Source organism: Microbacterium sp. LMI1x-1-1.1 (assembly GCF_040676205.1).
In the GTDB taxonomy this organism is placed as follows: Bacteria; Actinomycetota; Actinomycetes; order Actinomycetales; family Microbacteriaceae; genus Microbacterium; species Microbacterium aquilitoris.
Genome location: NZ_JBEGHM010000002.1, coordinates 503,799 through 617,513, shown reverse-complemented (window position 1 = coordinate 617,513; position 113,715 = coordinate 503,799). Strand labels below are relative to the sequence as shown.

104 protein-coding genes, 1 tRNA gene and 2 riboswitches (2 of these 107 running past the window's edge) are annotated in these 113,715 nt (G+C 70.5%); of the genes, 50 read left to right on the top strand and 55 right to left on the bottom strand.

The window, feature by feature from the left end:
• Window positions 1–98 carry the 5' end (the start) of a hypothetical protein gene (locus tag MRBLMI1x_RS10625; RefSeq protein WP_363458699.1) on the bottom strand. Its footprint begins 1,456 nt before the window's first position, so the window shows 98 of its 1,554 coding nt (coding positions 1–98); it begins with the start codon at window positions 96–98; its stop codon lies beyond the left edge, outside the window.
• Window positions 74–1,519, bottom strand: a complete 1,446-nt coding sequence (locus tag MRBLMI1x_RS10620) for an ABC transporter ATP-binding protein (RefSeq protein WP_256335289.1) — start codon at window positions 1,517–1,519, stop codon at window positions 74–76. Before MRBLMI1x_RS10620 ends, MRBLMI1x_RS10625 begins: the two co-directional genes overlap by 25 nt.
• Window positions 1,520–1,703: 184 nt before the next feature.
• Here MRBLMI1x_RS10620 and MRBLMI1x_RS10615 point away from each other — a divergent pair, with 184 nt between their 5' ends.
• The 6 genes from MRBLMI1x_RS10615 to MRBLMI1x_RS10590 all read left to right on the top strand — a co-directional run bounded on the left by MRBLMI1x_RS10615 (window position 1,704) and on the right by MRBLMI1x_RS10590 (window position 8,355).
• Window positions 1,704–2,393, top strand: a complete 690-nt coding sequence (locus MRBLMI1x_RS10615; RefSeq protein WP_018188227.1) for an NTP transferase domain-containing protein — start codon at window positions 1,704–1,706, stop codon at window positions 2,391–2,393.
• Window positions 2,394–2,430: 37 nt separating this feature from the next.
• On the top strand, window positions 2,431–3,282 hold the full coding sequence (locus MRBLMI1x_RS10610) for a hypothetical protein (protein WP_018188228.1): 852 nt from the start codon (window positions 2,431–2,433) through the stop codon (window positions 3,280–3,282).
• 9 nt (window positions 3,283–3,291) lie between these two features.
• On the top strand, window positions 3,292–3,516 hold the full coding sequence (locus MRBLMI1x_RS10605) for an SCO4848 family membrane protein (protein WP_018188229.1): 225 nt from the start codon (window positions 3,292–3,294) through the stop codon (window positions 3,514–3,516).
• 78 nt (window positions 3,517–3,594) lie between these two features.
• Entirely contained in the window at window positions 3,595–4,737 is a 1,143-nt protein-coding gene (locus tag MRBLMI1x_RS10600; RefSeq protein ID WP_018188230.1) for an acyltransferase family protein, read from the top strand.
• A gap of 31 nt (window positions 4,738–4,768) precedes the next feature.
• Window positions 4,769–7,291 carry a glycosyltransferase gene (locus MRBLMI1x_RS10595; RefSeq protein WP_363458695.1) on the top strand — a complete coding sequence of 841 codons (2,523 nt, stop codon included), beginning with the start codon at window positions 4,769–4,771 and terminating at the stop codon, window positions 7,289–7,291.
• Complete coding sequence (locus tag MRBLMI1x_RS10590; RefSeq protein ID WP_363458693.1) at window positions 7,288–8,355, top strand: glycosyltransferase family 2 protein; 1,068 nt, start codon at window positions 7,288–7,290, stop codon at window positions 8,353–8,355. Before MRBLMI1x_RS10595 ends, MRBLMI1x_RS10590 begins: the two co-directional genes overlap by 4 nt.
• An 18-nt stretch (window positions 8,356–8,373) precedes the next feature.
• Here the strand turns inward: MRBLMI1x_RS10590 and MRBLMI1x_RS10585 are convergent, their stop codons facing one another.
• From MRBLMI1x_RS10585 to MRBLMI1x_RS10575, 3 genes are read right to left on the bottom strand one after another with little or no spacing between them, the layout of a single operon-like run.
• Window positions 8,374–9,819, bottom strand: coding sequence for a CDP-glycerol glycerophosphotransferase family protein (locus MRBLMI1x_RS10585; RefSeq protein WP_363458691.1), 1,446 nt, complete (start codon window positions 9,817–9,819; stop codon window positions 8,374–8,376).
• Window positions 9,816–11,060, bottom strand: coding sequence for a CDP-glycerol glycerophosphotransferase family protein (locus tag MRBLMI1x_RS10580; protein WP_020097131.1), 1,245 nt, complete (start codon window positions 11,058–11,060; stop codon window positions 9,816–9,818). The genes MRBLMI1x_RS10585 and MRBLMI1x_RS10580 overlap by 4 nt, the downstream gene beginning before the upstream one ends.
• 54 nt (window positions 11,061–11,114) lie before the next feature.
• Window positions 11,115–12,599, bottom strand: a complete 1,485-nt coding sequence (locus MRBLMI1x_RS10575; protein ID WP_020097130.1) for a S1C family serine protease — start codon at window positions 12,597–12,599, stop codon at window positions 11,115–11,117.
• A 147-nt stretch (window positions 12,600–12,746) separates the two neighbouring features.
• Between MRBLMI1x_RS10575 and MRBLMI1x_RS10570 the strand changes: the two genes are divergently transcribed.
• On the top strand, window positions 12,747–13,955 hold the full coding sequence (locus MRBLMI1x_RS10570; RefSeq protein WP_363458689.1) for an aminotransferase class I/II-fold pyridoxal phosphate-dependent enzyme: 1,209 nt from the start codon (window positions 12,747–12,749) through the stop codon (window positions 13,953–13,955).
• A gap of 15 nt (window positions 13,956–13,970) precedes the next feature.
• On the opposite strand, the gene MRBLMI1x_RS10565 is transcribed toward MRBLMI1x_RS10570, so the two are convergent.
• Together MRBLMI1x_RS10565 and MRBLMI1x_RS10560 are read right to left on the bottom strand one after the other, a co-directional pair.
• On the bottom strand, window positions 13,971–14,780 hold the full coding sequence (locus MRBLMI1x_RS10565; protein ID WP_363458687.1) for a carbon-nitrogen hydrolase family protein: 810 nt from the start codon (window positions 14,778–14,780) through the stop codon (window positions 13,971–13,973).
• Window positions 14,777–15,286 carry a DUF6328 family protein gene (locus MRBLMI1x_RS10560; RefSeq protein ID WP_020097127.1) on the bottom strand — a complete coding sequence of 170 codons (510 nt, stop codon included), beginning with the start codon at window positions 15,284–15,286 and terminating at the stop codon, window positions 14,777–14,779. Before MRBLMI1x_RS10560 ends, MRBLMI1x_RS10565 begins: the two co-directional genes overlap by 4 nt.
• Window positions 15,287–15,366: 80 nt before the next feature.
• Between MRBLMI1x_RS10560 and MRBLMI1x_RS10555 the strand changes: the two genes are divergently transcribed.
• Window positions 15,367–15,440: transfer RNA gene (locus MRBLMI1x_RS10555), tRNA-Met, on the top strand.
• A 57-nt stretch (window positions 15,441–15,497) separates the two neighbouring features.
• Here MRBLMI1x_RS10555 and MRBLMI1x_RS10550 read toward each other — a convergent pair.
• On the bottom strand, window positions 15,498–15,923 hold the full coding sequence (locus MRBLMI1x_RS10550; RefSeq protein WP_371129969.1) for a MarR family winged helix-turn-helix transcriptional regulator: 426 nt from the start codon (window positions 15,921–15,923) through the stop codon (window positions 15,498–15,500).
• 119 nt (window positions 15,924–16,042) lie between these two features.
• Here MRBLMI1x_RS10550 and idi point away from each other — a divergent pair, with 119 nt between their 5' ends.
• Genes idi through MRBLMI1x_RS10515 form a run of 7 tightly spaced genes read left to right on the top strand, consistent with a single transcriptional unit; the run spans window position 16,043 to window position 21,589 of the window.
• Entirely contained in the window at window positions 16,043–16,588 is a 546-nt protein-coding gene (gene idi, locus MRBLMI1x_RS10545; RefSeq protein WP_018188240.1) for an isopentenyl-diphosphate Delta-isomerase, read from the top strand.
• Entirely contained in the window at window positions 16,585–17,649 is a 1,065-nt protein-coding gene (locus MRBLMI1x_RS10540; RefSeq protein ID WP_363458684.1) for a polyprenyl synthetase family protein, read from the top strand. Before idi ends, MRBLMI1x_RS10540 begins: the two co-directional genes overlap by 4 nt.
• Window positions 17,646–18,524, top strand: a complete 879-nt coding sequence (locus MRBLMI1x_RS10535; protein WP_363458682.1) for a phytoene/squalene synthase family protein — start codon at window positions 17,646–17,648, stop codon at window positions 18,522–18,524. Before MRBLMI1x_RS10540 ends, MRBLMI1x_RS10535 begins: the two co-directional genes overlap by 4 nt.
• Window positions 18,521–20,074, top strand: a complete 1,554-nt coding sequence (gene crtI / locus MRBLMI1x_RS10530) for a phytoene desaturase family protein (RefSeq protein WP_363458680.1) — start codon at window positions 18,521–18,523, stop codon at window positions 20,072–20,074. The genes MRBLMI1x_RS10535 and crtI overlap by 4 nt, the downstream gene beginning before the upstream one ends.
• 5 nt (window positions 20,075–20,079) lie before the next feature.
• On the top strand, window positions 20,080–20,412 hold the full coding sequence (locus tag MRBLMI1x_RS10525) for a lycopene cyclase domain-containing protein (protein ID WP_363458678.1): 333 nt from the start codon (window positions 20,080–20,082) through the stop codon (window positions 20,410–20,412).
• Window positions 20,409–20,717, top strand: a complete 309-nt coding sequence (locus tag MRBLMI1x_RS10520) for a lycopene cyclase domain-containing protein (protein ID WP_018188245.1) — start codon at window positions 20,409–20,411, stop codon at window positions 20,715–20,717. Before MRBLMI1x_RS10525 ends, MRBLMI1x_RS10520 begins: the two co-directional genes overlap by 4 nt.
• Window positions 20,714–21,589: a prenyltransferase gene (locus MRBLMI1x_RS10515; protein ID WP_020097122.1), complete on the top strand. Its 876-nt coding sequence runs from the start codon at window positions 20,714–20,716 to the stop codon at window positions 21,587–21,589. The genes MRBLMI1x_RS10520 and MRBLMI1x_RS10515 overlap by 4 nt, the downstream gene beginning before the upstream one ends.
• Before the next feature lie 24 nt (window positions 21,590–21,613).
• Here the strand turns inward: MRBLMI1x_RS10515 and MRBLMI1x_RS10510 are convergent, their stop codons facing one another.
• Entirely contained in the window at window positions 21,614–24,535 is a 2,922-nt protein-coding gene (locus MRBLMI1x_RS10510; RefSeq protein WP_363458675.1) for a UPF0182 family protein, read from the bottom strand.
• A gap of 80 nt (window positions 24,536–24,615) precedes the next feature.
• A complete protein-coding gene (locus tag MRBLMI1x_RS10505) occupies window positions 24,616–25,740 on the bottom strand; it encodes a YlbL family protein (RefSeq protein WP_116228956.1) in 1,125 nt (374 codons plus the stop codon).
• 126 nt (window positions 25,741–25,866) lie between these two features.
• Between MRBLMI1x_RS10505 and MRBLMI1x_RS10500 the strand changes: the two genes are divergently transcribed.
• Window positions 25,867–27,300: a zinc-dependent metalloprotease gene (locus MRBLMI1x_RS10500; protein WP_363458673.1), complete on the top strand. Its 1,434-nt coding sequence runs from the start codon at window positions 25,867–25,869 to the stop codon at window positions 27,298–27,300.
• A gap of 788 nt (window positions 27,301–28,088) precedes the next feature.
• On the opposite strand, the gene MRBLMI1x_RS10495 is transcribed toward MRBLMI1x_RS10500, so the two are convergent.
• A complete protein-coding gene (locus MRBLMI1x_RS10495) occupies window positions 28,089–29,801 on the bottom strand; it encodes an ATP-dependent helicase (protein WP_414685591.1) in 1,713 nt (570 codons plus the stop codon).
• Complete coding sequence (gene nudC / locus MRBLMI1x_RS10490) at window positions 29,798–30,700, bottom strand: NAD(+) diphosphatase (protein WP_020097117.1); 903 nt, start codon at window positions 30,698–30,700, stop codon at window positions 29,798–29,800. The genes MRBLMI1x_RS10495 and nudC overlap by 4 nt, the downstream gene beginning before the upstream one ends.
• Window positions 30,701–30,765: 65 nt before the next feature.
• Between nudC and MRBLMI1x_RS10485 the strand changes: the two genes are divergently transcribed.
• On the top strand, window positions 30,766–31,995 hold the full coding sequence (locus tag MRBLMI1x_RS10485; RefSeq protein ID WP_363458669.1) for a phosphotransferase: 1,230 nt from the start codon (window positions 30,766–30,768) through the stop codon (window positions 31,993–31,995).
• Window positions 31,996–32,010: 15 nt separating this feature from the next.
• Here the strand turns inward: MRBLMI1x_RS10485 and MRBLMI1x_RS10480 are convergent, their stop codons facing one another.
• Window positions 32,011–35,289, bottom strand: coding sequence for an ATP-dependent DNA helicase (locus MRBLMI1x_RS10480; protein WP_363458667.1), 3,279 nt, complete (start codon window positions 35,287–35,289; stop codon window positions 32,011–32,013).
• Entirely contained in the window at window positions 35,286–38,363 is a 3,078-nt protein-coding gene (locus MRBLMI1x_RS10475; RefSeq protein ID WP_363458665.1) for an ATP-dependent helicase, read from the bottom strand. The genes MRBLMI1x_RS10480 and MRBLMI1x_RS10475 overlap by 4 nt, the downstream gene beginning before the upstream one ends.
• Before the next feature lie 167 nt (window positions 38,364–38,530).
• Here MRBLMI1x_RS10475 and MRBLMI1x_RS10470 point away from each other — a divergent pair, with 167 nt between their 5' ends.
• Window positions 38,531–38,752: a DUF3107 domain-containing protein gene (locus tag MRBLMI1x_RS10470; RefSeq protein ID WP_018188255.1), complete on the top strand. Its 222-nt coding sequence runs from the start codon at window positions 38,531–38,533 to the stop codon at window positions 38,750–38,752.
• 1 nt (window position 38,753) lies between these two features.
• Entirely contained in the window at window positions 38,754–39,044 is a 291-nt protein-coding gene (locus MRBLMI1x_RS10465; RefSeq protein WP_363458663.1) for a hypothetical protein, read from the top strand.
• Window positions 39,045–39,073: 29 nt separating this feature from the next.
• On the opposite strand, the gene MRBLMI1x_RS10460 is transcribed toward MRBLMI1x_RS10465, so the two are convergent.
• Complete coding sequence (locus tag MRBLMI1x_RS10460; protein WP_311870146.1) at window positions 39,074–39,808, bottom strand: ferritin-like fold-containing protein; 735 nt, start codon at window positions 39,806–39,808, stop codon at window positions 39,074–39,076.
• Between the two features lie 147 nt (window positions 39,809–39,955).
• On the opposite strand from MRBLMI1x_RS10460, the gene MRBLMI1x_RS10455 reads away from it, so the two are divergent.
• Window positions 39,956–41,473, top strand: coding sequence for a DEAD/DEAH box helicase (locus MRBLMI1x_RS10455; RefSeq protein WP_363458660.1), 1,518 nt, complete (start codon window positions 39,956–39,958; stop codon window positions 41,471–41,473).
• A 14-nt stretch (window positions 41,474–41,487) separates the two neighbouring features.
• Here the strand turns inward: MRBLMI1x_RS10455 and MRBLMI1x_RS10450 are convergent, their stop codons facing one another.
• On the bottom strand, window positions 41,488–42,363 hold the full coding sequence (locus tag MRBLMI1x_RS10450; RefSeq protein WP_363458658.1) for a PHP domain-containing protein: 876 nt from the start codon (window positions 42,361–42,363) through the stop codon (window positions 41,488–41,490).
• Window positions 42,364–42,419: 56 nt separating this feature from the next.
• Here MRBLMI1x_RS10450 and MRBLMI1x_RS10445 point away from each other — a divergent pair, with 56 nt between their 5' ends.
• Genes MRBLMI1x_RS10445 through MRBLMI1x_RS10435 form a run of 3 tightly spaced genes read left to right on the top strand, consistent with a single transcriptional unit; the run spans window position 42,420 to window position 46,666 of the window.
• Window positions 42,420–43,433: an endonuclease/exonuclease/phosphatase family protein gene (locus tag MRBLMI1x_RS10445; protein WP_363458656.1), complete on the top strand. Its 1,014-nt coding sequence runs from the start codon at window positions 42,420–42,422 to the stop codon at window positions 43,431–43,433.
• Between the two features lie 31 nt (window positions 43,434–43,464).
• Window positions 43,465–44,883 (top strand): aminopeptidase P family protein, encoded by a 1,419-nt coding sequence (locus MRBLMI1x_RS10440; protein WP_018188261.1) that lies wholly within the window; start codon window positions 43,465–43,467, stop codon window positions 44,881–44,883.
• Between the two features lie 4 nt (window positions 44,884–44,887).
• Window positions 44,888–46,666 carry a gamma-glutamyltransferase family protein gene (locus tag MRBLMI1x_RS10435; protein WP_363458654.1) on the top strand — a complete coding sequence of 593 codons (1,779 nt, stop codon included), beginning with the start codon at window positions 44,888–44,890 and terminating at the stop codon, window positions 46,664–46,666.
• Here the strand turns inward: MRBLMI1x_RS10435 and MRBLMI1x_RS10430 are convergent.
• Both MRBLMI1x_RS10430 and MRBLMI1x_RS10425 read right to left on the bottom strand, forming a co-directional pair.
• Window positions 46,648–47,319 (bottom strand): alpha/beta family hydrolase, encoded by a 672-nt coding sequence (locus tag MRBLMI1x_RS10430; RefSeq protein WP_363458652.1) that lies wholly within the window; start codon window positions 47,317–47,319, stop codon window positions 46,648–46,650. The two genes, MRBLMI1x_RS10435 and MRBLMI1x_RS10430, sit on opposite strands and share 19 nt — an antisense overlap.
• A complete protein-coding gene (locus MRBLMI1x_RS10425; protein WP_018188264.1) occupies window positions 47,316–48,053 on the bottom strand; it encodes a general stress protein in 738 nt (245 codons plus the stop codon). The genes MRBLMI1x_RS10430 and MRBLMI1x_RS10425 overlap by 4 nt, the downstream gene beginning before the upstream one ends.
• A 72-nt stretch (window positions 48,054–48,125) precedes the next feature.
• On the opposite strand from MRBLMI1x_RS10425, the gene MRBLMI1x_RS10420 reads away from it, so the two are divergent.
• Genes MRBLMI1x_RS10420 through MRBLMI1x_RS10410 form a run of 3 tightly spaced genes read left to right on the top strand, consistent with a single transcriptional unit; the run spans window position 48,126 to window position 51,057 of the window.
• Complete coding sequence (locus tag MRBLMI1x_RS10420; protein WP_018188265.1) at window positions 48,126–49,388, top strand: magnesium transporter MgtE N-terminal domain-containing protein; 1,263 nt, start codon at window positions 48,126–48,128, stop codon at window positions 49,386–49,388.
• Window positions 49,388–49,924 (top strand): DUF1003 domain-containing protein, encoded by a 537-nt coding sequence (locus tag MRBLMI1x_RS10415; protein ID WP_018188266.1) that lies wholly within the window; start codon window positions 49,388–49,390, stop codon window positions 49,922–49,924. Before MRBLMI1x_RS10420 ends, MRBLMI1x_RS10415 begins: the two co-directional genes overlap by 1 nt.
• Window positions 49,921–51,057: an Mrp/NBP35 family ATP-binding protein gene (locus MRBLMI1x_RS10410; RefSeq protein WP_018188267.1), complete on the top strand. Its 1,137-nt coding sequence runs from the start codon at window positions 49,921–49,923 to the stop codon at window positions 51,055–51,057. The genes MRBLMI1x_RS10415 and MRBLMI1x_RS10410 overlap by 4 nt, the downstream gene beginning before the upstream one ends.
• A gap of 28 nt (window positions 51,058–51,085) precedes the next feature.
• On the opposite strand, the gene MRBLMI1x_RS10405 is transcribed toward MRBLMI1x_RS10410, so the two are convergent.
• Entirely contained in the window at window positions 51,086–51,472 is a 387-nt protein-coding gene (locus MRBLMI1x_RS10405) for a hypothetical protein (protein WP_018188268.1), read from the bottom strand.
• Window positions 51,473–51,547: 75 nt separating this feature from the next.
• Between MRBLMI1x_RS10405 and MRBLMI1x_RS10400 the strand changes: the two genes are divergently transcribed.
• The gene (locus MRBLMI1x_RS10400; RefSeq protein ID WP_363458648.1) at window positions 51,548–52,186 is read left to right on the top strand and encodes an O-methyltransferase; all 639 of its coding nucleotides are present in this window, start codon (window positions 51,548–51,550) and stop codon (window positions 52,184–52,186) included.
• A gap of 72 nt (window positions 52,187–52,258) precedes the next feature.
• On the opposite strand, the gene MRBLMI1x_RS10395 is transcribed toward MRBLMI1x_RS10400, so the two are convergent.
• The 3 genes from MRBLMI1x_RS10395 to dapE all read right to left on the bottom strand — a co-directional run bounded on the left by MRBLMI1x_RS10395 (window position 52,259) and on the right by dapE (window position 54,783).
• On the bottom strand, window positions 52,259–52,432 hold the full coding sequence (locus MRBLMI1x_RS10395) for a DUF3117 domain-containing protein (protein ID WP_064506455.1): 174 nt from the start codon (window positions 52,430–52,432) through the stop codon (window positions 52,259–52,261).
• Between the two features lie 93 nt (window positions 52,433–52,525).
• Window positions 52,526–53,725, bottom strand: a complete 1,200-nt coding sequence (locus MRBLMI1x_RS10390) for a hypothetical protein (protein WP_363458646.1) — start codon at window positions 53,723–53,725, stop codon at window positions 52,526–52,528.
• Window positions 53,707–54,783 (bottom strand): succinyl-diaminopimelate desuccinylase, encoded by a 1,077-nt coding sequence (dapE, locus tag MRBLMI1x_RS10385; protein WP_363458644.1) that lies wholly within the window; start codon window positions 54,781–54,783, stop codon window positions 53,707–53,709. Before dapE ends, MRBLMI1x_RS10390 begins: the two co-directional genes overlap by 19 nt.
• A 37-nt stretch (window positions 54,784–54,820) precedes the next feature.
• On the opposite strand from dapE, the gene dapD reads away from it, so the two are divergent.
• Entirely contained in the window at window positions 54,821–55,765 is a 945-nt protein-coding gene (gene dapD, locus MRBLMI1x_RS10380; protein ID WP_311856982.1) for a 2,3,4,5-tetrahydropyridine-2,6-dicarboxylate N-succinyltransferase, read from the top strand.
• Window positions 55,766–55,768: 3 nt separating this feature from the next.
• Here the strand turns inward: dapD and MRBLMI1x_RS10375 are convergent, their stop codons facing one another.
• The 17 genes from MRBLMI1x_RS10375 to MRBLMI1x_RS10295 form a co-directional block, all read right to left on the bottom strand.
• Complete coding sequence (locus MRBLMI1x_RS10375) at window positions 55,769–56,146, bottom strand: SHOCT domain-containing protein (RefSeq protein ID WP_363458642.1); 378 nt, start codon at window positions 56,144–56,146, stop codon at window positions 55,769–55,771.
• A gap of 76 nt (window positions 56,147–56,222) precedes the next feature.
• Window positions 56,223–57,518: a citrate synthase gene (locus tag MRBLMI1x_RS10370; protein ID WP_018188275.1), complete on the bottom strand. Its 1,296-nt coding sequence runs from the start codon at window positions 57,516–57,518 to the stop codon at window positions 56,223–56,225.
• Window positions 57,519–57,628: 110 nt separating this feature from the next.
• Window positions 57,629–58,744, bottom strand: a complete 1,116-nt coding sequence (dapC, locus tag MRBLMI1x_RS10365; protein WP_363458639.1) for a succinyldiaminopimelate transaminase — start codon at window positions 58,742–58,744, stop codon at window positions 57,629–57,631.
• A 16-nt stretch (window positions 58,745–58,760) separates the two neighbouring features.
• Complete coding sequence (fdxA, locus tag MRBLMI1x_RS10360; protein WP_018188277.1) at window positions 58,761–59,081, bottom strand: ferredoxin; 321 nt, start codon at window positions 59,079–59,081, stop codon at window positions 58,761–58,763.
• A gap of 9 nt (window positions 59,082–59,090) precedes the next feature.
• Entirely contained in the window at window positions 59,091–59,477 is a 387-nt protein-coding gene (locus tag MRBLMI1x_RS10355; RefSeq protein ID WP_020665418.1) for a DUF6113 family protein, read from the bottom strand.
• Window positions 59,478–59,509: 32 nt separating this feature from the next.
• The gene (locus MRBLMI1x_RS10350; protein WP_026302984.1) at window positions 59,510–59,824 is read right to left on the bottom strand and encodes an AzlD domain-containing protein; all 315 of its coding nucleotides are present in this window, start codon (window positions 59,822–59,824) and stop codon (window positions 59,510–59,512) included.
• Window positions 59,821–60,528, bottom strand: coding sequence for an AzlC family ABC transporter permease (locus tag MRBLMI1x_RS10345; protein WP_363458636.1), 708 nt, complete (start codon window positions 60,526–60,528; stop codon window positions 59,821–59,823). The genes MRBLMI1x_RS10350 and MRBLMI1x_RS10345 overlap by 4 nt, the downstream gene beginning before the upstream one ends.
• A 2-nt stretch (window positions 60,529–60,530) precedes the next feature.
• Complete coding sequence (typA, locus tag MRBLMI1x_RS10340; RefSeq protein WP_018188281.1) at window positions 60,531–62,444, bottom strand: translational GTPase TypA; 1,914 nt, start codon at window positions 62,442–62,444, stop codon at window positions 60,531–60,533.
• Window positions 62,445–62,570: 126 nt separating this feature from the next.
• Window positions 62,571–64,256 carry an ABC transporter family substrate-binding protein gene (locus MRBLMI1x_RS10335; RefSeq protein WP_363458634.1) on the bottom strand — a complete coding sequence of 562 codons (1,686 nt, stop codon included), beginning with the start codon at window positions 64,254–64,256 and terminating at the stop codon, window positions 62,571–62,573.
• 65 nt (window positions 64,257–64,321) lie between these two features.
• A complete protein-coding gene (locus MRBLMI1x_RS10330; RefSeq protein ID WP_363458632.1) occupies window positions 64,322–66,451 on the bottom strand; it encodes an ABC transporter ATP-binding protein in 2,130 nt (709 codons plus the stop codon).
• Window positions 66,444–67,370 carry an ABC transporter permease gene (locus MRBLMI1x_RS10325; protein ID WP_363458630.1) on the bottom strand — a complete coding sequence of 309 codons (927 nt, stop codon included), beginning with the start codon at window positions 67,368–67,370 and terminating at the stop codon, window positions 66,444–66,446. The genes MRBLMI1x_RS10330 and MRBLMI1x_RS10325 overlap by 8 nt, the downstream gene beginning before the upstream one ends.
• A gap of 1 nt (window position 67,371) precedes the next feature.
• Window positions 67,372–68,355: an ABC transporter permease gene (locus MRBLMI1x_RS10320; protein ID WP_018188285.1), complete on the bottom strand. Its 984-nt coding sequence runs from the start codon at window positions 68,353–68,355 to the stop codon at window positions 67,372–67,374.
• Between the two features lie 228 nt (window positions 68,356–68,583).
• Window positions 68,584–69,192, bottom strand: coding sequence for a hypothetical protein (locus MRBLMI1x_RS10315; protein ID WP_363458628.1), 609 nt, complete (start codon window positions 69,190–69,192; stop codon window positions 68,584–68,586).
• Entirely contained in the window at window positions 69,189–70,910 is a 1,722-nt protein-coding gene (locus MRBLMI1x_RS10310; protein ID WP_020097091.1) for an ABC transporter ATP-binding protein, read from the bottom strand. Before MRBLMI1x_RS10310 ends, MRBLMI1x_RS10315 begins: the two co-directional genes overlap by 4 nt.
• The gene (locus tag MRBLMI1x_RS10305; RefSeq protein WP_018188288.1) at window positions 70,907–71,848 is read right to left on the bottom strand and encodes an ABC transporter permease; all 942 of its coding nucleotides are present in this window, start codon (window positions 71,846–71,848) and stop codon (window positions 70,907–70,909) included. Before MRBLMI1x_RS10305 ends, MRBLMI1x_RS10310 begins: the two co-directional genes overlap by 4 nt.
• Window positions 71,838–72,767: an ABC transporter permease gene (locus MRBLMI1x_RS10300; RefSeq protein WP_363458625.1), complete on the bottom strand. Its 930-nt coding sequence runs from the start codon at window positions 72,765–72,767 to the stop codon at window positions 71,838–71,840. The genes MRBLMI1x_RS10305 and MRBLMI1x_RS10300 overlap by 11 nt, the downstream gene beginning before the upstream one ends.
• 188 nt (window positions 72,768–72,955) lie before the next feature.
• Entirely contained in the window at window positions 72,956–74,596 is a 1,641-nt protein-coding gene (locus MRBLMI1x_RS10295; RefSeq protein WP_256335291.1) for a peptide ABC transporter substrate-binding protein, read from the bottom strand.
• Window positions 74,597–74,792: 196 nt separating this feature from the next.
• On the opposite strand from MRBLMI1x_RS10295, the gene MRBLMI1x_RS10290 reads away from it, so the two are divergent.
• Together MRBLMI1x_RS10290 and MRBLMI1x_RS10285 are read left to right on the top strand one after the other, a co-directional pair.
• Window positions 74,793–75,587, top strand: coding sequence for a CPBP family intramembrane glutamic endopeptidase (locus tag MRBLMI1x_RS10290; RefSeq protein WP_363458623.1), 795 nt, complete (start codon window positions 74,793–74,795; stop codon window positions 75,585–75,587).
• A 247-nt stretch (window positions 75,588–75,834) separates the two neighbouring features.
• Window positions 75,835–76,857: a hypothetical protein gene (locus tag MRBLMI1x_RS10285; RefSeq protein ID WP_363458621.1), complete on the top strand. Its 1,023-nt coding sequence runs from the start codon at window positions 75,835–75,837 to the stop codon at window positions 76,855–76,857.
• 189 nt (window positions 76,858–77,046) lie between these two features.
• Here the strand turns inward: MRBLMI1x_RS10285 and gcvP are convergent, their stop codons facing one another.
• From gcvP to MRBLMI1x_RS10260, 5 genes are all read right to left on the bottom strand, one after another.
• Complete coding sequence (gene gcvP / locus MRBLMI1x_RS10280) at window positions 77,047–79,902, bottom strand: aminomethyl-transferring glycine dehydrogenase (protein WP_363458619.1); 2,856 nt, start codon at window positions 79,900–79,902, stop codon at window positions 77,047–77,049.
• A complete protein-coding gene (gcvH, locus tag MRBLMI1x_RS10275) occupies window positions 79,899–80,279 on the bottom strand; it encodes a glycine cleavage system protein GcvH (protein WP_018188294.1) in 381 nt (126 codons plus the stop codon). Before gcvH ends, gcvP begins: the two co-directional genes overlap by 4 nt.
• Window positions 80,276–81,394, bottom strand: a complete 1,119-nt coding sequence (gcvT, locus tag MRBLMI1x_RS10270; RefSeq protein WP_363458617.1) for a glycine cleavage system aminomethyltransferase GcvT — start codon at window positions 81,392–81,394, stop codon at window positions 80,276–80,278. Before gcvT ends, gcvH begins: the two co-directional genes overlap by 4 nt.
• Window positions 81,395–81,405: 11 nt before the next feature.
• A complete protein-coding gene (locus tag MRBLMI1x_RS10265) occupies window positions 81,406–82,770 on the bottom strand; it encodes an L-serine ammonia-lyase (protein WP_363458615.1) in 1,365 nt (454 codons plus the stop codon).
• 74 nt (window positions 82,771–82,844) lie between these two features.
• Window positions 82,845–82,936: riboswitch (glycine riboswitch) on the bottom strand.
• Between the two features lies 1 nt (window position 82,937).
• A riboswitch (glycine riboswitch) is annotated at window positions 82,938–83,023 on the bottom strand.
• Between the two features lie 62 nt (window positions 83,024–83,085).
• Window positions 83,086–84,258, bottom strand: a complete 1,173-nt coding sequence (locus MRBLMI1x_RS10260; RefSeq protein ID WP_020097083.1) for a MarP family serine protease — start codon at window positions 84,256–84,258, stop codon at window positions 83,086–83,088.
• A 163-nt stretch (window positions 84,259–84,421) separates the two neighbouring features.
• Between MRBLMI1x_RS10260 and MRBLMI1x_RS10255 the strand changes: the two genes are divergently transcribed.
• The 6 genes from MRBLMI1x_RS10255 to MRBLMI1x_RS10230 are packed head-to-tail and all read left to right on the top strand — an operon-like array spanning window position 84,422 to window position 90,932.
• Window positions 84,422–85,099, top strand: a complete 678-nt coding sequence (locus MRBLMI1x_RS10255; RefSeq protein WP_363458613.1) for an NUDIX hydrolase — start codon at window positions 84,422–84,424, stop codon at window positions 85,097–85,099.
• 15 nt (window positions 85,100–85,114) lie between these two features.
• Window positions 85,115–86,443 (top strand): quinolinate synthase NadA, encoded by a 1,329-nt coding sequence (gene nadA / locus MRBLMI1x_RS10250; protein WP_363458611.1) that lies wholly within the window; start codon window positions 85,115–85,117, stop codon window positions 86,441–86,443.
• Entirely contained in the window at window positions 86,440–87,972 is a 1,533-nt protein-coding gene (gene nadB, locus MRBLMI1x_RS10245) for an L-aspartate oxidase (RefSeq protein ID WP_363458609.1), read from the top strand. The genes nadA and nadB overlap by 4 nt, the downstream gene beginning before the upstream one ends.
• Complete coding sequence (gene nadC, locus MRBLMI1x_RS10240) at window positions 87,972–88,829, top strand: carboxylating nicotinate-nucleotide diphosphorylase (protein WP_363458607.1); 858 nt, start codon at window positions 87,972–87,974, stop codon at window positions 88,827–88,829. The genes nadB and nadC overlap by 1 nt, the downstream gene beginning before the upstream one ends.
• A 1-nt stretch (window position 88,830) precedes the next feature.
• Window positions 88,831–89,970 (top strand): cysteine desulfurase family protein, encoded by a 1,140-nt coding sequence (locus MRBLMI1x_RS10235; RefSeq protein ID WP_363458605.1) that lies wholly within the window; start codon window positions 88,831–88,833, stop codon window positions 89,968–89,970.
• On the top strand, window positions 89,970–90,932 hold the full coding sequence (locus tag MRBLMI1x_RS10230) for a glycosyltransferase family 2 protein (protein WP_363458603.1): 963 nt from the start codon (window positions 89,970–89,972) through the stop codon (window positions 90,930–90,932). Before MRBLMI1x_RS10235 ends, MRBLMI1x_RS10230 begins: the two co-directional genes overlap by 1 nt.
• Before the next feature lie 7 nt (window positions 90,933–90,939).
• Here MRBLMI1x_RS10230 and MRBLMI1x_RS10225 read toward each other — a convergent pair whose 3' ends face one another.
• Entirely contained in the window at window positions 90,940–92,817 is a 1,878-nt protein-coding gene (locus MRBLMI1x_RS10225; protein ID WP_414685639.1) for an ABC transporter ATP-binding protein, read from the bottom strand.
• 141 nt (window positions 92,818–92,958) lie between these two features.
• On the opposite strand from MRBLMI1x_RS10225, the gene MRBLMI1x_RS10220 reads away from it, so the two are divergent.
• Complete coding sequence (locus tag MRBLMI1x_RS10220) at window positions 92,959–94,437, top strand: MDR family MFS transporter (protein ID WP_363458599.1); 1,479 nt, start codon at window positions 92,959–92,961, stop codon at window positions 94,435–94,437.
• A gap of 38 nt (window positions 94,438–94,475) precedes the next feature.
• Here the strand turns inward: MRBLMI1x_RS10220 and MRBLMI1x_RS10215 are convergent, their stop codons facing one another.
• Window positions 94,476–94,613 carry a hypothetical protein gene (locus tag MRBLMI1x_RS10215; RefSeq protein WP_020097077.1) on the bottom strand — a complete coding sequence of 46 codons (138 nt, stop codon included), beginning with the start codon at window positions 94,611–94,613 and terminating at the stop codon, window positions 94,476–94,478.
• Between the two features lie 86 nt (window positions 94,614–94,699).
• Between MRBLMI1x_RS10215 and MRBLMI1x_RS10210 the strand changes: the two genes are divergently transcribed.
• Window positions 94,700–95,248: a type 1 glutamine amidotransferase domain-containing protein gene (locus MRBLMI1x_RS10210; RefSeq protein ID WP_363458597.1), complete on the top strand. Its 549-nt coding sequence runs from the start codon at window positions 94,700–94,702 to the stop codon at window positions 95,246–95,248.
• Window positions 95,249–95,278: 30 nt separating this feature from the next.
• On the opposite strand, the gene MRBLMI1x_RS10205 is transcribed toward MRBLMI1x_RS10210, so the two are convergent.
• On the bottom strand, window positions 95,279–95,845 hold the full coding sequence (locus tag MRBLMI1x_RS10205) for a copper resistance CopC family protein (protein ID WP_363458595.1): 567 nt from the start codon (window positions 95,843–95,845) through the stop codon (window positions 95,279–95,281).
• A 138-nt stretch (window positions 95,846–95,983) separates the two neighbouring features.
• On the opposite strand from MRBLMI1x_RS10205, the gene MRBLMI1x_RS10200 reads away from it, so the two are divergent.
• On the top strand, window positions 95,984–96,175 hold the full coding sequence (locus tag MRBLMI1x_RS10200; RefSeq protein ID WP_020097075.1) for a hypothetical protein: 192 nt from the start codon (window positions 95,984–95,986) through the stop codon (window positions 96,173–96,175).
• Window positions 96,176–96,185: 10 nt separating this feature from the next.
• Here MRBLMI1x_RS10200 and MRBLMI1x_RS10195 read toward each other — a convergent pair whose 3' ends face one another.
• Window positions 96,186–97,109 (bottom strand): hypothetical protein, encoded by a 924-nt coding sequence (locus MRBLMI1x_RS10195; protein WP_363458593.1) that lies wholly within the window; start codon window positions 97,107–97,109, stop codon window positions 96,186–96,188.
• 145 nt (window positions 97,110–97,254) lie between these two features.
• Here MRBLMI1x_RS10195 and MRBLMI1x_RS10190 point away from each other — a divergent pair, with 145 nt between their 5' ends.
• On the top strand, window positions 97,255–97,584 hold the full coding sequence (locus tag MRBLMI1x_RS10190; RefSeq protein ID WP_018188311.1) for a hypothetical protein: 330 nt from the start codon (window positions 97,255–97,257) through the stop codon (window positions 97,582–97,584).
• Between the two features lie 20 nt (window positions 97,585–97,604).
• A complete protein-coding gene (locus MRBLMI1x_RS10185; protein ID WP_018188312.1) occupies window positions 97,605–98,537 on the top strand; it encodes a helix-turn-helix transcriptional regulator in 933 nt (310 codons plus the stop codon).
• 15 nt (window positions 98,538–98,552) lie between these two features.
• Here MRBLMI1x_RS10185 and MRBLMI1x_RS10180 read toward each other — a convergent pair whose 3' ends face one another.
• Window positions 98,553–99,326, bottom strand: a complete 774-nt coding sequence (locus MRBLMI1x_RS10180) for an alpha/beta fold hydrolase (RefSeq protein WP_018188313.1) — start codon at window positions 99,324–99,326, stop codon at window positions 98,553–98,555.
• Between the two features lie 10 nt (window positions 99,327–99,336).
• Entirely contained in the window at window positions 99,337–100,410 is a 1,074-nt protein-coding gene (gene ychF, locus MRBLMI1x_RS10175) for a redox-regulated ATPase YchF (RefSeq protein ID WP_018188314.1), read from the bottom strand.
• Between the two features lie 110 nt (window positions 100,411–100,520).
• Between ychF and MRBLMI1x_RS10170 the strand changes: the two genes are divergently transcribed.
• Entirely contained in the window at window positions 100,521–101,111 is a 591-nt protein-coding gene (locus tag MRBLMI1x_RS10170) for a 3'-5' exonuclease (protein ID WP_020097073.1), read from the top strand.
• A 28-nt stretch (window positions 101,112–101,139) separates the two neighbouring features.
• The gene (rmuC, locus tag MRBLMI1x_RS10165) at window positions 101,140–102,480 is read left to right on the top strand and encodes a DNA recombination protein RmuC (RefSeq protein WP_363458589.1); all 1,341 of its coding nucleotides are present in this window, start codon (window positions 101,140–101,142) and stop codon (window positions 102,478–102,480) included.
• On the opposite strand, the gene MRBLMI1x_RS10160 is transcribed toward rmuC, so the two are convergent.
• Complete coding sequence (locus tag MRBLMI1x_RS10160; protein WP_018188317.1) at window positions 102,458–102,739, bottom strand: hypothetical protein; 282 nt, start codon at window positions 102,737–102,739, stop codon at window positions 102,458–102,460. The genes rmuC and MRBLMI1x_RS10160 overlap by 23 nt on opposite strands.
• A 135-nt stretch (window positions 102,740–102,874) precedes the next feature.
• Window positions 102,875–103,864: a class II fructose-bisphosphatase gene (glpX, locus tag MRBLMI1x_RS10155; RefSeq protein ID WP_020097071.1), complete on the bottom strand. Its 990-nt coding sequence runs from the start codon at window positions 103,862–103,864 to the stop codon at window positions 102,875–102,877.
• A gap of 183 nt (window positions 103,865–104,047) precedes the next feature.
• Here glpX and fbaA point away from each other — a divergent pair, with 183 nt between their 5' ends.
• Entirely contained in the window at window positions 104,048–105,079 is a 1,032-nt protein-coding gene (gene fbaA, locus MRBLMI1x_RS10150; protein WP_363458586.1) for a class II fructose-bisphosphate aldolase, read from the top strand.
• Between the two features lie 59 nt (window positions 105,080–105,138).
• Here fbaA and MRBLMI1x_RS10145 read toward each other — a convergent pair whose 3' ends face one another.
• The 3 genes from MRBLMI1x_RS10145 to MRBLMI1x_RS10135 all read right to left on the bottom strand — a co-directional run bounded on the left by MRBLMI1x_RS10145 (window position 105,139) and on the right by MRBLMI1x_RS10135 (window position 108,538).
• Window positions 105,139–106,872 (bottom strand): peptidoglycan DD-metalloendopeptidase family protein, encoded by a 1,734-nt coding sequence (locus MRBLMI1x_RS10145; protein WP_363458584.1) that lies wholly within the window; start codon window positions 106,870–106,872, stop codon window positions 105,139–105,141.
• A gap of 110 nt (window positions 106,873–106,982) precedes the next feature.
• Window positions 106,983–107,507 (bottom strand): DUF6264 family protein, encoded by a 525-nt coding sequence (locus MRBLMI1x_RS10140; protein WP_018188321.1) that lies wholly within the window; start codon window positions 107,505–107,507, stop codon window positions 106,983–106,985.
• Complete coding sequence (locus tag MRBLMI1x_RS10135; protein WP_020097070.1) at window positions 107,504–108,538, bottom strand: 4-hydroxy-3-methylbut-2-enyl diphosphate reductase; 1,035 nt, start codon at window positions 108,536–108,538, stop codon at window positions 107,504–107,506. The genes MRBLMI1x_RS10140 and MRBLMI1x_RS10135 overlap by 4 nt, the downstream gene beginning before the upstream one ends.
• Window positions 108,539–108,623: 85 nt before the next feature.
• Here MRBLMI1x_RS10135 and xseA point away from each other — a divergent pair, with 85 nt between their 5' ends.
• The 6 genes in view from xseA to MRBLMI1x_RS10105 are tightly spaced (at most 48 nt apart) and all read left to right on the top strand, a layout consistent with a single transcriptional unit that may run on beyond the window.
• On the top strand, window positions 108,624–109,919 hold the full coding sequence (gene xseA, locus MRBLMI1x_RS10130; RefSeq protein ID WP_363458582.1) for an exodeoxyribonuclease VII large subunit: 1,296 nt from the start codon (window positions 108,624–108,626) through the stop codon (window positions 109,917–109,919).
• 10 nt (window positions 109,920–109,929) lie between these two features.
• Window positions 109,930–110,151: an exodeoxyribonuclease VII small subunit gene (locus tag MRBLMI1x_RS10125; RefSeq protein ID WP_018188324.1), complete on the top strand. Its 222-nt coding sequence runs from the start codon at window positions 109,930–109,932 to the stop codon at window positions 110,149–110,151.
• Window positions 110,151–110,774 (top strand): DUF4245 family protein, encoded by a 624-nt coding sequence (locus MRBLMI1x_RS10120; protein ID WP_363458580.1) that lies wholly within the window; start codon window positions 110,151–110,153, stop codon window positions 110,772–110,774. The genes MRBLMI1x_RS10125 and MRBLMI1x_RS10120 overlap by 1 nt, the downstream gene beginning before the upstream one ends.
• Window positions 110,771–111,409, top strand: coding sequence for a carbonic anhydrase (locus MRBLMI1x_RS10115; protein ID WP_018188326.1), 639 nt, complete (start codon window positions 110,771–110,773; stop codon window positions 111,407–111,409). Before MRBLMI1x_RS10120 ends, MRBLMI1x_RS10115 begins: the two co-directional genes overlap by 4 nt.
• A gap of 48 nt (window positions 111,410–111,457) precedes the next feature.
• Window positions 111,458–112,855 carry a class II fumarate hydratase gene (locus MRBLMI1x_RS10110; protein WP_363458578.1) on the top strand — a complete coding sequence of 466 codons (1,398 nt, stop codon included), beginning with the start codon at window positions 111,458–111,460 and terminating at the stop codon, window positions 112,853–112,855.
• A 10-nt stretch (window positions 112,856–112,865) separates the two neighbouring features.
• Window positions 112,866–113,715 carry the 5' portion of a sensor histidine kinase gene (locus MRBLMI1x_RS10105; protein ID WP_018188328.1) on the top strand. Its footprint extends 131 nt past the window's final position, so the window shows 850 of its 981 coding nt (coding positions 1–850); the start codon lies at window positions 112,866–112,868; its stop codon lies beyond the right edge, outside the window.

Below are 113,715 nucleotides of genomic sequence, written 5' to 3'. Positions count from 1 at the left end.
ACAGCGAAGCCCGCGAGCCGTCGCAGCAGGACCAGAGGCCGCGCGTTGAGCGCGCCGACCAGCAGCGCGAGCCTCAGTCGGAGTACGTGTGCAACCACTCCAGCCCCTCCACGTCGCTGAGGCCGCCGGAGAGCTGCATGAAGCGCTCCGCGAGGGTGTGATCCCCGCGCACCTCGTCGACGGTGCCCTGCGCCAGCACCTGACCCGAGACGATGACCGCCACCCCGTCGCAGACGCGCTCGACGAGCTCCATGCCGTGACTCGAGAGGACGACCGTGCCGCCTCGGGCGACATAGGCGGAGAGGATGTCGAGGATGACCTCGCTCGAGACCGGATCGACCGCTTCGAAGGGCTCGTCGAGCACCAGCAGACGGGGGGCGTGGATCATCGCCCCCGCGAGCATGATCTTCTTCGTCATGCCGGCGGAGTAGTCGGAGACGGGACGGGCGAGGGCGGCCGTGAGGTCGAACGCCCGGCCGAGGTCTTCCGTGCGCTCAGCGACGACGGCTCCGCGAAGACCGCGGAGGACCCCGTAGTAGTGGAGGAGCTGTCGCCCCGTGAGCCGCTCGAAGGTGCGGAGTCGATCGGGCAGGACCCCCATGAGCGCCTTGGCGCCCCGGGGGTCGCGTCGCAGATCGATCCCGCCGACCTCGATGGTCCCCCCATCGGGACGCAGGAGGCCCGCGATCATCGAAAGGGTCGTCGTCTTACCCGCACCGTTGGGCCCCACGATCCCGTAGAAGCTCCCTGCGGGGATCTCGAGGTCCACCGCATCCACCGCGCGCGTGCGGCCGAACGACTTCGAGACATTCGTCATCCGCAGGGCGGGCGTCGGCCGCGTCGTCTCTTCGGAGGCCTCGGTCTCGACCTCCGCCTCCATCTGCGGCATAACGGCGGTCGCGGGCGCTTCCGGAGCGAGCTCCTCCGCCTCCTCGACCTCGAACGCGACGGTGGGAGCGTCCGCGTCCGTCGGGCCGGGACCTTCCTGGGGGTCGACCGTCACGTCCGACGGCTCTTCGACCTCTGCGGCATCCGCAGGCACGGAGACACCAGCGACATTCGAAACCTCGATGTCCTCGGTCTCCTGGGGGACCTCGATCACCTCCGGATGCGTATCCGCGGGCGACTCGGGCTCAGGCTCGATGACGGGCTCGGGCTCGCCCTCCGGCTCGGGTTCGGGCATCGGCTCGGGCTCGGCTTCCCTCACCGGCTCGGGCTCTGCCTCGGCGACCGACTCTGTCTCGGGGATCGGGTCCGAGTCGCCGTTAGCGACATCCGTTCCCTCATCGAGGTCCTGCGGCTCCTCGTCGGGGACGATCGGCTCTTCGAAGCGTGCCGCCGCAACGGATGCCGGGATCTCGGGCTTCGGCGGAACCCCGGGAGCGTCGGCATCCACAGGCGTCCCCGGCAGCTCGGCGGCGGCCACGGCGGCGGGAACCTCGGGCGGCGGCGGGACGGCGGTGCCGGCGCCGGACACGGGCGCCTTTTTGCGGGGCGGTCGTGTCTTGGGAGGCGTCACCGGATAAACCTATCAAGCCGACATGCGCCGCTCCTGAGGGAGTGTCACGTTGCGTGAGTTATCACGAATGCGCAACGTCGGACCTGGATACGGGCCCTTTTCAGGCACCCCGGATAGCATTGACCCGGCACGAAGATGTGTCTTTCCGATGAACGGACATTGACCACATCGTCAGGAGCACCACGTGACCAAGATCGTCATTCTCGCAGCCGGCATGGGCTCGCGGCTCGGCCGCAGCCTGCCCAAGCCGCTGACGACCCTGAACGACGGCCGCAGCATCATGGGGCAGCAGCACGACAACATCCACGCTGCATTCGGACCTGCTGCCCCCATCACGACGGTCGTCGGCTACCGCGCCGAGACCATCGTCGAGGCGTTCCCGGACGTCGACTACGTCTACAACGACCGGTACGACCAGACGAACACGTCGAAGAGCCTTCTTCGCGCACTCAAGGCCACCGGCAAGTCGGGCGTGCTGTGGATGAACGGCGACGTCGTTTTCGACCCCCGCGTACTCGGGCGCGCGCTTGCCCTGGTCGAGGCCGAGCAGTCCTTCGTGACCGTCAACACCTCGAAGGTGAGCGACGAAGAGGTCAAGTACACCGTCGACGCGGAAGGCAACATCGCCGAACTGTCGAAGACGGTCGTCGGCGGGCTCGGCGAAGCCGTCGGGATCAACTACATCTCCCGTGCCGACAAGCCTGCGCTCATCGCGCAGCTCGGCAACGTCGACAACCAGGACTACTTCGAGCGTGGACTCGAGCTCGCCGTGGCCGAGAACGGCCTGAAGCTGCGCCCTCTCGACATCTCCGACCTCTACGCCGTCGAGGTGGACTTCGCCGAAGACCTCGAGCGGGCCAACTTCTACGTCTGACGCGCCGCGCGAGCGGCCGAGGGCCGCGAGCACACACATGACCGACGTTCCCCGCATCCACTCGCTCCCCGAAGACGCCGCCTGGGTGGGGGGTCTCCCGCCGGTCGGCTCGCCGGAGCACCCCTGGCTCATCCGCGTCCTCGATCGGGTGCTCGCTGTCCAGCAACCGGCGGTCGGAGCGCACCTCCACGCGATCCGGTCACGTCATCCGGAGGCGACTCCCGCCGACGTCATCCGGATACTGGAACGGCGCTACCTGGCAGCCGTGACCACCGGTGGGGCCGCTGTCGGAGCGACTGCCGTCGTCCCCGGTATCGGCACGGCGGTCACCCTGGCGCTGAGCGGAGCCGAGACCGTCGGGTTCCTCGAGACGACCGCGCTGTTCGCACAGTCCCTGGCGGAGGTGCACGGCTTCCGCGTCACCGATCCCGACCGCGCCCGCGCTCTCGTGCTCACGCTGATGGCGGGCAAGGAGGGCGTCGATCTCGTCAGCCAGTTTGCCGGCCAGGTGCAGGGCGTCGGCCCAGGACGCGACGCCTACTGGGGCAAGCTGGTGACCACCTCGCTGCCGAAGGCCATGGTCGGCCCCCTCATCGATCGGCTCAAAGCCTCCTTCATCCGACGGTTCGCCGCGCAGGGCGGTGCGTCGCTCATCGGACGGGCGCTCCCGTTCGGCGTCGGGGCGGTCGTGGGGGGCAGCGGCAACCACATCCTCGGCCGCCGCGTCGTCGTGGGCGCCCGACGCGCCTTCGGCCCGCCGCCCCTCGCCTTCCCGAGCGAACTCGCCCCCCGTCCTCGCGACGCCGTGCGCCCGCCGTCGGTCCGACGCGGTCTCCGCGGCCGACGTCGGCGTGGAGACGGCGGCGCCGGGGCCCCGGACAACGAGTAGCGTGGCCGCGTGCTCCCCCTTCTCGTCACGTTGTTGATCCTGAACGCCGCCTTCAACGTGATCGTCTGGCCGACGTTCTACCGCCGTGTCTCCCGCGATCCGCGGGCACGTGACGCGAACGGCCGTCCCACGAGGTTCCTCACCGTCCATGCGATCCTCATCGGAGCGGCGCTGCTGCTCGCGGCGGCATCCCTCGTCGCCGCCATCGTCGCGGCGACCGGCACGGGGAACTGACGACGTCCGGTCCTGCACACGGCCCCGCCCCGGCGCAAGTGGTGTGGGGCTCTGTTCGACAGTGACTACCGTTGTCGAGTGGTCACGACTCCCCCGAAGCAGCCGACAGGCCGAATCCAGAGCCTCGACGGGCTGCGCGGGGTCGCCGCGCTGGTCGTCCTTCTGCACCACTGGCTGCTGATCGCGGAACCCCTCCTCGAGGGAACCGTCAGCTGGGCGGTCATCTCCGAGTCCCCGGTGAAGCTCCTCACCGCCGGCAATGAGGCGGTCCTCGTCTTCTTCGTGCTGTCGGGTCTCGTCGTCGTCCTCCCGGTGTTCCGAGAGAACTTCTCCTGGATGGGCTTCCTCTCGGCTCGCGTCGTCCGCCTCTACGGGCCGGTGATCGCCTCGCTGGCGCTGAGTGCCCTCCTCATCTTCCTCGTCCCCCGCGATCGCTCCGCGATGCCGGCCGGATCATGGATGGCCGAGACGCACGCCGAGTCGGTATCGGTCGGTTCCTTCCTCGCGCAGGCATCGCTCGTGCCGCGCCAGTACCCGCTCAACAATCCCCTGTGGTCGTTGCACTGGGAACTGCTGTACTCGATCGTCCTGCCCCTGGCGACGGCGCTCGCCCTCCTCGTGCGGCGTCACGCGCTCGCAGCGGTGATCGTCTGCTGCGGCCTGAGCGTCGCTGGTCGCATCTTCGAGCAGAGCGAGCTGCTCTACTTCCCGGTTTTCATCGTCGGCACGATCATGGCGGCGCGGATGCCGGATCTGCTGGCGTGGGTGGAGCGTCCGCGGCCCCGATGGTTCATGCCCCTGTTCACGCTGGTGAGCGTCGCGATGCTCATCGCGAGCTGGCTGGCCCGGCCGATCGTGCCCAGCGGGACAGACCTCAGCACCGTGCTTTGGGCCTTCGCGGCTCCGGGTGCCGCGGGCATCGTCCTGGTGGCGCTCGCCTGGGGCCCGGCCATCCGACTGTTCGAGACGCGACCCATCCAATGGCTCGGGAAGATCTCGTTCAGTCTCTACCTCGTGCACGTGCCGGTGCTCGCGACCCTCGCATTCGCCTTCGGTTCGGAGGCCTGGCTGCTCGTCGGAGTGCTCGGGATCCCGATCAGCCTCCTAGTCGCCTGGGGGTTCTACGAGGGAGTCGAAGCTAGAATGCATACGTTGGCGCGACGCGTCCACCGAGCTGTCGCGGCGCGAGCGCGTCGCCGGGCGGGTGAAGTCGCGCCCTGATCTGCCGTCGACGAGAGCACAGCACACCTACATGCGTTCGCCCCTTCCGCCTGCCGTCACCCGCGCCGTCCGCTGGGCCCTCACCCGCGCGAAGCGCATCCCGACGTCCGAGCAGATCGCGTGGGCTCGCTCGCTCCCGATCCGTCGCCGCACCGTCGTCTACGAGTCGTTCGCCGGCAACGGCGCCCTCTGCAACCCCGAGGCGATCTTCCGTGCGCTCCTGGCGGACCCGGAGTTCGCCGACCTGACGCACATCTGGGCGATCAGTGACACGGATGCTGCAGCCGCCGTGCGTGCCGAGTTCGCCGGTTCGTCGAACGTCGTGGTCGTCCGCCGCGGCAGCGGCGCCTATTGGCGGGCCCTCTCGACCGCGGGCTACCTCGTCAACAACGCCACGTTCCCGCCGGCGTTCAGCAAGCGCACGGGTCAGGTCTACCTGAACACCTGGCACGGCACACCGTTGAAGCTGATGGGGTTCGACATGCCCGGCGGCGCGCGCGAGTCGGCGAACACGCTTCGCAACCTGCTGAACGCCGACTACCTGCTCGCTGCCAACCCCTTCATGGCCGAGACCATGTACGAAGACGCCTACCAGCTGCGGAACGTCTATCGCGGATCGATCATCGAGGAGGGCTACCCGCGCATCGACCGGCAATGGATGTCGGACGTTGAACGCGCACAGCGAGTCGCCGAACTGGGCTCCGCGCTCGGGACGGACCTGACCGGGAAGCGGATCGTCCTGTTCGCGCCCACCTGGCGCGGATCGTCTTTCCAGGCGCCGGACGCCGACCTCGCGCACCTCGCCGAGCAGGTCGCCGGCATGCAGCGAGAGCTGGGCGACGACACGGCCGTCCTCCTCAAGACGCACCAGGTGGTGCACCGCGCGGCGACGCGGATCCCCGCTCTGAAGCGTCTCCTCGTCCCCAACACCACGGCGACGAATGTCCTGCTCGGACTCGCGGACGCCCTCGTCACGGACTATTCGTCGATCTTCTTCGACTACCTCGCCACGGGCCGTCCCGTGGGCTTCCTCGTCCCGGACGGCGACGACTACTCGGCTGTCCGCGGCACCTACATGCCGCTCGACGAGCTGCCAGGCCCCGTCCGCACCGACCCCGTCGAGCTCGGCCGCGACCTCGCCGGACTGATGGCGGACGACGCGACGCCGCACCCCCGCTACGCGGAGTGGGCCGAGCGCTTCGTCCCCTTCGACGACGGTCGGGCGACCTCACGGGTGATCGAAATCGTCTTCCGCGGACTGACGGACGGTCGCCGCGTGCGGCCGGTCCGCCGCGACGACCGACCGCGGTTGCTGTTCTACCTCGGCGGGATGCGGCTGAACGGCATCACGACCGCCGCGGTCAACCTCCTCAACTCGCTCGACACCCAGCGGTACGACGTCACCGCTCTCATGGCCGACCCGCGCGGCGCGACGACGCAGCACAACCAGTCCCGGCTCGACTCCGGCATCCGACAGGTCTTCCGGGTCGGCGGCATGAACGGGCTCAAGGTGCGCCAGGTCCTGCGCCGCGTGGCGGACGTGAGCACCGATCCGCTCCGGGCGCACCGGCGACTCGGCCACAAGTCCCTGTGGCACGACGAGTGGACGAGGATCTTCGGGTCCGCGAAGTTCGACTGGGTCGCCGACTTCAGCGGCTACAGCCCGTTCTGGGCACACCTGCTGCTCCACTCGCCGCGGGCGACCCGTGCGATCTGGCTGCACAACGAGATGGCCGCCGACCGGGATCGGACGGTTCACGGCAAGCAGGCCTTCCGCCGCTCGCTCGGACGCGTCTTCGCGATGTACCGGGCCTACGACCAGCTCGTCTCGGTCTCCCCCGCCCTCACTGACCTCAACCGCGCCGAACTCGCGGAGTTCGCCTCCGCCGACCGGTTCGTCACGCTCCGGAACCTGCCCGACGTGGTCTCGACGGCACCGACAGCGGACAGCGGCCCGGAGAGCGAGGATGCCGGACTGGGCGAGGCCGTCGACACCGCGCTCGCCGTGCCCGGCATCCGCCGATTCGTCACCGTCGGACGCCTCTCAACGGAGAAGAACCACGCGCGGTTGATCCGGGCGTTCGCGCGCCTGGCGGACACAGCCCCCGACACGCAACTGTTCATCGTGGGCGGCGGGCCGCTCCGGAACACCCTGGAGCAGCAGGTGCGCGACGCCGACCTCACCGGACGGGTGTTCCTGACCGGGCCGTTGCGCGACCCTGTCTCGGTCATGCAGCGCTGCGACTGCTTCGTCCTCTCGAGCGATTACGAGGGGCAGCCCATGGTGCTGATCGAGGCGGCTCAGCTGGCTCTGCCGATCGTGTCGACGGCCTTCGGCTCGGCCCGGGGCGCGCTCCCGGGCGACGACATGCACATCGTCGACCGAGACGATGACGCCCTCGCCGACGGGATGCGGGCGTTCCTCGAGGGCCGTGTGACCCCCGCATCCCTCGACGTCGACGCCTATACGGCGGAGGTCCTCGCCCAGTTCGACGCGCTCGTCCCGCGGACGGCGCCGGCCCAGCCTGCCCGACGATCGCCCGGAGCACGGTGACTCTCGACGCGCCGGTGCCCGCTCCCGGTGCGGGGGTCACGTTCGTGATGCCCGTGCTCAATGAACGGGACTACCTGGAGCGGGCCGTGGAGACGGTCCTCCAGCAGGACGTCGACGGCCCGGCCGAGCTCGTCCTCGCCCTCGGACCCTCCGCCGACGGCACGACCGAGCTCGCCCATCGCCTGGCCGATGCCGACCCGCGGATCCGCCTGGTCGACAACCCCCGGGCCGACATCCCGGTGGCCTTGAACCTGGCGATCCGCAGCGCCCGGCATCCGACGATCGTCCGCGTCGATGCGCACTCCGAACTCGCGCCGGGATACACCCGCCAGGCTCTCGCGACCCTCGATCGGGTCCGTGCCGCCAACGTCGGAGGCGTCATGCGGGCGGACGGCCGGACGCCCTTCCAACGCGCCGTCGCCATCGCCTACAACTCCCCCATCGGGCTCGGCGGAGGGGCGTACCACGGCGGCGCGCCCGAAGGACCCGCAGAGTCGGCCTACCTCGGGGTGATGCGCCGCGCGGTCCTGGAGGAGGTCGGACTCTTCGACGAGACCATCCGACGCGGCGAGGACTGGGAGCTCAACCTCCGGATCCGCCACGCGGGATATCGCGTGTGGTTCGATCCGCGCCTGTCCGTCACGTACTGGCCGCGCGAGAGCTGGGCTCGCTTGGCGCGTCAGTTCGTCGCCACGGGGACGTGGCGCGGAGAGCTCGTCCGGCGCCTCGGACGGCAGAACTCGCTCCGCTTCTTCGCCCCGCCGGCTCTCGTCGTCGCCGTCGCCGCGAGCATCGTCCTCGGGATCCTGCAGGTGACGGGCCTCCTCACGGGCGTCGCGTCCGCGATCCTGTCCGTCGTCCACCTGCCACTGGCGCTCTACGTCCTCGGCATCCTCGGCTTCAGCGTGACGGCCGGCCGCAGCGTGCGGGAGCGCGCGTGGCTCGCCCTCGTGCTTCCGACGATGCACCTGTCCTGGGGCGGCGGGTTCCTCAGCGGCCTGCTCCGCGGGGCGAAGGACACCGTCGACACCTCCCGGTTGGACCGCAACACGCCGCTCCCGTGACGAGCGGATGCCGCGGCCTCAGTCGCGGGCGATCATCCCCTGATCGAGCAGACGGGCGACGACCCGCTCGGCCGCCCGGCCATCGTCACGCGCGTTGAACCGCGCGACCCACGACGCGTACCGCTCCGCGTGACCCTTCGTCGCCCCGGGATCCGCCAGCGCCGCGGTGAGCTCGTCCTGCGTCGAGGTGAGTGGGCCGGGCGCCCGCTCGATGAGATCGAAGTAGAACCCACGGAGCTTGCCCCGATAATGCGCGAGGTCGGGGACGAAGAAGTAGATCGGCTTGCCGGTCGCCGTGAAGTCGAACATGACGGACGAGTAGTCGGTGATCAGGGCGTCGGCGGCCAGCAGCAGAGCCGAGATGTCGGGATACGCCGTCACATCGATGACGCGCGACCCGCCCGTGTCGGCGCCGGGCAGGAGCGTACGGGAGTGCCCGCGCACGAGGATCACGGCACCGGCATCCGCTGCCAGCCGCTCGAGGTCGAGGTAGTCGACCATCTGCTCGCGATCGTCCCGCCAGGTCGGCGCGTACAGGAGCACCCGGTCATCGGGCTCGAGCCCCAAACCCCGGCGGACCGCGTCCCGGTCGCCTGAGGCGAGCACGTCGTTCCGCGGGTAGCCCTCCACCCACACCGGACGGCGCCAGAATCCGTACGCCTTCGACAGGATGCGGGCCGCGTACGGATTCTGTGCGAGGAGAACGTCCCAGCGCCGGCTCTCACGGATCACCGCGAGAGCGCGGCGCGGGTCGAAGCCGGGCCGATCGAGGGCCAGACGCTTGAGCGGCGTTCCGTGCCAGGTCTGCAGGATGCGCTGGCCGGGGCGGCGGACGAAGCGGCGCCGCAGCCAGTCGTTGACGACAAGGAGACGGGAGACCCCCCGGGCGTGCCACCACTCCGGCGAGCCTTCGACGACGGCGACGGCGCCCTCGGGAACCTCCACCGAGAGGTCGACGACGCTCCAGTACCTCGTGACGGCAGGCGCGACGCGGGAGATCTCCGCGTCGATCGCCCGCGGGTTGCAGCTGGCGTTGCGCCCGTAGAAGCTCTCGAAGAACACCGCGTTCTCGAGCGGTCCGCGAACGGTCGCATAGTCACGCTCGAGTGCCGCCTGGCCCGCCGGCGACGTGTCCGCGTCCCGCAGCGGCGGCGAGACGACCACCGCACCATCGGCGAGCTCCACCGCCAGCGACTCCCCCGTCGTCCGCCCGAGGTCCACGACGTCGCCCCGGCTCTGGACCCGACCGTCGACCTCGAGGCGGTACCGACCGCGGGGAAGAGCGAGGACCGGCCCGCCCCACCGAGCGACCCGAAGGGGCAGGACAGCCCGCCACCCGGCATCCGTTGTCGAGATCACGGCCGTCACCGTCGCACGGGGACCGATGGCGCGGATGTCCGAGGGAGCGGCCCCGGGTGCGTTCAGGACGAGGCCGTCGCCCGCCTGCAGGGCGGCGTGGATCATTCGTTCCCCCTCGACGGATGCGCCGACGCGAGCGCGCGCCGGATGGCACGATACACGCGCTCGGCACTTCGGCCGTCCCGGTAGGCGTGCACGCGGCGGCTCAGCTCCTCGGCGCGGGAGAGGCGCCGGGCTCGTTCGGAGTCGTCGTGCAGCACGCCGTCGAGGTGGCGCATCACCTCGGCCCAGCTCGTCGCGACGTCCTCCCCGGCGACATCGCGGTACCGGCCGTAGAAACCGCGCTCCGCGGCGTACTGCGCCTCGTCCGGGGCGAAGAAGACGACCGGCAGCGGGATCAGCGCGGTGTCGAACACGAGCGAGGAGTAGTCGGTGATGAGCGCATCGAACGCGCGGAGGACGGGGGTCACGTCGGGGAGCAGATCCGCCCCGAGGAGGCGCACCCGTCCGTCCGCGTCCGGCGGCGAGTATTCGCCCGCGCCCAGCGGGTGCGAGCGGATCACCAGCACGGCATCCTGCGCGGCCAGGGACGCTGTGATGGCGTGCCACTCCTCCGCCGTGGGGACGGCGGGGTCGGGTGCGCCGTCGCGCCACGTCGGGGCGTACAGCACGAGGCGGGAGGACCCCACGGAGCCGACGAGGGACTCGACCGTGCTCTGCGCCTCCGCTGCCGAAGGGCCCGTCGAAAGCACGTCGACGCGCGGTTCGCCCGTGACCACGATCCGGTCGTACCCGAGCCCGAACGCGGACTCGAGGCGGCCGCGGACGAGGTGCGATGCGGCAGGCAGGAGCCGGATGCGGCGCTGGGTCCGCTCGTAGGCGACCCGGAGGAGCCGCGCCAAGCCCGGGATCGGGAGGGGAGCGCGCGCGGTCACCGGGGAATCCAGACCGAGCCGCTTCAGCGGGATGCCGTGCCAGAGCTGCACGAGGAAGGATCCCGCCGTCGCGTATCGGTTGACGTCACCGGCGCCGTGCGTGACGACGACCACTCGTGCGCGCGCCGTGAGCCAGAAGCCGCGGAAGCCCTGCTTGCGGGCCGAGGGGATACCGGCACGCCGAGCCATCTCGTCGTCGCGCGCCGACCCGGTCAGCCAGACGGCTCGCTCACCCTGCTCCGCGGCGACCTGCCAGAGCGCCCACGCACCCTCGCCGACGCCGGCAGCCGACCCGAACACCCACAGGTCGGTCGACCTCGGGATGATCCGCGTCGCCACGAGGCCCAGCACATGGAGCGGGAGCCGGGCCACCTGCGCGCCGTTGCCCGACGAGAACGAGAACGACCCCATCCCGCGAGCCTATCGCGGGGTGGGGTCGTGACTCGGAAGGTCGCGTCGGAGCGGTCAGTCGGTGAGCTTGCCGAGCGTCACGTCGGCGGTGAAGGACTTCCCGCCGCGGACGTAGACGACGCTCGCGTCGGAACCGGCGGCCAGGGCGCGCACCTGAGCGGTCAGGTCGGTCGCGTCGCGGACCGGCACGCCGTTGAACTCGGTGACGATGTCGCCGGCCTTCAATCCCGCCTTCGCCGCTGCCCCACCCGAGGTCACATCGCTGACGAGGGCACCGGCCACGGTGCTGTCCTTCTGGTCCGCCGAGTTGCCGACCATGGCGCCGAGCAGACCGTGCGTCGCAGAGCCGTCCTTGATGATCTCGTCGGTCACGCGCTTGACGACGCTCGAGGGGATCGAGAAGCCCACGCCGATGGACCCGGCTTCGCTGGAGGACGACGACCCGCCGCCGGCGGTGGCGATGGCGACGTTGATGCCGATCAGCTTGCCCTCGTCGTCGACGAGCGCGCCGCCGGAGTTGCCCGGGTTGATGGCGGCATCCGTCTGGATCACGGCGATGGAGATGGTCCCGGCCGATCCCGACCCCTGCTGCTGGCCCTGACCGAAGTCGAACTGGAACGGGGACTGGCCGTTCTGCCCCTGATCCTCCTGCTGCTCGCCCGAATCGGGTACCGCCGACGAGGCGATCTGGATCGAGCGGTTCAGCGCACTGACGATTCCGGTCGTGACGGTGTTGGACAGGCCGAGCGGCGCGCCGACCGCGACGGTCGTGTCGCCGACGTTCAGCTTGGTCGAGTCCGCGAAGTCGATCGGGGTCAGTCCGGTCGCGCCCGTCAGCTTGATGACGGCGAGGTCGTAGATCGGATCGGTGCCGACGACCTTCGCGTCGTAGACGCGACCGTCCGAGGTCGTCACCCGCAGGGCGACGTCCGAGCTCGCACCGTCGAGGGTGACGACGTGCGTGTTGGTCACGACGTAGCCGTCCTCGCTGAGGATCACGCCGGAGCCGGTGCCGCCGCCGTTCGACGATGTCGCACTGATGGTGACGACGCTCGGCAGGGTCTTCGCCGCGATTCCGGTGGTCTGGTTGACGTTGTCGGGGTCGTTGACGGTGACCTGGGTCGTGCCGTTCGAGGACGCGACCGTGCCGTTCTGGTGGAACACGTCGCTGCCGATCGCCGCGCCGCCCAGGCCCGAGACGGCGCCGACGATCGCGGCGGCCACGAGGACGGCGACGATCTTGCCGGAGCCGATCTTCGCGTCGTGCGGACGCGCGTGGCCGTCGTCGGCGACCGCGCCCGCCGGCTGCGACGAGAACGCCGCGCCCGGGGCGTGCTGTCCGTGTGAATCCGGGCCCTGGGAGTGCTGGCCGTACGGCTGCTGGCCGTGCGGCTGCGCGTACCAGCCCTGACCGGCCGGCTGCGCGAGGGGCGTCGTCGATGCGGTGGGCTGCGAGGGCGCACCCGAGTCGGGCATCGGCGGACGCGGCGGCACCGCTGCGTCAGGCGTGTGGGGGTCGGGGGTGTTCGAATCGCTCATGGGACTGCTCCTTTTCCGAGGCGTCTTCAGAGTGCTCCCGGAGTCTGTGGACCAGCTATGCCGACCCTCCGATCAGCCTATGGGAGCAGACGCCGCCGCGGGTCGCCCACGAGGGCGTCCCGCGAGGCGGAGCGTTACGCTGGCCCCGTGCTGCACATCCCCGGCGCCTGGCAACGCGCGGCGCGCGGCGCAGGCCTCCTCTCCCCCGCTGGCGAGCTCGCCCCGACGATCTTCGCCGAGATCACCGCCGCCGCCCTCCGCCACGATGCCGTCAACCTCGGCCAGGGGTTCCCCGACGAGGACGGACCGCCCGAGGTGCTGGACGCGGCGATCGCCGCCATCCGCGACGGAGTGAATCAGTACCCGGCCGGACGAGGAATGCCGGTCCTCCGGGAGGCGGTCTCCGATCATCAGCACCGCTTCTACGGCATCGACGTCGATCCCGAGCGCGAGATCCTCGTCACGGCCGGAGCCACCGAGGCGTTGACCGCCGCCCTCCTCGCCCTGCTCGATGGGCCGGACGACGAGGTCGTGGTCTTCGAGCCGTACTACGACTCGTACGCGGCCGCCGTCGCCCTGGCCGGTGCACGCCTCGTGCCCGTGCCGCTGCGCTGGCCGTCGCTCGAACCCGACGTCGACGAGTTGCGTGCCGCCGTCCGCGACCGCACCCGGATCATCCTCGTCAACGACCCCCACAACCCGACCGGAACGGTGTTCTCGAACGAGGTCCGCGACGAGATCGTCCGACTCGCCGAGCGTCACGACGCGCTGATCGTCACGGACGAGGTCTACGAGCACATCGTCATGGACGCCGACCACGTTCCCCTCGCGACGCTGCCCGGCGCCGCCGAGCGGACCCTCACCATCTCGTCGGGCGGCAAGACGTTCCGAACCACGGGGTGGAAGGTCGGCTGGGTGAGCGGGCCGGCAGACCTCGTCGACGCGGTGCTGGCCGTCAAGCAGTACCTGACGTACGTCAACGGAGCACCCTTCCAACCCGCCATCGCCGTCGGTCTCGGCCTGCCCGATACCTTCTTCGACGACCTCGCCGCGACCCAGCGGGAGCGCCGCGACCTGCTCGGCGCGGGCCTGCGCGACGCCGGGTTCGAGGTGTCCACGCCCGCGGGTTCGTACTTCACGGTCGCCGATGTGCGTTCGATGCTCGCTCCCGGCGAGGATGCCGCCGCGTTCTGCCGCGCCCTCCCCGAACGCGTCGGTGTCGCCGCGATCCCGCTCACCGCGTTCGCGACGCCGGAGCACCGGGATCGGTACGAGACCCTGGTCCGATTCGCGGCCTGCAAGCGGACGGACGTCATCGCCGAGGCGGCGCGGCGGCTGGCGGCATCCGCGTCGTGACCCCCCGGAGGCGGCTCAGTCGCGCGGAGCGACCGTGTACCGCCGAAGGGCCAGCGCGGGATTGACACGGCGGACGCGGGCGACGGTCGCCGCGTCGACGTGGGCGACGGCGACATCCGTGCCCGTGCCGATCGTCACGACGGGCACTCCCTGCGGGTCGATGACGACCGAGTGCCCCACGCCCAACGGCGGCGGGTGATCGGCACCCGCGACGTAGAGCGTGTTCTCGATGGCCCGAGCCTGGAGGAGCGTTCGCCAGTGATCCTCCTTCAGAGGCCCGCGCACCCACTCCGCGGCGACGAGGAGGACGTGCGCTCCCGTGTCGGCGAGCACGCGGGAGACCTCGGGGAACCGCAGGTCGTAGCAGGTCATGAGGGCGAAGCGGATGCCGCAAGCCTCGAACGTCTCGGGTTCCTCCAGCGCTCCCGGCTCCACCCAGTCCGACTCGCGCTGTCCGAACGCGTCGTAGAGGTGGAGTTTGCGGTAGCGCGCGATGAGCCCACCGGCATCCACCGCGACGACGGTGTTGCGCACGAGCCCGTCCGTGTCGGAACGTTCGACGAGCCCCGCGACGATCACGACGTCGTGGTCACGCGCCAGTGCCGTGAGGGCGGTCACGAACGCGCCGGCGAGGTCCTGCGCGTGCTCGGCGAGCGAGGCGTCGAACGGGTCGACGAAGTAACTCGAGTACTCGGGAAACAGAACGACCCGCGCGCCTCGGCCGCGGGCGCGGGCGACCAGTTCCGAGATGGCCTCGAGGTTGGCGGTCTCGTCGGCGGACGGCGCGAACTGCGCCACTGCGACGCCGAGGGGCGAGTCGGTCATGGGGTCCTTTCCGACCGCAGGCGGGTGATGACAGGGACGACGAGCCAGAGGGCGACGATGACGATGCCCAGGGCGACGCCTGCGATCCAGGATGCCGCACTCCCCACCACGACATCGAAGACGAACGCGACGACGCCCACCAGGAGCGCGGAGACGAGACCGAGGGCGGCGAGCATGCAGCCGTGACCGAAGCGGACGATCGTGGGCTTCGCACGACGTGCGAACAGGATGCGGTGCACCGAGACGGGCGCGAGGGCGACGACGGCGCTCAGGGCCGACAGGAGGACGAGGACGAGATAGCCGATGCGCTGCGCCCCGGCGAGATCCCCGAACGACGGCTGGAACGCGAGTGCGAGGAGGAAGCCCGTGAGGATCTGAGTTCCGGTCTGCAGCACGCGGAGCTCCTGGAGAACCTCGTTCCAGTTGCGGTCGGCCCGCTCGTCTCGCGTCTCGTCGCGCCCGTCCGTCTGTGCGTCGGCGGCGGCGTCGATTTCACGCGGAAGCATGTCCTCATCCTGCCGAACTCGGGGCTTTCCGGCACCGATTCGCGTCCGCCTGAAACGCGTGCTAGTGTTTTCTCTTGTGCCGCGGGGTGGAGCAGTTCGGTAGCTCGCTGGGCTCATAACCCAGAGGTCGCAGGTTCAAATCCTGTCCCCGCAACGAAAGAAGAAGGCGTCCCCTCTCCGGAGGGGGCGCCTTCTTCGTTGTCCGGCTCGATCAGGCGGGCAGCATCGCGCGCTCGATGTCGGCGAGGAAGCGCACGATCGCGCGCAGCTCATCATCGGTGTAGGCGTCCGCAGCGTCACGCATCCGCTGGAGACGCTCGCCGAAGTGGCGACGGAAGGTGACCCGCGCTTCATCCGTGAGCGCCACGATGCGGGCGCGGCGGTCATGCGGATGCGGCTTGCGGACGAGGTAACCGGCGGCCGTCAAACGGTCGAGCAGCTTCGTGGTCGACGCCGTCGAGATGGCGAGGTGGGTGGCGAGATCGTTCGGCTTGACCACCTCCCCGTGCTGCTCGCGGATGATGAGCATCCGGAGCGCGGCGAGGTCGGTCGTGTTCATGTCCATGTCACCGCGCATACCCGCGTACATTCGATCCAAGGAGTCGGAGAACGCGCGGATCGCTTCGAGGGCGCTCATCACGATGGCATCGCGCTCACTGCCCGGAACCCATGGATTGGCCACCATTGGACACCTCCTCGCTCGATAGGTAGCATGACGATTGATTGCTAGATAATCTAGCAAAGTACGGAGGACCTGTGTCAGACATCGAGTACGTCATCCTGCTGGACGACGACGGACGCGACATCGGCACCGCTCCGAAGGCAACGGTCCACGGTACCGACACGCACCTCCATCTGGCGTTCTCCTGCCACGTCTACAACTCGCGCGGCGAGCTCCTCGTCACCCGCCGCGCCCTGAGCAAAGCCGCCTGGCCGGGCGTGTGGACGAACTCGTTCTGCGGGCACCCGGGCCCCTCGGAGTCGATGGTGGATGCCGTCCACCGCCGCGCGGCCCACGAAGTGGGACTCACCCTCCGCGACGTCACCCTCACGCTGCCGCAGTTCCGCTACCGCGCCGTCGACGCGTCGGGAATCGTCGAAAACGAGATCTGCCCGGTGTACGTCGCCTACACGGACGACGAACCCCGCCTCAACCCCGACGAAGTCGCGGAGGCGCGCTGGGTCGACCCCGCCGACCTGGACACGTCGATCAGTGCCGCCCCCTGGGCCTTCAGCCCGTGGCTCGTCCTCCAGGCGCAGCAGCTCGAGTTGGTGCCAGACGCCCGCAGGAGAGCCTCGTGATCGCCCTGTCATCGATCGCCCGACGCGAGATCGATGACGCTCTCGAGGTCGCACTCGACCGCCTGCGCATCCGATCGGCCGCCCTCGGCGAAGCCTCCGCGGCGCTCGGCGAGGCGACCGCGGCATCGGCCACCGGTGGCAAGCGCCTGCGGCCCGCGCTCGTGGTCGCCGCGTTCGAGGCGTTCGGCGGCGACATCCGACACTCCCCCGGGCTCTGGCGCGTCGCCGCGGCCTTCGAGCTGCTCCACGCGGCGTTCGTGGTCCACGACGACCTGATCGACGGCGACGTCGAACGGCGCGGCATCCCGAACGTCGTCGGACGGTTCCGTGAACGCGCACACGCCCTCGGCGGCGACCACGACGATGCGAACCTGCTCGGCGCAGCCGCGGCCGTCCTCGCCGGCGACCTGCTGCTGTTCGAGGCGACGAGGCTCATCGCGACCGCGCCCGTCACCGCCCCCCATCGGGCTGCCCTCTTCGTCCTCCTCGACGACGCTCTCCTCGTCTCCGCGGCGGGCGAACTCGCCGACGTCGAGCAGACCATCGGCGCCGACCTCCCCCCGGCCGACTCGCTCATCCGCACGGCACGCGACAAGACGGCGTTCTACTCCTTCCAGGCTCCCCTCGCCGCAGGCGCACTGCTGGCGGGGGCGAGCGACGACGAGCGGGCCGCCCTCGAATCGGCCGGGTCCGCGATCGGGGTCGCCTTCCAGCTCGCCGACGACCTCATCGGCACCTTCGGGTCGCGCGCCGAGGCGGGACGCGAACCGGGGGCGGACCTCCGTGCGTCCAAGCGCACCCCGCTCATCGCCATGGCGGCCGAGACCGAGGCCTGGCCTCGCATCGCCTCCGCCCTCGCGATGGCGCCGACCGGGCCGATCGCGATCGCCGAGGCACAGCGCGAACTGGCCGCCAGCGGCGCGCGCGAGCGAGCGGTCGAATTGATCGCCGACACCCTCCGTTCGGCGCGCGGCCGTGCGGCGGACGCCTCGCTCCCCCGCGACGCCGTCGTCCTCCTCGCCGCACTGGCCGCCGCCGTCGAGGACCGCATCCCCCGATGACCGACACGCTCTACGACGAGACCGCGACGGTGGCGGCGGCATCCGTCATCCGCGCCTATTCGACCTCGTTCGGGCTCGCGACGAACCTCCTCGGCGGACGCGTGCGCCCGCACGTGCGGAACGTGTACGCCCTGGTGCGCGTTGCCGACGAGATCGTCGACGGAGCGGCCGAGGCGGCCGGCGTCCCGCTCGACGAGCAGCGGAACGTCCTCGACGCACTCGAGGCCGAGACCTACGCCGCGATCGCGCGGGGGTTCAGCGCCAACCTCGTCGTCCACGCCTTCGCGCGGACCGCCCGCCAGTGCGGGATCGCCCGCGTGCACATCGAGCCGTTCTTCACCTCGATGCGCACCGACCTTGAGCAGGCCCAGCACGACGACGCCTCGCACGACGACTACGTCTACGGTTCCGCCGAAGTCGTCGGGCTCATGTGCCTCCAGGTCTTCGTCAACGCGGGATCCGCCGCGCCGCGCGACCCGGACCCGGCCCTGGTGTCCGGCGCTCGCCGCCTCGGGGCCGCCTTCCAGGACATCAACTTCCTGCGCGACCACGCCGACGACGCCGGCCGCCTGGGCCGGGACTACCTCGGCGTCGACGGGGGCGCCGAGCGACGCGAGCAGGTCCTCGCACGCATCGATGCCGACCTGGATGCCGCGGCCGCGACGATCCCGCTCCTGCCCGCGGACTGCCGCGTCGCGGTCGCGACCGCGCACGGCCTGTTCGCCTCGCTCGCCGCCCGCCTGCACCGCACCGACGATCTCGATACGAGGGTCCGCGTCCCGAACCCCGTGAAGGCGGCGATCGCGGTCCGCGCGGCCGTCGCCCACCGCACCGTCCTCCCCGCCCGACGACTCTCCCGGAGGTCCCCCGCATGACCCGCCGCATCGCGATCATCGGAGGAGGCATCACCGGTCTCGCCACCGCTGCGCTCCTCGCCGACCGAGGCGACGAGGTCACCGTCTTCGAAGCGCTCGACGACGTCGGCGGGCGCGCCGGCAGCTGGGAGAAGGACGGCTTCCGCTTCGACACCGGCCCCAGCTGGTACCTCATGCCCGAGGTCTTCGATCACTTCTTCGCTCTGCTCGGTACCACGGCCGCCGAGCAGCTCGACCTCGTGCGGCTGGATCCCGCCTACCGCGTGTACCACGAGGGCGAGAGCGAGCCCTTCGACGTCGTCTCGGGACGGGATGCCGCCGTCGCCGCGTTCGAGGCCCGCGAGAGCGGCGCCGGCGAGAACCTCGCGACGTACCTCGACTCCGCCGGCGAGATCTACGACCTCGCGGTCTCGCGCTTCCTGTACGACCCCTACGTCTCGCTGAAGGGGCTGACCCACCCCGACGTGCTCGGCAAGCTCGGCACGCTGCTGCCGCTCCTCCTGCGCCCCCTGTCGACGCACGTCGAGAAGCGGTTCGCCGACCCGGTCCTGCGACAGGTCCTCGGCTATCCGGCGGTCTTCCTCGGGGGCTCGCCGTACGACGCGCCGAGCCTGTACCACCTGATGAGCCACCTCGACCTCGACGACGGCGTGCTCTACCCCCGCGGCGGCTTCGTGCAGATCATCCGGGCGATCGCCCGCCTCGCCGAAGAGCGCGGCGCGGTCATCCGCACCGGCAGCCGCGTCGAGCGGATCATCACCGTCGGCGACGTGGCCACCGGCATCCGTCTCGCCGACGGCACCCGCATCGAGGCGGACCACGTCATCTCGACCGCCGACATGCACCACACCGAGACCGCGCTGCTCCCGCCGGAGCTGCGGTCTCGCAGCGACGCGTGGTGGGACAAGCGCGTGCCGTCCTTTGGAGCGCTCCTGATCCTCCTGGGCGTCGAAGGCGAGCTTCCCGAGCTCGAACACCACACCCTGCTGTTCACGAAGGACTGGAAGGCGAACTTCGACGCGATCTTCGGCGCGGAGCACGCCGGTGCGATCCCCGACCCCGCCTCGTTGTACGTCTGCCGGCCGAGCGCCACCGATGACGACGTGGCGCCCGCCGGCCACGAGAACCTCTTCGTCCTCGTCCCCATGCCCGCCGCGCCCGAGCTCGGACACGGCGGAGTCGACGGCGCCGGCGACCCGGCGATCGAAGCCGCTGCGGATGCCGTCATCGCTCAGATCGCGTCGTGGACCGGTGTCGCCGATCTCGCCGATCGCGTCCGTGTGCGCCGCACCATCTCGCCCGGCGACTTCGCCGCCGACTTCGGTTCCTTCCGGGGCGGCGCGCTCGGCCTCGCTCACACCCTCGGGCAGTCGGCGATGTTCCGCCCGGGGCTGCGCTCGAAGGTCGACGGCCTTCTCTACGCCGGTCAGACCGTGCTCCCCGGCGTCGGCCTCCCGATGTGCCTCATCTCGGCCGAGCTCGTCGTGAAGCTCCTCGACGGGGACGTGTCCACCGGACGGCTTCCCGAGCCGCTCGCCTCGGAACGCTGACGGCGGTGCCCGGGCTGTACCTGGGCGCCCTGATCCTCTCGGCGCTCGGTGTGATCGCGATCGACCTGAGGCACCGCCTCGCGGTGACCGCCGACCCCGGTCGCAACCTGCTGCTGATCGCCTGCGGAACGGCCTTCCTCCTCGTGTGGGACCTGGTGGGCATCGCGACCGGCGTCTTCGTCCGCGGCGACAGCCCTCTGCTCGTCGGCATCGATCTCGCCCCCCACCTGCCTCTCGAGGAGCCGGTCTTCCTGGCGTTCCTCTGCCACCTGACGCTGGTCGTCCACGCTCTCGTCACGCGGAGACGCACGCGAGCACGAAGCCGGGACGCCGCATGACCTACCCGCTGATCGTCCTCCCGTTCGTCGTCGTCACCGTCGTCGTGACCCTCTTCTCGCTCCGCCGCCCGCAGCGACGAGAGCGCCTGGTCGCGTCGCTGTGGACCGCCGGCATCCTCGTCCTCCTGACGGCGGTGTTCGACAACGTGATGATCGCCGCCGACCTCTTCACCTACCCCGAGGAGCACATCAGCGGCATCCGCATCGGCCTCGCCCCGATAGAGGACTTCGCCTACCCGCTGTGCGTCGCCTTCCTCCTCCCGGCGATCGGTGCGCTGCTGCCCGAGAGGAGGGATGCCGCGTGACGCCCCTCCGCTTCGCCCGCCAGCTCTTCGTGTCCTCCCGCCCCGTGAGCTGGATCAACACGGCCTATCCGTTCGCGGCGGCGTATCTGCTGGCCGCACGCGAGATCGACCTCGTCCTGGTCATCGGGACCATCTTCTTCCTGATCCCGTACAACGTCGCGATGTACGGCATCAACGACGTGTTCGACTACGAGTCCGACCTGCGGAACCCGCGCAAGGGCGGAGCGCACGGAGCGATCCTCGAGAAGAGCCTGCACGCCCCCACCCTGTGGGCGTCGGGTCTGCTGGGTCTCCCTTTCGTCGTCTTCCTCGTGCTGTCGGGCCCACCGTTGTCGTGGCTCGTCCTGGGGCTCAGTCTGCTCGCTGTCGTCTTCTACAGCGCGCCGCCCCTCCGCCTCAAAGAGCGCCCCTTCGCGGATTCGGTGACGAGCAGCATCCACTTCTTCTCGCCCGCCGTGTACGCCCTCGTTCTGACCGGCGCGACGTGGACGCCGCAGCTCGTGCTCATCATCGTGGCGTTCGCGCTGTGGGGTGTCGCGTCGCACGCGTTCGGCGCCGTGCAGGATGTCGTCGCCGACCGCGAGGCGGGGATCTCATCGATCGCCACCGCGCGCGGCGCGGCGTGGACGGTGCGGTTCTCGCTCGTCGCCTACGCGGCGTCGGGCGTTGCGATGCTCGGGACCGCGTGGCCGGGACCGCTCGCCGCGATCGTCGCGCTACCGTACCTCGCCACCGTGTGGCCCTACCGTTCGGTGACCGACGCGGATGCCGCCTCCGCCACCCGCGGCTGGGACCGGTTCCTCTGGCTCAACCAGTTCGCCGGATTCGTGGTGACACTGCTGGTGATCTGGTGGGGGCTGTTCCTGTCGTGAACCGCCCCCACCAGATCAGCGGGATCACTCCCCGTCGAGCTGGATGAGCCTGTTGATGATGTCGGTGAGCGCCTTGTCCTGCTCGCCGTAGGCGGCCCAGTCACCCTTCTGCATGGCGTCGTCACGCGCCGTCATGACCTGACGGGCCTGCTGCAGGAGACGCGCGATCTCGTCGCCGACACCCGCTGGGGGCGTCTCGTTCTGTCCGCCGCCGGGCGTCGCGCTGGGGCTCGGCGACCCGCTCGGCGAAGGCGACGGCGTCGTTCCCTCATCGCCGGTCGTCGCGCCGGAGTCACCGCCGAACAGCTTGTCGAGCGCTTCCTGCAGGGTGTCCTCGAAGGCGACCTCGTCACCGAACGCGACGAGGATCTTGCGGAGGGCGGGCAGCTGGGTTCCGCTCGACGCCTGCACGAAGATCGGCTGCACGTACAGCAGACCGCCACCGACGGGGAGCGTCAGCAGGTTGCCGTTGCGGACCTCGGACTGACCCTGTCGCAGGAGGTTCACCTGCTGCGCGATGGTCTCGTTCGAGCTGAAGGTGTTCTGCACCTGACCCGGGCCGGGGACCGAGACATCCGCGCTGATCTCCAGCATGCGGAGCTTGCCGTAATCGGGGTTCTTCTCGCCCTTCGTGCTGCCGGCGTTGGCGTCGACCGCAAGGTAGCCCATGAGCACGTTGCGCTCTTGGTCGCCCTCTGCCGCCGGAATGAAGGACGTGAACATCGAGTAGGTCGGGTCCTGCTGCCCCGGCATCTGCATCGTCAGGTAGTACGGCGGCTGCAGGTTCGACTGGGTCACCGGGTCCTGCGGCGTCCGCCACGCGTTGTCGCGGCGGATGAAGGACTGCGCGTCGTCGACGTGGTAGGTCCCGAGCATGGCGCGCTGCACCTTGAACAGGTCCGTCGGGTAGCGCACGTGGCTCATCAAGTCGCCGGACATCTCGCTGATGGGGCGGAGGGTCGACGGGTAGATCTTCTGCCAGGCCTTCAGCATCGGGTCCTGGTCGTCCCAGGCGTAAAGCTTGACCGAGCCGTCGTACGCATCGACGGTCGCCTTGACCGAGTTGCGGATGTAGTTCACGTCGTCGAGCGCGACGCTCGGGGCGCGGTTCGTGGTGTCGGAGATCGCGTCCCGCAGGCTCACGATCGACGAGTACGGGTAGTTGTTGCTCAGCGTGTAGCCGTCGATGATCCAGACGACGCGGCCGTCCACGACGCTCGGGTACGGATCGCTGTCGAGCTCGAGGTAGGGGGCCACCTTCTGGACGCGATCGCGCGGGTTGCGATCGTAGAGGATCTGCGAGTCGTCGTTGATCCCGTCGGAGAACAGGATGTCGGTCGACTGGAACTTCAGCGCGTACAGCAACCGGTTGAACGGGTTGCCGATGTTCGGGCCGCCGTTGCCGGTGAACGTCGTCCGGGTCTGACCGGCGCCGTCCTCGCCGCGCGGGTAGTCGAGTTCGACCGGGTCGCTACCCTTCGGGCCGCCGACGATCGAGTAGGGCGGCGACGACTCGCCGAAGTAGATGCGGGGCTCGTACTTCGACTCGTTGGTGAGGTCGCCGGAGGTCGGGATGCCGCGCTCGAGAAAGACGGGGTCACCGTCCGCGGTGCGGTCGTTGCCCTTCGCCGCCACGACGCCGTAGCCGTGCGTGTAGACGAGCGTGTTGTTGTACCAGGACTGGGCGTTGCCCAGCTGGTCGAGGTTCAGCTCGCGCACCGACACGACGGCATCCTGCATCTTGCCGTCGATCTCGTACCGGTCGACGTCGAGCGGGTTCTGGAACTGGTAGTACGAGCGGTACTGCTCGAGCTGGCGCACGGTCGGTCCGATGATGGCGGGGTCCATGATGCGCAGCGACGCGGTGGTCTCGGCGTCGGCCCGGAGCTGACCCTTCTCGGCCGTGGTGACCGCCTCGTACTCGGTCTTCTCGAGCCCGTTGATGCCGTAGGCGAACTTCGTCGCCGCGAGGTTGCGGTCGACGTAGGGCGCCTCGTAGGTCTCGAGGTTAGGCGCGACCTGGAACTGGCTGACGGCCCACGGGTAGGCGACGCCGACGACGAGGGAGGAGACGATGAGCAGCGCGGTTCCGATGAGCGGGAAGCGCCACCGGCCGATGATGGCCGTCACGACGAACAGCGCGGCGACGATCGCTGCGGCGATGGACAGGATCGCGAGACCCGGGATGACCGCGTTGACGTCGACGTAGCTGGCGCCGGTGAACCGGTCGCCCTGCGTCGTGAGCGTCTTGAACCGGTCGAACCAGAGGCTGACCGCCTGTACGGCGAGATAGAGCGCAGCGACGATGGCGAGCTGGATGCGGGCGGCCTTGGAGATGCGGAGTTCGCGCTGCCCGACGCGCACCGAGCCGTAGAGGTAGGCGACGACGACGGTCACGAGAAGGCAGATCAGCAGCACTGCGGACGTGAAGCCGAGCACGACGCTGTAGAACGGCATCTGGAACAGGTAGAAGCCGGTGTCGAGGCCGAACTGCGGATCCTTCTGACCGGTGGTGACACCGTTGGCCCACAGCCAGGCGGTCTCCCACTGCGCCGAGGCGGCGAAGCCCGCGAAGAAGCCGAAGAAGACGGGGATGCCCCACATGGCCAGGCGTCGGAGAGGCTCGACGACCTCCTGGTAGTGATCGAGCTGGGAGCTCAGTCGGGCGTAGACCGGCCGAAGTCGGTACGCGAGCTGGATGGCTGCGAAGACGGGGGCCGCCATCGCGACGAACCCGATGACGAACATGACGACACGGGCCGTCCACTGCGTCACCAGCACACTGTCGTAGCCGAGCTGCTTGTACCACTGCCAGTCCGTGTACAGGCTGGCGAACGCGAAGAACGCGATCACCAGCACCACGAGGACTCCGACCGTGATGGCGATCGTGCGGCGAACGGGGTTCGGAGGGGTGGACGTGGCCGGTCCGGCAGGTGTCGAGGTCACCCTCTCATCCTAGGCGGGGCCGACTCGCGGACGGCGGCGGCGGGATGCGCTCTGGGCGGAATCGCAGGGGCGCTGCGGACTCAACCGGCGGCGCACACGGGGAGCTTGTCCACGCCCGTGCCGGTACGGATCGCGTCGAGGGCTGTGAGCGAGTCGTCGAGGGTCGAGACGGGGACGACGCGCAGGCCGTCCGGGATGTGGCCGACGACCTCGTTGCAGTTCTTCTCCGGGGCGAGGAAGTAGGTGGCCCCGGCATCCTTCGCGCCGTAGAGCTTCTGACGGATGCCGCCGATCGGCCCGATCGTGCCGGTGGCGTCGATCGTGCCCGTTCCGGCGACCTGCTTGCCGCCGTTGAGCTCGCCGGGAGTCAGGGTGTCGATGATCCCGAGCGCGAACATCTGGCCGGCGCTGGGCCCGCCGATCCGGTCGAGCTGGATCTTCACGTCGATGGGGAAATCGAAGTCCCGCGAGGTCGTGATCCCGATGATCCAGACCGTGCCGTCCTTCGTGGTGGTGCGCGAGGGCGTCACGGTGACCGTGCGCTCGGCACCGTTCCGGCGGATGACCAGTTCGACGGGCTGACCTCCCCGCTCGTTGATCAGGGATCGCAGCTGCGCGGTGTCCTCGATCGGCGTGCCGCTCGCCGAGACGATCTCGTCGCCGACCTCGAGGATGCCCTTCGCGGCGGAGTCGTCGCTCAGTGCGCCGACGCCGACGTGGGCCCGGACCTCGTACCCCAGTTCGGTGAGCGCGGCGGCCGTGGCCTCCTTCTGGGAGTCGACCATCAGCGCGGCGTTCTCCTCGTTGCGCTGCTCGGTCGTCGTCCCCGCCGGGAACACGTCGTCGATCGGGAGGACGGCTTCGCCGGGATCGAGCCACGCCTTCGCGAGCTCGAACCAGGACGGCGTGGTCTCGCGGTTGCCGACGACCTGCACGGTGGTGAGGTCGAGGGCGCCCGCGGTGGGGTACGTCTTCGCACCGCTCACAGAGATGAGGGGGACGTCGTCGCCGGACGCGTTCTCGGCCGACCCCAAGGTGTTGACGACCGGTCCCTGCCGCTGGATCACGAAACCGGTGGGGAGGAAGCTCAGGATGAGCAGGGCGACGAGCGCCACGACGAGAGCCCAGACCCCCGCGGAGAAGCGACGGGAACGGCGGGACGGCGGGGCGGCAGCCGGCTCGGCGGCGTTGTCGAAGAGCGACACGCGGGTCCTTCCTCCGGCGCTCGTTCGCGGCCGGCGTACACGGGACGTCTCCCGCTCGGACCGGGCGGAGAAAACCTGCCACTAGCGTAGAACGAGACGTCTCCCCCCTGCTGAAAGGCGCCTGACATGACCGATCCCTCGGACGACGATCTGCCCGGCGACGACGACCTCGCCGAGATGCTCCGACGCATGCTCAGCGGTCAGGGCGGAATCGACCCCGAGCAGCTCCGCCAGCTGTCGGGCATGGGCATCGACCCCGCGATGATGCAGAACATCATGCGCCAGTTCCAGGCGGCGATGGCCGGTGACGGGGACGACGACGGCCTCGACTGGTCCGCCGCGAAGACCCAGGCCCTGCACATCGCGAATCAGGACGGGCTGGGGATCACGGCAGGGTCGCGGACCGAGTTCGATCAGGCCTTCGCCCTCGCCGCGCTGTGGCTCAGCGAGGTGACGGCGATCGCCGAGCTCGCGCAAGCTCCGCAGCCGATCACCCGCGGCCAGTGGGTGGAGGCGACCCTCCCGGTGTGGCAGGAGCTCGCCGAGCCGGTGGCGACCTCGATCAGCGACGCGCTCATGGCAGCGCTCGAGTCGCAGACGCCCGAGGAGATGCGTTCGGCCATCCAGGGCGCGGGACGCCTCATGCGCCGCGTGGGCGGCGCCCTGTTCGCGTCGCAGCTGGGTGCGGTGATCGGACGCCTGTCGCTCGAGGTCGTGAGCGGTGGCGACGTCGGCATCCCTCTTATGCCCACGGGGGACGCGGCGATCCTGCCGCAGAACTTCGCGGACTTCGGCCGCGACCTCGAGATCGAGGAGGACCAGCTCGCGCTCGTGCTGGCCACCCGCGAACTCGCCCACGCGCGACTGTTCCGTCACGCGAAGTGGCTGCGCCTGCATGTCATCTCGCAGGTGACCGACTTCGCGCGCGGCGTCCACGTCGACACGAACGCCCTCGAGGACCTCGCCTCGCGGTTCGATCCGTCGGCCCCCGAAGAGCTGAAGGCGGCCATCGAGAGCGGCGCCCTCCTCCCCCAGCGCTCCGAGGCTCAGGTCGCCGCCCTGACGAGGCTCGAGAACCTCCTCGCGACCATCGAGGGCTGGGTCGACGTCGTCACCGCCGACGCGACCGCGCGCGTGCCCTCCGCCGACCGCATCGCCGAGGCCGTCCGCCGCCGCCGCGCGGTCGGCGGGCCCGGCGAACAGGCGATGGCCTCCCTCGTCGGCCTCGAACTGCGTCCCCGTCGACTGCGCGAAGCCGCCGCCATGTGGCGTGCGGTGACGGATGCCGTCGGTCCGACGGTCCGCGACCGCCTCTGGGATTACCCCGACCTGATCCCGACGGCTGAGGACATCGACGATCCGGCCGCGCTGGTGGCACGGCTGCAGGCGAGCGAGCGCGGCGAGGAGCCCGAACGCGATGCGTTCGACGACGCCCTCGCGGCCCTCTTGGACGAGGAGGCAGCCGCGGAGCATCCGACGGATGCGGCTCCTGCCGACGACGAGCCAGACGAGCCGGATGCGCCCGGCGAGGACGGCCCGACGGGGCCGCGGCCCGTCTGATCCCCGAGCCTCCTCCACAGCGGCTCTGAGGCCTGTCCTCAGTGTTCACCTGTGGACGGCCCCGGCGGAGGCGGGGACGCGACGTCAGAATCGCGGCATGCTGCGTCTCGCCCCCTCTCATCCCCCGCTGTGGCGGACCCCGACCAGCGTCCAGCTCGGGATGGACGACGAGCGACCGCTCACCGGTCTGACGCCGTGGCAGGAGCGTCTGCTCGATGCCCTCGTGAGCGGCATCCCGGATGCACGGCTCGCGCCACTGGCGCGGGAGCTCGGTGCGACCGACGACGAAGCGGATGCGTTCCTGCGTCGCATAGAGAAGGCCCTCGCTCCCGAGGCGGCGCCCGCACCGGCCGTCCGGGTCGAGCTGCCGGCCGATCTGCGCCACGAGGACGAGACCACGCTCGTCGGCGGGATGCAGGCCGCGGGACTGGACGTCGTCGACACCGCCCGATGGCCTCTGCCGACGGCGCCCGAACCGATTGTCGTCGTCGCGTCGCGCCTGGTCGATCCGCATCGCGCCGCGCGGCTCACCGCGAACGACATCCCCCACCTCCCGATCGAGCTCTCGGGCGACCGTGTCGTCGTGGGTCCATTCGTCGTCCCCGGGGAGACCGCCTGCATCGCCTGCGTCCACGCGTATCGGCGCGATCGCGACCCCGATTGGCCGCTCGTGGCGGCGCAGCTGCTCGCGCGACCGTCGGTCCCCACCGACCCGCTCCTGCTGGTCGAGGCGGCGACCCTCGCGGCCCGGATGCTGCGCAGCGGCGCGGTAGGACGCTCCGTCGTCCTCAGCGCCGCGGACGGGGTGGGCGAGAGCCGCGAACACCGACCTCACGCAGGGTGCCTCTGCCGATCTCCTGAAGGAATCTGGAGCGCTGACGCTCCCGGTTCCCCGACCGCTGCGCCCACGACAGCGACAGCGTTCGCGCGGCCCGCGTGACGCCCACGTAGGCGAGACGCCGCTCCTCGTCGATCTGCTCGAATGTCGTCGCGTACGAGATCGGGAGGAGCCCTTCGCTGAGACCCATGAGGTGGACGTGGGGCCATTCGAGGCCCTTCGCGGCGTGGAGCGTCGCCAGGGTCACGGTGCGCATCGCGGGTTCGTGCTGCGCCTTGGCGCGGGCGGTGAGCTCGTCGGTGAAGCCGCGCAGAGTGGTCCCCTCCGGGGCTTCCTCGGCGAGGCGGAGCACCGCCGCCCGCGCTTCCCAGGCCTCGCGCAGCGCGCCGCCGGCGGGGGGCGCCTCGTCGGTCAGTCCGAGCGATCGCAGGACGTCGCGCACCGTGGCGATGAACGACCCCGACAGCGGCGCGACGGAGGCACCGCGGAGGGCCATGAGCGCCTGGCGCACCTCGGGCAGGTCCCAGAACCGCTTGCCCCCAAGGACCGTCGCCGGGATGCCGCGGCTCGAGAGGGCCGCCAGGAGCGGGGCCGACTGCGCGTTCAGCCGGTAGAGCACGGCGACGTCGTGCGGGTCGACACCTTCTCGGAGCTGCGCGGCGATCCGATCCGCGATGCCGTTCGCCTCGGCCGCGTCGTCCTCGTAAGACGTCACCTCGGGAGAGGGGCCGGCGGGCGCCGGTGTCACGAGCTGCAGGGCGCCGGGTCGCCCGCGCATGAGCTCGTTCGCGACGGCGAGGACCGCGGCATCCGATCGGTAGTTGCGTTCGAGGCGCACCACGGTGACGTCGTCGTCGCGCTCGGCGAACTCGAGCAAGTAGCGGGGGTCGGCGCCGGCGAACGAGTAGATGGTCTGGCTCGCGTCGCCGACGACGCACAGATCCTTGCGATCGCCCAGCCACAGCTGCAGCAGGCGGTGCTGCACGGGCGAGACGTCCTGGTACTCGTCGACGGTGAAGTGGCGGTACTGCTCGTGGACGGCAGCGGCGACGCGCGGCTCGGATTCGATCATCCCGGCGCAGGCGAGCAGGACGTCCTCGAAATCGAGCTGGCGACGCTCGTCCTTCAGCTTCTCGTAGGCGCGCTGGAGGCCCACGAGGGGGTCGATCGACAGCCCGGGGATGCCGCCGGACCGAACGTCGGCGTAGTCCTCGATCGAGCGCATCGTGACCTTCCGCCACTCGATCTGGGAGGCGACATCGCGCAGCGTCGAGGCATCCAGTCGCAGACCGATCCCGTCCGCCGCGTGCGAGAGGAGCTTCACCTTGCTGTCGACGATCGCCGGCGCGGTGTCGCGCGCCACCTGGGGCCAGAAGAAGTTCAGCTGGGCGAGGGCCGCGGCGTGGAAGGTGCGGGCCGCGACGCCCTCGACGCCGAGTCCTCGGAGCCGGCCCCGCAGTTCGCCGGCCGCCTTCGTCGTGAAGGTGACCGCCATGACGCGCTGCGGCGAATAGGCGCCGGTGTCGACGCCGTGCGCGATCCGGTGGGTGATGACGCGCGTCTTCCCCGTGCCGGCGCCGGCGAGAACGCACACCTGACCGCGGAGGGTGCCCGCCGCCTCGCGCTGGCGGTCGTCGAGGTCGGCGAGCGGGTCCGCGCTCACTCCCCGACCCATCGGACGATGAGGCTCCGGGCGATGGAGGCCGGCCCGGGAAGACGGATGTCGCCGCCGCCTGCCAGAGCCTCGCGGATCTCCGCCCGGGTGAACCACCGCACGTCGAGGATCTCCTCGCCGTCGGGACGGGCTTCATCGTCGGCGACGGCGAAGGCGGTGAAGCCGAGCATGAGCGAGCGCGGGTACGGCCACGCCTGCGATCCGCGGTAGACGATGCGGTCGAGGCGGACGCCCGCCTCCTCGGCGACCTCGCGCTCGACGGTGGTCTCGAGCGACTCGCCGGCCTCGACGAACCCCGCGAACGTGGAATAGGTCGGAATGTCGCCCCACGCGGCGTTCCGCCCGAGCAGCAGACGCTCCCCGTCCGAGCTCGCGACGGCGACGATCACGGCGGGGTCGGTCCGGGGGAAGTGCTGGCGACCGCAGACGACGCACCGGCGGGACCAGCCCGCCTGCCGGATCTCCGTCGCCCCGCCGCAGGCCGGGCAGAACGGGGCGTCGAGCAGCCAGCGACCGAGGCTCAGCCCCTGCACGAAGCGGCCCGCCTCGTCGGCGTCGAGATCGCCTCCGACGACGCGCAGACTCCCCCACCCGGCGGCATCCACCGTCGGCTCGTCGGCTTTCGGCGACACGGCCGCCACGGCGACCGCGCGGTGCTGGGAATCGCGGCCGAGGAACGCCCAGACGGCGTCACCGGGAACGGCCTCGGGGGTGAGCCAGCGCAGCGCCGAGTTCTCGTCGAGCGGCGCGCGGTCGCCGTGAAGCAGCAGCACGCGCGTGTCGCGATCCGCTCGGATGCGGGTGAGCAGACCTTCGTCGAGCCGCTCTTCGGCTGCACGGTCGATGACCGCTCGCGCCAGGGGCGGCGGGACGTCCTTCGTCGTCATCGAGGACCTCTCTTGCGGGCGTGGCGTGGGGGGCGCGGGGCCGTGCCCCGCCTACCCTGGGGGGCATGGCACGCTCTCCTCTCACTCTAGCCGCGGCCGCCACGGCGGCTCTCTCGCAGGCGTCGGGTGTGCGCACGAGCATCACGGGTGCGGCTGCACTCAGCGAAGACGTCGGCCACCGGTACGACAGCGCGCTCCTCCACCTCGACGACGGCACCCGGCTCGTCGTCCGCGTTCCCGAGAGCGACGAGGCCGAGGCGGACGCCGTCCGCGAGACGACGGCGCTCGGCGCCCTCACCCCCGGAGTCCGGGCCATGCTGCCCTTCCGAGCCCCCGAGACCCTCGGGACCTCCCGCGTCGGCGGCCGCACGGCGCGGGTGCAGACCTACCTCACCGGTTATCGGGTGGACGCCGCCCACGTCCCGCCGGGGCGCGGCGTCGCAACCGCCATCGCGGCCGCCATCGCCGGCATCCACGAGCTCCCCACCTCCATCGTCCACGGCGCGGGCCTGCCCGCCCGCACGGCCGCGCAGGTGCGGACGGACACCGAGCGTCTCCTGGACCGCGCCGAGTCGACCGGACGACTGCCCTTCGGCCTCCTGCGACGGTGGAGCCGGGCTGTCGCGCTGGATGCGCTGTGGAACCTCGAACCCACCGTCATCCTCGGCGGCGTCGATCCGGCATCCTTCACCCTGACCGACGTCGAGGGGGTTCCCACCGTCGCCGGGCTGCTCCACTGGGGCGGGCTGAGCGTCGGCGACCCCGCGGAGGATCTGCGCTGGGTCGCCAGCGCACCCGACGCCGCCGCGGACGTCGTCGTGGCCTACGCCGCGGCGAGCGGGCGCGCCCCCGACGCGATGCTCGCCGAGCGCGCCCGGCTGCACGCCGAGCTCGAGTTCGCCAAGTGGCTCGTGCACGGTCACGACACGGCGTCGGAGTCGGTCATGACGGATGCCGTGGCCCTCCTCGAGTCCCTCGACGAGAGCGTCCGCGACGAGGCGCCGATCGGATCGGGGACCGTCAGCATCGACGACGCCCTGGCCGCACTGGGGCGCGTGCCGGCCAGCACCACGGGGGCCATCGACACCTCCATGCAGACCGATGCCTACGACCCCGGCATGCTCGACGGGTACGAGGACGACGATGCGGCGTCGGCGGCATCCGTCGTCGACCAGGAGACCGAGGCCCTCGAGTTCGGCGACTGGGCGGGCACACAGGCGGAGACCCCCGCCGAGGAGAGCGACCCCGACGACGCCGCGAAGAACGCGCTCCGTCGCTGGACGGGGACCGCCTGACCCGCCGTCGCTTCGTCAGCCGCGGAGGATCAGACCGTCGGCGACGTAGAACAGCACGACGTCGATCCGGTCCATCGGAACCCCGTGCTTGGCGTGGTAGGCCCTGCGGTACAGCTCGAGCTGCAGCATCCGCTCGGTGCGCTCGGCCGGGGTGCGCGGCGGGCGACCCGTCTTCCAGTCCACGATCTCGATCCGGTCGCCCCGGCGGTACACCGCATCCAGCTTGCAGATGACGATGTGGGGACGGCCGTCGCCCAGCGCGTCGGGATCGACGAAATCGATCTCCGTCTCGACCTCGATCGGTTGAAGGGGACCCCACTCCGACGCCAGGAACGCGTCGCGCAGCCGGTCGAGCGCATCCGCGTCGGCCGGTGACATCGAGACCGATTCGTCGTCGTCCCAGAGGACGTCGTCGATCGAGCGCGACCGACCGACGAGACCGGACCGCTGCTCGACCCACGCGTGGAACAGCGTGCCGAGTCGCGTCTGCCGGTAGGGCCGTTCGGGCAGGGGGCGGGCGACCGCCGTCGCCGCCGCGTCGTAGTCGGCGACGAAGTCCTTGAACCGGGATGCGGGGATGCGGGTGGGCGCGACCCTCTCGCGGCCGGCCGCGCGCGCCGCACGCTCGGCGAGGAGCAGTTCGAGGTCGCGTGTCGGGGTGGCCGCCGGGGCGTTCATCGCCGCCTCGACCCGGGCCGCGGCCTCCCGCACTCGGGATGCGCGCGATCCGAGGGGGTCGATCGGCCAGTCGAGCGTCGCCCGAGCGCCCTCGTACGGGTTCTCGGCGACGTCCGCGTCGGGAAGCGCGATCCCGAGTTCCTCCGCGATCTCGCGGACGAACCGGCTGACCTCACGGGGCTTCTTGGTGCCGGCCCACGGCGAGGCGGAGATCAGCAGGTGCTCGCGGGCGCGCGTGACCGCGACGTAGGCGAGACGACGCTCCTCAGCGAGGTGGCGCTCCCGGATGCCGTCGGTGAACGACCCGAGCGCCGTCTTGAGGTCCTGCTGGGAGGGGGCGTCGGGTGCGCGCCACCGCAGATCGGGCAGCCACTCCCGGTCGCCGCGGAAGGAGTACGGCAGCACACCGAATCCGAGCCATCCCTTCGAATCCTGCAAGCGGGCAGGCAGCTCCTCCTCGACGCCTCGGACGACGGCCACGGCATCCCACTCGAGGCCCTTCGACCCGTGGATCGTGAGCAGCTGGACCACGTCGTCCTCGGGCGGCTCAGTGCGCGGGGCGAACTCGTCGATGCGCTCCGCCCGATCGAGCCAGGCCAGCAGGCTCGGGAGCGAACCCCGCTCATCCGTCTGCAGGAAGCCGTGGAGCTCGTCGATGAACGCCCGGAGCTGATCGGATGCCGTCCGTGCCGGACCGCGCGATTCGTTCGCGGCGAGCTCGATGTCCAGGCGCAGCTCGTTCTCGATGAGACGCACGAGTTCGGGGATCGGCAGACCCGCGGCTCGCCGGAGCCCGGCGAACACCGCTCCCGCGTCACGGAGGCGCTCCCGCGCCGCGGGGGTGAACCCGGCGAGCCAGCCGTGGTCGGGCTTCTGACGGGCCACGAAGTCGAGAGCGGCGACGAGTGAGCCGCCTTCGTCCCCCGCCGACGAGCGGATCGTCTCGGCGAGCTCGGGAGGCAGGGGCTGCAGGGCGGTGTCGTGACGGACGAGACGCGCGGCGACCTGGGCCAGCTCCCTGAGGTCGGCGAGCCCGATCGCCCAGCGGGGCCCCGAGAGCAGGCGGATGAGGGCGGACCCGGCCCGCGGGTCGCTGATCACGCGGAGGGCCGAGACGACGTCGACCACCTCAGGCGTCGAGAGGAGTCCTCCCAGTCCGAGGATCCGATGCGGGATGCCGCGTCGCCCCAGCGCGTCCGCGAATCGGAGCATGTGCTTCTTGCTGCGGACGAGGACGGCCGCCGTCGTCGACCGCCCACCTCGGTGCCGCTCGTCCCGTACCGCTCGGAACCATTCGGCGACGGCATCCGCTTCCGCGTCGACGTCCGTCTCGACCACGATGTCGACGCGACCCGTCGGCGCGCCCTCGCGAGGTCTCAGCGTCCCCACCTCGACGGGTGCCTCCAGCGGCGCGAGCACGGCGCCCGCCGCGCGGAGGACGTCGACGCCGTTTCGCCAGCTCGTCAGGAGCGAGTAGGTGCGGGCCTCGGCATCCGGGTCGAACGAGCGCGCGAAGTCGCCGAGGTTGCCTGCGCTCGCGCCGCGCCAGCCGTAGATGGACTGGTGCGGGTCGCCGACGGCCATCACCGCCGTGTCGCGGAAGAGGGTGGCCAGCAGGTCGGTCTGCACGACGGACGTGTCCTGGTACTCGTCGAGGAGCACGACCCGGTAACGCTGGCGGAGCTCCTCGGCGACCGACGGGTGGGCGCGGACGACCTGGAGGGCGCCGGCCACCTGGTCGGAGAAGTCGATGAGGCCACGCCGCCGCTTCTCGGCTTCGTAGGTGCGGGCGAGCGAGGTGAGGACGGCGAGCCCGGACACCTTCTCGGACGCCGTCCGCACGTCGGCGTACACGGTGGTGGCGGCTCGCTGACTGGGCCGCTCGAGGACGCCCTGGAACTCCTCCGCGAAGGCGTCGAGGTCATCGAGGTCGGCGAGGTTGTCGACGCTGTCGCGTGCGATCCGCAGCGCCGCATCGATGATCGTCGACGGCCGCTCGATGCGATCGGGCAGGCGCGTGTCGTCGGAGGAGAGCACCACCTGACGCATGAGCAGCCACGCGGCGGACTCGCTGAGCACGACCGCCTCGGCGTCGCGCCCGATGCGGACCGCGTTCTCGCGCACGATGGCGTCGGCGAAGCTGTTGTAGGTCGACACGGCAGGGCGCTCCAGCAGCGCATCGCCCGCTTCGGGAGTGGTCGGCTCGGGAGCCAGCGCGTCGAGCGCCGCGCGGCGCGCCGATTCGGGCGCGCCGGCTCGCTCCAGCTCGCCGAACACGGCCAGGCGACCCTCGTCGTTGAGCCGCTCGAGGTGCGGAAGCAGACCGCGCCGCTCGAACTCGGCCAGGCGGCGCAGGCGCGAGCCGATCCGCTCCGCGAGCTCGCCCGCGGCCTTGCGCGTGAAGGTCAGGCCGAGCACCTCGTCCCGGCGGACCAGGCCGTTCGCGACCAACCACACGACGCGCCCCGCCATCGTCTCGGTCTTGCCGCTGCCGGCACCGGCGACGACGAGAGCCGGGGCGAGGGGGGCGGAGATGACGGCCGACTGCTCGGGCGTCGGCGGGAACTGTCCGAGGGCCGCCGCGACGGTCTCGGGACGCAGGAGTGCGGTGCTCACGCGGAACTCACCGGACCGATCGTGTGGATGCGGCAGAGCCCGCGGGTGTGGTCGTCGCGGCAGTGCTCCTCGAACGGGGCGACGAACGATGTCCCCCGCATCACGCGGACGGCCTCGTCGACACGGCCGAGGAATGCGGCGCGCGTCTCGTCGTCGAAAGGTTCCTGGCGCGGTTCGGCGTACGGCGCGTTCCGGGTGCCTTTCAGGACGAGCAGCTTCGCTCCGCCCGGCGCGGCGCCTGCCACCTCGGGGATCGCCCCCCGCTCGAACGCGAGCTGGTAGGCGGCGAGCTGCGGATTGTCGACCGCGGCGCGGTCGCTCGTCGCCTCGCTCCGGCCGGTCTTGAGGTCCACGATGACGACGCGTCCGTCCCTCGTCCGTTCGACCCGGTCGATGTAGCCCGAGAGGATCGCGGGATGCGCGGCATCCGCCACCGGCAGCGGCACCTCGAAGTGGGGCTCGGCGCCGACGAGGGTCGTGCCGGCTTGCTCGGTGTCGCGGAGGTAGGCGGCGAGGCGCGACACGAGGTCGCGGGCGCGGCGGCGTTCGGCCTCGTCGATCCAGGCCGCCTCGAACTCGAGCTGCGACCAGCCTTCCTCGACGAACGCCCACAGCGCCTCGGGGTCCGCCGCGTCGGCATGCTCGAGCGCGGCATGCAGGAGGGTCCCGAGACCCGCCACGGCGCCGCCCGGATCGCCGCCGAGATCACCGATCACCCAGTCGAGCTGACACTGCTCCAGTGCTTGGATGCGGGAGGGCGAGATGCGCAGGGGTTCGGCGTCGAGGTCGCGGATCGGGGCTGTCGAGGTCGGCTCGGCGAGGCCGTACCACTGGGCCGGGTCGGCACCCGGCACACCCGCCGCCGAGAGCAGCGCGAGCTGCCCGGCGGCATCCGTCCGATCGGATTCGGTGGTGCGCGGGTCGGTCAGACGGCGTCGGTGGCTCGCGACCAGCCCTCGGAGGGTCAGGGGGTGCTCCGCAGCACGCGGAGCCGGCGCCGCGGGAGGCAGGAGCTCGAACAGCACACTCGGGCCGGAATCGTCGTCGTCGACCGCGGTCACGACGAGATGCGACCGTGCTCGCGAGACGGCGCGCGCGAACAGCCGCAGCTCGTCGTGCAGTACGGCCCGTCGGCGGTCGGCGGTGTCGACGTCGGCGTCCTGCTCGGCGAGCCGCGCCGTCTCGAGCAGGCTCCCCCGCAGGCGCAGGTTCGGCCAGACGCCGTCCTGGACACCGGCGACGACGACGGTGTCGAACTCGAGCCCGAGCGCCGCTGCCGGCGTCGAGATCTGGACGCCGCTGGCCACCGTCCCGGTCCGCAGGCGGTCCTCGGCGACCTCGGACGACAGCAGCGCGCGGAGGTGATCGATCGGCGCCGTGCCGTCCTCCCGCTCGCCGTGACGCTTCGCGGCTTCGAAGAGGGCGACGACCGCGTCGAGGTCGCGCCGCGCCTGATCGGCGAGCGGACCCTGGCCGTCGGCGAGTGTGCGCAGCTGGCGCTCGAGTCCCCGCTGCTCCCACACCGTCCACAGCAGCTCGTGCGCGGTCGCACCCGACTGGAGCTGCTCGCCCACCTCGGCGAGCGTCCGCGAGAGTCGAGCCGCGCGTCGCGCCTCGGGCGTGTCGATGACGTCGAACTCGATCGGATGCCGCACGCCCGCCGCCAGCAGTTCGCGAGCCGACCTCTCCCCACCCGACCGCAGCTCGGCGTGGCGGAGGGCGGCGCGCAGCCTCCGCAGCTCGACGGGATCGAGTCCCCCGCCGACGAGCACGTCGAGCACGTCGTCGTCGGTGCGGAGCTCGGTGGCGACGGCGGCCAGGTCGACCGCGCGCAGGAGGTCGCGCACGATCGGCGTCTCGGCGAGGGCTCGCGCGGGGCCGACGGCGGCGGTCGGGACATCGCGCGCAGACAGCTCCGCCTCGAGCGCCGTCACCTGACGCGAATCGTGGGCGATGACCGCGCACTGCTCCCACGGGACGCCGTCGTGCACGTGCCGCTCGCGCAGGAGCCGGGCGATCAGATCGAACTCCTCCGCTCCCGAGCGCAGCGCGAAGGCGCGCACGCTGTCGTCGGCCTCGAGGCCGACGGGCGGATGCCGGTGCGCCACCAATCCCGCCGCGCCGATGCGGGACGTGACCTGGGCGGTGAGGTCGCGCTGGGCGGCGGTCCCCCGGTGCACGCTGCCCAGGACGTACGTGCTCGTGGCGAGACGGGCGAAGTTCTCGGGGCGGGCGCCGCGGAAGGATCCCGATCCGACGTCCGGGTCGCCGAACGCCAGCACCGCGACGCCCCGCATCCGGCACGCCTCCAGCAGTTCGACGCCGCCCAGGGTGACCTCCTGCGCATCGTCGACGAGGATCGCGCGCAGTCCCGCGACCGCGCCGAGAGCGGGCGAGGCCGCGGGAGCGTCGCGGAGGAGCCCGACCGCTTCGCGCACCAGACCCGCCGCGTCACGGTGCGCGCCGCGCATGCGGGCGCGGACGGCGCGGTACTCGTGCGCGAAGGATGCGAGCGATGCCCAGACGGGGCGGTCGGTCGCCGCGGCGCGCGCCGCGAGCTGCTCGGGTTCGATGCCGAGGGTGGTCATCTCGGCGAGGAAGGCGCGGATCTCCGCGCGCAGACCCGCGCCGGAGCGGATGTCGGCGGGCAGCCATTCCGGCCATCGCGAGGGCCCGCTCCGCTCGTCCTCCGCGTCGCCGGCGAGGAGGTCGCCGATGATTCGGTCCTCGTCGGGGCCGGTGAGCAGCTGCGGCGGCTCGTCCCCGCGGTGGACGGCGTGCGCGCGGACGACCTGATAGGCGAAGGCGGCGACGGAGCGGGCCAGCGGGCCGCTCGTCGCCACGCCCACGCCGACGGCGAGCCGGTCGCGGAGCGCTGTGGCCGCCGTGCGCGTGGGGGTGAGCACGAGGATCTGCTCCGGCGGCATCCCGCCGTCGACGAGCGCGACGACGCGACGGACCAGGGTCGAGGTCTTGCCGGTGCCGGGAGCTCCGATCACGACACCGGACGCGTCGGAGGGGAGGGAGGTCACCGCATCCTGCGCCAGGTCGGAACGGAGGGGCGCGGCGGGCATGCGCTCCACGCTAATCGGCGTCGCCGACACCGGTGCACCACCCCTCCCGCGCGCCGGGCGCAGCCGCGTTCGCCGACAGCGAGCGCGGGCCCGCGGCCACGGCGGGAGCGGGTGTCGTAGGCTCGAGAAGCGCCCGGAGACCCGGGCCGGGAAAGGCAGGCATCACCGTGGAGATCCGCATCGGCATCGCGAACTCGCGCGAGCTCGGCTTCGACTCGAACGAGACGGCCGACGCCGTGAAGCAGACGATCATCACCGCCCTCGACAGCGGTGCGAGCTACGTGACCCTCGCCGACGCGAAGGGCGCGACCTACCTCATCCCCACGGCGGGCATCACGTTCGTCGAGGTCGGCACCGACCAGTCCCGGCGCGTCGGCTTCGTCGCCTGACATGCTCGTCGTCCTGGCACTGGTCTTCGGGGCGATCGCCGGGGCGGCCGCGCACTACGCGCTGCCGCTGCGCTCCCTGCGCGGCGTGGCCCTCGGCCCCCTGCTGGGGAGCCTGTTGGGTGCCGGCACCTGGACGGCCATGACGTGGGCCGGGGTCGGTCCGGATCAGGGATGGATCTGGCTCGTGAGCATCGCCGTCCCCGTCGTGGTGACGCCCACCGCTCTGCTCGTGGTGTCGCGGCTGCGCGCCGCACACGACGCGCGGACGCGCACCGAACTCGGCATCGCCTAGCCCGCGCCTTCTCGGGCGCCCGCGCCCTCTCAGGCGTCGAGGCCGATGCCGGTCATCCGTCGCGAGTGCGCGCCGAGCAGTTGCGTGAACACGGGCTCGACCTGCTTCTCGTCGTCCCGATCGAGCGCACCCGGGCGCTCTGCGGCGCCCGAGCGGAGTGCGCCCCGGGCGACCAGGAGCGTGTCGCCCACGAGTCGGCGCCCCCACAGGCTGAGAAGCGACCGCAGTTCGTCGTCGGCCGCGATGGCGTCGGTGATGATGCCGACGAGCGGTGACCGGTCGGCATCCGCTCGGAGGATGGCGGCGGCGCGGCGGCCCGTGTCGCCGTAGCTCCCCGACAGCGAGAGGTAGAAGTCGTCGAGCAGGCCCGCGGTGACGTGCACCGTCAGCATGGTCTCGAGGGGACGGATGCCGTGTGTCGCCCGACGGAACGCGTCGAGCGGTTCGCGGAACGGCAGCATGAGCTCGAGCGGATCCTCGCCGCGGTCGCGGATGAGCGCCACGAGGGCCTGATGCTTGAACAGCGCCGCGCCGGCGGCACGGGAGAGCGACTCCTTGTGCGCGAGCTCGGGACTGCGTTCGATGACCGAGCTCAGCGTCTCGACGTAGCCGAGCTGCAGATAGGCGGCCTGACCGAGGTACGTCGCCACGTCGGGGGCGAGCTGCTGGAAGTCGACACGGCGAACGTCGCTCGCCTCATCGCGCGAACGCAGTCGAAGGATGCGCCCGGGGGGCCGTCGTCGCTGCCAGAACCACCTCACCACGGGGCCAGCCTACGGGGCGCGAGGCGCCCCTCCGGTAGGGTGGATCCGTCCCGGCGTCGGATCGGGACCCCGCGCCTGGGGCTGAGTGAAGGGCGTGGACCCCTCATCAGGGCGGCATCTCACCGCCAGACAGGCACGGTAAGAATAATGACCACGTTCGCAGACCTCGGCGTCGATCAGGACATCGTCGACACCCTCGCGGCCAAGGGGATCGTCGACACGTTCCCCATCCAGGAGCAGACGATTCCGCTGGGCCTTCCCGGCCAGGACATCATCGGCCAGGCGAAGACCGGTACGGGCAAGACCTTCGGATTCGGCATCCCCGTCGTCCAGCGACTGGGCCTGAACCCGGAGCCCGGCGTCAAGGCCCTCATCGTGGTCCCGACGCGCGAGCTCGCCGTCCAGGTCTACGAGGACATGGACATGCTGACCTCGGGCCGCGCCACGAGCGTCGTCGCCATCTACGGCGGCAAGGCGTACGAGGGCCAGATCGACCAGCTCAAGGCCGGCGCGCAGATCGTCGTCGGCACACCGGGCCGACTCATCGACCTCAACAACCAGCGTCTGCTCGACCTGTCGCACGCGACCGAGGTCGTGCTCGACGAAGCAGACAAGATGCTCGACCTCGGCTTCCTCCCCGACATCGAGAAGATCTTCCAGAAGGTCGCGCCCGTCCGTCACACGATGCTCTACTCGGCGACCATGCCCGGACCGATCGTCGCGCTCGCCCGCCGCTTCATGTCGAACCCGATCCACATCCGCGCGAGCGACCCCGACGAGGGCCTCACGCAGGCCAACATCAAGCACCTCGTCTACCGGGCGCACTCGCTCGACAAGGACGAGGTCATCGCACGCATCCTGCAGGCCGAGGGTCGCGGCAAGACCGTCATCTTCACGCGCACCAAGCGCGCCGCCCAGCGCCTCGTCGACGAGCTCAGCGACCGCGGCTTCAGCGCCGGCGCCGTCCACGGCGACATGAGCCAGGAGGCCCGCGAGCGCTCGATGGCCGCCTTCAAGGCGGGCAAGCGCGACGTCCTCATCGCGACCGACGTCGCCGCGCGCGGCATCGACGTGGACGACGTGACCCACGTCATCAACCACACGATCCCCGATGACGAGCAGACGTACCTCCACCGCGCCGGCCGCACCGGCCGTGCCGGCAAGACGGGCATCGCGGTGACCTTCGTCGACTGGGACGACCTGCACAAGTGGGCGCTGATCAACCGGGCGCTCGACTTCGGCCAGCCCGAACCCCTCGAGACCTACTCGTCGAGCCCTCACCTGTTCGAGGAGCTCGACATCCCCGTCGGCACCAAGGGTCGCATCACCGCCGCCCCCAAGGCCGCTCCCGCGCGCTCGTCCGCGGCGCCCGCCCGGGCTGCAGACGCCGCCGCGGACCAGTCAGCGGATGCCGGCACCAGCCGTCGTCGCCGTCGCCGCCGCGGGGACGACGTCAAGGTCGGCTCGACGTTCGAGCAGGAGTCCGGAGCCGCGGCATCCGACTCGGCGAACTCGACGTCGGATTCGGCGGACCGTGCCGTGGACGGCGCCGGCACGCATGACGGGGCCGGCAAGGAGCACCACGACGGCAAGCCCGCCCCCGCGCGGCGCCGTCGCCGCCGCCGTGGCGGATCCGGCGGCGCAGCACCGATCGCCGGCGCCTGAGCCGGGTCGTCGCGCTACGGCGTGACGACCGCGCTCCCCGTCCCGAGGGCGACGATCCGCGCGATCGCGTCCTCGGACGTGGTGTTCTCCCCCGGCACGTTCGGCTTGCCGCGACCGTGGTAATCGCTCGACCCGGTCGCGATGAGGTCCCGCTCCGCGACCAGGCGCCGCAGCTCCCCGAGCGCGGGCTCGACGTTCTCGCGGTGGCCGAGCTCGAACCCGGCGAGGCCGGCGTCGAGCATCCCGCGGACGACGCGGTTCGGCAGGAGTCCCGCCCGCCCGGCGGGGTGCGCGATCACGGGGACACCCCCCGCGCCGGCCACGGCCGCGACAGCGGTGACCGGATCGGGCGCGTACAGGGCCACGTAGTACTCGCTGGCCGGCGAGAGGATGCCGCCGAACGCTTCGCCGCGATCGCGGACGTGCCCCCGGGCGACGAGGGCGTCGGCGATGTGGGGACGCCCCACGGTCGCTCCCTCCGCCGTCTGCGCCTCGATGTCCTCCCACGTGAGGTCGTAGTCGCGTCCGATGCGCTCGGCCATCGTCCGCGCACGGGTGAGCCGCGACCGCCGGATGCGATCGGTGAGGGCTCGCAGGCCCGCGTCCTCGGGGTCGATGAGATAGGCGAGCACGTGGACGCTCCGCCACTCGTGCCGCGCCGACAGCTCCATCCCCGGCAGGAACGACATCCCGAGAGAGACGGCGGCATCGGCTGCCTCCGCCCACCCCGACGTGGTGTCGTGATCGGTGAGGGCGGCCGTCCGGATGCCGTGGCGGTGAGCGGCGGCCATGACGACCGCGGGCGGCTCGGTGCCGTCGGAGTGGTCCGAGTGCAGGTGGAGATCGCCGGGCCCGTGCGGGGCCGATGGAGCGGAGGACCCTGCGGACATGGTCACGAGCGTACCGCGCGCAGAAAGTCCCCAGCCTGCCCGCTTAGTGTCGTGATGTGCTGCGACTGACGGGGATTCTCTTCACGATCGCCGCCGCCGTCGGCGCAGCGATCCTGACGTGGCCTCAGTTCTTCCGTCTCGAGCAGACCTTCCCGATCGCGCAGCTCGTGTCGCTGCGACCCGTCGTCGCCGTCGGTTTCGCCGTCCTCGCGCTCATCGGTCTGCTGGTGTGCCTCGGGCGCCGCACACGCGGCTTCGGAGCAGGTCTCGCGATGATCGGCATCCTCGCCTGCGCGGCGAACGTCGGGATCCTCGCCTTCCGCGGCCTCGGGACGTCCGGGCTCCCCGAGCCGACCGCCGACAGCGTCCGCGTCATGACGTGGAACACCGCCGGCGAGGCCACGGACGTCGACGCGATCGTGACGACGGCTATCGCGATGGACGTCGACATCGTCGCTCTCCCCGAGACCACCGACGAGACCGGCAAGGCGATCGCCGTGGCCATGCGCGAGCGCGGCAACCCCATGTGGGTGCACGAGGAGAACTACCAGGGGTGGGATGCCACCTACACGACGCTCCTGATCTCCCCCGACCTCGGCGACTACGCCGTGGTCGAGTCGGACTCCTCCGGGACGAAGAACACGTCCGTCGTGCCGAGCGTGGTCGCGATGCCCGTCAACGGGGAGGGCCCCACCGTCGTCGCCGTCCACGCCGTCGCGCCGAGGCAGAACGACATGGCGCACTGGCGCAGCGACCTCCGCTGGATCGCGGACCAGTGCGCGAGTGCGAACGTCATCCTGGCGGGCGACTTCAACGCGACGATCGACCACATGAGCCGGCTCGGCACCCACGGCGGCACCCTCGGACGCTGCCAGGACGCCGCTTCGACGACGGGCAACGGCGCGGTCGGGACCTGGGACACGGCCTGGCCGGCTCTGCTGGGTGCGCCCATCGACCACGTGATGACGACGGATGCCTGGCGCGCCACCGGCTCGGTCGTGGTGACCTCCCTCGACGGGTCCGGCGGAGACCACCGCCCTGTCATCGTGCAACTGGAGCCGTTGGGCTGACGAGGTCGACGGTCGGTGCGAGACTGGGAAGATGACCACCGACGAGCGCGACACCATCGCCCAGGAGACCACCGAGACCCCGGCGGCAGCGACCACGAACCGCAAGCAGCCCTTCCCCGCGGGCTTCCTCGAGTCGATCTCGACCGGATGGGCCGAGCGGCCCGCCTCCCTGCCGCCGCAGCGAGCCGAAGCCCCCTACGCCGCCGCACGTCGAGCCGCCGTCTCGGCCGCGTTCCCGGGGTCGCGCCTGGTCATCCCCGCCGGCTCCTTCAAGCAGCGCTCGAACGACACCGACTACCCGTTCCGTGCCCACTCCGCCTTCTCGCACCTGACCGGCTGGGGCGCCGACGCCGTGCCCGACTCCGTCCTGGTCTTCGAACCCGTCGAGGGCGGTCACGACGTGACCCTGTACCTGCGCGAGCGCGCCGATCGCACGACGACCGAGTTCTACGCCGACGCATCCATCGGCGAGTTCTGGATCGGTCCGCGCCCCTCCCTCGAAGCGGTCGCCGCCGACCTCGGACTCGCGACGGCCCACGTCGATGCGTTCACGAGCACCGACGACGACCTCACCCTCGAGGCCGATGACGAGCTCACGCGCTTCGTTTCCGAGCTGCGCCTGGTGAAGGACCCGTACGAGATCGCCCAGCTCCGCCTCGCCGTCGAGGCCACCGGTCGCGGCTTCGACGACATCGTCGCCGAACTCCCCCGCATCATCGACACCCCTCGCGGCGAGCGTGCCATCGAGGGCGTGTTCCACCTGCGCGCCCGCACGGACGGCAACGGCGAGGGGTACGACACGATCGCGGCATCCGGTCCTCATGCCTGCTACCTGCACTGGACGCGCAACGACGGCGCCGTGGTCCCCGGCGATCTGGTCCTCATCGACGCCGGCGTCGAGGTCGACAGCCTCTACACCGCCGACATCACGCGGACCCTCCCCGTGTCGGGCACGTTCTCGCCCGTGCAGCGCCGCATCCACGAGACCGTGCGGGAAGCAGCGGACGCGGCGTTCGCGGCAGCCCGCCCGGGCGTGAAGTTCCGCGCGATCCACGAGGCCGCGATGGAGGTCATCGCCGCGCGGACCGCCGAGTGGGGCTTGCTCCCGGTCACCGCAGAAGAGGCGCTCGACGCCGACCGCGGCGGCCAGCACCGCCGCTACATGGTCCACGGGACGAGCCACCACCTCGGGATCGACGTGCACGACTGCGCAGAAGCGCGACGGGAGATGTATTACGACGGCGTGCTCGAGGCGGGCATGGTCTTCACGATCGAGCCGGGCCTGTACTTCCAGATCGACGACCTCACCGTGCCCGAGGAGTACCGCGGGATCGGCGTGCGCATCGAAGACGACATCCTCATGACCGAGAACGGGCCGGTGAACCTCTCCGCCCACATCCCGCGCACCGCCGACGACATCGAGGCCTGGATCGCCCGCGCCCGCGCCTGAATCGATGACCGCGTCCGCCTACACACCGCCGCCCGCTTTCACGACGCGACCCCAGCTGACGGGGACGTTCGGCATGGCCGCGTCGACCCACGCGACGGCGACCGCGGTCGCTCAAGCCGTGCTCGAGCGCGGCGGCAACGCGTTCGACGCCGCCTGCGCGGGCGGGTTCGTGCTGCACATCGTCGAGCCGCACCTCAACGGTCCCGGCGGCGATCTCGTCGGACTCTTCCAACCGGCGGATGCCGCGGCCCCCACGGTCCTCATGGGCCAGGGCGCGGCGCCCGCCGGCGCGACGATCAGCCATTTCCGAGGTGAGGGACTCGATCTCGTCCCCGGCGCCGGCGGCCTCGCGGCGGCGATCCCCGCCGCCGTGGACGCGTGGCTCCTCCTCCTCCGCGACCACGGCACGTGGTCGGTGGCCGACGTCGTGGCGTACGCGATCGACTACGCCGACAACGGGCATCCGCTGCTGCCGGCGGCCGCAGCCACCATCGGCCGGGTCGCCGACCTGTTCCGGGACCACTGGACGTCGTCGGCCGAGCTGTGGCTCGTGGACGGCCGCGTCCCGGCGGCAGGCGACCTTCATCGCAACGCCGCGTACGCGGACGTCCTCCGCCGCGTCGCCGCCGCGGCCGGACAGGCGGAGGACCGGACGGTCGGCATCGACGCGGCGCGAGCCGAATGGCGGCGCCTGCTCACCGACGCCTGCGCCTTCCTCGCGCGCCCGCATCGCCACTCCAGCGGCACCGATCATGTCGCCGTCCTGACCCCCGACGACCTCATCGACGCACCGGCGCGCTACGAGACGCCGCTATCGGTGCCGTTCCGCGGTCGGACGGTGTTCAAAGCGGATGCCTGGTCCCAGGGACCCGCCCTGCTCGAGGCGTTGCGCATCCTCGAGCCCCTTCCGGAGGCCGACCTGGACCCCTCGACCCTCACGGGTGCGCATACGGTCATCGAGGTCCTGAAGCTCGTCCTCGCCGACCGCGACGCGTACTTCGGCGAGGGCGCGGACGCCGGCCCCCTCCTCTCGGACGCCGTCATCGCCTCCCGGCGCGCGGAGATCGGCGACCGCGCGTCGTCGCGGTGGCGGCCCGCCACACTCCCCGGAGCGGGACCGTGGGAGCCACCGCTCCGGCAGGAAGGTGCGTCCGCCGCAGGGACGGGCGAGCCGACGGTCGACCGCACCGGCGCCACCCGGGGCGACACATGCCACATCGACGTCGTGGACCGGTGGGGCAACATCGTGTCCGTCACCCCGTCCGGCGGTTGGCTGCAGTCCTCCCCCACGATCCCTTCACTGGGTTTCTGCCTCGGGACGCGACTGCAGATGTGCTGGCTCGACGACGCCTCCCCCGCCGCGCTCCGGCCGGGCGATCGCCCGCGGACGACCCTGTCCCCGACGCTCGTCCACGACGGGACCACCCGCATCGCGATGGGCACACCCGGCGGCGACCAGCAGGACCAGTGGCAGTTGCCGATGCTGCTGCGGATGCTCGTCGGCGCGTACACCGCGCAGCAGGCCATCGAGGCTCCGACGCTGCACACGGCGGCGATGGTCGACTCGTTCTGGCCGCGCACGTGGGACCCGATCGGCCTCGTCGCCGAGGAGCGGTTGGACGACGCCGTCCTGACCGGTCTCGCCGAGCGGGGCCACCGCGTCACGAGGGCGGGCGAATGGTCGCTCGGCCGGCTGTCAGCGGTCGGGATCGACCGGGGCACCGGCATCCTGTGGGGCGCCGCCAACCCCCGGGGTGTGCAGGGCTACGCGGCGGGGCGCTGAAGCCGGGCGCTCAGCCACGGGACGGCCGACCGCGCCGTCGCCGCACCCACCTCGCCTGCGGGGAGCTTCCGCCCCGCGACCTCGAACGAGTGGCCGCCGCCCTCGAACCAGCGGATCTCCGCATCGTGGCACGCGGCGACGGCCGCTTCGAGGTCGACGAGCGGCTGCAGGAACGGATCCTTGGTGCCGGCCAGGAAAAGCTGCGGCGCGGTCACCGCGGGCAGATGGGCCGTGCGCGCGTTCTCGGGTCGGCCGGGCGGGTGCAGCGGATACCCGAGGTACACCAGCGCGTCCGCCCCGATCCGTCCCTCGGCCGCCGCCATCGACGCCATGCGACCGCCGTACGACTTCCCCGCCGCGACGAACGGGACGCCCGGTGCCGCCTCGCGGCAGAACGTTTCGACCGCGGCCCACGTCTCGACGGCGTGGGCGGCGGGGCCCGGCATCCGTCGCCCGGCGTGCCGGTAGGGGAAGTCGAAGCGGACCGTCGTGAAGCCGGCGTCCGCCCACACCCGCGCGGCACTTACCAGGAACGGATGCTCGTGACCCGCGCCCGCGCCGTGAGCGAGAGCGATGACGGCTCTCGGATCGTCCGCCTCGTCCATCCAGGCGTCGAGCTCGACCCCGCCCGAGGGCAGGGCGACGACGATCATCGCGGAGCGTCGGGGGCGGCCTGCCCGGTCGGCTGGCCCGGAGTTCCCTGACCGGGAGCGGTCTGGGGCGGCGTCGCGGGAGGCGCCGGCGCAGGATCGACACGCTCGCCGTACTGCGGCGGCGCGGCCGGGTCGACGCGTTCGCCCGCGGCGGGGGACGGCGCCGGATCGACGCGTTCCCCGGACTGCGGAGCGGCAGCGCCGGGCTCGATCCGTTCGCCGTACCGCGGCGGGTCGGTCAGATCCACGGGCGGCGCGGGACGCGGTGCCGACGTCCGCGACCCGCCGAGCAGCTCGGTGGCCCGACCGAAGCTCCGCGACAGCACGGTGACGTCGTAGTGGTCGGCGATCACCTGCGTGACCGAGGTGAAGTCGCGTCGCCGACGGAGGATCGAGTAGCTGATGATGCTCAGGAGCATGCCGATCGCGATGCCGACGAGCATGACGCCGACGAAGAGCTGCAGGACGGCTCCCGGGCTCCCGAGCACGAAGATGGCGGCGAACAGCAGGCCGAGCAGGACGCCGTTGATCGCACCGGAGCGGGCGGCCGTCGCGTACCCCAGACGCCCCGTGACGCGCTCGACCGATCGCAGTCCGCGCCCGACGATGGCGATGTCCGGGGCGGGCACGTCCGAGGCGATCAACGTCGACACGGCTTTCTGCGCCGCTTCGTACGACGTGTACTCCGCGACCGTCGCACCGTGCTCTTTCGGGGCCCCGCCCATCATGCTCATGGTGTCAGTCTCCCACGAGCCCCTTTGCGTCGGCGCAGGAACCGTGAGGTATCCGCCGACTACGCTGGTCGGGTGAGTACGCAGCGGGTCTTCGTCGCGCGCCTGACCGGGTGCGCCGTCTTCGACCCGTCGGGCGACCGGCTCGGACGGGTCCGCGACGTGGTTGTCATCTACCGGAAGGACGACCCTCCGCGGGTCGTCGGCCTCGTGGTCGAGATCCCCGGCAGGAGGAACGTCTTCCTCTCCATCGGCCGCGTGACCTCGATCGCCAGCGGTCAGGTCATCACGACGGGCCTCATCAACGTGCGCCGCTTCGAGCAGCGAGGCGGTGAGGTGCGCGTCATGACCGAGCTCATCGGCCGCAGCGTCCACCTCACGGACGGGTCGGGCTCCGCCGTCATCGAGGACGTGGCGATCGAACGCGACCGCCTCGGCGAATGGCACGTCGGTCAGTTGTTCCTCCGGCGCCCCAAGACGAGCGCCTCGCCCTTCGCCAAGGGGCCGACGACCTTCGCGCAGTGGAACGACGTCCGCGACGAGCAGGTGGCCGGCCAGACGCAGTCCGCCGAGCTGCTGGTGGCCTCGTACTCCGAGCTGAAGCCTGCCGACCTCGCCAACACCCTTCTCGATCTCCCCGAGGACCGCCTCCTCGAGGTCGCCGAGGAGCTCCCCGACGATCGACTCGCCGACGCGCTCGAAGAAATGCCCGAGGACGATCAGGTCCACATCCTCGAGGCCCTCGGCGACGAGCGCGCCGCCGACGTCCTCGACGCGATGGAGCCCGATGACGCGGCCGACGTGCTGGGGCAGCTCTCCGACGCCCGCGCCGGCCAGCTTCTCGACCTGATGGAGCCCGAGGAGGCGGAGGACGTCCGGGCCCTCCTCGAGCACGGGCCCGACACGGCCGGCGGTCTCATGACGAGCGAGCCAATCGTGCTGTCCGCCGACGCGACCGTCGCCGAAGCCCTCGCCCTCATCCGTCGTCACGAACTGCACCCCGCGCTGGCCGCGGCGGTGTTCGTCACGCTGCCCCCGTACGAGACCCCGACGGGGCGTCTCCTCGGCGTCGTGCATTTCCAGCGGATGCTGCGCTACCCGCCGCACGAGCGACTCGGCGCCATCATCGACGACAGCGTGGAGCCGGTCACCGTCTCGGCCAGCGCCGCCGAGGTGGCTCGTCTGCTCGCGAGCTACAACCTCGTCTCGCTCCCCGTCGTCGACTCGGCTCGGCACCTCGTCGGCACCGTCACCGTCGACGACGTCATCGACTACCTCCTGCCCGATGACTGGCGTTCGCAGGATGCCCCGCGGCAGACCCCGGGGGTGCGGCGATGATGGCGCGCGCACCGAAGTCGGGGTTCGAAGCACCGCGCGGTCGCCGGGCGAGCGTCCTCAGCCGCACGCCGCAGCCGTCGCGTGATCGGTTCGGACGCTTCACCGAGTGGATCGCTCGGGCGATGGGCACCCCCGTCTTCCTGCTGATCCTGTCCCTCTTCTGCGTCGCGTGGATCACCTGGAACACGATCGGCCCCGAGTCGCTCCGCTTCGACGACGCGGCGCTCGGCTACACCGCCCTCACCCTCGTGCTCTCGCTGCAGGCCTCGTACGCGGCTCCGCTCATCCTCCTCGCGCAGAACCGCCAGGACGACCGCGACCGGGTGCAGATCGAGCAGGACCGTCAGCGGGCCGAGCGGAATCTCGCCGACACCGAGTACCTCGCCCGTGAGGTCGTGGCCTTGCGGATGGCGCTCACCGACATGCAGAGCGAGGTGGTGAGCCGCGACGTCCTCCGCCAGGAGCTGAGGTCGCTGCTGGATCGTCTCGACGAGCGCGACCACGATCGCCCCGGCGACGAGCACTCGACGTCGTGAGTACGCACGCGACCGCCGAGCAGGTCCGCGCCGCGGTGTCGGCCGTCATCGACCCCGAACTGCGCCGCCCGCTCGGCGAACTCGACATGGTGCGCGATGTGGCCGTCGACGGCGACATCACCCGTGTGGGCATCGCCCTGACGATCGTCGGCTGCCCCGCGGCGGACCGCATCGAACGCGACGTGCGGGATGCCGCGGCATCCGTCCCGGGCATCGCCGACGTCGCGGTCGACGTCGGCGTCATGACCGCGGCGGAGCGCTCCGCCCTCGTGGAACGGATCCGCGGCACCAAGCGCATGCCCTTCACCGCGGACTCGCTGACCCGGGTGATCGCCGTCACGAGCGGCAAGGGCGGTGTGGGCAAGTCCACCGTCACCGCGAATCTCGCGGCCGCCTTGGCCTCCCGCGGACTCGCCGTGGGGCTCATCGACGCGGACGTCCACGGGTTCTCGATCCCCGGGCTCCTGGGCCTCGTCGACGAGGATGGCCGGCCCCCGCAGCCGACCCGTCTGAACGACCTCATGCTGCCTCCCGTGGCACATGGCGTGAAGACGATCTCGATCGGCATGTTCCTGCCCCCGGATGCGTCCCCCGCTGTCGCCTGGCGCGGTCCCATGCTCCATCGCACGGTGCAGCAGTTCCTCACTGATGTGCACTTCGGCGACCTCGACGTGCTCCTGATCGACATGCCGCCGGGAACGGGGGACGTCGCCATCTCGGTGGGCCAGCTGCTCCCCCACGCGGAGGTCCTCGTCGTGACCACTCCGCAGGCGGCGGCGGCCGATGTCGCTGTGCGCAGCGGTGTCGTCGCCCGTCAGACGGGCCAGTCGGTCATCGGGGTCATCGAGAACATGACGGCGTTCATGCTTCCCGACGGCAGCGTCCTCGACCTGTTCGGTCAGGGCGGCGGCGAGGCCGTCGCGGCCGCCCTCTCAGTCGGCGGACTCACGGTGCCGCTCCTCGGGTCCGTCCCGCTGAGCGCCGCGCTCCGGCGGGGTGGCGACGTGGGCGTCCCCGTCGTGATCGGCGAGCCCGAGGACACCGCGGCGCGGGCGATCTCCGCGATCGCCGATGCGATCGCCACGACGCGGCGCTCGCTGGCCGGGCGGTCGCTGCCCGTCTCGCGCTCCTGATCCGACGACAGACGGCGGATGCCGCCCGTCAGGTCGCCTCGGAGTCGAACGGCACCGTACGCAGGTCCGCCGGGGTCTCGTCCGCGCTCGCCTCGACGGCGGGCGGCTCGGCCAGCGCGACCGCCGCTGCCGGAGTCGTCGCGACGGGCTTCACCGGGGCGTCGTCGATCAGCGCCTCGCGGATGATGCGCCGCGGGTCGTACTGTCGCGGGTCGAGCTTGCGCCACTCGATCTCGTCGAAGTCATCGCCCATCTCCTCTTTGACCCGGGTGCGTGCGCCATCGAGCCACTGACGAACCCGGCGAGTGAGTCTCGCGAGGGACGCGGCGTAACCGGGCAGGCGCTCGGGGCCGAGCAGGAGGGCGGCGATGAGTCCGATGAGGAGGATCTTCTCCAGATCGAGCCCGAATGACATGGTTCCCAGGTTACCCGTGCGCCTGGGGGTTGCGGGGTGCCGACCCGCCTAGGCTGACGCGTGGAGGTTCACGACATGGGAGATCACGAAGCGGTACGCCGATTCGCCGCCGAGGCGACGGTCGAGCCCGAGGCCATCGCCCGCGCCCGCGCTCACGCCCTCGAGATCGGCGCGAACCCGATCAGCCCCGAGGTCGGCGCCCAGTGCGCCGTCATCGCGGCGGCCGGCCGCGCGCTCAACATCGTCGAGATCGGCACGGGCGGCGGGGTCTCCGGCCTCTGGCTCATGCACGGGTCGCCGCGCGCGACACTGACGACGATCGACAAGGAACCCGAGCACCTCGCCGTGGCCCGGAAGGCGTTCACGGATTCCCGCATCCCGCCGGCTCGGGTGCGGTTCATCACCGGCCGCGCCGCGGACGTCCTGCCGCGGATGAACGAGGCGTCCTACGACATCGTCCTCGTCGATGCCGACCCCGAGGGGGTCATCGAGTACGTCGAGCACGGGCTGCGTCTGGCTCGCGCCGGCGGCACGGTGCTCGTGCCTCGGGTGCTCGCCGGCGGCGCCGTCGCCGATCCCGTCAAGCGCGGCCCCCTCGAGAGCGCCTACCGGTCGTTGATCCAGGAGACGCAGGACTCCCCCGCCGTCCTCGGCGCGCTGTCCATCGTCGGGGAGGGCCTGCTCCAGTTGACGACGGTCGCCGACCAGAGCTGATCGCTCTGCCGCGGCATCCGAGAACGCCGAAAGGCCGGCCCCGAGGGGCCGGCCTTTCGTATCGATCCGGGGTCAGGCGGCGCCGACGACCCCACTGAGAACGCTGTGGAGTTCCTTCGCCTCGTCATCGTTCACCGAGACGACAAGTCGACCGCCCCCCTCGAGCGGGACACGCACGATGATGAGACGGCCCTCCTTGACGGCCTCCATAGGTCCGTCTCCGGTGCGCGGCTTCATGGCTGCCATTGTGGGGCTCCTTTTCGTCTTCGGCCTACCCCATTAGTCTACCCAATGGGGTGATCGCCGATGGCGCGCGCGAGTCTCAGCGCACGCATATCGTCATGGAATCCGGAAGAACGTGTCCCCCAGCGCGAGCATCTCGTGGATCCAGACCCACTGTCCGGCCACGCAGAGGACCAGGATGCCGATCCGCCACCACCGCGAGCTCGGGACCGCAACGCCCGCCGCAACGGGGGTGAGCGGGAGGAGGAGTCGGAAGATGCTCGACTGCGGGAAGAACACCGCCAGGAGGTAGACGAGGTAGCTCACGCCCCACAGCCGGATCTCCGGCCCGAGCCGGCGGACCTGCGGTGACCGGGCGAGAAGGACACCGGCGCCCACGATCAGCACGACGAGGAGGACCGGTCCGAGCGCCGTCGGCAACCCCCACAGGCCGAACCAGATGGCCGCCGCCTGGAAGAAGGCGATGAACGGCATGAACTGCTCCTCGGACCCGACCCAGCTCCGCCGCCAGGCGAGCTCGGTCTCGAGGTACGCCGACGGGTCGCCCGTCGCGATCCCTGCGATGACCTGCCAGGCGAAGCCGACGATCACGGCGAGGGCGCCGAGGGCGACGATGTGGACGATGTGCGACACCGGGAGCGGATCGTCGCGTCGTCGGAACCAGCGGAAGATTCCGTAGAGCCCGAGCAGCAGGGCGAACGCGAGGACGCCCGGTCGCGTGAAGCCCATGAGGACGACGAGCAGGTACAGCCACCCGAACCGCCTCTGCACGAGCGCCCACAGCGCGAGGAAGAGCCAGAGCAGTCCGAGCGATTCCGCGTACCCCATCTGGAAAAGCGCCGCCAGCGGACCGTTGGCGAAGAACACGACGGCCCACAGCGCCGCCGTCTCGCCGATCCGGCCGCGAAGCAGCAGGAAGAGCGCGACGGATGCCGCGTACCCCGCGACGAGCGCCAGCACGATCGCACCGGCGGGGTAGCCGCCCAGTACCGTCCCGAGCGCACGAGCCAGCCAGGGGTACAGCGGCAGGAACGCCCACGCGTTCTCGGTGACCTGACCGGCATCCGTCACCGGAAGGGTCGACGGGTAGCCCTGGTCGGCGATGACCCAGTACCACTGGGAGTCCCAGCCCATCTCGAGGGAGGAGATGGAGGCGTCCGCCCCGAACCGCGAGGTCGGGCCCGACAGCTCCGCGGCGATCCAGAAGAACAGCGTAGTGAGGAGGCGGGCCGAGACGTAGACGGCGGCGACGGTGCCGGCGACGGAGGCTGCGGTCCTCAGTCGCCGCTCAGCCATGCCCGCAGGCCCCGCTCGACGTCCTCGATCTGCGAGAGCGGCACCCGCTCCTCGTCGTGGTGGGCGAGGGACGGGTCGCCCGGGCCGTAGTTGACGGCGGGCACACCCATCGCGGAGAACCGGGCGACATCCGTCCAGCCGTACTTGGGCTTGGGCACTGCCCCGACCGCGGCCACGAACTCCTGGGCGAGCGGCGCATCTAGCCCCGGGCGGGCGCCCTCGGAGAGGTCGACGATCTCGACCTCGAAGCCGGCGAACACGTCCCGCACGTGCGCCGCGGCGGCCGCGGCATCCTTGTTCGGGGCGAAGCGGTAGTTGACATCGATCTCGCAGGCGTCGGGGATGACGTTGCCCGCGATGCCCCCGCGGACGGCGACCGCGTTGAGCCCCTCGCGGTAGAGCAGCCCGTCGACCTCGATCTCGCGGGACCGGTACTCCGCCAGCCGAGCGAGGACGGGCGCGGCCTTGTGGATCGCGTTCTCGCCGATCCAGGCGCGGGCGCTGTGCGCGCGCACGCCCGTCGTGCGGATGACCGCGCGGAGCGTGCCGTTGCACCCCCCCTCCACCTGACCGTTCGAGGGCTCTCCGAGAATCGCGAAGTCCGCCTCGAAGAGATCGGGACGGGATGCCGCGAGTCGGGTCAGCCCGTTGAGGTCGGCAGCGACCTCCTCGTGGTCGTACCACATCCAGGTGATGTCGACCCGGGGGTCCGTGAGCTCGGCGGCGAGCTTCAGCTGCACCGCGACGCCCGCCTTCATGTCGACCGTGCCGCGGCCCCACAGGTACAGCTCGCCGTCGATGTCGACGTTCCGCGTCGGTACGTTGTCGTTGATGGGGACCGTGTCGATGTGCCCGGCGATCGCGACGCGCTGCGCGCGTCCGAGGGACGTGCGGGCCACGATCGTGTCGCCGTCGCGGTGGACGTCGAGGTGCGGCAACGCGGACACCGCCTCGAAGATCGCGTCGGCGAGGACGGTCTCGTCGTCGGAGACGCTGGGGATGTCGCAGATGGTGCGCGTCAGGTCGACGGCGCTGGAGCGGAGGTCGAGCCGGGGCATGACGTCGAGTCTAACGACGGCCCGATAGCCTGGAACCATGAGTGACGCGCGGTGGGTGTGGGGTATCGGTCTGGCCACGACGAGTGAGAACGGCACGGTGCTCGACGCCTGGTTCCCGGCTCCCGCCACAGGCCGCGCCCCTGCCGACGTCGACACGAGCGAGCTCGCCGCCTTCGCCGGACCCGACCCGCGCCGTGCCGTCACGGTCGACGTGATCGTCGTGGAGATCGACCTCGACGCCCCGCCGGCGAGCACCCCCGATGCGTACCTGCGTCTTCAGGCCCTCTCGCACCTCCTCGTGGCCCCGAACGAGCTGGACCTCACCGGGATCTTCGGCCACCTGCCGAACGTCGCGTGGACGAGCGCCGGCCCCGTGCATCCCGACGACCTCACCCGCCTCCGCGCCGGACTGCAACGGGCGGGCATCCAGGTGAACGGCCTGGACAAGTTCCCCCGCCTGACCGACTACGTCGTGCCCGCCGGCGTCCGGATCGCGGACGCCTCGCGCGTGCGCCTGGGCGCACATCTCGCGCCCGGTACGACGGTGATGCACGAAGGTTTCGTCAACTTCAACGCCGGTACGCTCGGCGCGTCGATGGTGGAGGGCCGCATCTCGCAGGGCGTCGTCGTCGGCGACGGCAGCGACGTCGGCGGAGGCGCCTCGATCATGGGCACCCTCTCGGGTGGCGGTGAACACCGGGTCTCCATCGGCCGGCGCACACTCCTCGGCGCGAACGCGGGCATCGGCATCTCGCTCGGTGACGACTGCATCGTCGAAGCGGGCCTGTACGTGACCGCTGGGACCAAGGTCTCCCTGGCAGGCGAGCCGCCGCGCCACGACGGCACGCGCCCGACGGTCAAGGCCGCCGAGCTCTCCGGGCAGAACGGCATCCTCTTCCGGCGCAATTCGCTCACCGGGACGGTCGAGGCGGTTCGGCGCGAGGGCGTCGGCGTGACGCTGAACGCCGACCTCCACGCCTGAGGTTCAGCCCTTCAGGACCGCCGCGCGCGCCTCTCGGTGTTCGTCCTCGCTGATGACGCCGCGGGCGCGGAGGTCGTCGAGCTCCGCGAGGCGCTTCTCGATCGACGGCGCGACCTGCGCTGCCGGTGTCGAGGGAGCGAGCAGGTCGCTGCGGAGGACCTTGGCGGCGATCGCCGCATCCACCGTGAACGGATCGATGCCGGCATCCCGGAGGATCCGACGCTTCCGCGCCGCGACCACGACGGAGAACACCGCTCCGGCGATCACCAGGACGACGGCCAGTCCGAAGAACGCAGAGAACGCGTCTCCGGCACCGCCCATGTCGGGCCCCGGCATCCCCGGGCCGACGAAACCGCTGTCCCCGTCATCCGGGATCGGCATCACCGGTGCCGACAGAAAGTGCGCGACAACTCCCCCGTGGACCATCATGGGCACACTTTAGCGGGCGATGACCGCGTCAGTGGGAGGTCGGGTAATCCCGTTCGGTGGCACCCGTGTAGAGCTGCTGCGGACGGCCGATCTTCGTCTGCGGATCGTTCTGCATCTCGCGCCAGTGAGCGAGCCAGCCGGGCAGGCGACCGATTGCGAACAACGGCGTGAACATGCGCGTGGGGAAGCCCATCGCCTTGTAGATGACGCCCGTGTAGAAGTCCACATTCGGGTACAGGCGACGCTCCTTGAAGTAGTCGTCGCTGAGCGCGATCTCCTCGAGCTCGTTGGCGAGCGCCAGAAGCGGGTCGACGACGCCGAGCTCGCGCAGGACTTCGTCAGCCGACTCCTTGACGAGCTTCGCGCGCGGGTCGTAGTTCTTGTAGACGCGGTGCCCGAAGCCCATGAGCTTCACGCCGTCTTCCTTGTTCTTGACCCGCTCGACGAAGCGCTGCACGCTCTCGCCGGAGTCGCGGATGCGGCCCAGCATGTCGAGGACGGCTTCGTTCGCGCCGCCGTGAAGCGGCCCGTACAGGGCGTTGATGCCGGCGGAGATCGAGGAGAACTGGTTCGCCCCGGTCGAACCGACGAGGCGGACCGTCGAGGTCGACGCGTTCTGCTCGTGGTCGGCGTGGAGGATCAGCAGGCGCTCGAGCGCCCGCGACATGACGGGGTTGATCTCGTACGGCTCGGCGTTGTTGCCGAAGTTCAGCTTGAGGAAGTTGTCGACGAAGCTCAGCGAGTTGTCGGGGTACAGGAAGGCGTGCCCGATGCTCTTCTTGTGCGCGTACGCGGCGATGACCGGCAGCTTCGCGAGCATGCGGATCGTGTTGAGCTCGACGTGCTCGGGGTTGTGCGGGTCGCTCTGCCCCTCGTAGTAGGTCGAGAGGGCCGCCGTGGCCGCAGACAGCACCGACATGGGGTGCGCGGTGTGCGGCAGCGCCGAGAAGAAGTGCTTGAGGTCTTCGTGCAGCAGCGTGTGGCGACGGATCTTCTCGTCCCACCCGGCGAGTTCGTCCTCCGTCGGCAGTTCGCCGTACAGAAGGAGCCAGGCCACCTCGAGATACGTGCTGTGCTGCGCGAGCTGCTCGATCGGGTACCCGCGGTAGCGCAGGATGCCCTGGTCGCCGTCGATGTACGTGATCGACGACTTCGTCGACGCGGTGTTCACGAACCCGTAGTCGAGGGACGTGTGCCCGGTCTGCTTCGTGAAGGTGGAGAAGTCGACGCTCGGCACCCCTTCACTTCCCGAGATGAGCGGGAGTTCTGCCTTCGTGTCACCGATGGTCACGGTGGCGATCTGAGGGGTGTCCGCGTTGGTCACGAAGCCTCCTTGCGGTCGTCGGAGCGGTCTTTACAGCCTACTGGGCAGTGAGCACATGTGCTGTCGCGCTCAATGGATAGCGGAATTCGTAGGAGGAAGCCTACGAAGGGTCAGGCCTCGACGGATGCCGCGAGCCTCCGCGCGGCTTCGGCGATGCGCTCGTCGGTCGCCGTGAGCGAGAACCGCACATGCTGGGGGAAATGGGATCCGTAGAAGTGTCCGGGCCCGGCGAGGATGCCGAGGTCGGCGAGGCGCGCGAGGGACTCCCACGCGTCCTCCCCCGCCGTCGCCCAGAGGTAGAGGCCGCCCTCGCTGCGGTCGATCCGGAAACCGGCGGCTTCGACGGCCGGCTTCAGGATGTCGCGGCGGGCACGGTAGAGCTCGCGCTGGTGCTCCACGTGCGCATCGTCCTCGAGCGCGGCGATCATGGCGGCCTGCACGGGCCCGGGCACCATCAGCCCGAGGTGCTTGCGGGCGGTCACGAGGCGCTCGATCAGGTCCGCTTCGCCGGCGACGAACGCCGCGCGGTAGCCCGCGAGGTTCGACTGCTTGCTGAGCGAGTAGACCGACAGGAGGCCGGTGAGGTCGCCGCTCGCGACCCGGGGATCGAGGATGCTGGGCACCGGGGCATCCGCCCACGGCCCTTCCCAGCCCAGCTCGGCGTAGCACTCGTCCGAGGCCAGGACGGCACCCAGCTCGCGAGCGCGCTCCACGGCGTGTCGGAGCTCGGCGACGTCGAGGACCCGACCGTCGGGGTTGCCGGGCGTGTTCAGCCACACGAGCCGCGTGGTCGTGGGCCACTCGTCGGGATCATCCGACGCGAAGGCCTGCGCATCCACGAGACGTGCTCCCACCTCGTAGGACGGGTAGGCCGCGCGCGGGTGAACGACCGTGTCGCCGGTGCCGAGGCCGAGAAGGAGCGGCAGGAGGGCGACGAGCTCCTTCGAGCCCACGGTCGGGATGACCTGGGAGGGCGTGAGGCCCTGCACCCCGCGCCGGCGGCCGTACCAGGCCGCGATCGCCTCGCGCAGCGCCGGAGTGCCGACGGTCTGCGGGTAGGCGTGAGCGTCCGTGGCACGTCGGAGCGCCTCGGCGACGACACCGGGCGTCGGATCGACGGGGGAACCGATCGAGAGATCGACCATCCCGCCGGGATGCTGCCGTGCTCGCGCCGCGTAGGGGGCGACGGCGTCCCAGGGGTAGTCCGCGAGGTCGTGGACGCTCATGTCGGCTCAGCGAGTCTCAGTGGGCCTGCGGAGGAAGACCCGCGATGACGGGGTGATCCTTGGCGATGACGCCGACCTTCGCGGCGCCGCCCGGCGAACCGAGATCCTCGAAGAACTCCACGTTGGCCGTGTAGTAGTCCTGCCACTCGGCGGGGAGGTCGTCTTCGTAGTAGATGGCCTCGACGGGGCACACCGGCTCGCAGGCGCCGCAGTCGACGCACTCATCGGGGTGGATGTAGAGAGAGCGTTCGCCTTCGTAGATGCAGTCGACGGGACATTCGTCGATGCAGGCTCGGTCCTTGACATCCACGCACGGGAGGGCGATCACATACGTCACAGGACGAGTCTAGTTCGTGGATCGGACGCGGGATGCCGTCGGCCACGCGACGACGAGTGCGACGGCCAGCGGGACGACGAACGTCCAGATGAGCCCGGGCGTGACGACGGTCCCCTCCGGGGGCGCCGGCACCACGACGGACCCGCCGGGACCCTCGTTGGCGAACAGGAGCGTGGCCACGAGGGCGCCGAGCCCGCAGGCGAGCGCGGAGGCGCGCTCCCCCGTCAGCGTCCGCACCGCGATCAGCAGGGCGACGAAGCCGACCGAAGCGACGATCAGACCGACGGGCACGACACCCCAGGTCGCCGCCTGGCCGATCGTGCCGGCGACGCCATAGACGACGCCGATGACGGCGGCCAGCACCCAGGTGGCGATGCGGGCGAAGAGGGCATTCACCTGCACAGTCTAGGCGGGCACTCCTCGACCGATCAGGTCGCCCAGCCCCACAGACGCAGGAGTGCCGCGACCGCGGCGGCTGCCGCGACCACGACGAGGAACGGCGCTCTGACGACGAGGAGACCCGCCGCGACGAGGAGACCGGGAACGCGTGCGTCGAGCACGATCGCCTGGCCCACGCCGAGCGTCTGCACGACGACCAGCGCCGAGAGGAGCGCGACGGTGAGGAGGTCGATCGTCCGAGAGGGGCGAGGCGCCTCGAACCATGCCGGTGGCACGAGGTAGCCGGCCGTCTTGAGCGCCACGCACACGATGGCCGCGAGCAGGATCGTGTGCCACAGCGTCATGCGGGGTCCCCTTTCGACGTCGTCGGCCGGGAGCCCAGCCAGTTCGTCCAGCCCACGACGATCGCCACCAGCGCCGCGACGAGGACGGGGAGACCCGGCATGAGCGCCGGCGTGAGGACGGCCGCGACGACCGCGGCGGCGGCACCCACCGCGATCGCCTGACGGTTCCGCAGCCGCGGCCACAGCAGCGCGAGGAACGCGGCGGCGGCAGCGGCATCCAATCCGTAGGCCTTCACATCGCCGAGAACGTCGCCGAGCAGCGCGCCCGCCAGCGTCGTCAGGTTCCAGCCGACGTAGATGCCGACGCCTGTCACCCAGAAGCCGATGCGGCGAGCCGCGGCATCCGTCTGCGCGAGTGCGACGGCCGTCGACTCATCGATCGTGAAATGGGATGCCGCGGCCCGCCGCCAGAAGCCGTCGCCGACGACAGACGACATCCGCAGACCGTAGGCCACGTTGCGGATGCCGAGGAGCCCCGCCGAGGCGATGGCGGCACCCGGCAGGCCTCCGCCCCCGATGACACCGACGAACGCGAACTGCGATCCGCCGGTGAACATCAGGAGGCTGAGGACGCAGGTCTGCCAGACGTCCAGACCCGAGGTCACCGAGAGCGCGCCGAACGAGATGCCGTAGGCACTCGTCGCGAGCACGACACCGAGGGAGTCGCGCCAGGCCCGACGAATCGGCGGCTGCTCCCCCGTCACCGTCAGGAGCCGGCGTCCTGGCGCTTCAGCCGCGATGCCGCGCGGCCGCGCTCGGTCGCGTCGAGCACGACCTTGCGGATGCGCACCTTCTCGGGCGTGACCTCGACGCATTCGTCGTCGCGGGCGAACTCGAGGCTCTCTTCCAGCGTCAGCACTCGCGGCGGCGTCATGGACTCGAAGGAGTCGGAGGTCGACGAACGCATGTTCGTGAGCTTCTTCTCCTTCGTGATGTTGACGTCCATGTCGTCGGCGCGCGAGTTCTCGCCGATGACCATGCCCTCGTAGACCTCTTCGGTCGGCTGCACGAAGAAGCTCATGCGCTCCTGCAGGGCGATCATCGCGAACGGAGTCACGACACCCGAGCGGTCTGCGACGATCGAGCCGTTCTGACGCGTCGAGATCGCGCCGGCCCACTCGTCGTAGCCGTGCGAGATCGCGTTCGCGATGCCCGTGCCGCGCGTGATCGTGAGGAACTCGCTGCGGAAGCCGATGAGACCGCGCGAGGGGACGATGAACTCCATGCGCACCCAGCCGGTGCCGTGGTTCGTCATCGTCTCCATGCGGCCCTTGCGGCTCGCCATCAGCTGCGTGATCGCGCCGAGGTGCTCCTCGGGGGCGTCGATCGTGAGGTGCTCGAAGGGCTCGGTGAGCTTGCCCTTCTCGTCGCGGCGCGTGACGACCTGCGGCTTGCCGACCGTGAGCTCGAAGCCCTCGCGGCGCATGTTCTCGACGAGGATCGCCAGCGCGAGCTCGCCGCGGCCCTGGACCTCCCACGCGTCGGGCTGGCCGATGTCGACGACCTTGAGCGACACGTTGCCGATGAGCTCGCGGTCGAGGCGGTCCTTGACCATGCGCGCGGTGAGCTTGTGACCCTTGACCTTGCCCATGAGGGGCGAGGTGTTGGTGCCGATCGTCATCGAGATGGCCGGATCGTCGACCGTGATGGCCGGGAGCGGACGGATGTCCTCGGGGTCGGCGATCGTCTCGCCGATCGTGATGTTCTCGAAGCCCGCGATGGCGACGATGTCGCCGGGGCCGGCGGACTCCGCCGGGTAGCGCTCGAGGGCGCGGGTCTTCAGGAGCTCGGTGATGCGGGCGTTGCTGGTCGAGCCGTCGGCGCGGACCCACGCGACCGTCTGGCCCTTCTTCAGCGTGCCGTTGAAGACGCGCAGGAGTGCGAGACGGCCGAGGAACGGCGACGAGTCGAGGTTCGTGACCCAGGCCTGGAGGGGCGCTTCGTCGTCGTACGACGGAGCCGGGACGTGCTCGAGGATCGCGCCGAAGAGCGGCTCGAGGTCGTCGTTGTCGGGGAGCGAGCCGTTCTCGGGGCGGTTCCGCGAAGCGGCACCGGCGCGACCGGACGCGTAGACGACGGGGACGTCGAGGAGCGCGTCGACATCGAGGTCGGGCACGTCGTCCTGGAGGTCGGAGGCGAGCCCCAGGAGCAGGTCGTGGGCCTCCTCCTCGACCTCGGCGATGCGCGCGTCGGGGCGGTCGGTCTTGTTGACCAGGAGGATGACGGGGAGCTTGGCCTCGAGCGCCTTGCGCAGGACGAAGCGGGTCTGCGGGAGCGGGCCCTCGGAGGCATCCACCAGCAGGACGACACCGTCGACCATCGACAGACCGCGCTCGACCTCGCCACCGAAGTCGGCGTGGCCGGGGGTGTCGATCACGTTGATCGTGACGGGCTCGGACGAGTGGGCGCCGGAGTACGTGATCGTCGTGTTCTTCGCGAGGATCGTGATGCCCTTTTCGCGCTCGAGGTCGTTCGAGTCCATGGCACGTTCTTCCATGTGCTCGTGAGAGCCGAACGAACCGGTCTGGCGGAGCATGGCATCGACGAGCGTCGTCTTGCCGTGGTCGACGTGCGCGACGATCGCGACGTTACGGAGGTCAGGACGAAGGGCGTGCGCCATGAAGGGGGTTCCTTGCAGAGAGGGTGATGCCGGGATGCCGGCAGTCCACTTTACCGCAGGTGTCGACACGCCGACGGGGCGAGGACCTTTCGGTCCCCGCCCCGCCGCTGCTGTGCGTCTTGCTGCTTACTCGGCAGCCCAGCCGACGATCGTCCAGTCGATGGTCTCGAACTGGGTGGCACCCCAGTTGACGAGGCCGTCCTTGACCGCGTAGACGTTCGGGAGCGGCGCGATCGGGAACATCGGCATGTAGTTCCAGATCACATCGTTGATCTCCTTGGCGATCTCGATGCGCTTGGCGGGGTCGAGCTCGGAGTTCGACTTGTCGTACAGGTCGCCCAGCTTCTCGTCCGTCGTGCCCGTGAAGTTCGACTCGGAGTCGACCGGGTAGTACAGCGCCTCCGACGACGAGATCGGGAACGGCGTGCCGACCCACGAGAACGACACCATCTCGAAGTTGCCGGGGATGACGTAGTCACTGAAGTACGTCGCGGCGGGGACCGTGTCGAGCGTCACCGGAATGCCGAACGCGTTCAGGTCGGCCTGGACCTGCTCGGAGCGCTGGATGTTCGTCGCCGTGTCGGCGGGAACGGTGACGCTCAGCTTGAGAGGCGTGCCGTCCTTCGTCCAGCTCTTGCCTTCGCTGCCCTCGTAGCCGGCCTCCTTGAGGTACTCCGCCGCCTTCTTGGTGTCGGTCTTGGGAGCCTTGTCCTCGTAGCCGTTCTGGCCGGGCATGAAGATGAAGTCGCCCTGGGTGATGGCGGGAGCATCGACGGGCGTGTTCGCCGAGGCGGCGATCTGCTCGCGGTTCACGATCGCCTCGACGGCCTTGCGGACGTTGACGTCCGCGAGCGGGCCCTTCTTCGCGTTCATCGTGACGTGCGTCCAGGTCGTGCCACCGGAGGTCTCGATCTTGGCGTCGGAGCGCGTCTTGGCCGTCTGGTACAGGTCGGCGTTCGCCGAGATGTACAGCGCATCGAGCTCCGAGTTCGCGAACGAAGCGCCCTGCTGGTCCTGGCTGACCGCGCGGAACAAGACCGTCTCGAGCTTGGGGGCCTCGCCCCACCACTGCGGGTTGCGCTCGAGGGTGACGACCTGACCGGTCGTGTCGATCTTCGAGATCTTGAACGGACCCGAGGACGGGACGGCCTTCGTGCGGTAGCCGTCGTTGTAGGCGGCCGGGTCGCTCGAGATGGACTCGGGCAGCAGTCCGCCCGTGAACATGGCCTGCCAGTCGGCGTAGACCTTCGAGAAGGTGATCTTGACGTCGAACTCGTCCGTACCCTGCTCGACCGACGAGACGTCTTCCCAGCCCGCCGTGGATGCCGGGGTGTAGGCCTTGTTCGTGCCGTTCTGAGCCTTCCAGTAGGCGACGTAGTCCTTGACCGTGATCGGCGAGCCGTCTTCCCACTTCGCCTCGGGGTTCAGCTTGATCTCGACGACCTGCGGGTCGTCGCTCGTGACCTCGGCCGAGGCGGCGTAGTTCTCGTCGACGACGGGCGTGCCGTCTTCCTTGATCTTGAAGGGACCACCGGTGGTCGGCGCCATGATGCTGTTGGTGTCCGACTCGTTGCCGTCGACCTGGCTCGTGTTGAACTGCACGGGCAGCGATCCGACCGCGAGGGTCAGCGTGCCGCCGTCCTTGACCTTGGCCGCGTCAGCGCGAGTCCACGCCGTGGCGGGGAGCTCCGGGGCTGCTGACTCGCTCTGGGTGGGCGCACCGGTGTTTCCGGCAGCACAACCAGAGATCACGAGTGCGGCGACGCCGAGCAGCGCCAAAGACCCGAACGGCTTTGCACCTCGAATCTTCATGTGATTGTTCCTCTCGTTTACCTTTTGGTGACCACCGGCGGAATGGTGCGCCCGCCGGAGGGGGTTCAGGATGCGGTCGACAGCGCGACCTCGTCGACCAGCGTCGAGTCCTCGACGTGGTGGCAGGCGACGCGCGCACGACCGTGGGCGATCAGTTCCGGCTCGGCGGAACGGCACAGCTCCTGGCGCGTCTCGTCGAGGAGCTTGTATAGGGGGCAGCGGGTGCGGAACCGGCATCCGCTGATCTCCTGCGTCGGGCTCGGCAGGTCTCCCTGCAGGAGCACCCGGGCACGACCGCGCTCGATGCGCGGGTCGGGGATGGGAGCCGCCGAGATGAGCGCCTTCGTGTAGGGGTGCTGCGGGTTGTCGAAGACCGTCGACACCGGCCCCTGTTCCACGACGGAGCCGAGGTACATCACGGCCACGTCGTCGGCGATCTGCCGGACGACGGCCAGATCATGAGCGACGAAGAGGTACGACAGCCCCAGCTGCGCCTTGAGGTCCTCGAGCAGGTTGATGACACCCGCTTGGATCGACACGTCGAGCGCCGAGACCGGCTCGTCGAGCACGATGACCGAAGGGTTCGTCGCGAGGGCCCGGGCGATGCCGATGCGCTGGCGCTGTCCGCCCGAGAACTCGTGCGGATAGCGGTCGGCCATGGAGGGATCCAGGCCGACGAGATCGAGCAGCTCGAGAGCGCGCTCGTCGCGGTCCGACTTCTTGGCACCGATCGCCCAGAGGGGCTCGGTGATGACCTCGCTGATGGGCAGGCGCGGGTCGATCGCGCCCATGGGGTCCTGGAAGACGATCTGCACATCGCGACGGAGCGCGTGGCGTTCGCGCGGGCTGAGCGTGCCGACATCCTTGCCGTTGATCTTGATGGATCCGGACTGCGGTGCGGTCATCTCCATGATCTCTAGGATCGTCGTCGTCTTGCCGCAGCCCGACTCCCCGACCAGGCCCATCGTCCGACCCGGCTTCAAGGAGAACGAGACGCCGTCGACGGCGCGGACAGTGCCCACCCGGCGAGGGAAGACCGCGCCCTTCATCAGCGGGAAGTGCCGACGCAGGTCGGTGACCTCGACGACCGGCTCGGCACCGGAATCGACGAGCTCGCCGTCGATGATCGGGTCCGCCACCGTGAAGACCTCACCTCGCGAGATCTCGCCCCGGGCGATCTCCCCACCGCGGATGCAGGCGGCGACGTGATCGGGACCGGATGCCGGATCGTGGGCGATCAGGTCGGGCTCGACCTGACGGCACGCGTCCACGGCGATCGGGCAGCGGGCCGCGAAGGGGCATCCCTTCGGCAAGGCCGCGAGGGACGGCGGGCGCCCCTCGAGAGGAACGAGCCGCTGCGTACCGGCGGTGAGCATGTTCGGCACGGACCGCAGCAGCCCGATGGAGTAGGGCATCTGCGGCTCGTGGAAGACCTGATCGGTGGTGCCGAGCTCGACGAGCTTGCCGGCGTACATGACGCCCACCCGGTCGGCGTGACCCGCGACGACACCGAGGTCGTGAGTGATGAGGACGACGGCGGCGCCGGTGATCTCCTTGGCCTTCTCGAGGACCTCGAGAATCTGCGCCTGGATGGTGACGTCGAGTGCCGTCGTGGGCTCGTCGGCGATGATCACCTTCGGGTCGTTCGCGATCGCCATCGCGATCATCGCGCGCTGGCGCATCCCACCGGAGAACTCGTGCGGGAACGCTTTGGCACGCCGATCGGGATCGGGGATGCCGACGGTCTTGAGCAGCTCGACGGCCCGCGCGGCCGCAGCCTGGGACGACAGCTTCGAGTCGTGGAGGCGGAGCGCCTCGGCGATCTGGTCGCCGACGGTGTAGACGGGAGTCAGTGCCGACAGCGGATCCTGGAAGACCATGGACAGCTGCTTGCCGCGGATGCGGGACAGCTTCTTGTCGTCCATGCCCAGAAGCGACTTGCCTTCGAATTCGATCGCGCCGGTCACCTGCGCGTTGCTGGGCAGGAGACCCATGACGGCGAGCGAGGACACGGACTTGCCCGAGCCGGACTCGCCGACGATGCCGAGGAACTCTCCCGGGTGGACGTCGTACGAGATGCCGCGGACGGCCTGCACGTCGCCCGAACCGCGCTGCGGGAAGGTGACGCTGAGGTCGCGGACCGACAGGAGAGGCGTGCGACGGGACTGCGTCGGAGTGGGGAGGGATTCAGGCACGGTTGGCCCCCGAGGTCGGGTCGATCGCATCGCGCAGGGCGTCGCCGATGAGACTGATGGCGAAAAGAAGGACGACGAGGACGCCGGCCGGGAAGACGAACAGCCACGGGCGGGTCAGCGCAGCCGACGTGCCGTCCGCGAGCAGGGTGCCGAGCGAGACATCCGGCTTCTGCACGCCGAAGCCGAAGTAGCTGAGCGACGTCTCCGACATGATCATCGAGACGATTCCGAGGGTCACGTCGATGATCAGCAGCGACGCGATGTTCGGGAGGATGTGGCGGCTCAGGATCTTCCGGGTGGGGAGCCCCATATAGCGCGCGGCGCGCACGAAGTCGCGGTTGCGCAGGGAGCGCGTCTGATTGCGCACGACCTGCGCCATGATCATCCAGCTGAAGATCGCCAGGAAGAACGTCAGCGCGATCCACGACAGGCTTTTGAACAGCGGGCTGAGCAGGATGAGGATGAAGAACGATGGAACGACGAGCAGCAGGTGGGTGAACCAGCTGATGACCTTGTCGGTCACGCCTCCGACGTAGCCGGCGACGGAGCCGATGACGGCAGCGAGCAACGTCCCGAGGATGCCGGCGACGAGACCGATGATGAGGGACTTCTGCAGGCCCGCCATCGTCTGGGCGAAGATGTCCTGTCCGATGCTGTTGGTGCCGAACCAGTGGCGGAGCGTCGGCCCCATCCCCATGTTGTACACGTCGCGATCGGTGATGGACCACGGCGTGAGGAACGGCCCGATGATCGACAGGACGACGATCAGGCCGAAGGCGATGGCACCGACCCAGAACCGCGGCATCCCGCGCAGCCGCTGCCAGACGAGCCCGTTGCGGGAGAGCGGTCGCCGCTGACGGGTGATCGTCTTCTCCTCGTCGAGGCCCGCTTCGACGGCTTCTTGTTGAGCGATGACCATGTCAGCTCCTCACACGGGGATCGAGGGCGGCGTAGATGATCTCCGAGAACGTCGAGGAGAGCAGCACGAGGATGGCGACGAACAGGGTGCTTCCCGCGGCCGCGTTGACGTCGTTCGTGTTCACGGCCTGAAGCAGGAACTGCCCCATGCCGCGCCAGCTGAAGACGATCTCGAGCATGGCGGACCCGGCGACGAGTGTGCCGAAGTTGTACGCGAAGAAGGTCGACATCGGGATCAGCGCGATGCGCACGCCGTGTCGGAAGAGGGCCGGCCCGCGCTCCAGCCCCTTGGACCGGGCCGTTCGGATGTAGTCGGCGCCGAGGACGTCCAGCATGACGCTGCGCTGGTAACGCGAATAGCTCGCGGCGCTGGTGAGGATGAGCGCCAGCGTCGGCAGAAGGAGGTGGACCGCTCGGTCGAGGGTCAGGTCCCACCAGCTTCCGTTGATGCCGGCGCTGTACTCGCCTGTGAAGGTGATGAGCTGCACGCCGACTGCGTTGTTCAGAGCAGTCGCTCCGATCATCAGCAGGACGCCGATGACGAAGGTCGGCGTCGCGAAGATCAGGAAGGACGAGTAGGTGACGATCTGATCGCTCGCCCGGTACTGCCGGACGGCGCCCCAGACGCCGAGGAGGACGCCGACGATCGCGCCGATGATCGATCCGATGAGCAGGAGCCGAAGGCTCGCACCCGAGCGCGCGATGATCTCCTCGACGACCGGCTGCTTGCCGATCGTGATGCCGAGAGATCCCTGCGTGAACAGGCCGACGAGCCAGTGCCAGAGTCGGACGACCACGGGCATGTCCGGGCTCTGCCCGAGTTGCGCGAGCGAGGCATCGATGGACGCCTGCGGGGGGCGAGGGTTACGTCCGTAGAAGGCGTCGCCGGGCCTGAAGATCGCGCTGGCCAGGACGTAGGCCATACACGTGGCGATCAGGCTCAGGATCGCGTAGTTGACGAACCGGCGGAGGACGTACAGCGTCACCGGGAGATCCCGGTGATTCGGGTCGCTGGCACAGACATGGTGGTGCTCTTTCTCGGGCTTACGCGCTCTTGCGTTGCGTTCGAAGTGCCGGAACCGGGTCCGGCCTCAACGACCCTAACTCGCTCATCAACGCTGACAAGACCGTCTGGAGAACTGTTTGTATGAACGTAACATTGCGTGACCTGCTCGCAAAATGCCTGTGAACGCGCCGCAAAACCGCCAGTACGCTCAGCCCGCAGCGCCGCTGATGATCACGGCGCCCAGTGCCCAGAGCGCCAGTAACAGCAACACGCCGAGGGTGGGGAGATCCCACCTGCGCGAGACCCGTGTGGTGGAACCGGTTTCGGCGGCCGCCAGCCACTGCTCGCGGATCAGCTCGAGGTCACGGAGCGCCGGAGGGATGCGCGCGCGGGGGTTGTCCGCGGCCCGGACGCCCGGGCGGGCCGGGCGACCCGCCACCGGGCCGCCGAACGCATTGACGATCCGCCCGTCATCCAGGGTGAACCTGACCTGGTAACGGACGCCGACGTCGCTCACCCGGGCCCAGGGGATGCGCACGATGCGCAGGAGGTTCTGCACGGTCGCACCGTCGGCGTCGATGGAGACATGGGACGCGAACGTCGCGACGTAGATGAACCAGACCACCAGCAGGAGCCAGGGGGCCAGCAGGAGCATCTCGGCCCAGCCCGCGCGCACGACCGCGTCTCCCAGGAGCAGGAGCGCGGCGATCGACGCCAGGATGAACGCGGCCACACCCGACGGGGCGCGGAACACCCGCGGCGAGGGGGCCGGGGATGATCCCGAGCCCGCCTCGCCGTGTCGAGGGGCGTTGCTCACAGGTTTCCGCCGAGCGGGATCTCCGCACCCGGGATGGCGGCGAGGAGCCGCTTCGTGTAGTCCTCCGCCGGCGACGCGAAGATCTCGTCGACGGTGCCCTGCTCGACGACGCGACCCTGCTCCATGACGCAGACGAGGTCGGCGGCCACACGCACGACGGCAAGGTCGTGCGTGATGAAGAGGTAGGTCAGGTCGAGCTCGGACTGCAGCTCGGCGAGCAGGCGCAGGATCTGGTCCTGAACGAGCACGTCGAGCGCCGAGACGGCCTCGTCGAGGACGACGATCGACGGCTTGAGCGCGAGGGCGCGCGCGATGGCGATGCGCTGACGCTGGCCCCCGGAGAGCTCGTTCGGGTAGCGCCAGGCGACCTCACGCGGGAGCGACACCTGGTCGAGCAGCTCGAACACCCTCTCGCGACGCGACTTCTCGTCGCCCACGCCGTGCACGCGCAGCGGCTCGGCGATGAGAGCGCCGATGCTGCGCAGGGGGTCGAGCGAGCCGTAGGGGTCCTGGAAGACGGGCTGCATACGGCTGCGCAGCCCGAAGACCTCCTTGCGGCTCATGCCCGACGTGTCCGCGCCGTCGACGAGGACGGAGCCGCTCGTCGGCTTCTCGAGCTGCAAGACCATCTTGGCGACGGTCGACTTGCCCGAACCGGACTCCCCCACCAGTGCGAGGGTCTTGCCGCGCGGGATCTGGAAGGACACACCGTCGACCGCACGGAACGGTTCGCTGCGGAACCCGCCTGAACGGATCTTGTACTCCTTGACGAGATCGCGGACCTCGACGACGGGCTTGGCGTCCACGACCTCCTCGAGGTGCTCGACACCGCGACGCTCGGCGACCGCCTGGATGCGCTGCGAGGCGATGCTCGGGGCGGCCGCGACGAGACGCTGCGTGTACGGATGCTGCGGAGCCTCGAGGATCGCTCGGCTCGGACCGGACTCGACGATCTCGCCCTGGTTCATGACGATGATGCGATCGGCACGCTCTGCGGCGAGGCCGAGGTCGTGCGTGATGAACAGGACGGCCGTCCCCTTCTCGCGGGTCAGCGAGGCCAGGTGGTCGAGGATGACGCGCTGCACGGTGACGTCGAGCGCACTCGTCGGCTCGTCCGCGATCAGGAGCTTGGGGTCGGCTGCGAGGCCGATGCCGATGAGCGCCCGCTGACGCATCCCGCCGGAGAACTGGTGCGGGAACTGGTGCATGCGACGCTCGGCATCGGCCAGCCCCGCCTGCTTCAGGACCTCGATCGCGCGGGCGCGGGCCTCCTTGCGGTTGGATGCCAGGCCGTTGGCGCGGACCGCCTCCTCGACCTGGAATCCGATCGACCAGACCGGGTTCAGGTTGGACATCGGGTCCTGCGGGACGTAGCCGATGTCGCGTCCGCGGATGGACTCCATCTCACGGCGGCTGGCGCCGAGGAGGTCCACACCGTCGAGCGTGACGGATCCGCCCGTGACCGCTCCCGTACCCGGGAGCAGGTTGATGACGGCGGCTGCCGTCGTCGACTTGCCCGACCCGGACTCCCCGACGATGGCGACGGTCTCGCCCGGGAAGACATCGAGGTCGACACCGTGCAGGACCTCGCGCGCCTTCTTGCCCGTGCCGAACGACACGGTGAGGTCACGGATCTGCAGAAGGGGCTGCGACACGACGCTCTCCTTGGTGCTGCTGCGCAGACGCGCGCGGCTGGTGGGGTTCTCGATATCGCTCATCGCTGGGCCCTCGACTTCGGGTCGACGGCGTCGCGGAGGAGCTCACCGAGGGTGATGAACGCGAGCACCGAGATCGTGAGCGCGAGAGACGGCCAGAACAGCGCCATCGGCGCCGACCTGATCTGGTTCTGCGCCTGGCTGATGTCGAGGCCCCAGGAGACCGTCGAGCCCCCGAGACCGACGCCCAGGAAGGACAGCGTCGATTCGGCGACGATCGCCGTGCCGAGGCTCAAGGTGGTGACGACGATGACGGGTGCCATCGCATTCGGCAGGACGTGCGTCACCATGGTGCGGAACCGCGACAGCCCGATCGAGATCGACGCGGTCACGTAGTCGGACTGCTTGACCCGAAGGACCTCGGCACGGGCGATGCGCGCCGTGCTGGCCCACGAGAATCCACCGATCGCGAGGGCGAGGACGAATTCGTTCCGGTAGTCCGCCAGGACGGACATGACGACGACGGCCGCGATGATGTAGGGGATCGTGAAGAAGACGTCGCCCACGCGGGAGAGCACCGTGTCGAGGAATCCGCCGTAGAAGCCGGCGAGAGCGCCCATGATGACACCGATGACCGTGGAGATCAGCGTGGCCATCACACCGACGATCATCGACGTGCGCGTTCCGTGGACGACGCGCGACCAGATGTCGCAGCCCTGTCGATCGAAGCCGAGCGGGTGTCCCGCCGTCGGATCGCCGTTGCTGTTGTCGAGGGTGCAGACGCCGCCGGACGGCGCCACCGAGGTGAAGAGTGTCGGTGCGACCGCCATGGCGACGATGATCGCGCACAGCACGACCGAGATCCAGAACGTCGGACGGCGGCGCAGGTCGCGCCACGCGTCGATCCAGAGATTGCTCTTCTTCTCGCTGAGGCGGAGCTGGTCGACCGGGACCGATTCCGTGTTCGTCGGTGCGACGTAGTGTGCGGAGTTACTTGACATAGCGGATCCTCGGGTCGAGCAGGCCGTAGAGAAGGTCGACGACCAGGTTCACCAGAACGTAGATCACGACGAAGATCGTGACGAAGGAGACCACCGTCGGCGTCTCGCGCTGCGTGATAGCCGTGAAGAGCGTGTTGCCCACACCCGGCACGTTGAAGATGCCCTCGGTGACCGTGGCTCCGACCATGAGGATGCCGAACTGGGTGGCCGTGTCGGTGACCATCGGGATCATCGAGTTGCGCAGGACGTGCACGGGGATGACACGACGGCGCGAGAGGCCCTTCGAGTAGGCAGTGCGGACCCAGTCCTGACCGAGCGTCTCGATCATGGAGGCACGCGTCAGTCGCATGCTGGACGCGTAGATGCTGAGACCCAGCACGATCGCGGGAAGCCACAGATCGCCCCAGTCGTTGCGTCCACCCACCGTCGGCCGGAACCATCCCAGCTGCACGCCGAGGAAGTACTGCGCGAGGAAGCAGAGGACGAAGATCGGGATCGCGATGAAGATGAGCGCCGTCACGAGCGCGCCGTTGTCGAAGATCGACCCCTTCCAGATCGCCGACAGCGCGCCGATGATCAGGGCGAGCACGAAGGCGATCGCGACGGACATGACCGCCAGGCGCATCGTGACGGGGACCGTGCGGGCGAGCACGTCGTTCACGCTCTGGCCCGAGAACGTCGTCCCGAAGTCGAGGCGGAAGATGCCGCCGAGGTAGTTCGCGTACTGGACGATGAACGGCTCGTTGAGCTTGTACTGGTCGCGGAGCGCATCGATGACGGCCTGCGGCGGCTGCTTGTCGCCGAACAGCGACGCGACCGGGTCTCCTGGCAGTCCGAAGACCATGAAATAGATCAGCAGTGTGGACCCGAGGAACACGGGAATCACCTGCAGGATCCGTCGGAGGATGTAATAGGCCACCCTCGGCCCCCTTTCAGGGAAAAGACGTGATCAGTGCTCACGCACGAAGAAGGGCCCCGCAACGCGGCGCCCCTGAGTGTCCCATCCTCAACCTCGTTTCCTGAGAGAAAGGTGAGATGGACGGGTCACGCCACGAGGCGGTGACGGGTGACCGTCACCGCCTCGTGTGAGGTGATGCTGAGAGCAGATTACTTGGTGATCTCGTAGTACAGCGGCACCGAGTTCCAGCCGAACTCCACGTTCTTCACGCCGTCGGCCCAACCGCCGTTGACGTTGGAGTACCAGAGCGGAATGGCGGGCAGGTCCTCGAAGAGGACCGACTGGGCCTCGAGGAGGGTGGAGTTGCGCGCAGCCTCATCCGTCTCGCTGATGCCCTTGGCGAGCAGGTCGTCGAACTTCTTGTCCGAGTACTTGCCGTCGTTGGAGCCTGCACCGGTCGCGTAGAGCGGGCCGAGGAAGTTGTACAGACCGGGGTAGTCCGCCTGCCAGCCGGAGCGGAAGGCATCGACCTTCTCGTTGTCGCGGGCGTCGAGGTAGGTCGCGAAGTCCGGGAACGGCTTGCCGACGGCCTTGATGCCGAGGACCTTCGAGACCGAGTTCGATACAGCGTCGACCCAGGCCTGGTGCGGACCGTCAGCGTTGTAGGAGATCGTGAACTCCTTGCCGCTGTACGGCTTGATCGCGTTCGCCTGGTCCCACAGCTCCTTGGCGAGCTCCGGGTCGTAGTCGAGGACGTCGTTGCCGGGGACCGAGTCGCTCCAGCCGTCGATGACCGGCGACGTGAAGTCCTTCGCGGGCGTACGGGTGCCCTTGAAGATCACGTCGGTGATCTGATCGCGGTTGATGGAGTGCGAGATCGCGGCGCGGCGGAGCTTGCCCTCTTCGTCGGTCTGGAAGCCGTCGAGCCACTCGGGGATCGTCAGCGACTGGAAGATGGCGGCCGGCTGGTTGACCGAGCGACCGTCGAGGTCGGTCTTGTAGTTCTCGAGAGCGCTGTCCGGGATGGAGTCGAGCACGTCGAGGTTGCCGCCGAGCAGGTCGGTGTAGGCACCGTCCGGGTTGGCGTAGAAGACGATGTCCAGGCCGCCGTTCTTCGGCTTGCGCGGTCCGTCGTAGTCCTCGTTGACGACCAGGTCGATGCGGACGTTGTGCTGCCACGCGCCGTCCTTGGCCAGCTTGTACGGGCCGTTGCCGATCGGGTTCTCACCGAAGGCCTTCATGTCGTCGAACGCGACGGACGGAAGCGGCGCGTAGGCCGAGTAGCCCAGACGCTGTGCGAAGTCGGATGCCGGCTTGTTCAGCGTGATGGTGAAGGTCAGGTCGTCGACCTTCTTCAGACCGGTGAGCTCGGAGTCCTTCTCATAGCTGAAGCCCTCGATGTCCTCGAAGAAGTAGGAGGAGTTCTGCTTGTTGGATGCCAGTGCACCGTAGTTCCACGCCTTGATGAAGCTGTCAGCGGTGACGGCTTCGCCGTTGGTGAACTTCAGGCCATCGCGGATCTTGACCGTCAGCTGGGTGGGCGAGTCGGTGGTGATGGACTCTGCGGCGTCGTTCTCGACCGAGCCGTCGGCCTTGTACGAGATGAGGCCGGCGAAGATCGAGTCGACGACCTTGCCGCCACCGGTCTCGTTCGTGTTGGTGGGGATGAGCGGGTTCTGGGGCTCCGAGCCGTTGGTCGTGATGACCTCGGTCGTGGTGCCGCCGGACGAGTTGTCGTCCGTGTTGGTGTCGCCACCGCTGCTCGCGCAGCCTGCGAGAACCAGGCTGGTGGCGCCGAGCAGGGCGAGGCCCGCCACGCCGATCTTGTTGCGCTTCAAAGTGTCCTCCATGAGACCTAATGAAAGCCCGGGTCGAGGCTTAGCGACCCAGGCGTGATGAGAAGCACACTAAGCAGGCTGAGCGCAATGCGACAAATCCCTCACAAGACCGTTACACAGCCTTTACTTGGGAACCTCTGGATAAAGCAGTCTGATCGGTGGGGCCCCGCAGCATCCCGCACTCGTGCGGACGTGGCATCCTGACCGGATGGCCGCTTTCACGGACTCCCCCGCCGCCACGTCCACGCCGTCACGCGCGCGTCTGTGGTGGGAGATCGGGATCGTTCTCGCCCTTTCGCTGGGCCGGTCGGCGGTGTATTCGGTGCTCGCACTCATCGAGGCGCTGACCCGCGCGCCCCTCGGCGATCAGCAGACCTCGCTCAATCCGGGTGCGGCGCCGTCCGCGGTGTGGGACGTCATCGGCCAGTTCCTCGACGCGTTCTTCGCCTTCGCGCCCGTGGCGCTGGCGATCTATCTGCTCTGGGAGCCGGCCCGTTCCGGCTTCGCCAAGATCGGCCTGACCTTCGAGCGGTTCGGACGCAACCTCGGCGGTGGCGCGCTCCTCGTCCTCGTGATCGGCGTGCCGGGTCTCGGTCTCTATGCGCTCGGCCGCGTCCTGGGCATCACCGTCCAAGTGGATGCCTCGCCGATCGACTCCTCCTGGTGGACGGTGCCGCTCCTGCTCCTCGCGGCGCTCCGGGCCGGGCTTCTCGAAGAGGTCATCATGGTGGGATACCTGTTCGACCGGCTGCGTCAGCTGGGCTGGAACACGTGGGCGATCATCCTGTCGACCGCCGCGCTGCGGGGCTCGTACCACGCGTACCAGGGCTTCGGTCCGCTCATCGGGAACATGGCGATGGGGGTCGCGTTCGGCTGGGTCTACTCGCGGTGGGGTCGGGTCATGCCCCTCGTCGTCGCGCACGTGCTGATCGACATCGTGGCGTTCGTCGGGTACCCCCTCGCCGCCGCGTGGTGGCCCGGGGTGTTCGGACCGCCGGCGTAGGGTTCCAGCGTCGGGTTCCGGGTTCCGCGAGACTGCACGCTCGCGCCGAGACTGCAGGCGCGCGCCGAGACTGCACGCTCGCGCCGAGACTGCGGCGTGGGGCCGCGGTCTCGTGGGCCGCGTGCAGTCTCGTGGAGGGGACCGGGGGCGGCGGACGGTTCCTCCACCGCGAGGGCGGCGGGCGGGGTGTCCACGGGGCGTGCTGCTGCGGCGGTCAGGACGGTGACGGCTCGGGACCATCGGGGCCATGCCCGTGATCGCCGATCCCCCGCCCGTCGTCCGTCGCACTCCCGTCGCGTGCCCCGTGCCGCTCCTGCGGGCGCGGGACGTGCCCCACGCCGCCCGCATCGCAGCACGCGGCGAGCTCGTGTCCGTCGTGCGCGGCGTCTACGCGCCGACCACGGCGTGGCGACCACTGGCCCCGTGGGAACGATACGTGGCCCGCATCCACGCCACGATCCTCGTGCACCCGGGGCTCGTCCTGAGCCATGAGTCGGCCGCGGCGATCTGGGGGATGCCGATCCTCGGCGATCCCGGCGTCGTCCACGCCCTGAGCGATCCGACCCGCACCTCGCGCCTGCACGCGGGCCTCCGCATGCACACGACGACGGGCGCGCGGGACGTCGTGGACCTCGGCGGGTTCGCCGCCGTCTCGCCGTCGGACTGCGCCGTCGATCTCGCGCGAGCTCGGCACGTCGTGGTGGGGCTCATCGCAGCCGACGCCGCACTACGACTGGATCCGGCGGCATCCGTGGAGTCGCTCGTCGAGCAGAACGAGCAGCGACCGAGTTCGCGGGGGCGCCGCATCGCCCGGTGGCCCTTGCATCGTGCCCGGGCGGAGGCGGAGTCCACCCTCGAGTCCGCGAGCCGGGCGATCATCGAACTGCTCGGCTACGAGGAACCCGAGCTGCAGACGGAGTGGAGCGGACCGGGCGCGACCGATCGCTCCGACTTCTGGTGGCCCGGATCGGAGATCGTCGGTGAGGCGGACGGCGACCTCAAATACGACGGCCGGTTCGGCGACCCGGCGTCGTTGTTGCGCGCGCGCCGTGAGCGGGACCACAGACTCCGGTCACGCGGCATCCGTTCGGTCCTGCACTGGGGCTGGTCGGACCTCGTCGACCCCGATGCGCTGGACGGGATCCTCCGCGGCGCGGGTCTTCCGCGCATCGCGCTCCCCGACCCGTACCGCCTCGCCACGGCCCGCGCAGCGCTCGCGCCGCATCTCCCCGCCGCGAGACTGCACGCACGCGCCGAGACCGGGGCCTGAACCCGAGGTCTCGTGCGCTGCGTGCAGTCTCGGGGGCGGGCCGGGCTCGTGCGGCGACGCTCCGGGGCCCGCGGGGGCGGCAGCATCCCTCGCCGCGAGACTGCACGGACGCTTCGAGACCGAGGGGTTAACCCACGGTCTCGGCGTCAGCGTGCAGTCTCGCGAAAAGGGGCCCGGCGCCCGGCCGCCTCAGGCGAAGGCCTCGATCGGAGGGCAGGCGCAGACGAGGTTGCGGTCGCCGTAGGCGTTGTCGATGCGGCGGACGGGCGGCCAGTACTTCGTGCGCACGATGCCGGGTACGGGGTACACGGCGATCTCGCGGGGGTACGGATGCGCCCACTCGCTGGTGATGACGGATGCCGCGGAGTGCGGCGCGTTCACCAGCGGGTTGTCGTTCGCCGGCCACTCCCCCGCGGCCACGGCATCCGCTTCGGCCCTGATCGCGATCATCGCCTCGACGAAGCGGTCGAGCTCGGCGAGGTCCTCGGACTCCGTCGGCTCCACCATGAGCGTCCCCGCGACCGGGAACGACATCGTCGGGGCGTGGAAGCCGTAGTCGATGAGCCGCTTGGCGACGTCGTCGACCGTGATGCCCGTGGCCTCCTTGAGCGGACGCAGGTCGAGGATGCACTCGTGCGCGACGAGCCCGCCCTCACCCGCGTACAGCACCGGGTAGTGGCCCTCCAGGCGACGCGCGACGTAGTTCGCCGCGAGCACCGCGGCGGCGGTCGCCTGCCGGAGTCCGTCGGCGCCCATCATCCGCACGTACGCCCACGAGATCGGCAGGATGGATGCCGAGCCGTACGGCGCGGCCGAGACCGGACCGCCGTCGAACACGTGACCGCCGGCGTGCTCGGCTCGCTGCGCCATCGGGTGGGAGGGCAGGAACGGGGCGAGGTGCGCCTTCGCCGCGACGGGGCCCACACCGGGTCCGCCGCCGCCGTGCGGGATCGCGAACGTCTTGTGCAGGTTCAGGTGCGACACGTCGCCGCCCAGGTCGCCGAAGCGGGCGAACCCGAGCAGCGCGTTGAGGTTCGCACCGTCGACGTACACCTGACCGCCGGCGGCGTGGACGGCGCCGGTGATGTCCCTGACGTCGTGCTCGTAGACGCCGTGCGTCGACGGGTACGTGATCATGAGCGCCGCGAGGCTGTCGGCGTGCGTCTCGACCTTGGCTCGTAGATCCGCCAGGTCGACGTTGCCGGCCTCGTCGCACGCGACGACGACGACCCGCATCCCCGCGAGGACGGCGGATGCCGCGTTGGTGCCGTGCGCGGACGACGGGATGAGGCAGACGTCCCGGTGCAGGTCGCCGCGCGAGTGGTGATAGCCGCGGATGGCGAGGAGCCCCGCGAGCTCGCCCTGCGACCCGGCGTTCGGCTGCAGCGAGACCGCGTCGTACCCGGTGACCTCGGCGAGCCACGCCTCGAGCTGCTCGATCATGACGAGGTAGCCCGCGACGTCGTCGGCCGGCGCGAACGGGTGGACCCGCGCGAACTCGGGCCACGACACCGCCGCCATCTCGGTCGCCGCGTTGAGCTTCATCGTGCACGAGCCGAGCGGGATCATGCCGCGGTCGAGCGCGTAGTCGCGGTCGGCGAGCTGCTTCAGGTACCGCATCATGGCGGTCTCGGAGCGGTGCGTGTTGAACACCGGATGCGTCAGGTACTCGTCCACGCGACGGAGAGCCGCCGGCAGGTGGGCGTTCCGGTCCCGGAGGGGAACGAAGACCTTCGACGAGTCGACGCCGAAGACGGATGCCACGGCCTGCAGGTCCGCGACGGTCGTCGTCTCGTCAACCGAGATCCCGACCGAGTCGCTGTCGCGGAACCACAGCTGGTAGCCGCGGCGGCGCGCATCGGCGATGACGTCCTCCGCGCGACCCGGAGTGCGGACCACGAGCGTGTCGAAGTACGCCTCGTGCAGGACCTCGGCGCCCGACCCGACCAGCCAGTCGCGCAGGAGCGACGCCTTGGCGGTGGTCTCCTCGGCGATCCGCTTGAGCCCGTCGGGGCCGTGGTAGACGGCGTACATCGCGGCCATGACGGCCAGCAGCACCTGGGCGGTGCAGATGTTCGACGTCGCCTTCTCGCGGCGGATGTGCTGCTCCCGGGTCTGCAGCGACAGACGGTAGGCGGGCTGGCCCGCGGCATCCATCGACACGCCGACCAGGCGCCCCGGCAGCTGACGCTCGAGACCGGCGCGGACGGCCATGTAGCCGGCGTGCGGTCCGCCGAAGCCCATGGGCACGCCGAAGCGCTGCGTCGTCCCGACGGCGACGTCCGCGCCCATCGATCCCGGGGAGCGCAGGAGCGTGAGCGCGAGGAGGTCGGCCGCGACGACGACGAGCCCCTTCTGCGCATGCACGGCGGCGATGACCTCGGACGGGTCCCAGACCCGACCGGTCGCGCCGGGGTACTGCACGAAGGCGCCGAACGCCTCGGGGACCTCGGGGACCTCGGAGAAATCGGTCTCGAGGATCTCGACGCCGACGGCGGCTGCGCGGTGGCGCAGCAGCGCTTTCGTCTGCGGCATCGCGTCGGCGTCGACGAGGAACACGTTCGACGCGGACTTCGAGGCGCGGCGGGCGACCAGCATCCCCTCGACGACGGCCGTCGACTCGTCGAGCATCGACGCATTGGCGGTCGCGAGTCCCGTGAGGTCGGTCACCATCGTCTGGAAGTTGATGAGCGCCTCGAGGCGGCCCTGCGAGATCTCGGGCTGGTACGGCGTGTACGCCGTGTACCAGGACGGGTTCTCGAGGACGTTCCGCTGGATGACCGACGGGGTCAGCGTGTCGTAGTAGCCGAGGCCGATCATCGCGCGCGCGGAGCGGTTCTGCGACGCGAGTTCGCGGAGCTCCGCGAGTGCCTCCGCCTCGGTCGCCGCGGGCGGGATGATGCTGTCGCGCTCGGCGACGTGGATCGCATCGGGCACAGCCGTGTTGACGAGACCCTCGACCGAGTCGCGGCCGAGGACGCGGAGCATCTCGGCCTGCGCGGCCGAGTCGGTGCCGATGTGGCGGTCGCGGAAGGTCGAGCTCACGCGTCGCCGCCCGTCAGTGCGACGTAGGCGTCGCGATCGAGGAGGTCGCCCGAGGGCGCCCCGTCGACCTTGATCTTGACGAGCCACGCGTCGAAGGCACCGGCGTTGACGGAGGACGGGTCGTCCACGACGGCGTCGTTGACCTCGACGACCTCTCCGGTCAGCGGCGCGTAGAGCTCGCCGACGGACTTGGTCGACTCGATCTCGCCGCAGGTGTCGCCCGCGGTGACGGCGGTGCCGACGGCGGGGAGCTCGACGAAGACGACGTCACCGAGCTTCTCGGCGGCGTAGTCGGTGATGCCGACCGTCGCGACGTCGCCGTCGAAGGCGATCCACTCGTGCTCGGCGGTGTAGGACAGGGCGGTGAGGTCGGTCATTTCTGTCTCCGGTAGAAGGGGAGGGCGGTGACGGTCGCGGGGATGCGGGTCCCCCGGACGTCGATGGTCAGGACGGTGCCCTCAGCGGATGCCGAGGGGTGGACGAGGGCCATCGCGACGGGATGGCCGAGGGTCGGGCTGAGGGCTCCCGAGGTGATCTCGCCGACGGTCTCGTCGCCGGAGAGCACGGCGTAGCCGGCACGACCGGCGCGGCGGCCCTCGGCGGCGAGACCGACGAGGACGGGGGCGCCGTCGAGGTCGCGGGCGGCGAGACCGTCCTTGCCGACGAACTCCTCCTTGTCGAGGGCGACGACGCGGCCGAGCCCGGCCTGCGCGGGGGCGATGTCCCGCGAGAGCTCGTGGCCGTAGAGCGGCATCCCCGCCTCCAGGCGGAGCGTGTCGCGGGCAGCGAGACCGGCGGGCACGAGCCCGTGCGCGGCGCCCGCCTCGGAGACGGCGTGCCAGAGGCCCTCGGCGGTCTCGTTCGGGACCATGAGCTCGAAGCCGTCCTCGCCGGTGTACCCGGTGCGGGCGACGAACAGGCTCCGACCCTGGAACGACCCGAGCGCCCAGGAGTAGTAGGTCATGTCCGCGAACGCGGGATCGACGTCCTCGATCCCGGCGGTGGCTTCGAGGATGCCGCGGGCCGCCGGGCCCTGCACGGCGATGAGCGACATCCGGTCGGTGATGTCCTCGATGCGCGCGTCACCGGCCTCGACGGCGGCGAAGGCGGCCGCGACCTCGGCACGGTTGCCCGCGTTGGAGATGACGAGGAACTCGTCCTCGGTGATGCGGTACACGATGACGTCGTCGACGATGCCGCCGTCGTCCGCAAGGACGAGGGAGTACTTGGCCTTTCCCACCTTCATCGTCGAGAGCCGACCCGCGAGGGCACGGTCGAGGAAGTCCGCCGCCGCCGCACCCTCGATGCGGAACTCCGCCATGTGCGAGATGTCGAACAGTCCCGCGCTCCCCCGCACCGCGTGGTGCTCCGCGAGGTCCGACGTGTAGCGGACGGGCATCAGCCAGCCGCCGAAATCGGTGAAGGATGCGCCGAGCCGCTCGTGCAGCTCATGCAGCGGCGATCGCCGCGGCTCGGTCGTGGTCTCGGTCATGCCGTCTCCGCTCAACATTCCACGACGCTGACCGCGAGGCCGCCGAGCGCCGTCTCCTTGTACTTGCTGCTCATGTCCCGCCCCGTCTCGCGCATGGTCACGATGACCTCGTCGAGCGAGACGCGGTGGGTGCCGTCGCCCCACAGCGCCATCTTGGCGGCGTTGATCGCCTTCGCCGCGGCGATCGCGTTACGTTCGATGCACGGGATCTGCACGAGACCGCCGATCGGGTCGCACGTGAGCCCGAGATTGTGCTCCATCGCGATCTCGGCGGCGTTCTCGACCTGCCGGGGCGTCCCTCCGAGGACTTCGGCGAGTCCCGCGGCCGCCATCGACGACGCGGACCCGACCTCGCCCTGGCAACCGACCTCGGCGCCCGAGATCGAGGCACGCGCCTTGTAGAGGACGCCGATCGCGGCCGCGGTGAGCAGGAAGGGGATGACGACCTCGTCGCGAGACCGCCCCTTCGCCGCGTAGTGGGTCGCGTAATGCAGGACGGCGGGGATGATCCCCGCGGCGCCGTTCGTCGGTGCGGTCACGATCCGCCCGCCGGACGCGTTCTCCTCGTTGACCGCGAGGGCGACGAAGTTCACCCACTCCTGCCAGAGGGCGGGATCGTCGCCCGTCGGGTCGTCGAGGCGCAGCCTGTTTCTCCAGGCGGGCGCGCGGCGCGGGACCCGCAGGCCGCCCGGCAGCATCCCCTCGCGCGAGGCACCGGAGACGACGCTCTCGCTCATGACGTCGGCGAGATGCAGGATGCCGCCGTCGATCTCGTCGCCGGTGCGGGAGACGAGTTCGTTGCGGCGCTGGATCTCGGCCATCGACAGGTCCTCGCGGTCGCAGTGGGCGAGGAGCTCCGCCGCGGTCTCGAAGGGGAACGGGACGGATGCCGCCGCCTGCGCCTGAGCCTGCTCGCCGTCGCGCACGATGAAGCCGCCGCCGGTCGAGTAGTAGACGGCGTCGTCGAGGAGGACATCCTCGGCATCCCAAGCCCGCAGCCGCAGGCCGTTGGTGTGCCCCGGGAGGATCGTGAGGGGGTGGAGGATGACGTCGTCCTCGCACAGCGGGACCTCGCCCGTGCCGCCCATCCGCACCCGACGCTCGTCGGCGATCGCGGCCGTCCGCTCCTCGACCTGGGCGGGCAGGACCACGTCGGGCTCGAGGCCCTCGAGCCCGAGCAGGACGGCGGTCAGCGTGCCGTGTCCGCGACCGGTCGCCGCGAGGGAGCCGTACAGATCGACCTGCACGCGGTTCGCCGCGTCGGCATCGATGCGGGAGACGAAGTCCGCGGCGGCTCGCATCGGTCCCACCGTGTGCGAGCTGGACGGCCCGATACCGACGGTGAAGAGGTCGAAGACGCCGATGCTCGGAGTCATCGCGATGATCGAGCGGGTGGGTGTGACGGTGGGAACAACGGAACTCCTGACGGCGCAGCGGGATGCGGGTGAGTTCCTCCCCCTCTGTCATCGGCCTGAGAGATTTCACGGGCGATGCCCGCTTGCCCCGTCGGCGGGCATCCGAGGATGCCGCTTTTCAGAGTGACCATGTCGGCTCGGTACGGGGGCCTGAGAGATTCCGGGGAGGGATTGCTCCTTCGGCAGCCACGAGGGCTTCTCCCGAGCAGACGCGATGGTCCGGTGTGCGATTGTGAGCGCGAGCCTATCATCGGGGCCCGCTGCGCCGATACGGCGTCAGTCGCTCGTGCACTCCCCCGACGAGACCGTCGCCGCGTCGGGTGAGACCTCCAGCGCGGGGCGGAGCTCGTCGGTCGTCATCGCGTAGCCGCGCGATGCGTCGTCCTGGCCTCGGGCGAAGACCACACCGGTCACTTCGCCCGCCTCGGTGAGCAGCGGTCCGCCCGAGTTGCCGGGCCGGACGTCCGCCTGGAGCGCGTAGATCTCGCGTGGCTGCGAGCTCTTCTCGTAGATGTCCGAGACGATCGCGTCGCCCACCGACAGCACGTATGCCGCACTGCTGGTGAACGGACCGCCGAGGGGGTACCCCTGCACGGCGACCGGTGTGCCGGCCGCCACGTCGCCCACGATCGGGAGCGGGCGGGCGTCGAGCCCCGAGACGCTGATGACCGCGAGGTCGTCGATCGGGTCGAAGTAGACGATTCGCCCCTCCTCGGCATCGCGACCGGGGAGCTCCACGAGCGGGGTGTCGACACCGGCCACGACGTGGGCGTTCGTGACGACGAGGTCGGTCGCCACCACGAAACCGGATCCCGTCAGGGACGCGCCGCACGCGTACGCGTTGCCGCTGATGCGGGCGACGGATGCCCCGGCCCGCTCGAGCTGCGGATCGTCGAGCGCGACCGGGGGTGCCGTCGGCTCGACTTCGGGGGCGAGCAGTTCGCCCACGCGCGGGATGCCCTCGTCGACGATGAATCCGCGGAACTCGGCGAGCGCCGAATCGACCGCCGGCGGGGTCAGCGCGTCGATGGCGCCGAGCACGCGCGAGGAGGCGACGGCGGGGGCGACCACCGGCATCCCGGATCCGACGATCGCCCCGCTCGCGAGGAGGAGGACGAGGGCGGCTGCGGCGGTGTTGACGAGACCGCCCAGGATGCGGTCGAGCGGGGCGAGTTTGACCCGATCGACCCGTCGGCGCACGCGAGCGCCCACCGCCGTGCCGAGGGAGGCGAGGAGGACCACGATGGCCAGCGCGATGATCGCGAGCACGAGGCTGCGGTACTCCCACCCCGCGAAGGTCGGAGCGATGACGGGCGTCAGCCAGACAGCGAGGACGGCGCCGAGCACGACGCCGATCAGCGTGCCCGCCGTCGCGACGAGACCGCGCAGGAGTCCGCCGAACAGTGCGGCGATGAGCACGAGCACGACGATGATGTCGACGACGAGCACGGCGGCCTCCCTTGACGAGTCCGCCCGGGAGAGCCGGCGGTCACTCGTGATCAGCGTAGGACGCGGCTGCTGGGAAATCGGTTCGTGTCACCGTTCGTGTCACCGTCCGTGTTGCGGTTCGTGTCGAAGTGACCTTAAGATCGGTCCCGTACTTAAGGTCACCATGACAAGAACAACTCCCTCCACCCCCATCGGCGTCGCCGTGTCGACGGTCATCTTCCGCCTGCGCCGCGAGGCCGACGACGCCCGCATCGAGCTGCCGCTCGTGCGCCGGACGCGCGACCCGCACGAGGGTCAGTGGGCTCTGCCCGGCGGGTGGGTGGACCCCGCGGAGAACCTCGAGGCCACGGCATCCCGCACCCTCGCAGAGACGACCGGGCTCTCACCGAGCTATCTCGAACAGCTCTACGCGTTCGGCGACCTCGGCCGCTCCCCCGGTCGGGTCGTCTCCATCGTGTACTGGGCGCTCGTGCGCGAGGACGTCACCCAAGCGACCGAACAGCACAATGTCGCCTGGTTCGATGCGACGGCCCTCCCCGCGCTCGCCTTCGATCACAACCACATCGTCGACTACGCCCTGTGGCGACTGCGCAACAAGGTCGGCTACAGCCGCATCGCCCACGGCTTCCTCCCGGACCGCTTCACTCTCGCCGAGCTGCGCGAGGTGTACGAGGCGATCCTCGGCAGGCGCCTCGACCCCGCCAACTTCCGCCGCCAGGTGGAGGGATCCGACACCCTCATCCCCACCGACGACTTCCGCACCGGAAGCCACCGGCCCGCCCGCCTCTACCGCTACAACCAGGACGTCGAGTTGGCCGACCGCGGCCCGCTCCCGCAGTGAAGGACCCGAACCGACATGAGCGCAACCCCCGTCACCCTGCAGCCGCGACCGATCGATACCCGGCCGATCGATCCCAGCGTCGATCACGAGATCCAGGCGATCGTCGCCGGCGAGACCACCGCCGAGACCTGCAACACCGACCTCGCGGCCGGCCCGTGGACCTTCGACACCCGCCCCGGCTACGGACCCGGCTCGTCGATGGGCGACGTCATCCCGACCGGTGCTCCGCGACAGGGGCAGCTCCCGGCCGAGTACCGCGAGGCGGATGAGGCCGAGCTCGCGGCCCGCATCGTCGCCGCGAAGCACACCCTCGGCGAGCGCGTCGTCGTGCTGGGGCACTTCTACCAGCGCGAGGAGGTCGTCACCCATGCGGACTACGTCGGCGACAGCTTCCAGCTCGCCAACGCCGCCCTCGAGCACCCCGACGCCGAGGCGATCGTCTTCTGCGGCGTGCACTTCATGGCCGAGACCGCCGACCTCCTCTCCCGCCCCGAGCAGGCCGTCATCCTCCCCAATCTCGCCGCCGGGTGCTCGATGGCCGACATGGCCGACATCGACCAGGTCGAGGAGTGCTGGGAGCAGCTCGCCGACGTCTACGGCGACATGGACGCCCCGGATGCCGAGGGGCTGCTCCCCGTCATCCCCGTGACGTACATGAACTCCTCCGCCGCGATCAAGGGCTTCGTGGGCCGACACGGCGGGATCGTCTGCACCTCGTCCAACGCGCGGACGGTCCTCGAGTGGGCGTTCGCCCGTGGACGTCGCGTGCTCTTCTTCCCCGACCAGCACCTCGGCCGCAACACGGCGAAGGCCATGGGCGTCCCCCTCGAGCAGATGCCGATGTGGAATCCGCGGAAAGCGCTAGGCGGATCGAGCGAGGCGGAGCTCGCCGACGCCCGGGTCATCCTCTGGCACGGCTTCTGCTCGGTGCACCGCCGGTTCACGGTCGACCAGATCACCGCCGCGCGGGCGGAGCACCCCGGCGTCCGGGTGATCGTGCACCCCGAGTGCCCGATGGACGTCGTGGACGCGGCGGACGAGGCGGGATCGACGGACTACATCCGCAAGGCCATCGCCGCCGCCACCGAGCCCACGACGTTCGCGATCGGCACCGAGATCAACCTCGTCCAACGCTTGGCGGCGCAGTTCCCGCAGCACGAGATCTTCTGCCTGGACCCGGTCGTCTGCCCGTGCTCGACGATGTACCGGATCCACCCGGGCTACCTCGCCTGGATCCTCGAGGGGCTCGTCGCCGGAGGGGTCCGCAACCGGATCACCGTGCCGGCCGATGTCGCCCAGCCGGCGCGCGTCGCCCTCGAGCGGATGCTGGCGGCCAAGCCGTGACCACCGTCGTCGTGGTCGGCTCGGGCATCGCCGGGTTGACCGCCGCACTCCATGCGGATGCCGGTGGCTCGACGGTCACGATCGTCACCAAGAGCGAGCTCGCCGAAGCCAACACACGGTACGCGCAGGGCGGCATCGCGGGCGCGCTCTCCCCTGACGACCGGCCGATCGACCACGCGCGCGACACCCTCGTCGCCGGAGCGGGACTCGCCGATCCGGGCGCCGTCGACGTCCTGGTCACGGAGGGCCCCGATCGCATCCGGGACCTCATCGCGGCCGGCGTCCGGTTCGACCGGGACGCCGACGGGACGCTCCGCGCGGGCCTCGAGGGAGCGCACTCGTTCCCCCGCATCCTGCACGCCGGGGGCGACGCGACCGGGGCGGAGATCGAGCGCGCCCTCGTCGAGCAGATCCGTCGGAGCGGCATCCGCGTCCTCGAGCACACGTACGTGACCGACCTGGTCCGCCGGGAGGGTCGCGTCGCCGGTGTGGAGACCCTGGGCGGCGGGCGCCTCGAGGCGGACGCCGTGATCCTCGCGACCGGTGGCGCAGGCCGGCTGTTCGCCCACTCCACCAACCCTGCCGTGGCGACCGGTGACGGGATCGCCCTCGCCGCCCGGGCGGGCGCTGCCGTCCGAGATCTCGAGTTCGTGCAGTTCCACCCCACGGTGCTCGCCACGGGCGACGCCTTCCTCGTCTCGGAGGCCGTGCGCGGCGAGGGCGCTGTCCTCCGCGACGAGAGCGGACGCCGGTTCGCCCTCGACGTCCACCCGGACGGCGAACTGGCGCCCCGCGACGTCGTCGCCCGTGCGATCACCGCCGCGATGGCGCGCCAGGGCGGGCGTCCCGTCCTCCTCGACGCCACCGCGGTGCACAGCTCCGACCCCGACGAGCGATCACGGTTCCTCGCCGCCCGGTTCCCGACCATCGACGCCGCCGTCCGCTCGCGCGGGCTCGACTGGGCGCGCGAGCCGATCCCCGTGACGCCGGCCGCGCACTACCTGATGGGCGGCGTGGTCACCGACCTCGACGGCCGCACCGACGTCCCGGGCCTGTACGCGGTCGGAGAGGTCGCGCGGACCGGCGTCCACGGGGCGAACCGTCTCGCCTCGAACTCCCTCCTCGAAGGCGCCGTGTTCGGCGCCCGCGCCGGTGATGCCGCGGCCACGGACGGCGCGGCGTGGCCGGTGCCCGCCGGCACCCCCGCCGTCGTCGATGCGGCACCCGACGGCATCCCGCACCCGCCCTTCACCCGGCGCGCGCTGCAGGAGCTCATGTGGGCGGATGCCGGGGTGACGCGTGACGGCGACGGCCTCCGCCGCGCGGCCCGCACCCTCGCTGCCTGGCGCACCTCCGCCACCCCGCCTTTGTCCCTGGCGGAGCGCGAGGACGCCAACCTCCTGCTCGTCGCGGAGCTCATGGTCGCCGCCGCGCTCGCGCGGACCGGCTCGGTGGGTTCCCACCAGCGCACGGACGACCCGGCCTCCGCCGACGTGCGCGTCCGAACCGACCTGGAAGGGGCTGCGTGATGCTCTCACCCGCCGTCATCGAGACCACCGTCCGCGCAGCCCTCCTCGAGGACGCCCCGTGGGGTGACATCACGAGCGAGGCGCTGATCCCGGCATCCGCCACCGCGACGGCCGAACTCGTCGCGCGCGAAGCCGGCGTGTTCAGCGGCGGAACCGTCTTCTCCGCCGCGTTCACCCTCACGGACGACCGGGTCGAGGTGGACCTGCGTGTGACGGACGGCGCCCGCTTCGCGCGGGGCGACGTCCTCGCGGTCGTGACCGGCCCCGCCCGCGCGATCCTGACCGCGGAGCGGATCGGCCTGAACTTCGTCCAGCGCATGTCGGGCATCGCGACCGTGACCGCCGCCTATGCGGACGCGGTGGCCGGGACGGGCGTGCGCATCGCCGACACCCGGAAGACGACACCGGGCCTGCGCGCCTTCGAACGCCACGCGGTCCGCAGCGGCGGCGGCGCCAACCACCGCCATTCGCTGTCGGACGCCGTGATGGCCAAGGACAACCACCTCGCCGTCCTCACCCGCTCGGGGCTGTCGGTCACCGAGGCGATCCTCGACGCCAAGACCCGCCTGCCCCACACCGCCCACATCGAGGTCGAGGTCGACCGTCTCGACCAGATCGAGGCGGTGCTCGCCGCCGGCATCGGCACGATCATGCTCGACAACTTCACGCTCGAGGACCTCCGGACGGGAGTCCTCCAGGTGGCGGGGCGGGCCACGGTCGAGGCGTCCGGCGGGGTCACGCTCGACACCGTACGTGCGATCGCCGAGACCGGGGTCGACGTCATCTCGGTCGGTGCGCTGACACATTCCGCGCGGGCTCTCGACCTGGGACTCGACGTCCGCATCGACGAGGCCTGAGGTGCTCTACCTCGATCACGCGGCGACGGGCCCCGTCCGTCCCGAGGTGCGGGAGGCGATGCTGCCCTTCCTCGGCGAGCGCTACGGCAACCCGTCGAGCCACCACACGGTCGGAGAGGACGCCGCCGCCGTCCTCGCCGATGCGCGACGTCGCGTCGCGACCGTCCTCGGGATGCGACCGGGCGATGTGATCTTCACCTCGGGCGCGACGGAGGCGAACAACCTCGCGATCAAGGGTGTCGTCCTCGCGGGACTCCTCCGTCACGGCCGTTCCGGACACGTCGTGACGAGCGCTGTGGAGCACGAATCGATCCTCGCCTCCGTCGACTACCTCGAACGGGTCCACGGCACGGCGGTCACGCGACTCCCGGTCGATGCGGACGGCCTCGTCTCCCCCGAGGTCCTCGCCGACGCGCTGCGCGACGACACGGCGCTCGTGTCGCTCGGCTACGCGAACAACGAGATCGGGACGGTGCAGGATGCCGCCGGCCTCGCCGCCGTCACGGCGAACGCACACGTCCCCTTCCACCTCGACGCCGTTCAGGCCGCCGGTTGGCTCCCCCTCGCGGGAACCGGCGCCGACGCCCTGTCGATCGCCGGCCACAAGATCGGCGCACCGCAGGGCATCGGAGCACTCGCGATCCGCGGCCGCATCCCCCTGGAACCGCTCCTCCACGGGGGCGGCCAGGAGCGCGATCGCCGCAGCGGCACGCAGAACGTCGCGGGCGCCGTGGGACTGGCGGTCGCCCTCGAGCTCGCCGAACGGGAACGCGGAACGTCGTCGGAGCGGGTCTCGGCGCTCCGACAGGCTGTCACCGAGCGCGTGCTCGCCCTCGTCCCCGAGGCCCGTCTCACGGGGCATCCGTCGCGCCGGCTCCCCGGGACGGCCAGCTTCACCTTCGCCGGGGTCAGCGGAGAGGCGGTCCTCCTCGAGCTCGAGCGTCGCGGGGTCGTCTCTTCGAGCGGATCCGCGTGCGCGGCCGGCAGCGACGAGCCGTCGCACGTCCTCCTCGCTCTCGGCGTCGCTCCCGAGGTCGCGCAGGCGTCGGTCCGGTTCAGCTTCGGGCACCGCGCCGAAATCGATCCGGGGCCCCTCGCCGACGCGATCGCCGCATCGATCGCGGCGGTACGATCGCGATGATGAGCACCCCGACCGTCACCGTGATCGTGCCCGGACGCGACGTCGGCGCGTTCGCCGAGGAAGCCCTCGCCTCCCTGCGCGCACAGACGCGTACGGATTTCCGCGCCCTCCTCGTCGACGACGCCTCCCGCGACACGACGGCGGAGATCTTCGCCGCCACCGCCGCCGACGACCCGCGCTTCACGCTCGTGCGCCACGAGGTCGCGCAGGGACTCGGCGCCTCGCGCAACGAGGCGCTCGCGCTCGTCGACACCCCCTACGTCGGGTTCTTCGACGCCGACGACGTCATGACCCCCGGGGCGCTGGACCTGCTCGTCGGCAGCCTCGAGGACTCCGGCAGCGACATCGCCGTCGGCGCCTACGTGCGGTTGCGCGCGGATGCCGCCGGTCACTACTCCCCCGGTGTCGTCCAGCCGTGGGTCGCGGCATCCACCTCCCCCGGCCGGCGACGCACGACCCTCGCAGACCACCCCGACGTGTCGGGGAACATCGTCGCCTGGTCGAAGGTGAGCCGCACCGACCTCTGGCGTCGCGCGGAACTCCGCTTCACCGAGGAGCGCGCCTACGAGGACCAGGTGGTCGCGCAGCAGATGTACGTCGCCGCCTCAGCGATCGACGTGATCCCCGACGTCGTCGTCCATTGGCGCGAGCGCGCCGACGGCACCTCGATCACGCAGCGCCGTCACGCCGTGTCGGTGCTGCTGGACTACCTCGACGGGATGCGCGGCGGGATCGACGTCCTCGACACCGCCGGCCACCCGGGCGCCGCTCGCGCTCGCGTCCGCCTCATCCTCGACATGGACGTCCCGGGCCTCGTCCGGGTCGCCGAGCATCACCCCGACGACGCGTACCGGCAGCTGCTCGGCGCCTTCACTCGCGATCTCGCCGATCGCGCCGCGCGCGAGGGCGTGACGCTCGACGAGGCATCCGCTCCGCTCGTGACCGCCGCGAGCGGGTGGTGAGCGCGCTCTAGCCCGCGCCTTCGATCCTGCCCGCGGCGACCTGCTGCGCGGCCAGCTCTGCGTAGAGACCGCCGGCGGCCAGCAGCTCGGCGTGGGTACCGGATTCGACGATGCGCCCCGCCTCGACGACGTGGATGACGTCGGCGGCGATCACGGTGGACAGTCGATGCGCGATCGACAGTGTCGTCCGGCCCCGCGCCGCTTCGTCGATCGCCTCTTGGACGACCCGCTCCGAGACGGTGTCGAGCGCGGAGGTCGCCTCGTCGAGCAGCAGCACCGGCGGGTCCTTCAGCAGCACGCGGGCGATCGCGATCCGCTGCTTCTCGCCGCCCGACAGGCGGTATCCGCGCTCGCCCACGACGGTGTCGTACCCGTCCTCGAAGCCGGCGATGACGTGGTGGATGTTGGCGGCGATGCACGCCGCCTCGATCTCGGCATCCGTGGCGTCTGGCCTCGCGTACCGCAGGTTGTCGCGGATCGTCGCATGGAAGAGGTAGGTCTCCTGCGACACGATCCCGATGCGGTCGATCACCGACGCCTGCGCGAGCGAGCGCAGGTCGGCTCCGGCGAACAGGACCGTCCCCGCGGTGGGCTCGTAGAGCCGCGGCGCCAGGTACAGGATCGTCGTCTTGCCGGCACCGGACGGCCCCACGAACGCGACGTGCTGCCCCGGCTCGGCGACGAAGGACACGCCGTCGAGCGTTGCCGGGCTGTCAGGCCCGGCATCCGGATACCGGAACGAGACGCCCCGGAACTCGATCCGGCCGACCGGGCCGGGTGCGTCCGCGACGTCGACCGCGGCCGCGGTGTCGGCGATCGCCGGTCGCAGGTCTAGGTACTCGAAGATGCGGGCGAACAGCGCGCGGGAGGTCTGCACGTCCAGCGCGACGCGCATGAGCCCCATGAGCGGCATGAGCAGGCGCGCCTGCACCGTCGTGAAGGCGACGACCGCGCCCGCTGTGATGGGCACGGCGTCCCCCGTGATGAAGAAGCCCGCGACGAGGTAGATGATCGCCGGGACCGAAGACATGATGATCTGCACGACGGCGAAGAAGCCCTGCCCGCTCATCGCCTGCCGCACCTGCAGTCCGATCTGCGTGCGGTTCTCGGCGGCGTAGCGGTCGGACTCGGCCCGCTGGCGGTTGAAGGACTTCGACAGCAGGATGCCGGAGACGCTCAGGGTCTCCTGCGTGATGGCGCTGAGCTCCGACAGGGACTCCTGCGTCTGTCCGGCGATGCGGGCGCGCACCTGCCCGACGCGTCGCTGCACGAGGATCAGCACGGGCATCATGACGACGGCGATGAGGGTCAGCCGGACGTCGATGAGGAGCATCGCGACGAGCGCGGAGATCACTGTGACCGTGTTGCCGAGGATGCTCGTGACCGTGTTGGTGAGGACGCCGGACACCCCGCCCACGTCGTTCTGCAGCCGCGACTGGATGACGCCCGTCTTCGTCCGTGTGAAGAAGCCGAGGTCCATCGCCTGCAGGTGGGCGAACATGCGCACCCGCAGGTCTCCCGTCACCTGGTTGCCGACGGTCGAGGTGAGCCAGGTCTGCGCGATCCCGAGCGCCGCGCCGAGGACGAACAGCCCGATCATCGAGAGGACGAGGACGCCCAGGAGCCCGAGCTGCGGCGCGGACCCGTCGACGGGGAAGAGCGCGTCGTCGAAGATGCGCTGGACGAGCAGCGGCGGGATCACCCCGACCGCCGCACCGAGGACCACGAGGATCGCCGTAACGACCAACCGGCGACGGTAGGGACGGAAGAGGGCGACCACGCGTCGACCGAGATCCGGGATGCGGGGAGCCGACGCGTTGCGCTCTCGCTGCGCCGCCTCGTCGACAGCGCGGAACCCGCCGCGACCGCCTCCCGGTCCGCCCATGCTCATCCCGTCACCCTAGCCCCGCCGCGACACCACCGGCCGCGCGGGAATGCGCGGCGGTGCGCGCCGGTTAGGCTGAACGACCCGCGTCGCATGCGCTCTCTCGCGCCAGCTGCCCCGCCCCTCTGTCGAAGGACTCACGTGCCCCTGTCGGACACCGCCTCCACGCCCACCCTCTCGTCCGAGTCGGCTCCGCGCCGGACCGGGCCGGTCATCGCGCTCCTCGTCGTCGCCGCCTTCGTCGTCATCCTGAACGAGACGACCATGAGCGTCGCCCTGACCGACATCGTCGCCGACCTCGGGATCACCGTCGCCACCGGCCAGTGGCTCACGACGGGCTTCCTCCTGACGATGGCGGTCGTCATCCCGCTGACCGGTTTCCTGCTCGAGCGCTTTCCCCTCCGCACGGTCTTCTTCACAGCCATGACCCTGTTCGCGGCGGGCACTCTGATCGCCGCCCTCGCCCCCGACTTCGGGTTCCTCCTCGCGGGGCGCATCGTGCAGGCGAGCGGCACCGCGATCATGATGCCGCTGCTGTTCACGACGGTCCTCAACATCGTCCCGCCGTCTCACCGCGGCCGGATGATGGGCACCATCACCGTCGTCATCGCCGTCGCCCCCGCGATCGGACCCACGGTCTCGGGTCTGATCCTGTCGACGCTGACCTGGCACGCGATCTTCTGGGTGATGCTCCCCATCGCCCTCATCGCGATCGCCCTCGGCGCGGTCTGGGTGAAGAACGTCACCGAGACGCGCGCCGACGCCCGCTTCGACGTCCTCTCCGTTCCGCTGTCCGCACTCGGCTTCGGCGGGCTCATCTACGCCTTCAGCGCGATCGGCGAGTCCGCGTCGGGGCACGCTCCCATCCCCGTCGCGATCCCCCTCGCGGTCGGCGCCGTGGCCCTCGTCCTGTTCGTGCTGCGTCAGCTTCACCTGCAGAAGACCGACAGTGCACTCCTCGACCTCCGCACGTTCCAGACCCGAACCTTCTCGCTGGCGGTCGTACTGGTGGTCGTGGTCTTCGCGGCGCTGTTCGGCTCCATCGTCCTGCTGCCGATCTACCTGCAGCAGGTGCTCGGCCTCGACGTCCTCGGCATCGGGCTCATGCTGCTTCCCGGCGGCATCCTGATGGGTGTCATGGCGCCGTTCGTCGGCAACGCCTTCGACCGTTTCGGCCCCACGCCCCTCGTGATCCCGGGCATGATCATCGCGGCCGCCGCCCTGTGGGGCATGACGCTGTTCGACGTGAACACCGGGGTGCCCTTCGTCATCGCGGTGCACCTCGCCTTGAACCTCGGACTCGGCCTGACGTTCACGCCACTGCTGACCTCGGCGCTCGGCTCACTCCCCCGCCGCTTCTACCCGTACGGGTCGGCGACCGTGGGGACGCTCCAGCAGGTCGCCGGCGCTGCCGGGACCGCTCTCTTCGTGACGATCATGACCGTGACCACCGCCGCGCGGATGGCGGACGGGAGCGGTGAGGTGCTCGCGAAGGCGGACGGCGTCCACGCGGCGTTCGTGGTCGGGGCGATCGTCGCGACCGCAGCGGTCGGGCTCGCCCTGTTCGTCCGCAAGCCCGCCGAGACCGACGCGGACGGAGCCCCTGCGCTCGCGCACTGACCGCGGCGAAGCGACGCCTCAGGCCGGGGCAGCGCGGGTCAGTTGGTGCTGCAGCAGCCCCCGCCGCAGCACGATGCGCCCTCGTCCAGGAGTTCGAGGGCGTCCGTGTCCTCCGTCGCGTTCGACAGCGTCGAGATCGGCTGCAGGGACGGGGTCGGCAGGTTCGAGGTGGCCATGCCGTCCATGCTACGCCGCGTAACCGGCACCGGCTCAGGGGTCAAGGGCCTGAACCTCCCGCGCCGCGCCGCTTAGCGTCGAGGGCATGAGCACCCTCACCGGAAAGCGCGTCGCCTTCCTCGCGACCGATGGATTCGAAGACAGCGAACTGACCTCCCCCTGGCAGGCCGTGACGGATGCCGGGGCCACAGCGATCATGATCGCTCCCGACTCGGGCAGCATCACCGGCAAGAACGGGCACGAGCAGCGCGTCGACGTCACCTCCGACGACGCCGACGCAGCCGAGTACGACGCGCTCGTCCTCCCCGGCGGCGTCGTGAACGCCGACGACCTCCGACTGGATGCCTCGGCCGTGCGCTTCGCCCGCGACTTCTTCGCCCAGCACAAGCCGGTCGGGGCGATCTGCCACGCGGCGTGGCTGCTCGTCGAGGCGGACGTCCTCGGGGGTCGCACGCTCACGAGCTACCCGAGCCTGCACACCGACCTCGTCAACGCCGGGGCCACCTGGCACGACGAAGAGGTCGTCGTCGACGCCGGGCTCGTCTCGAGCCGCACGCCCGACGACCTGCCGGCCTTCAACGCCAAGCTGGTCGAGGAGATCGCCGAAGGACGTCACGCGGCGCAGACCGTCTGATCCCCCGCGCTCGACGCCCCCGGCCGCGACTCAGTCGCGCGACGGGGGCGTCGTGCGTCGACGGGCCACCGCGATCGCGACGACCACCGCGACGACGACCACGACCACGATGCCGCCCACGACGAACGGCACCACAGAGATGCCGTCACCACCGGCATCCGGGGTCGCCTGCGAGGACTGCAGAGGCGTCGCCTCGCCGACCGCGAAGGGGATCGTGCCGCTGATCGGGTGACCGTCGCTGGAGACGACCCGCCACTCCACGAGGTAGCCCGCCTCGGGCATGCCCGAGGCGACGGGGACGGTGAGCGTGTTCGTGTCGATGGCGGGGTCCCCGTCGGTCCAGTCCTTGCCCGAGGCATCCAGCACGACGATCTCCGCCCCCTCGTGCAGGATCGCGGCGGAGTAGGTGAGGACGACCGATGTGGGGGCCGTGCTCAGCTGCTCGTTCGGCGAGGGCGTGCTGCCGAGGAGTTCGTCGTGCGCGGACGCGGGGCCGGCGACCGTGAAGATGAGGAGTGCCGCGAGACCGGCCGAGAACGCGGCGATACGGGACCACGCGGATCGAACGGACGTCGGAGGCGGCGAGGCGACGGGCATGCGTCCAGCCTGCCATCCCCGCCTGTGCGTCGCCTGCCTCGCGGCGGCTTACCCGGGGTCCCGGTCCAGAGCAAGCCCCGAGCACCGCCTCGGCGCGGCATCTATCGTGACGACCGAACCCACCGGAAGGACACCGAGATGGACACGACCGACAGCGGACCCGAAGACCTCGCCCCCGACGTGGAGGGTCCCGAGGACCGGGGCGCCCCCTCCGCCGAGGCGCATTATCTGGTGACGGAGCACGATGGCGTCACCCGGGTCGACATCGCCGACGATGCCGCGTTCCGTCCGGGACCCGGACAGGGGCAGCCCGAAGCCGACGCGGAGTAGGGCTGGAGCGTCAGACGCCGAGCAGATCCTCGGGGCGGGTGCCGTACGCGGCCAGGTGATGCCGACGGAGCCCCTCCTCCGTGAACCCCCACCGCGACGCGATCTCACTCAGATCGTCGACCGACCCCATCGCGGTTCCGACGATGTCTGCGTGGGCGGCGTCCAGTCGGACGGCCGTGAGGTGTTCCAGCGGAGAGCGCCCCGCGACAGAGTGCGCCCGGAATGCGCGTCGGAGCGCACCGCTTCCGACACCGGCCGCCGCCGCCGCGTCGTCGACCGTGATCGGGAGTGAGGCGTTCTGCTCGAAGAACGACACCGCAGCGCGGTAGGCCCGCTGCTGCTGGGCGACGCTCTCCACGCGCTGGGCGCGATCGCCGATGAGCGGGAACGCTTCGAGCGTCGACACCGCGATCGAGCGGAACATGGAGGCGCGCGCGAGATCGTTGTCGAGAGTCGCCTCAGCGGAGAACGCCAGAGCGGACGCCGATCGCCAGGCACGCAGGAGCGTCGGGTCGGCGGGACGCGTGCCGTCGAAACGTACCGTGAGGGTGTCATCGTTGTAGACGGTCCGGGCGAGGTCCGTCAACGCGTCCATCGGCAACGCGACCACCTGCACGCGAGTGTCCTGGAGGCGGCAGGCGAGGGTCGATCCGGGTTGGAAGAGGACGGGATCCGCCGCGTCGCCGCGTTCGCCGTCGATCTCCCACTCGTACCGTGCGTCGCTGTGCACCACGATGATCGCGTCGAGGTCGCACTCCGCGCTGTACCCGCCACCGATGTTCAGCCGCCGCAGCGCGAATCGCTCGTCCCCGACGCTCGATTCCTCGAACGTGAGGTCTTGTGCGTCGAGATCGACGCTCCCGTAACTGCGGGTGATGTAGGCCTCCGCCTCACCGAGATCGGCGGAGCGGAAATGCTCACGGAGCGCGGGCACGCTGTCCTTCTCTCCCCTGTCGACTGCGGTCCGACGGGACCCTCGTTCCCAGGGTACGTCCCGCGGTGCCTCTCGGGACGACTCTGATACTGCGTATTACGGATGATGTGCGCATAATGGATATCACGAACGCCGAAAGGACCCCGTGGGCAAGTTCATCTACAACGACCGCATCCGAGCCGACTTCGAGGATCGCCTGCTGGCGCACCTGCAGCTGGTCATCACCACGAAGTTGCGCCGCGGCGAAGCGTTCACATTCATGTGGCGGAACGATCAGAGCCTCGGCGACGGGCGTCAGGTCGTGTGGCTGCATCCTGGTGCAGACCTGCACTGGCAGTACTTCGGCAGCCGACAGCCTTCGCTCAACCCCGCCTGGCTCGACGCGCTGAGCCACGTCGCGAACTCCCCGACGGGCCTGTACGTCGTGCCCGAGCCGCAGGGCGCCTCGGTGCCGGCATCCAGCGGATCCATCTGATGAGGTCGAGAAGATGAGGCATGCCAGCTGACGGCGCCTCCCGCGTCCTCGACACGACGCGCGAGGCGTTCGACATCAAGTCCGCCGGAGAGGCGCTCCGTCATGTCGCCTCGGGCGTGACCATCCGCGAGGCGGATTCGGCTTTCTCACTGCATCAGCGGACCCTCGGGGACGACAGGCTCAGGCTCACTCGGCTCCGCACCACGGGCTTCCTCCACGCGCACGTCGACGTGTCGGGATACGTCGCCGTCGGTCGCGTCGCCAGCGGCGGGGTCCGCGCCGTGAGCAACGACTCGCCTCTGGACGTCAGCGCCCCCTTCCTCCTGACGCCCGGCTCAGCCGAGACATGGTCCTCGACGGCCGATGCGGAGGCCATCGGCCTCGATCTCGCGGCGCTCGGAGCGTTCTCGGGCCGTGACCTCAGCTCCGCCGGACGCTTCCCGCATCGGGGCGCCCTCACGTCGGACCTGCAGGACCACTGGGAGGCGACGATCGCTCATGTGAGTCGGATCTTCGACGACGAAACCCTCCTTCGCAACGACCTCATCCGACAGGCTGCCGTCGACGCCGTCTTCGCCGCGACGGTCAGCACCTTCGGCATCGACGCCGAAACGGGCGAGTCGACTGGCGGCTCCGCGGCCGTCACCCGTGCGACGGACTTCATCGACGACCACCTCGGCGAGCCGCTCAGCGTCGCCGACATCGCCGCCGCGGCCCGTCTCAGCGTCAGGGGCCTCCAAAGCGCCTTCCAGCGGACGCTGGGCGTGACGCCCGCGTCGTACGTCCGTGCGGCTCGGCTCGTGGCCGTGAACCGCGACCTGACGTCAGCGGATGCCGAGGCGATCACCGTCGCAGAGATCGCCCGACGGTGGGGGTTCGCCCACCTCCCGAGGTTCGCTCAGCACTACCGGGCGGAGTTCGGGGAACTCCCCCACGAGACGCTTCGCCGCTGACCGGCGCCGCGGCCGTCAATCCCAGCCGAGGTAGTCCTCGATCTGGAACGCCGTCTCACCGGGATGCGTCATCGGGAACAGGTGTCCCGCATCCGGCAGACGGACGACGCTCGTCCGGTCTGCTGCGGTCGCCTGGAGGTCATCGCCGTTCGCGGGCGGCGTGATCGGGTCCACGGCGCCCTGGATGATGAGGATCGGCAACGACGACGCGAGGCTCGCCCATTCGGCGACCGGCGTCGAGGCGAGCGCGGCGCTCTGGAGTTCCTCGACGTCGAGGTCGCGCGACCGCGCGAAGACATCCCAGGCCACCGGGATGGAGATCCCGGGCCCGACCAGGGCGCGGACGGCGTCGGTGTCCGGCGCGTCCACGGGGGCGGAGAAGGCGCTGTGCAGGGCACGGGCCGCGTCGTCATCGAGGGCGCGGGCCGCTTCGACGCCGAGCAGGAGCACGCCGCTGGCGCGACCGGGGTGGTCGAGCGCCACGGTGCGCGCGACGGCGCCGCCGAAGGCGTGACCGCCGATCCACGCGGAGCCGACCCCGAGGTGGTCGAGGACGTCGACGACATCCTGCGCGAGATCGTGCATGGACGCCGCGGCGCCGCCGGGACGGCGGGAGCCGATGCGGACGATCCGGAACCCCTCCTCCTCGAGGATGCTCGCGAGGCCGCCGAGGTAGGCGACGTCGAGACCCTGCGCGGGGATGAGGACGAGGGCGGGGCCCTCTCCCTCGTCGATGAACGGGATGGCACGAGCCTCGGCGTCGAACACCTGGCGCTGAATCTGTGTCATGGGAGGATCCTCAGTTGTTGAAACGGAACTCGACGACGTCGCCGTCCTGCATGACGTAGTCCTTGCCCTCGAGGCGCGCCTTGCCCTTGGCGCGGGCCTCCTGGACCGAGCCGGTCGCGACGAGGTCCTCGAACGAGATGACCTCGGCCTTGATGAAGCCCTTCTCGAAATCGGTGTGGATGACGCCCGCAGCCTGCGGCGCCTTCCAGCCCTTTCCGATGGTCCAGGCACGGGCCTCTTTGGGGCCGGCCGTCAGATACGTCTGCAGGCCCAAGGTGTCGAACCCGACGCGGGCGAGCTGGTCGAGGCCGGATTCCTCCTGACCGGTCGACGCGAGCATCTCCGCGGCGTCCTCCGGGTCGAGCTCGGCGAGCTCCGACTCGATCTTCGCGTCGAGGAAGACGGCCTGAGCGGGCGCGACGAGGGCGGCGAGTTCCGCCTTGCGGGCAGCATCCATCAGGACGGCCTCGTCCACGTTGAAGACGAAGATGAACGGCTTGGCGCTGAGCAGGCCGAGCTCGCGAATGGGGGCGAGGTCGATGCCGGATGCGGCGAGGAGCTCACCGCGCTGGAGGGCGTCCTGCGCGGCCTTCGCGGTCTCGAGCACCGAGGGGTCGAGCTTCTTGCCGCGGACCTCCTTCTCGTACCGCGTGATCGCCTTCTCCAGCGTCTCGAGGTCGGCGAGCTGGAGCTCCGCATTGATCGTCTCCATGTCGTTCTTCGGGTTCACGGCCCCGTCGACGTGGACGACGTCGTCGTCGGCGAAGCCGCGGACCACCTGCGCGATGGCGTCGGCCTCGCGGATGTTGGCGAGGAACTTGTTGCCGAGGCCCTCACCCTCGCTCGCACCGCGGACGATACCGGCGATGTCGACGAACGAGACCGTCGCGGGGAGGATGCGCTCCGAGGAGAAGATCCCGGCGAGCACGTCCAGACGCGGGTCCGGCAGGTTCACCACGCCGACGTTCGGCTCGATCGTCGCGAACGGGTAGTTCGCCGCGAGCACGTCGTTCTTGGTGAGAGCGTTAAAGAGGGTGGACTTGCCGACGTTGGGCAGTCCGACGATTCCGATGGTGAGAGCCACGGGCATCCACTCTACGCGGCGGGCGGGCCGCCGCCGTGCGGTCCGCCGGTCCGGACCAGCGGCGGCGCGCCTCCGCATCCCCGTCGGGATCGGCGGTGAAGGTGGATCACATGGGCCTGGACTTCACCGCGATCGACTTCGAGACGGCGAACTCCTCGAACGCCTCGGCCTGCGCGGTGGGGCTCGCCCGGGTCCGCGACGGCCGCGTCGTCGCCTCCGAGGGCTGGCTCATCCGCCCTCCCGCGGGTCACGACCGGTTCTTCGAGATCAACGTCGGCATCCACGGCATCCGAGAGAGCGACGTCGCATCAGCCGCGACGTGGGTCGAGCAGTTGCCGCGCCTCCTCGACTTCGTCGGCGACGACATCCTCGTCGCCCACAACGCGGGGTTCGACATGCGGGTGCTGCGCAGCGCCTGCGAGGTGACGGGACACGTCGCCCCGCCCGCGCGCTACCTGTGCAGCCTGCACGTCGCACGGAAGACCTACGACCTGCCGTCCTATCGCCTGCCGTTCGTCGCGGCGGCCGCCGGTCACCTCGACTTCGCCCACCACGACGCGACCGCCGATGCCCTGGCGTGCGCGCAGATCGTCATCGATGCGGGCGCGCGAGCCGGCGCCGGCGACCTCGTCGAGCTCGCGATGCTGCTCGGCGTCCGCATCCCGCAGATCCCGCAACCGGTTCCCGCCTCCGCGTCCTGAGGCCCTGCCGCCGCGCGGCGACGGGGCGATGTCCGACCCCTCGGGCACGATGAACGTCATGGATGCCGCTTTCGCCACCGTGCTCGCCGTGATCTGCCTGATCGCCGGCGCCCTGGCCGCCGGCGCGTTCGTCGCCGCTCGTGAAGCGAACCGCCGCACGGACCTGCAGGCGCGCGCCTCGGCCGCCGAGGCGGCACGTGACGCGCTGCAGACCCAACTTGACCAGCAGCGGGCTCTTCACCGAGAGGTCACGAGCCGGGTGCACGCCGAGCAGGCGGCTCGGGACGAGCGGGAGCGTCGCGAGCAGACGGTGCTCCGCGCCCTCGCCCCCGTGCAGGAGACCCTGACGGCAATGCAGCAGAAGGTGGATCACCTCGAACGCGACCGGCAGGAGCAGTTCGGCTCGCTCGCCGAGCAGCTGCGACGGTCGCAGGAGTCGGACGAGGCGCTGCGAGCCACGACGGAGTCGCTGGCGGGCGCCCTCCGCTCCAATGGGACGCGCGGTGTCTGGGGCGAGACGCAGCTGCGCCGCATCGTCGAGTCCGCCGGCCTCACCCGCTACGTCGATTTCGACACGCAGGCCTCGATCTCCTCCGACGCCGGCAGCGGTCGCCCCGACCTCATCGTGCGCCTCCCCGGCGAGAAGGCCCTGGCCGTCGATGCGAAGGCGCCGTTCGACGCCTATCTCGAAGCCAGCGCGATCCCCGTCACGGCGGTGGGCGAAGAGGGTGCACGGCGCAGCCGCCTGCTCGCGAAGCACGTCGCCGCGGTCCGCGCCCACATCGACGCTCTCGCGAAGAAGCGCTACTGGGCGGGGATGCCGTCGAGCCCCGAGTTCGTCGTCTGCTTCATCCCGAGCGAGTCCCTCCTCGCGGCGGCCCTCGAAGAGGATCCCGCCCTGCTGGAGTACGCGTTCGGACGGAGGGTCGCGCTCGCGTCCCCCGTGAACCTCTGGGCGGTCCTCAAGACGGTGGCCTACACGTGGACGCAGCAGGACGTGTCGACCGAAGCGCGCCGGCTGTTCGATCTGGGCAACGAGCTGTACCACCGGCTCGGGTCGCTCGCCGGCCACGCCGACGACCTCCGCCGCGCCATCGAACGGACCGTCGACAGCTACAACCGCTTCGCCGGCTCCCTCGAGACGCGGGTGCTCGTCAGTGCACGGCGGTTCCCCGGCATCGACGACACCCAACTCGACACGCTGTCGACACCGCGTCCCATCGAATCCACGACGAGACGACTGACCGCTCCCGAACTCCTCGACGGAGTCGAGCGCGGTGACGGTTCCGAGCACACGGCTGCCGACCTCGGTGCTCTCCGCGACCGGCTGACCGACGAGGGTGAGCTCAGGAGGGGAAGAACGTCATGAGGCCGACGACGCCCAGCGACACCGCCACGAATGCGCCGATCATCCACCATGCGCTGATCTCGTGCCCGGGAGGCATCCGTCGACGCAACAGCACGTCCGGACGACGTGCGGGGTCGTCGATCACCGGGATCTGAGCCGTCACCGGACGCGGCCCCGCTGTCGTCTGCCCCACGACCGGGATCTGTCCCGTCGGCGTGACGGGCAGGTGACCGGTGAGCGAGAGCTGACCCGTGCGCGGATCGCTGGATGCGGTGGACATGTGGACTCCTGAGGGGCGGTGGCGAGTGCCGGGGATCTCTGACACCACGGCCCATTGTGCCAGAGGCCTCGTCCGCGATCCTGGGTTGACGCCCGGCGCGTGTCCGCTACGCGGTCGCCCGGCGAGCGACTCGACTCAGAGCCACTTCGAGGTGAGGTGCTCCGACGAGATGCGGCGAAGCGTCCCGGATGCCCCGCGGAGCACGACGCTCTCGGTGTAGACGAAGTCACCCGCGCGACGCACCCCCGCGACGAGTTCGCCGTTGGTGACGCCCGTCGCGACGAAGAGCGTGTTGTTGCCGCGGACGAGGTCATCCGCTTCGTAGACGTGGTCGTCGAGCTTCAGACCCGCGTCGATCCCGCGCTGCTTCTCGTCGTCGTCGCGCGCCCACAGGCGACCTTGGATGTGGCCGCCGAGCGCCTTGATGGCGCACGCGGTGACGATGCCCTCGGGGCTGCCGCCGACACCCACGCACATGTCGGTGCGGGCGTTGTGGCGCGCGGCGTTGATGCCGCCCGCGACGTCGCCGTCGCTCATGAGGCGCGTGCCGGCACCGGCATCCCGGATCTCCTCGATCAGCCGGGCGTGCCGGGGGCGGTTCAGCACCGAGACGACGAGCTCGTCGACGGGCTTGTCGAGCGCCTTCGCCAGGCGGCGGATGTTCTCCGCGATCGGCAGGCGGATGTCGACCACTCCGACGCCCTCGGGACCCGTCACGATCTTGTCCATGTAGAAGACGGTCGAGGCGTCGAGCATCGCGCCGCGATCGGCCACGGCGATCACCGAGAGGGCGTTGTTGCGTCCTTCCGCGGTGAGTGTCGTGCCGTCGATCGGATCGACCGCGATGTCGCACTGCGGCCCCCGCCCCGTGCCGACACGCTCGCCGTTGAAGAGCATCGGGGCGTTGTCCTTCTCCCCTTCGCCGATCACGATGACACCGTCGAAGTTCACCGTGGTGAGGAACGCCCGCATGGCGTCGACGGCGGCGCCGTCGGCGAGCTCCTTCTTCCCTCGTCCGATGAACGGAACGGATCGGATCGCGGCTGCCTCGGTCGCGCGAACGAGCTCCAGCGCGAGGTTGCGGTCGGGATGCAGCGGACTCATGTCGGCAGTCAGGCTCACCATGGGCTCAGCCTAGGACCGTTGCCGCCGCCGACCACGTGTTTCCCGGCCTCGCCTGATGAAGGAATGCGGAATCTTTCCGATCCGGAAGGGAGGCTGTCTTCTGGGCGAGCGTGCCGGCTCGGGAGGGAGCGGCATCCCTTCGATAGAGTTGCGGTGAATCACTGACTTTCCCGAGGAGCTGACATGCCCGTCGCCACACCCGACCAGTACGCCGACATGCTGGACCGCGCGAAGGCAGGCGGCTTCGCCTACCCCGCGATCAACGTCTCGAGCTCGCAGACCATCAACGCCGTCCTCCAGGGCCTGACCGAGGCCGGCTCCGACGGCATCCTCCAGGTCACCACCGGCGGCGCGGACTACTTCGCCGGCCACACGGTGAAGGGTCGTGCGACCGGCGCCCTGGCGTTCGCCAAGTACGTCACCGAGGTCGCAAAGAACTACCCGATCACGGTCGCCCTCCACACCGACCACTGCCCGAAGGACGCCCTCCCCGGCTTCGTGCTGCCGCTCATCGAGGCCTCCGAGGCCGAGGTCAAGGCGGGCCGCAACCCGATCTTCCAGTCGCACATGTGGGACGGCTCGGCGGTTCCCCTCGACGAGAACATCGAGATCGCACGGCACCTGCTCCCCCGGATGAAGAACATCAACGCGATCCTCGAGATCGAGGTCGGCGTCGTCGGCGGCGAAGAGGACGGCGTCCAGCACGAGGGCTCGAACGACGCGCTCTACACGACCGTCGCCGACGTGACCAAGGCCGTCGAGGCCCTCGGTCTCGGCGAGAACGGCCGTTACATCTCGGCCCTCACCTTCGGCAACGTGCACGGTGTCTACAAGCCGGGCGGCGTAAAGCTCCGCCCCGAGCTCCTCGGTGAGATCCAGGAAGGCATCGCCGCGCACTTCGGTACCGGCCCGAAGCCCCTCGACCTCGTCTTCCACGGCGGCAGCGGCTCGTCGGACGATGAGATCGCCACCGCGGTCGCCAACGGCGTCGTGAAGATGAACATCGACACCGACACGCAGTACGCCTTCACCCGCTCGGTCGCCGGCTTCATGCTCGCCAACTACGAGGGCGTCCTGAAGCTCGACGGCGAGGTCGGCAACAAGAAGCAGTACGACCCGCGCGCGTGGGGCAAGGTCGCCGAGTCGGCGATGGCGCAGCGCGTCGTCGCCGCCACGCAGCAGCTCGGCTCGGCGGGCAAGTCGCTCGGCGTCTGACCTCCCTCGTACGACGAAGCCCCGGTTCTCTGCGGACCGGGGCTTCGTCGTGCGGAGCGTCAGTAGGAGGCGGTGCCCAGGACGTCGCGCGGGTAGAGCTCGTAGCGCACCCCGTCCACGGCGAACGCCGTGTGGAGGTGCGGCCCGGTGGAGCAGCCCGTCGAGCCGACCGAACCGATCCGCTGCCCGGCCGCCACGGACTGGCCGGTCTTCACCGAGAACGCGCTGAGGTGGGCGTAAACCTGCTCGAAGCGGTGGCCGTCGACGGTCGAGGTGACGACGACCTCCTTCTGCTTCGTCTTGTTCGGAGCCCACGAGGGGCATCCGCTCGTGATCCACACCTCGCGCACCGAGACCGTGCCGCCGCGCATTGCGTAGATCGGCGTCCCCGTGGGAGCGGCGATGTCGTCGCCGCTGTGGCCGGCGTAGGTGGTGAACTTCCCGTTCGGGCGCAGCGGGTACGCCCAGCCGTAGCGCCCCGGGACGGATGCCGCGGCTCCCGTCGCGTCCGGCAGCGCCGCCATCTTCTCGCTCGTCCACACATCGTCTCCGTTGCCGTCGACCAGGCGCAGGACACCGTCGTTGCCGAGCACGGCGCCCGTGGCTCCGAGGCCGGCCGTCCGCGAGCTCCAGAGCACGACGTCGTACTGGTTCAGCAGGAGGAGTTCGCCGTCCTTGGTGAACGAGAGCCGGCCGTCGAAGGCGAACGTGGTCCTCGCGGTCCTCGTCAGTGCGTATCCGCGGGTGAGGCCGACGTTGCCGTCGCCGAGGATGCCGAAAGCGGAGCGACCGTCGGGAGAGGTCAGCTTCACTCCGGGCCGGAGCATCGTCCCCGGGGTCATGGATGTCCCGAGCGACCACGACACGGACCGCGCTGCGGACGTCTTCGTGACCGGCCGATGGTTCGCGCGGTACGCCGTGACCGAGACGGACACCGACCGCCCGGCGACCCCGGTCGGCACTTCCCAGCTCGTGCCCGTCGCACCGTCGACGGGGTTGCCGTCGACGCGCCACTGGACGCCGAACTGCGTCGGCGCAGGCTGCCAGGTGCCGGTGTTCACCCGGAGCACACCGCCCGCGGTCGCGGAACCGGAGATCGTCGGCGTCGGCGTCGTCGTGAAGGGGGCGAGGACAGCGACCCCGCCTGACGTCCGGGACGCGGTCGTGTACCCGGATTTCACGCCCGTCACGCGGACGGACACGGTCGTGCCCGCATCGGCGGCCACCATCCGGTAGGTGCGAGCCGTCGCTCCCGGGATCACGCCGCCGTTGCGCAACCACTGATACCCGACGGTCACGCCCGCGGGCGTCCACGTCCCCGGGTTCGCCGTCAAGGTTCCCCCGACCGTTCCCGCCCCCGAGATGGTGACGCCCGACGGCGCGCCGAGGACGCGCTCGACCGTGACGCCGCTGCTCGAGCGGACGAGCGACGTGTATCCCGCCTTCGACACGGTCACGCGGACCGAGACCGTGGCCCCGGCATCCGCGGAGACGAGTGCGTAGGTCGACGCCGTGGCTCCCGGGATGGCCGCCGTGCCGCGCAACCACTGATAGGTCAGGACGACCGGGGCGGGCCCGAAACCGGCGACCGCGGCGGTCAGCGTGCGGCCGACGGCGGGAGCACCCGTCACGGCCACGGTGCCGGGCGTCAGCGCGGCGGCTGTAGCTGCGGGGGTGGCGATCGGGGCCGGCGTCGCCGCCGTCGCCGCCGCCGACGGCGAGGCGAGCAGCAGCCCGACAGTGCAGGCCACGGCGATGGCGGTGGAGGCGAACCTCCGGTGTGTGCCGGTCACAGTTCCCCTCCCGAGATGAGCGCGCGAGGGAGAACCCGCAGCAGCCGTAAAAGTATCAGGCAGGGAAGGCGTTCTCCAACCGTCCGGAGCGGCGGTCGGGGCCGCCGGCCTCAGGAGGTGAGCGCCAGTCCGCGGACGAGCCCCGGGTCGCCGAACAGCGGCACGACGAGGCAGACGCTGACGATGACGAACGTCACGATCGCTCCCACGAGCGGGATCCACCAGCTCACTCGCCCGCGTGCGAGCGACCACCACGACAGAACGGCGGTGAGCACCCACCCGACGGCGAACACCGTCGCGCCGACGCCGCCCCACAGCGCGCCCTGCGCCGTATTGGTGAACTCGCCCTCGACGCCCGCGACCTCCATCCACGTCTTCGCGAACGCGGTGAAGTCGACGAGTTGCGGGATCGCGCTCACGACGGTGACGAGCCCGTACACCAGGAGCGCGACCGTGATGATGCGGTCCGCCGTCCGGGTCGGGCGCGCCGCGACAGTGGTGGCGGGAGCCGTCGGCGGATGCGGGGCGTCGACGGGTGCCGGCGCTGCCGGCTCGGGCTGACGGATCGCCGCCCGCTGCTGCTCGGGCGTCGCGTACTCCCCGTACTGCGGTCGCGGTCGGGGTTCCTCGCTCACGAGCGGTTCCGTCCCCCGAGAGCGCGCTCGTCACGGCGACCTTCGAGGTCCTGACGCAGTTCCTTCGGGAGCGAGAACATGAGGTCCTCCTCTGCGGTCTTCACCTCGGCGACGTCGCGATACCCCGCTCCGGCCAGATCCTCGAGCACCTCGGTCACGAGGACCTCGGGAACGGATGCGCCGGACGTGACGCCGACCGTCTCGACACCGTCGAGCCACTCCTGCTTGATCTCGTGCGAGTAGTCGACGCGGTAGGCCGCCTTCGCGCCGTACTCGAGGGCGACCTCGACGAGACGGACGCTGTTCGAGGAGTTCGCCGAGCCGACGACGATCACCAGGTCGGCATCCTGCGCGACCTTCTTGATCGCGACCTGGCGGTTCTGCGTCGCGTAGCAGATGTCGTCCGACGGCGGGTCCTGCAGGTTCGGGAACCGTTCTCGCAGCCGGCGGACGGTGTCCATCGTCTCGTCGACCGACAGCGTCGTCTGCGAGAGCCAGACGACCTTGTCGGGGTCCTTCACGACGACGCGGTCCGCCTCGTCGGGCGAGTTCACGACGGTGACGTGATCCGGTGCCTCCCCCGCGGTCCCCTCTACCTCTTCGTGGCCGTCGTGCCCGATGAGGAGGATCTCGAAGTCGTCGCGGGCGAAGCGGACGGCTTCACGGTGGACCTTCGTCACGAGAGGGCAGGTGGCGTCGATCGCCTGCAGTCCGCGGTCCGCGGCGGCGTTGACGACGGCGGGCGACACCCCGTGCGCGCTGAAGACGACGTGCGCACCCTCGGGGACTTCGTCGACCTCGTCGACGAAGATCGCGCCCATCGACTCGAGCTCGGTCACGACGTGGATGTTGTGGACGATCTGCTTGCGGACGTAGACGGGGGCGCCGTACCGCTCCAGCGCCTTCTCGACGGCGATGACGGCACGGTCGACACCCGCGCAGTACCCGCGGGGTGCGGCGAGGAGGACGCGCTTGGCGCCCTGGACGGGAAGATCGACGAGCCGCCCGCGGGCTCCCGGGATCCGGGGCATCGGCAGCGAAACGGCAGGTGAGGTCACCCCTTGATTGTACGAACCCCGGGCTGGGTGGGGGACGTGTGCGCCAAGATGGGTCACCGTGACGACTTTCCAGACCGAGGCGGGTGCCGTCCCGCCGCCGGATGCGGTGCACCCGCGGGACTCCTCCCCCGACACCCCGACTTCGGTCTCCCGTCTGAACGAGACCATCCGCGACTTCGTGCAGAAGTGGGGCGCGGTCTGGGTCGAGGGCGAGATCACCGCGTGGAACCTCCGCGGTGGTCACGTCTTCGGACGATTGAAGGATGCCTCGGGCGACGGCATGCTCTCGTTCCGCATGTGGTCCTCCACGCTGCAGCGCACCCCCGGCGACCTGAAGATCGGCGACCGTGTGGTCGCGTGCGTCAAGGCCGACTACTTCGTGAAGACGGGCGATTTCAGCTTCACCGTCTCCGCCATGCGTCACACCGGTCTCGGGGATCAGCTCGAGCGGCTCGAGCGACTGCGCGCGACGCTCCGCTCAGAGGGTCTCTTCGACCCGGCACGCAAGCAGCCGCTTCCGTTCCTGCCCCACGTCATCGGGTTGATCACGGGTGAGCGCAGCGACGCGGAGAAGGACGTCCACCGCAACGCGGAGCTGCGCTGGCCGCACGTCCGGTTCCGGACGATCCATGCGGCCGTGCAGGGCGACCGCTGCGTCCCCGAGACGCTGGCCGCCCTCCGCGAGCTGGACGCCGATCCCGAGGTCGACGTCATCATCATCGCCCGCGGCGGCGGCGATCCGCAGACCCTGCTCGGCTTCAGCGACGAGAGGCTCGTCCGCGCGGTGGCCGCGGCATCCACCCCCGTCGTCTCCGCCATCGGACACGAGAACGACCACCCGCTCCTCGACGAGGTCGCCGATCTCCGGGCCTCCACACCGACGGACGCCGCCAAGCGGGTCGTGCCGGACGTGTCCGAGCAGCGGGCCCTCGTGCAGCAGTTGCGGAGCCGCGCTCGCACCCGGCTGACCCAGCGTGTCGGCCACGACATCGCCGCGCTCGCCCAGCTGCGCTCGCGCCCGGTCCTGCGGGATCCGGAGTCCCTGCTGACCGGCCGCGCGCAGGAGATCGTCGCGCTGTCGTCCCGCGGTCGCGACGTGATGACCCGCAGATGGGATGCCGCGGCCCGCTCGACCGCTGAGCTCCGGGCATCCCTCCGCGCCCTCTCCCCCGGCGCCACCCTCGACCGCGGCTACGCGATCGCGCACCTCCCCGGCGGCGGCATCGTCCGCGACGCGGAGCAGGCGCCCGCGGGGACCGACGTCGTCGTGACGGTGGGGCGCGGCTCGTTCGCGGCGCGCTCGGCGGGCGAGATCGCCGAGACGGGGGCGGATGCCGCTCCCTCCGCGATCTAGGATGGGAGGCATGACGAGCGACGCGGGTGATGTCTCGAGCCTCACTTTCGAGCAGGCCCGCGACGAGCTCGTCCAGGTCGTCGCGAAACTCGAGCAGGGGTCGCCCACGCTCGAGGAGTCGCTCAGCCTGTGGACGCGCGGCGAGGCCCTCGCGGCGCGCTGCGAGGAATGGCTGCTGGGCGCCAAGCGGCGGCTCGACGAGGCGCGCCCCGACGGCGGGACCGCGTCCTGATGGCCAAACCCCGCGTCGTCGCCGAGCTCGGCCGGCCCGAAACGCCGGACGAGACCGCAGCCCGCAAGGCCGCGTCGTCGCAGCGCTACCGGTCCAGCAAGACCTTCCGCAACCTGATCGCCGCGCTCATCGTCTGCCTCGGCATCATGGCCGTGGTCTACCTCGGCGTGCCACGGGGCACCCCCGCCGACACCCCCGAGGCGGATGTCCCCGCCGCGGCAGCGGCGGCCGAGAAGACCGTCGGACGCGGTGTGATCGTCCCCGGAGTGCCCGGATCGTGGCGTGCCAACTCCGCGCTCGTCGACGGCGGTGAGTGGCGCATCGTGTACGCCCCGTCGAGCGGTTACGTCGAGGTCACCCAGGCGTTCGACCCGCCCGCGCAGTGGGTGTCGCGAGAGCTGGGCGGCTACGCACCCACCGGCACGTCGACCATCGACGGCATCGAGTGGGACGTCTACGACCTGCCGTCGTCGGTGGAGAAGATCACCTACGCCCTGTCCACGACCATCGGCTCCGACACGGTCGTCATCGGCCTGGCCGAGTCCACCGACCAAGGCGCCGCCACGACGGTCGCCGAGAGCCTCGGCGACCAGATCCGCACCCTGAGAGAGGAGGCGCGATGAGCGAGAACCCCCGCCCGTCCGACGTCTGGTCCGCCATGCTCGCCGGCAACCGCCGATTCGTCGCCGGAGAGCCCCAGCACCCCCGACAGGATGCGGAGCGTCGCCATGAACTGGCGCACGTGCAGCGTCCGACCGCGGCCCTGTTCGGCTGCTCCGACTCCCGACTCGCGGCGGAGATCATCTTCGACGAGGGACTCGGCGATCTGTTCGTCATCCGCAACGCCGGGCAGGTGATCTCCGACTCCGTGGTCGGCAGTCTCGAGTACGCCGTCGCCGTCCTGGGTGTGCCGCTGATCGTGGTCCTCGGGCACGACGAGTGCGGCGCCGTCCGCGCCGCCATCGAATCGACGGCTCCCGACGCGCCCGCCCTCCCGGCCGGCATCTGGCGCCAGGTCGCACCGATCGTTCCCGCCGTCCGCCGCGTCCTGCAGGCCACCCCCGGCTCGAGTGCAGCGTCGGTCGATGCCGAGGAGGTCGGCCGCGAGCACCTGCGCGACACCGTCGCCGGCATCCTGCACTCCTCCGAGCTCATCAGCGACGCCGTGGCCGAGGGACGCGTGGCGGTGGTCGGGGCGAACTATCGCCTGGCCGACGGCACCGCGATCCCCGACGTCGTCGTCGGCGAAGCCGGCTGACGCCCCCATCCCCCTTCCGCAGACACGTGAAACGAGGACGTGAACGACATGACTGACGAGACCGACTACCGCATCGAGCACGACACGATGGGTGAGGTGCGCGTGCCGAAGGACGCGCTCTACGCCGCGCAGACCCAGCGTGCCGTCGAGAACTTCCCCATCTCGGGCTCGGGACTCGAGTCGACGCAGATCGCGGCCCTGGCGCGCATCAAGAAGGCCGCCGCGCTGGCCAACAAGGACCTCGGCACCCTCGACGGCTCGATCGCCGACGCGATCGCCTGGGCCGCGGACGAGGTCGTCACCGGCGCCTACGACGCGCAGTTCCCGGTCGACACGTACCAGACCGGTTCGGGCACCTCGTCGAACATGAACATGAACGAGGTCCTCGCGACCCTCGCGACCCGCAAGCTCGGTTCGAGCGTTCACCCGAACGACCACGTCAACGCGTCGCAGTCGTCCAACGACGTGTTCCCCACGTCGGTGCACATCGCCGTCACCCAGGCCCTCATCGACGACCTGATCCCCGCCCTGGACCACCTCGCCGTGGCCTTCGAGGAGAAGGCGCAGGCGTGGAAGAGCGTCGTCAAGAGCGGCCGTACGCACCTCATGGACGCGACACCGGTCACCCTCGGTCAGGAGTTCGGCGGCTACGCGCGTCAGATGCGTCTCGGCATCGAGCGCGTCCAGGCCGTCCTCCCGCGCGTCGGCGAGGTCCCCCTCGGCGGCACCGCCGTCGGCACGGGCATCAACACCCCCCTGGGCTTCCCGCAGAAGGTCATCGAGCTCCTGGCCGCCGAGACCGAGCTGCCGATCACCGAGGCCAAGGACCACTTCGAGGCGCAGGCCAACCGCGACGGTCTCGTCGAGGCATCCGGGGCACTCCGCACCATCGCCGTCTCGCTCACGAAGATCAACAACGACATCCGCTGGATGGGGTCGGGACCGAACACCGGTCTCGGAGAGCTGCACATCCCCGACTTGCAGCCGGGCTCGTCGATCATGCCCGGCAAGGTCAACCCCGTCGTCCCCGAGGCGACCCTGATGGTCGCCGCCCGCGTCATCGGCAACGACGCGACGGTCGCCTGGGCCGGGGCATCCGGCTCGTTCGAGCTCAACGTCGCGATCCCCGTGATGGGTACGGCGCTGCTCGAGTCGATCCGGCTGCTCTCCAACGCCATGCGGGTGCTCGCCGACAAGACGGTGAGCGGGCTCGAGGCGAACGTCGAGCGCGCCGCCGCATACGCGGGGATGTCGCCCTCGATCGTGACCCCGCTCAACAAGCTCATCGGGTACGAGGCCGCCGCGAAGATCGCCAAGCGCTCCGTCGCGAAGGGCATCACCGTCCGGGACGCCGTGATCGACCTCGGCTACGTCGAGCGGGGCGAGCTGTCCGAGCAGCAGCTCGATGAGAAGCTCGACCTCCTCTCGATGACCCACCCGGGTTGATAATCGGAGCGTGAACAGCGCCGCCGCACCACCGCGACGGGGCACGCCGGGACTCGGGATCCTTCTCGCGGTCGCCGCAGCGGGCCTCGTCGGCGTGGGTGCGGCGGCGTTCGTCGTCGTGCTGCTGGTCGCCCCGGCCGCCGCCGGGTGGACCGCGCTCATCTGGGCGATCGCCACGGTCCCCGCCCTGGCGGGCGTGGGTGTCGTGGGCTGGGCGGTCCTCGAGCGACGAGGGCTGGCCGCACTGGCCGCCGGCGACACGGTGGAGGGCGCGTTCGAGGCCCAGCAGCGGTTGCTCGACGATGTGCGTCACGAATTGAAGACGCCCATCACGATCGTCCGCGGCCACCTCGAGATGATGGATGCCGCGGACCCGGACGACGTCGAGGCGATCCGCGCGCTCGGCATCGCCGAGCTCGACCGTATGACCCGCCTCATCGGCGACATCGACGTGCTGGCGGCCGTCGAGGGCGGACAGCTCTCCACGGGCGAGGTGGACCTCGCCGCGCTCACCCAGCGGGTCTTCGAGATGGTCGGGGTGATCGGCGACCACGACTGGCGCGTCGAGCAGGGGGCGGATGCGGTGATCCGCGCCGACGGCGATCGTCTGCTGCAGGCGTGGGTGCAGCTCGCCGACAACGCCGCCAAGTACTCCCCCACCGGCACGGTGATCGAGATCGGGAGCGCCGTCCACGCCGCCGGAGCGCAGCTCTGGGTGCGCGACCACGGCCCCGGCATCCCGCCCGCCGTCCGCCACCGGATCTTCCGCCGCTTCGACCGCGGAACGGGCAAACGACATGTCGGCGGCTCGGGTCTGGGCCTGGCGATCGTCGACGCGATCGCGAAGGCCCACGGCGGGT

What these genes read in the sequence shown, in the direction of transcription:
- MRBLMI1x_RS10395 (WP_064506455.1), bottom strand. Translation starts at nt 52,432, where the DNA reads ATGGCAGCCATGAAGCCGCGCACCGGAGACGGACCTATGGAGGCCGTC.
- MRBLMI1x_RS10335 (WP_363458634.1), bottom strand. Translation starts at nt 64,256, where the DNA reads ATGAAGATTCGAGGTGCAAAGCCGTTCGGGTCTTTGGCGCTGCTCGGC.
- MRBLMI1x_RS10110 (WP_363458578.1), top strand. Translation starts at nt 111,458, where the DNA reads ATGACTGACGAGACCGACTACCGCATCGAGCACGACACGATGGGTGAG.
- MRBLMI1x_RS10485 (WP_363458669.1), top strand. Translation starts at nt 30,766, where the DNA reads ATGGCACGCTCTCCTCTCACTCTAGCCGCGGCCGCCACGGCGGCTCTC.
- MRBLMI1x_RS10200 (WP_020097075.1), top strand. Translation starts at nt 95,984, where the DNA reads ATGGACACGACCGACAGCGGACCCGAAGACCTCGCCCCCGACGTGGAG.
- MRBLMI1x_RS10565 (WP_363458687.1), bottom strand. Translation starts at nt 14,780, where the DNA reads ATGACCGACTCGCCCCTCGGCGTCGCAGTGGCGCAGTTCGCGCCGTCC.
- MRBLMI1x_RS10585 (WP_363458691.1), bottom strand. Translation starts at nt 9,819, where the DNA reads ATGATCCACGCCGCCCTGCAGGCGGGCGACGGCCTCGTCCTGAACGCA.
- MRBLMI1x_RS10430 (WP_363458652.1), bottom strand. Translation starts at nt 47,319, where the DNA reads ATGATCGTCGTCGCCCTGCCCTCGGGCGGGGTCGAGCTCGACGCCTGG.
- dapD (WP_311856982.1), top strand. Translation starts at nt 54,821, where the DNA reads ATGAGTGACGCGCGGTGGGTGTGGGGTATCGGTCTGGCCACGACGAGT.
- crtI (WP_363458680.1), top strand. Translation starts at nt 18,521, where the DNA reads ATGACCCGCCGCATCGCGATCATCGGAGGAGGCATCACCGGTCTCGCC.
- MRBLMI1x_RS10210 (WP_363458597.1), top strand. Translation starts at nt 94,700, where the DNA reads ATGAGCACCCTCACCGGAAAGCGCGTCGCCTTCCTCGCGACCGATGGA.
- MRBLMI1x_RS10285 (WP_363458621.1), top strand. Translation starts at nt 75,835, where the DNA reads ATGCCCGTGATCGCCGATCCCCCGCCCGTCGTCCGTCGCACTCCCGTC.
- MRBLMI1x_RS10215 (WP_020097077.1), bottom strand. Translation starts at nt 94,613, where the DNA reads ATGGCCACCTCGAACCTGCCGACCCCGTCCCTGCAGCCGATCTCGACG.
- MRBLMI1x_RS10170 (WP_020097073.1), top strand. Translation starts at nt 100,521, where the DNA reads ATGGGCCTGGACTTCACCGCGATCGACTTCGAGACGGCGAACTCCTCG.
- MRBLMI1x_RS10255 (WP_363458613.1), top strand. Translation starts at nt 84,422, where the DNA reads ATGACAAGAACAACTCCCTCCACCCCCATCGGCGTCGCCGTGTCGACG.
- MRBLMI1x_RS10475 (WP_363458665.1), bottom strand. Translation starts at nt 38,363, where the DNA reads ATGCCCGCCGCGCCCCTCCGTTCCGACCTGGCGCAGGATGCGGTGACC.
- MRBLMI1x_RS10435 (WP_363458654.1), top strand. Translation starts at nt 44,888, where the DNA reads ATGACCGCGTCCGCCTACACACCGCCGCCCGCTTTCACGACGCGACCC.
- MRBLMI1x_RS10375 (WP_363458642.1), bottom strand. Translation starts at nt 56,146, where the DNA reads ATGCCGATCCCGGATGACGGGGACAGCGGTTTCGTCGGCCCGGGGATG.
- MRBLMI1x_RS10550 (WP_371129969.1), bottom strand. Translation starts at nt 15,923, where the DNA reads ATGAGCGCCCTCGAAGCGATCCGCGCGTTCTCCGACTCCTTGGATCGA.
- typA (WP_018188281.1), bottom strand. Translation starts at nt 62,444, where the DNA reads ATGGCGCACGCCCTTCGTCCTGACCTCCGTAACGTCGCGATCGTCGCG.
- MRBLMI1x_RS10290 (WP_363458623.1), top strand. Translation starts at nt 74,793, where the DNA reads ATGGCCGCTTTCACGGACTCCCCCGCCGCCACGTCCACGCCGTCACGC.
- MRBLMI1x_RS10185 (WP_018188312.1), top strand. Translation starts at nt 97,605, where the DNA reads ATGCCAGCTGACGGCGCCTCCCGCGTCCTCGACACGACGCGCGAGGCG.
- nudC (WP_020097117.1), bottom strand. Translation starts at nt 30,700, where the DNA reads ATGACGACGAAGGACGTCCCGCCGCCCCTGGCGCGAGCGGTCATCGAC.
- MRBLMI1x_RS10135 (WP_020097070.1), bottom strand. Translation starts at nt 108,538, where the DNA reads ATGCCCCGGATCCCGGGAGCCCGCGGGCGGCTCGTCGATCTTCCCGTC.
- gcvH (WP_018188294.1), bottom strand. Translation starts at nt 80,279, where the DNA reads ATGACCGACCTCACCGCCCTGTCCTACACCGCCGAGCACGAGTGGATC.
- MRBLMI1x_RS10230 (WP_363458603.1), top strand. Translation starts at nt 89,970, where the DNA reads ATGAGCACCCCGACCGTCACCGTGATCGTGCCCGGACGCGACGTCGGC.
- MRBLMI1x_RS10440 (WP_018188261.1), top strand. Translation starts at nt 43,465, where the DNA reads ATGACCACCGACGAGCGCGACACCATCGCCCAGGAGACCACCGAGACC.
- nadC (WP_363458607.1), top strand. Translation starts at nt 87,972, where the DNA reads ATGCTCTCACCCGCCGTCATCGAGACCACCGTCCGCGCAGCCCTCCTC.
- MRBLMI1x_RS10520 (WP_018188245.1), top strand. Translation starts at nt 20,409, where the DNA reads ATGACCTACCCGCTGATCGTCCTCCCGTTCGTCGTCGTCACCGTCGTC.
- MRBLMI1x_RS10610 (WP_018188228.1), top strand. Translation starts at nt 2,431, where the DNA reads ATGACCGACGTTCCCCGCATCCACTCGCTCCCCGAAGACGCCGCCTGG.
- dapC (WP_363458639.1), bottom strand. Translation starts at nt 58,744, where the DNA reads ATGAGCGTCCACGACCTCGCGGACTACCCCTGGGACGCCGTCGCCCCC.
- MRBLMI1x_RS10125 (WP_018188324.1), top strand. Translation starts at nt 109,930, where the DNA reads ATGACGAGCGACGCGGGTGATGTCTCGAGCCTCACTTTCGAGCAGGCC.
- MRBLMI1x_RS10535 (WP_363458682.1), top strand. Translation starts at nt 17,646, where the DNA reads ATGACCGACACGCTCTACGACGAGACCGCGACGGTGGCGGCGGCATCC.
- MRBLMI1x_RS10455 (WP_363458660.1), top strand. Translation starts at nt 39,956, where the DNA reads ATGACCACGTTCGCAGACCTCGGCGTCGATCAGGACATCGTCGACACC.
- MRBLMI1x_RS10415 (WP_018188266.1), top strand. Translation starts at nt 49,388, where the DNA reads ATGGCGCGCGCACCGAAGTCGGGGTTCGAAGCACCGCGCGGTCGCCGG.
- MRBLMI1x_RS10580 (WP_020097131.1), bottom strand. Translation starts at nt 11,060, where the DNA reads ATGGGGTCGTTCTCGTTCTCGTCGGGCAACGGCGCGCAGGTGGCCCGG.
- gcvT (WP_363458617.1), bottom strand. Translation starts at nt 81,394, where the DNA reads ATGACCGAGACCACGACCGAGCCGCGGCGATCGCCGCTGCATGAGCTG.
- MRBLMI1x_RS10390 (WP_363458646.1), bottom strand. Translation starts at nt 53,725, where the DNA reads ATGGCTGAGCGGCGACTGAGGACCGCAGCCTCCGTCGCCGGCACCGTC.
- MRBLMI1x_RS10115 (WP_018188326.1), top strand. Translation starts at nt 110,771, where the DNA reads ATGAGCGAGAACCCCCGCCCGTCCGACGTCTGGTCCGCCATGCTCGCC.
- MRBLMI1x_RS10265 (WP_363458615.1), bottom strand. Translation starts at nt 82,770, where the DNA reads ATGACTCCGAGCATCGGCGTCTTCGACCTCTTCACCGTCGGTATCGGG.
- rmuC (WP_363458589.1), top strand. Translation starts at nt 101,140, where the DNA reads ATGTCCGACCCCTCGGGCACGATGAACGTCATGGATGCCGCTTTCGCC.
- MRBLMI1x_RS10560 (WP_020097127.1), bottom strand. Translation starts at nt 15,286, where the DNA reads ATGCTTCCGCGTGAAATCGACGCCGCCGCCGACGCACAGACGGACGGG.
- MRBLMI1x_RS10120 (WP_363458580.1), top strand. Translation starts at nt 110,151, where the DNA reads ATGGCCAAACCCCGCGTCGTCGCCGAGCTCGGCCGGCCCGAAACGCCG.
- MRBLMI1x_RS10295 (WP_256335291.1), bottom strand. Translation starts at nt 74,596, where the DNA reads ATGGAGGACACTTTGAAGCGCAACAAGATCGGCGTGGCGGGCCTCGCC.
- dapE (WP_363458644.1), bottom strand. Translation starts at nt 54,783, where the DNA reads ATGCCCCGGCTCGACCTCCGCTCCAGCGCCGTCGACCTGACGCGCACC.
- MRBLMI1x_RS10500 (WP_363458673.1), top strand. Translation starts at nt 25,867, where the DNA reads ATGACCGATCCCTCGGACGACGATCTGCCCGGCGACGACGACCTCGCC.
- MRBLMI1x_RS10400 (WP_363458648.1), top strand. Translation starts at nt 51,548, where the DNA reads ATGGGAGATCACGAAGCGGTACGCCGATTCGCCGCCGAGGCGACGGTC.
- MRBLMI1x_RS10160 (WP_018188317.1), bottom strand. Translation starts at nt 102,739, where the DNA reads ATGTCCACCGCATCCAGCGATCCGCGCACGGGTCAGCTCTCGCTCACC.
- MRBLMI1x_RS10305 (WP_018188288.1), bottom strand. Translation starts at nt 71,848, where the DNA reads ATGTCAAGTAACTCCGCACACTACGTCGCACCGACGAACACGGAATCG.
- MRBLMI1x_RS10465 (WP_363458663.1), top strand. Translation starts at nt 38,754, where the DNA reads ATGCTCGTCGTCCTGGCACTGGTCTTCGGGGCGATCGCCGGGGCGGCC.
- MRBLMI1x_RS10325 (WP_363458630.1), bottom strand. Translation starts at nt 67,370, where the DNA reads ATGGTCATCGCTCAACAAGAAGCCGTCGAAGCGGGCCTCGACGAGGAG.
- nadA (WP_363458611.1), top strand. Translation starts at nt 85,115, where the DNA reads ATGAGCGCAACCCCCGTCACCCTGCAGCCGCGACCGATCGATACCCGG.
- MRBLMI1x_RS10575 (WP_020097130.1), bottom strand. Translation starts at nt 12,599, where the DNA reads ATGAGCGATTCGAACACCCCCGACCCCCACACGCCTGACGCAGCGGTG.
- MRBLMI1x_RS10350 (WP_026302984.1), bottom strand. Translation starts at nt 59,824, where the DNA reads ATGACGCTGTGGCACACGATCCTGCTCGCGGCCATCGTGTGCGTGGCG.
- MRBLMI1x_RS10225 (WP_414685639.1), bottom strand. Translation starts at nt 92,817, where the DNA reads ATGGGCGGACCGGGAGGCGGTCGCGGCGGGTTCCGCGCTGTCGACGAG.
- glpX (WP_020097071.1), bottom strand. Translation starts at nt 103,864, where the DNA reads ATGGTGAGCCTGACTGCCGACATGAGTCCGCTGCATCCCGACCGCAAC.
- MRBLMI1x_RS10180 (WP_018188313.1), bottom strand. Translation starts at nt 99,326, where the DNA reads ATGACACAGATTCAGCGCCAGGTGTTCGACGCCGAGGCTCGTGCCATC.
- MRBLMI1x_RS10595 (WP_363458695.1), top strand. Translation starts at nt 4,769, where the DNA reads ATGCGTTCGCCCCTTCCGCCTGCCGTCACCCGCGCCGTCCGCTGGGCC.
- MRBLMI1x_RS10405 (WP_018188268.1), bottom strand. Translation starts at nt 51,472, where the DNA reads ATGTCATTCGGGCTCGATCTGGAGAAGATCCTCCTCATCGGACTCATC.
- fbaA (WP_363458586.1), top strand. Translation starts at nt 104,048, where the DNA reads ATGCCCGTCGCCACACCCGACCAGTACGCCGACATGCTGGACCGCGCG.
- MRBLMI1x_RS10310 (WP_020097091.1), bottom strand. Translation starts at nt 70,910, where the DNA reads ATGAGCGATATCGAGAACCCCACCAGCCGCGCGCGTCTGCGCAGCAGC.
- MRBLMI1x_RS10450 (WP_363458658.1), bottom strand. Translation starts at nt 42,363, where the DNA reads ATGTCCGCAGGGTCCTCCGCTCCATCGGCCCCGCACGGGCCCGGCGAT.
- MRBLMI1x_RS10425 (WP_018188264.1), bottom strand. Translation starts at nt 48,053, where the DNA reads ATGAGCATGATGGGCGGGGCCCCGAAAGAGCACGGTGCGACGGTCGCG.
- MRBLMI1x_RS10205 (WP_363458595.1), bottom strand. Translation starts at nt 95,845, where the DNA reads ATGCCCGTCGCCTCGCCGCCTCCGACGTCCGTTCGATCCGCGTGGTCC.